The organism is Pseudothermotoga thermarum DSM 5069, assembly GCF_000217815.1.
GTDB classification, from domain to species: Bacteria; Thermotogota; Thermotogae; order Thermotogales; family DSM-5069; genus Pseudothermotoga; species Pseudothermotoga thermarum.
The window spans coordinates 1-115343 of record NC_015707.1 but is presented as its reverse complement, the minus strand read 5'-3'; the positions used below and the strand labels follow the sequence as shown (position 1 = coordinate 115343).

Sequence of the window (115343 nt, the reverse complement as noted above, 5' to 3'; positions counted from 1 at the left end):
TCTATCAAGTTCAAGTGTTCAACGGTTGTTGAATCCAAAATGACGAACCTTTCATCCCTGATGATCTTTGGGGGCTTGAGCATGAGGTTTTCCACCATCATGGTGTAGCGAAGATATCTAACCAGGGCAGCAAAGGCTTTTAAATTTTCTTTAAGTTCCAAATGATCTATCGTCACTACGTTGAAAACTTTTGCCACATCCTGTTCCATTCCATGCGGATTCAAATGCCAATCTTGAAGAGGTTCTACAAGGACGTTGAAAACACTTTGGAAGGTCGATTTGAGCGAAGGATCACAAAGTATTTGAGTTGCCTTGATAGAATTGAGAAAATCGAAAACCGATTCTAGATCGTTAAAACAAGCAACCAAACTATCGCCGGTTGAAACATCAACGGCAGCAACATGGTATTTTTCTTGATCCTTCAAAACGACAGCCAAATAGTTGTTTGAATCGCTTTCAAGTAGCTCATCTTCAACCAACGTTCCAGGCGTGACAATTCTTGTGACCTGTCGTTTGACCAAACCTTTTGCAGTTGCTGGATCTTCCATTTGTTCACATATGGCAACTTTGTACCCAAGTTGTACAAGTCTTTTCAAATAACTGTTCAAAGCATGATAAGGAACACCGGCCATCGGTGCTCCTTGACGTTGGGTTAAAACAAGATCCAAAGCCTTTGAAACCGTGTAGGCATCTTCAAAAAAGGCTTCATAAAAATCTCCCAAGCGAAACAGAAGTATTGCGTCTTTGTATTGAGACTTTATCTGCAAATACTGTTGCATCATTGGAGTGAGCTTCAAATCAGATCACCTTCTTGGGTTCAATCACCTTATCTATCAAACCGTAGTTAAGAGCTTCGTAAGCATCCATGAAAAAGTCTCGATCTGTGTCCTTTTCAATCCGTTCAATTGGCTGCCCCGTCTTTTCGCTCAGTATTTTGTTTATAAGGTTCTTTATCCTCAAAAGTTCTTTGGTTATGATCTCAACATCCTTGACAGGTCCCTCGGCACCGCCCAACGGTTGATGAAGCATTATCCTGGCATTTGGTAAAGCGTAACGCTTGCCTTTGGTTCCACTTGCCAAAAGGACTGCAGCCATAGACGCGGCTTGACCAATGCATATCGTCACAACATCACACTTGACGTATTGCATTGTATCGTAAATTGCCAGCCCTGCCGTGACAGAGCCACCAGGGCTGTTTATGTAAAGATGGATATCCTTATCTGGATCTTCTGCTTCAAGGAAAAGAAGTTGTGCAACCACTAAGTTTGCCGTGTGATCATCGATTGGATATCCTAAAAACACTATCCTGTCTTTGAGAAGCCTTGAGTATATATCGTAAGCTCTTTCGTATCGTCCAGTTGTCTCTATGACGATGGGTACATATTGGTCACGCTCTATTCTGTTCATCCTCCTTCGCCTCCTTTTCGGCCTCTTGTGGATGAACCTCCATTATCTTCGCTTTGCTTAAGATCAATTCTCCAACTTTTGACCTTAAAATGTGCCAGCGAACATCTTCTTTCAGGTCCTCACGGTTTTTCAAAAGGGATTTAGCCCTCTCAACCGATATACCCCAACTCAAAGCAAGGTTTTCAGCCTGTGTGAGTATTTCATCTTCGCTCACAGTGATGTTGTTTTGCTCGGCTGCTTTTTCAATTGCGTAAGTTTGTTTTAGATCGGAAATGTAGAACTTTCTCAAAGCTTCTTTCAATTTTTCGTCATTCCCATATTCCTTAATAAGTCTTTCGTACTCTGCGCGATCTTTCTTGATTTTTTCATACGCCGCCTGAACAAGTTCGTCTAAGGTGCGGTCAGAGATTTCAAGTTGGGCTGTATCAACAAGAGTATCAATGGCTTGGTTTATCAAAAATTCTTTTACATCACGCTCGTAAAGGTCGCTTCCCTCTTTTTCTATGCTCTTTTTCAACTGTTCAAGCGTTTCATATTCTGCGCTGACCATCTTTGCCAGTTCATCGGAGATTTCCGGTAAAGTTCTTTTGTTGACTTGAACAATCTCTATTTTGTAGTGATAAACGTTTCCAGAACCAAAATCTTTGTCGAATTCGACAACTTCGCCGGCTTTTTTACCAGCAACTTCAGTTACGATCGGTCTATCGTCGTCTTTATAAAGGATGTACTCGGTTTCCTTCTGATCTACCAAAACTTTCCCATCTTTTGTGATGGTCAACTTTACCCTAACCAAATCGTCGTATTCAGCTGGTCCTTCTTTCGGCTCAACGATTGCATGAAGTTGTTGAAGCTCTTTCAACCTTTGCTCAACGTAGCTGGAAACTATGTAATCTTTTTCAGGTTTTTTAAGCTCTATTTCTTCAAAGGGTTTTAGGATGACTTCTGGTACACGATGCACCTCGACGCTTAATTTTGCCGTATCGCTTGACAAGTCAAAATCCGCAAGGATAGGTGGTAAAACAACTCGTTCGTTTGAAAGATCTTTTAAAACCTCCTGCCATAAAGCTTCAACCATTTCAACCTTGATCGTTTCAGGATATCTAATTTCGATCAACCTCTGTGGGGCTTTACTCTTTCTAAAACCTGGAATTTCTACGCGCGCTGCGACATTTTTTATAGCTATCTGTCGAATTTTGTCAACCTCGTCTTTTTGGAAAACGTAATCGAATACCACCAAGTTTTTGTCCTGCAGTTTTGCTGTTTTTTCCACGTTGTATAACCTCCTTGTTTTTTTGTCATAAAGTATTATATTACATCAAAAAAGCGCCTCTTAAAAGAGGCGCTTTTCGAGTTAAATTGGCTGGGAGGGGAGGATTCGAACCTCCACCGGCGGATCCAGAGTCCGCTGTCCTACCGTTAGACGACCTCCCAATTACCTTTAAAATTATATCACTTGAGAAAATGAAAGGTCAAGGTTTTCTTCAATGTTTTCAGTTTTTGAAAAAATGATATAATTACAAAAAGGAGGTTAAGTCTATGGAATATTCTTTTGCGATTTTTGGAGAAGCAGGGCAAGGAATTCAATTCGTTGAAAGTTTAGTACCGATAATTGCCAAAAAAGCTGGTTTCCATGTTTTCTCCTACAAAGAGTATATGTCAAGGATCAGGGGTGGTAGCAATTCCACTCTCATAAGAATATCGGATGAAAACGTCAAAGCCTTCAAATCAAGCGTGGATTTTGTTTTCATCCTTTCTGACCCTAAAAAACATATTTCTAGACTCAGAGATTTGTACAAGAATTTCAAATCCATCTTTGTTGACGAAACTTTCCTTTCTATGTTAAAAGAAGAAAAAAACGTTATTGGACTACCAATTTTAGCTTGTGCGACTCAAGCCGGCAATAAAATTTTCCAAAACACAGTTGTCGTGGGAACAATTTGCTCAATGCTCGACATACCAAAGCAAGTTACAGAACAGGTACTCCGAGATAGGCTGGTTGGAAAAGATGAAGAAGTTTTAAGTGGTAATTTAAAAGCTTTGCAGCTTGGATACGAGTTGGGTAAAGGATTAAAAACAAAGTTTAGCTTAGAAAAACTCCAAGAAGATGATATTGTAAAATCAAGCTTTTTACTTGCGGGTTTTGAAGGCGTAGCACTTGGAGCTTTGTACGCTGGATGTAATTTCATATCATCATATCCTATGTCACCTTCCACACCTGTTTTGACTGCTTTGGCAGAATATTCCAAGAAGTTCGACATCATCGTTGAACAAGCAGAGGACGAAATTGCTGCGATAAACATGGCTTTGGGTGCATGGTATGCCGGCGCTAGAGCCATGGTTACAACTTCAGGTGGTGGCTTTGCACTGATGGTGGAAGCGCTCAGTTTAGCTGGAGCAATAGAAAGTCCCTTGGTTGTTCATCTTGCGCAAAGACCTGGACCTGCGACTGGCATGCCCACCAGGACAGAACAAGGTGATCTTCTTTTTGCAATTTACGCAGGTCACGGGGAGTTTCCAAGGGTAATTTACACACCAGGTGATACGGAAGAAGCATTTGAACTGACTTACAAAGCTTTTGACGTCGCTGACAGATATCAAATACCGGTTTTAATACTTACAGATCAGTACTTGATCGATTCAATCTATGACGTACCCGATTTGCCAAACTTTAACGAGCTTAATAACCATATTGTTAAAACTGATCAAGACTATAAGAGGTATCAATTAACTGATTCTGGTATTTCTTTAAGAGGCATACCTGGGTATGGAGATGGGTTAGTCTGCGTTGACAGCGATGAACATGATGAATATGGGAGAATAACGGAAGATTTTGAAATGCGTAGAAAAATGGTTCGAAAAAGATGGAAAAAGCTTGAAAATTTTTCAGATCAAATTCCCTTAAGGCTTTATGGTCCAAAAGATTACAAATATTTGTGCGTTTGCTTTGGTTCGACAAAAAACGCAGCAATTGAAGCTGCTAAAAAGTTTGAAAACTTAGCTGTACTCCACTTTGTCCAAATTTTTCCATTCCCAAAGGAATTTGTTGAATACGCAAAGAAAGCTGAGAAAATGATAGTTGTAGAAGGAAATTTCACAAGACAACTCTCCAAGTTGATAAAACAGGAAACCGGTTTTGATAGATTTGAAACTTACACCAAGTACAATGGTCTACCGTTTTCAGTTGAAGAGATTTTGGACGTATTCAAAAACACTTTCAGGGGGTAGATATTGTGAGATACAACGTTAAAGATGTTGACATCGCTTGGTGTCCAGGATGTGGAAATTACTCGATACATAACATCCTTAAAAAAGCCTTGGAAGAGCTCGATATCGCCCCAGTTAACCTTGTGCTGGTTTCGGGAATTGGGCAAGCAGCAAAAGCCCCACAATATTTAAGGTGCAACTACTTCAACGGTTTACATGGAAGAAGCCTTCCAGTTGCGACCGCCATAAAAGTCTGTAACCCCCAGCTCACAGTGATTGTTGAAAGTGGAGATGGGTGTATGTACGGTGAAGGTGGAAATCATTTCATACATGCAATTAGGAGAAACCCGGATATTACAGTACTTGTACACAACAACATGGTTTACGGTTTGACAAAAGGGCAAGCTTCTCCAACAAGTCAAAGAGGTTTCATGACACCCGTGCAACCTTTCGGTTCACTGTTGGAACCATTCAATCCAATTGCCGTCGCCATAGCTTTAAGAGCATCTTTTGTCGCAAGGGCATTTTGTGGAGACTTTGAGCAAACAAAGGAAATAATCAAAGTTGCTATAAAGCATAAAGGTTTCGCTTTGGTAGATATTTTTCAACCATGTGTCACGTTCAACAAGTTGAACACGTACGAATGGTTCAAAAAGAACACGTACTATTTGGTTGACCATGACCCAAAGAATATCGTTAAAGCCTTTGAGAAGGCAATGCAAAAAGAACCATATCCGCTTGGCATTTTCTATATCGAAGAAAAACCAACCTTTGAAGAACTCCAACCAGTTTATACCAAGTCATCCAAACCAATTGTTTTTAGAAAGCATATAAAAGAGGAAATACTTGGTTTTATCGAGAGAAAAAGGAGGTAAGAGTTATGAACGTGGGCGACTTTGCTCCAAATTTTTCGTTGAAAGATCAAGATGGTCAAGTCGTCGAATTGGCAAGTTTAAGAGGTAAAAAAGTTTTGTTGTCTTTTCATCCTCTAGCTTGGACAAGTGTTTGCGCAAAACAAATGCTTTCCTTGGAACAATGGTTTGAAGAATTTGAAAAATTCAACGTCGTTCCACTTGGCTTAAGTGTTGACCCAATACCAAGTAAAAAAGCTTGGGCAGATAATCTTGGTATATCAAAGCTGAAGCTCTTGTCGGATTTTTGGCCACACGGAAATGTGGCAAAGCTGTTTGGAATTTTCAGAGAAAAGGATGGGTTTTCGGAAAGAGCGAACATATTGATTGATGAAAAGGGAAAAATTGTCTTTTTCAAGGTTTATCCAATAAAGGAACTTCCAAACTTGGACGAAATCTTTGCTTTTTTGAAAAGCTCTGAATAACAAGCTGAGCAAAATCAATAACCTAGGAAAAGTATGACCTTTTCAAGCTCCACTGACCCGGGAGGTGGGTATTGATTTTTCACGATGCCTGTACCAACTATTTCTATTTCCTCGACGTTCAGCTGCTTTAAGATGAACAAAGCGTCCTTAACGGTTAAACCTCTTAAATCTGGCATTAAACCTTCTTGAAAGCTTATCACTTGTTCCCTTGAAAGCTTAGTTATTCTTTGAACAATTTTTGCAAAAATTGGCGCCGCCACTTCACCAGCTAAATATGCATTTGCCGAAGGTTCATCCAACCAAACCAAAATGGTATATTGCGGATCTTCATACGGAAAAAAACCTGCAAAAATTGAATAATACTTATCCTCACCAGCGGCAACTTTTTGGGCAGTGCCAGTCTTTCCAGCTATGCCGACGTTTGGAACTTTTGCTCTAACACCGGTACCACGTTCTACAACTTGATGAAGAATCTGAACGATTTTGTCACAAACTTCTGGGCTTAAAACTTTTCTTTTTTCTGTTTCAAAATCCTCAATTATTGTTGGAGCAACGTAAACTCCTCGGTTGGCAATCGTGTTGAAAGCTGCGGCAAATTGAAGCGGAGTTGTTCCAATGCTTTGACCTATCGAAATCATGGCAAAGTCTATTTTTGACCAACTCTCTGGCTTTCTCAGTACTCCTGAGATTTCTCCGGCAAGCTGAACCTTGGTTGGTTTTCCAAAACCAAATTTTTCAAGCCACTGGTAGTAGTTGTAATCTCCTAGTTTTTCTTTGATTTGCCTTGCTAAAAGGATCGTTGCACTGTTACAGGATTCAACAAGTGCTTCGGTCAGATCAACTTTACCGTGAACGTACAAATCTCGAACGACAATATCCACATCATCAATGGGCTTTATCTTTCCTTCACATTGAAAAATTGTTTGTAAATCTACAATTTTTTCTTCAAGAGCTATTGCATAAACAATTGGTTTTATTGCAGACCCTGGCTCAAAGTATCCCATGATTGCATCGTTCCATTCTCTTGTGGTAACCATAGCACGAATTTTACCTGTTTTTGTTTCTAAGATTATTACTCCACCAGATACTGCTCTGTTTTTTTGAACAGCATTTTTAATTTCTTCGTAAGCTATTTTCTGTAGGTCCAAATCTATGGTTAAGCTGATATCTTTACCATTTCGCGGTGAGGCAATCGTCTCAATCACCAAAGTTGTGGTTAAGAAACCTTTATACCTGATTCTGATCTTTCCATCTTTTTGCCTTGCCAAAGTTGAGTTCAAAGCTTCTTCAACTCCTCCAAATCCCTTTCCATCAATAACTTTTCCAAGAATTTTTCCCATCCCATAGTCTTCAAAGCGCTTTCTAACAGTTTCATATTCAATTGAAACGAAAGGTATCAACTCCGTTGGAACTTTTGAAAGTAATTCATCACGTTCCTTAGCTTGGCCAAGTTTTACAAACCTCTTAGAATTTGAAAGCAACTGTTCGGGAGAGTATGGTAAAGAAAAATTAGCAATCAAAAGTTTTAAATGTGGCATCAATCGCTCTTTGAAACGCGATTTGAGAAAATCGACATCAAGATAAGCACTGTAAACAATCTCGTCGTATGCACAAAGTCTTCCATACACATCGAAAATCTTACCTCTGGTGGATGGAACTTTGAAGGTCAACGAATAAACAGCAGGTAACCCTAAACCTTGCAGAATAAGGTTTGATATTCCTACCCCCACAAAAACACAGGAAAGGAAAAATATGAATTTTACCCGCGTACCTGTTGGGTTATTCGCCATCTTTCACTCTGACAATTTCATGTTTTGAAAGCAAAAGAGCTTGAAGTTCTTCAAGTTGCTTTAACTGCAGCTGCATCTCGTTGATGCGCGATTCAAGTACCCTGTTTTCTTGGGCTAACTTTGCAGATTCAATAACGAGTTTGACAGTTGGTATTCCCATGGCTAGAACCACGGTAACGAACAGAAGAAGGAGCATAAACTTTGGAAGACTTAAAACAAGGGTACGCGTGCCGGCTTTAACGCTCCGCTTAACTTGTGACTTAACTAAAGCCAATCCTTAACCTCCTTTCAAATTCGCTCCGCTACCCTTAACTTTGCACTACGCGACTTTGGATTATTCTTTATTTCTTCAGTACTTGGAACCATTGGTTTTTTAGTTAAAACTCTCAACCTTGAATCGGTCTTAAACGCCTGTTTAACCAACCTATCCTCCAACGAATGAAAGGAAATTACCGCTATTCTTCCCCCCACTTGCAAAAGTTCTGGCGCAAATGAAAGAAATCTTTTTAAATTTTCAAGCTCGTTGTTCACTGCTATTCTTATCGCTTGAAAAACTTTTGTGGCAAAATGTCTTTTTCTATTGCGTTTTGCTTCCGGCGGCAAGGCTTTCGCTATAACTTTTACAAGTTCACTCGTTGAAGATATTGGTCTGTTTTTAACTATAAAACTCGCTATACGTCGTGCGTATCTTTTTTCTTCGCCGTACTCAAAAATAATTCTTCTAAGTTCGTCTTCATCCCATTTGTTCACAACGTCGTACGCTGTTAAAGATTGGTTTTTGTTCATTCGCATGTCCAACGGTCCATCCATCAAGAAAGAAAAACCACGTTCACTTTTGACAAGTTGTAGTGTTGACACACCTAGGTCCATCAAAATTCCTACGACTTTATCTATTTTTAAAGTCTTTAGAACATCTACTGCGTCAACGTAAGAACAATTGAAAAGATATACTCTACCTTGCTTTTCGTACTCCGCTAACCTTTGCTTCGCTATTGCTAAAGCTTCTTCGTCAACGTCCAAACCAACAACTACACTTTCTTGAAAATTTTTCAACAAAGCCTCAGCATGACCACCTAGTCCAACAGTACAATCTAAAAAAATTCCATTTAAGCCTTTAAAGCTCTGGAGAACTTCGTTTACCATAACTGGAACGTGTATCGTTTCCATAACGTATTCGCTCCGCTGAATATTCTGGTAAAATTATATTTCATCAGTTTAAAAATATCCAAACCAGAAATACCAGAAAGAAAAAGTTTTCAAAAGCGTATAAATAGTCTAAAAACGCGCATAACGTTGTAAGTAATCTTGTGTTTACATGTTTAATGTAACTGTTCCCTTGGTCTCAACAAAAAATAAAGCCCCGGAAAAACCGGGGCTTTTTAAAACGGTATTTCAACTTTGAGGTTTGGAACCATAAAGTGGATACCAGGGCCGACGATGTTGCCAAGTGTTGCTGCTGCTATGTTTTTCCAAAAGCCTGCCCATGTTAAGGTATCTGGGCCAAAGTTTGAAACACTTTTTATGAACAACCCAATTGGAATCAAAGACATGTTCGCAACACTATGTTCAAATCCCATCGTAACAAATCCCATTATCGGGAAGAAAATGCCAAGGATTTTACCCTCAACACTGTCTGCTGCGAGGGAAAGTATAACTGCTAGGTCAACCAAAATGTTACACAAAATAGCCCTGAAGAAAATCTCTCCAAAAGACAAAGTTACTTTTGTGTTTGCAACTGATACGGCGAATTTTCCAAGATCGTTTACAAAATTGGCATTTCCCTAAATATGAGTTTGAACGTACATCCAAGCTATGAGAATAGAACCAACCAAGTTTGCAAGGTAAACTACCCCCCAGTTCCTCAGCATCTTACCAAGCGTGATCTTTTTGGCATAAAGAGAGGTGAGCATGAGAACGTTGCCGGTGAAAAGCTCCGCACCAGCTATGACGATTAACATCAGTCCTAGACTGAACACAGCTCCTCCTAAAAACCTTTTCAAGCCAAATGGTTCGACTTGTGTTGAGACTGTGAGCATGAGTATCCCTCCAAAACCGATGTACATACCTGCAAGGATTCCCAATAAGACCATTTGTAGGATCGAAAGGTTAGCCTTCTTGACCGACACTTCCTCTACAATCACCTTTTGTACTTCCGCTGGGGTTTTCATCCTTCCACCTCCTCAACCCTTTCAGGATGTGTGTAAACGTTCATTCTTCCCTCTCTCACAAAACCAATTAAAGTCAAATTCAGTTTTTCAGCCAATTGAATCGCACTTGCCATAGCAGGTGCTTTTGAAGCAAGAACTTCTACGCCAGCGTGAACGGCTTTCACCACCATGTCGTACGGCAACCTTCCGCTTGAAAGAAGGATCTTACCAGTTGGATCAACATTGTTTTTAACCATCCATCCCACGACTTTATCCACAGCGTTGTGCCTTCCTATGTCTTGAAATTTCACCAATGGTTCTCCAGCACTATCGTACAGACCAGCAAGGTGAACCGCTCCGGTTTTCTTGTGAAGCTCATCGTTCAAAAGGTGATCCATAGCTTTCAAAACTGCTGAAGTTCTAATTTTGGTTTTGAAAGGTAATTCTTCGAGTGAAAAATTCTGAAATTCCTGAAGTTCTTTTATCGCGTTCATACAAGGGGTAAATTTGACAAGCATCGGACTTTTGAAAAGTTTAAATTCGTGAAGGTTCAAATTGGCATTCACTCCATCGAAGGAAAAGGACCACTTCACAGGCCTTATTCCTTTGAAGACCATATATCCAAGCACAAACTCTTCTACATCCTCTGCTAAACAGTGGGTTTCAAAAAGAAATTCACCGTTCAAATGAACTCTTATCAGTGAATCGTCGATTACCAAATCTTCAAAGCATTCACAAAATCCTTCGGTAAAGCATTTGAAAATTTTTACCTTCATATTACCTCCAGCAATTTCAAATCGGCTTTGGTATTGATATTTATAAAACTTTTCTGCCACCCTTTTATATCCTTGAAATCTTCCTCAGTGAGAAATACAACTCTTGCATACTTGAAGGCTGTTTTGAAAGAACAGTCCTCAAGAAGACTTTTGCGCAGATGCTTTTCCATCCTTTTTGAATAAATCGCATGAAGTGGGTGAAACCCATCAGAAAGCATTGGCACAACTGCGTCAACATCGTTGTTGAAGAACTTCAACATCCTTTTGACAACCTCAGGCATAACGCACGGCATATCACAACCGATTAGAAAGACATCTTCATCGAGAAGTTCAAGGGCGGTCAGAAGACCTCCGACCGGCCCTTTGAAATATTTGTCAACAACATAAGGGAGTTTTGGATGGGGTTTGCCGACCAAAATAACTTTTTCAAAAACTTCACACAGCTTGTTAAAGACAACTTCAACCATCGTCAAGTTGCCTATGGAAAAGTTGCTTTTGTCCTCGCCAAATCTAGTTGATCTCCCGCCGTTCAAAATCACCGCTATCATGCTTTTTCTATCCTCACGGCACTCACTTTAAAGTTTGGAATTTTTGCAACCGGATCCAGTGGATCTGCCAAAGTAAGTTCGTTGATTGGTGTTTCGAAGAAATGGAATGTGCTGAAAACAGTTCTTTCAGGGACTTTTTCAGTAACTTTTGCCTTGCTTTTGACTCTTCCACGCCTTGAAACAACATAGATTTCGTCGCCATCCTTTATCCCAAGTTCTTGTGCGTCTTTTGGATTTATCTCCACATAGGGTTCATTTATGTACTTGGCAATGGTGCTTCTTCTTGTCATCGTTCCAGTATGGAAATGGAAGAGCAACCTACCAGTTGTAAGGAAGAATGGGTATTCTTTGTCTGGAAGTTCTGGAGATTCTCGGTATTCGACGGCGAAAAACTTTGCAAGTCCATCTGGTGTGCTGAATCTTGAGACATGAAGTATCGATGTACCAGGGTCTTCCAAGGTTCTGCAAGGCCATTGCAAACCTTTTTCCTCTTATTCTTGCATACGTTATACCTCCATATATCGGCGTTAAGGAACGGATTTCTTCCATGATTTCCTCTGGAGATTTATAGTTCATTGGATATCCCATTCTGTTAGAAAGTTCCATGATAACCTGCCAGTCTGGTTTACTTTCACCTATTGGATCAAAGGCTTTTCTAACTCTTTGTACTCTTCTTTCTGTGTTTGTGAAAGTTCCATCTTTTTCCAAAAACGATGCAACAGGGAATATGACATGGGCATGTTTGTGGAGGTGTCAACTTAAGCTGGGGAATAAGATAAAATAAACGGGAACCAACCTTCTCACCGAAAGGAGGTTCCCGTAAAGATGAAAGTTACAACAACAAATATCACCGAGTACCTATACCAAATTATACCAAACCTTTTTCAAAGACAAAGAGTTCCACATGAGGCGAAAGTATGAACTTGCATTAAGGAAGGCAGCAGCCATAATTGGAGTCAGTCATGAAGCCTTGAGGAAATGGTGGACAAGGATGAATGCTGAGAAGATAGAAGGCAATGCAGTAGTAGCTATAGACAAGATGAAGGTGAACATAAATGAGGTTAAGAGGAAGAAAGTGATCTATGCGTTGGTCAGTAAGACACGAGAGAAAGGCAAAGCAAGGGCCATGGTACTGGGAAGCGAGAAAAAAGAATATGGGATATTGGGAACACGAGCATGAGAGGTTTGGGGAAAGAAGTCTTGTTGAGAGCGTGATAGGGATAACAAGGTACAGGCTGAGGCGTTTTAACATAAGCAGGTTATGGTACAAAAGGAGGGATGAGGACATAGTGAAGTGGCTATTTCCATTTCTTCTATTAGTGCAGTTTTCCTTCTTAAGTTGACAGGTCCTCTTATGAAAAATTATACAACTTTTGTCTCTTCTTCTTCTTTTAACGCGTTTCTCAATTTTCGAAAGGGTTGTAAAACTCTGTTCAATATTCCCTGAACATATGCTATGAAAACACCGTAATTCACTATTGGTACACCGGCTTCCTTAACTTGTCTAATTCTTCGCATCATTTCTCTGCGGTTGAGCATGCAAGCTCCGCAGTGAATCACGAGGGAGTATTCTTTTAAATTTTCTGGAAAATCTCCACCACTCGCAATGTCTATGTGTAGATTTTTTCCTGTCTTTTGTTTTAGCCATCGTGGGATTTTCACCTGTGCTATGTCATCATCCAAACGATGATGCGTGCAAGCTTCGGCAATCAAAACTTTATCGCCATCTTTTAACTTTTCAACTGCTTGAGTTCCTTTGACAAGCTCTTCAAGATCTCCTTTATACCTTGCGAAGAGTATGGAAAAGGAAGTTAAAGGTATATCCAAAGGGGTATCAGCCGCAACTTTGTGAAAAACCTGCGAATCGGTTATGACAAGACGAGGTTTGACTTTGAGCGCATCCAAAGTTTCTTTAAGTCTATCTTCTTGTGTGACAACCGCCATCCCACCCGCGTCGATGATCTCTCTTATCGTCTGTTGCTGTGGTAATATCAACCTTCCTTTTGGTGCGGATTTATCAATTGGGACAACCAAAACTACAAAATCTCCACGAGAGATCAAATCTTTTACTATAAAAACTTGGTCTTCATCGGCTTTGGCAGTTTGCATGAGTATTTCTTTGAGCTTTTCTATACCTTCCCCAGTGGCAGCAGAAACTTGAACAACAGGTATTTCCCACTTGGCGTTGTAAAATGAGAGCATATCAGAAGAAATTGTCTTTAAATCGCATTTATTAAAGACAGCTATCGCTGGAATTTTCTGCTTTTTGATGGCACTCAAAATTTCTTCTTCAGGCTCTCCAACACCTTCTGTGTTATCGATGAGCAATATAGCAACATCAGTTTTTCCAAGAACTTCCCAAGTTTTCTTCTTTCGCAGTTCTCCAAGTTCTCCTTCATCATCAATGCCAGCTGTGTCTATGAAAACAACTGGCCCAAGCGGTAGTAATTCCATGGCTTTGTAAACGGGATCAGTTGTTGTACCCTTAACAGGTGAAACAAGAGCAACGTTTTGACCTGTGATTGCATTTATCAAACTAGATTTTCCTGCGTTTCTTCTTCCAAAGATCGCTATGTGCAATCTTTCAGAACGAGGAGTTTTGTTCAAGCTCACAGTTTTTTCACCCCTTTTTCAAAGTGCAATCACTACTTCTTTTTTGCGATAACCGTAGTCGTCACTTACAATTAAGCCAGCGCGCTTAATGATCTGCTTGACGCAGTTTGCACACGCTGTGTCGTTTTCAAACACACATATTTTTCCTGGGTAAAGTGAATAATTTGGTCTGTAAGGATTTGGGGTCATGTTTGGCATTATCACGTTGGCACCCCATTTTAAACCAAGTTCCCTTCCAAAGGGATTAATCGTTCCAAGCGCAGTTGTCGCTGGTATGTTAGCAGTAGGTACAGCAATTCTTGCAAGCGCGATCATCTTCAAGCAAGTTTTCAGATCGCCGCCTTTTTCGTTTGCCAAAGGAGTATCTGGATGTGGAATAAAAGGCCCAATTCCTATCATATCAGCATCCAATTCCTTCACAAAAGCTATATCAAGCGCAAGATCGTACGGTGTTTGCCCAGGAAGACCAACCATCGAACCCGCACCAGTTTCGTAGCCAAGTTTTTTCAAATAAAACAAATGTGATTTTCTGATCTCAAAAGAGTCGTTTGGATGCAAAGCTGCATAAAGCTGGGGATTGGCAGTTTCATGACGCATCAAATATCTGTCTGCGCCTAGTTCTTTCCAAACTTTGTACTCTTCAAAGGAACGCTCTCCCAAACTTAAAGTGATGGCTACATTCAGTTTTTTTATTTCTCTAATCAAATATGAGATATCATCGGTTGTGTAGCTAAAATCCTCTCCAGACTGAAGGACCACAGTTTTTATTCCAAAACTTGCTATCAGTTTCGCCCTATCGATTATCTCCTGAAGGCTCATTCTATATCTTGTAAGTTTCTTGTTGTCCCTTCTAAGACCGCAGTAAAGACAATTTTGAACACAATAGTTTGAAAACTCTATTATTCCTCTTATATGAACCTGTTTGCCAACGTACTTTTCCCTGACTTCATTTGCAAATTCAAAAAGCTCCTGATCATACTTGTCCGTCGAAAGAATATGTGCAACATATTCCACATCTATTTTTTCAAAGTTGAATATCCTATCCTTTTCGAGCACTTTTAATCACCTCAACTATTTGTTTTTGAGTTTGTTCGTCGTTTAAGTTTTGGGAAAAAACAACGTATTTTTCATCTTCGTAAATTATGCGAGTTTCGCAGTAATGCTCCTCTCCGTACTTTGCTATACAAGAAAGCCTTTTGCCAACTTTTTCACATATCCATATCTTACAGTTCTTTTCGATTACAACGCGAGGAAGAAGCTTGTTCAGTGTATCAAAATCTAACATCCCTTTCACCAGCTTCAATTCTCTTAAGATATTTTTTAGCAATCTCTTTGTTTATTTCAAGTTTTTCGATTTCATCTGCAATAAGCTTTTCTCCAATTTCTCTTGTTTCAGCCGATGCGTAATCGAGCAGATATTCTTTGAGAGTGAACAAAGCATTTGGTGTACAGAACTTTCTTACAAAACCAGGAACTGCAAACTCCATAAAGTGTTGCCCTGTTCTTCCCATGCGATAGCAAGCGGTGCAGAAAGATGGTATGTAACCTTCTTTCAAAAGTTCCTGGATAATTTCCTCCAAACTTCTGGTGTCGTAAAGGGTAAACTGACTTTTTTTGAGAGTTTCTGGATCGGATTTTGAGTAGGAACCTATTCCTATGCTTGAACCACCATCAATTTGAGAAACTCCAAGTTTTAAAACCTCTCTTCTAAGCTGCGCTGGTTCTCTAGCTGTGAGTATCATACCTGTGTAGGGAACGGCGAGCCTTATTATAGCAACTACCTTTTTAAAATCCTCATCACTTACAGCGTACTTTGATTTGAAATCCACACCTATAGCGGGTTTTAACCTTGGAAACGATATCGTGTGTGGACCAACTCCAAATCTTTCCTCAAGATGAATCGTGTGGTAAATAAGTCCCATTACTTCGAACTTCCAGTCGTAAAGTCCAAATAACGCGCCTATCCCTACATCATCAATTCCTGCGAGCATTGCGCGGTCCAAGGCATACAAACGCCAGTTATAATTCGATTTTGGTCCTTTTGGATGTAGCTTCCTATAAACCTCTGGATGGTAAGTTTCCTGGAAAATCTGAAAAGTCCCAATTCCAGCGGAGCGAATTATCTTATAACCTTCTATTGTTTGAGGAGCTGCGTTGACGTTGACCCTTCGAATTTCGCCATGACCAACCTTTGTTTCATAGACAGTCCTAATCGTTTCAGCTATGAATTGAGGGCTGTATTTGGGATGTTCTCCATAGACTACTATGAGTCTTTTGTGCCCTTTACTTACAAGAGCTTCGACTTCCTTTCTAAGTTCGTCAAAAGTCAACGTTTTTCTTTGAACTTCTCTGTTGGAGTTTCTAAAACCACAGTAAACGCAATCATTTATGCAATCGTTACCAATGTACAACGGTGCGAAAAGAACGATTCTTTTACCATAGATTTCCTCTTTCAACTTCCTAGCTGCTTCGAATATTTCTTCCCAAAGTTCTTTATCTTGAACATTCAGAAGGGTAGCAACTTCTGAAGGTGATAGTCTATTTTTTTCCAAAGACTTCTGGATAATGGCTCGAACTTTTTCTTTCTCAGGAACTGCTTTTTCAAGTTCTTCACATATTTTCTGCGGGTCGATAAAACTTTTGGCTTCTAGCCTTTCTTTTAAAAATACATACATTTTACAATCCCTCCTCATTTAACCAAAGTACTTTTCACTTTAACTTTTGGAATCTTACCAAGTTTTCCCGCAAAACTTCCAACCTCGTCATTGGTTGCTTTTACCACGACGAAAATCACCGCAAAACCTTCCTCTTCAACAGGATAACCAACCCTTAGCTTGATCAAGTTTGCATATTGATGCAACAATTCGTTGACTTGATTGTATGCGCTTTCTCGATCCAGTACAACGATGTTGATCATGTAATAGCGCTTTTCCACAATTATCCCTCCAAATAAAAACCCCTTCCTCGACATCGAGGAAGGGGAATAGTTGGCATAAACAACGAAAGGCATTACACACATTTTCCCCGTCCTCGATGTCAGACCATACGGTCCTCCATCTCAGACTCCTTGTTAATTATATCACAAACTGATAAGGTTTGCAAATTTGCAAGTTAAGGATTTTATTACTTCAATAATCACAACAAACGATTTTGTGAATGAATTGTTAAGAGATTGACATTGGCACATTTTGGGTGTAGTATATATTGTGAAAAATATCACGTGAAAATCTTCACGATAATTTTCAACGGTTCAAAAGTCGGTGATGGAAATGGTAATCAAAGTATGCATGGGAAGTTCGTGTCACATGAAAGGAGCTTATAAGATTGTCGAAAAGCTGAAAAAGTTTCCAAATATCAAACTGTACGGGGCTCTGTGCATGGGCAACTGCTCAAACGGTGTCAACGTTGAAATCAACGGAAAACTTTACTCCAACATAACCGAGGAGAACATTGAAGAATTGATCATGAAGATTATGGAAACGGAAAAGAGTGAGAACAATGGTTGATAGTCAATACATCGTTTCCGTTGATGCCAACTGCCAGTATTGCTATAAATGCCTGAGAAACTGTTTTGTAAAATCCATAAAGTTCGAAAACGAAAAATCAAAAGTGTTGGCTGAAGATTGCATTCTCTGCGGAGATTGCATAGAAATATGCCCCCAGAAAGCCAAGACTTACAGAAAAGATATTGAGAAATTAACCTCAATTCTCAATCGACCTTTTATGGTTTCAATAGCACCATCCTTTTATGCTCATTTCGATCAACCCTTCAAGGTTATATCCTTTTTAAAGTCATTAGGAGCAACTTACGTCGGTGAAACAGCTGTGGGAGCAGAAATTGTTTCAATGAAGTATGGGGAAATCTTCGAAAAATCCTCTGGACCAACCATATCCACCGCTTGCCCTGTCGTTGTTTACTATGTGGAAAGATATCAACCAGAAATTATCCCATACCTTGCAAACGTTGTATCACCAGCTGCGGCTCACCTTGAGTTCATGAAATCTTACTTTGGCAAATTTCCATCTGTGTTCATCGGTCCCTGCATAGCGAAAAAGAAAGAGTTAGAAGGTGTATACGACGTGGTTCTCACTTTCGAGGAACTTGATGAGTACATAAAAATCTCAAAGGTCAATCTTTCCAGCTTTAAAGACGTTTTACCTGATCCACCGTACGCTGAGAAAGCTGCCTTTTATCCTATCACAGATGGCATAAACTTCAGCACCAACAGAAAGTTTGAGGATAGCATTTCGATTTCAGGAGTTCGAAACGTCGCAGAATTTCTGAAGAATCTTGATATTTCCACAAAGATTTTCGTAGAACTTTCTGCATGCGACAACAGTTGTATAAACGGTCCTGCCATCAGAAAGGATTTGAGCGTTGTCCAGAAAAAATCAAGGATATTGAAAATAAGAAACGAGTTGAAAAGTACGAGAAAAAGAATAATTCAAATAGATTCAAATCTTAAACTTTCAAGAGAGTTTAAGGATCGATCCAAGAAAACCACTTACAGCGAGGAAGCCATCAAAGAAGTGTTAATTTCAATGGGAAAGACTGATCCATCCAAGGAACTCAACTGCAGTGCTTGTGGGTACAACACCTGTCGAGAAAAAGCCGTAGCGGTTTTGGAAGGCAAAGCTGAAAAAGAGATGTGTCTACCATACCTTGTGGAAAAAGTTTCAAGCGCGAGCAACAAACTTGTCGAAGAATCACCGAACATAATATTTATTCACAAAGATGGAAAGATACTTTACAAAAACAAAATGGCAAGGAAATACTTTCTGAACTTTTCAGAGAATCAAATCATGGAATTTATAAGCGAAATCGAAAGAAAACGTTTGGACAAAATAAACTTGGAGCTCTTTGGAAAACACTTCACGTTCTATTGCAAAACCTTCGAACTTCCTGAAGAAAGTGGAAATGTGATCGTTTTGGTCGACGTCACAAGGGAAAACAAACAAAAAGAAGAAATCTCGAGGATAAAAAACGAATCGATCAAAAGAATCGAGGAAGTGCTTGAAAAACAAATGTTGCTTGCGCAGGAAATAGCAAGTTTGCTTGGTGAATCGATAGCGGAAGCAAAAAGTAGATTCGAACAGTTCAAAAAGATCATGGAGGAATCCGATGATAACCTGTGAGATTCACTACGCTCAGAAAAACAAGTCTGGAGAACTTGTCTGCGGTGATGCAGTTTATTACAAACACGATGAAAACAAAATGGTTGTCAGCGTATCAGATGGTCTTGGAAGCGGTGTGAAGGCAAACATTCTTGCAACTTTGACTGCATCGATTGCCACCACAATGGTGTTCAACGACGTCGGCATAGAAGATGCCTTTAAATCAATTCTCAAAACCTTACCTGTGTGTAAAGTGCGTGGTATAAGCTATGCAACACTGGCTACGTGCAAGATTGAATACGCAAAGAAAAAATGTTTCATCTTTGAATACGAATTTCCGGTTGTTCTAGTTTACAAAGGCGTGGAACTTTTGGATATTCCGAAAAAGAGTTTTTACATTGAAGGCAAAAAGCTTCAATCGAGTGAATTTGATGTGGATACAGATTTTTCGATCTTTTTGATGACCGACGGTATCACTCAAGCTGGAATGGGCACAGATAGATTCCCACTCGGATTTGGATTGGAGAACGTCAAAAAGGAGCTGGACAATCTTTTGAAGAACAAAGTCGATCACAAAAGCATAGCAGAGCATTTTGTCAAGCTTGTCGAAAAACTCGATAGAGGAACCAAAGGAGATGATGCAACAGTTGTGGCTTTGAAAATCAGAGAAAAAAGGATAGTTACGATAATGGTCGGTCCTCCAGAAAAAAAGGAAAACGATGTTTTAGTGGTCAACAAACTGATCAACTCTCCCGGAAAAAAGATCGTCTGCGGTGGTACGACTGGAAAAATCGTTGAAAGGGTTTTGGGAAAGCCGATAGAAATCGACATCCAAACAATATACGAAGACTCACCTCCGGTTGGAAAAATGGAAGGGATAGATCTTGTGACCGAGGGAATAATAACTCTTACACAGGTTTTCAGATATTTTGAAAATCAAACAAAAGACATTGGTTACGCTGCAAGGCTTATTGTTCAAGAACTTGAAAATGCCGATGTAATAAACTTTTTGGTCGGCCGTGCTATAAACCCGGCTCATCAAAATCCTCTTTTTGCGCACGATATATCGCTGAAATTCAGATTGATAAACGATCTGGCGCAAAGATTAAGAGAACTAGGTAAAATCGTCAACATTGAATACTACTGACCTTGTGGAGGTGCTACGATGGCTTTGACGAGAAATTTCGAAAAGGTAGAAGAGATCATCCAAAGGCATGGACGCAAAAAGGAAAACCTTGTAAAGATTCTTCTCGATGTTCAAAAAGAGTACAGGCACATTCCAAAGGACGTGGTCAACTACATCGGTGTGGCTCTTGGTGTACCACCCGCGAAGATCTACGGAGTTGCAACTTTTTATGCTCAATTTTCGCTTAAACCAAAAGGAAAGTACACCATATTAGTCTGCGACGGAACAGCGTGTCATATGGAAGGCTCTATGTCCGTTCTCAAAGCACTTGAAGAAGAACTTGGAATAAAGCCAGGAGAGGTAACGCAGGACCTTAAATTCAGCGTTGACAAAGTCGGTTGTCTTGGAGCTTGTGCACTCGCACCGGCAATGGTTATAAACGGAGAGGTTTATGGAAACCTAAACGCTGAAAAAACAAAAGAAATAATAAGAAAATACAAAGAAAGGAAGGATGATGAAAATGTTTAAGAGTCCTGCCGAACTTCTTGCTAGGATTGAGGAACTTAAAAGAATAAGGGAAGAAAAACTTCAAAGACCATCTGTCTACGTCTGCGTTGGTACAGGTTGTACTGCAAACGGTTCTAGAAAGGTCTACGAAAAATTCCTTCAAGTTATAGGGGAAAAGAACCTCAACGTAAAGGTCGTTAAAGATGAACACGAGGATGTCAGAAAAACTGGCTGCTGCGGGCTATGCTCACTTGGTCCACTTGTGAAGATAATGCCCGAAGGATACGTGTATTCTCGTGTGAAAGTGGAAGACGTCGAAGAGATCGTCGAAAAAACCCTTGTTAACAAAGAAATAGTTGAAAGACTTTTGATCACCGATCCGATAACTGGAAAAAAGGTACAAAGACTGGAGGATGCCACGTTCTTTAAAAACCAAACATTCTACATAATGGAAGCTATAGGAACAAGTGAATGCGAAAGTATCGAGGACTACATGGCAAGGGGTGGATATTCCTCGCTTGCCAAAGTGCTCTCTTCCATGAGCAGAGAAAATGTAATCGATACAATAAAGAAAAGTGGTTTGAGAGGTAGGGGTGGCGGAGGTTTTCCGACTGGCTTAAAGTGGGAATACGTTTACAACGCCAAAGGAGAAAAGAAATTCATCGTGTGCAACGCCGACGAAGGCGATCCAGGAGCATTCATGAACAGAACCCTTCTTGAAAGAGATCCGCACCTTGTCCTTGAAGGCATGATCATAGCAGCTTACGCAGTCGGTGCTCAAAAGGGCTACGCATACATAAGGGCAGAGTATCCAATAGCCGTTCAAATGTTCAACAAAGCCATTGAAGATGCACGAAGGCTCGGGCTTCTTGGTGAAAACATTCTTGGTACAGGTTTTTCATTTGACCTTGAAGTGAAAGAAGGTGCTGGAGCCTTTGTCTGTGGTGAAGAAACAGCTTTGCTTGCATCTGTTGAAGGTAAAAGAGGCGTTCCAAGACCAAGACCTCCATATCCTGCAATTTCAGGTTTGCGGGGTTATCCAACGTTGATAAACAACGTTGAAACCTATGGAAATGTTCCAAGGATAATAAGAGATGGTGTTGAAAAATACAGAAGAAACGGGGTTGAAAATTCACCTGGAACCAAGATGTTCTCAGTAACTGGTCCTTTGAAGCTCACGGGAATCATCGAGGTTCCATTTGGAACGACCTTAAGACACATCGTACACAACATATGCGGTGGAACATCCAACGGTCTCAGGCTCAAAGCTGTACAAATCGGAGGACCATCCGGTGCTTGTCTACCGGAAGAATTCTTCGATCTACCCCTGGATTACGACACTTTGAAATCCGTTGATGCCATGGTTGGTTCGGGTGGTATCGTAGCCATAACAGAAGATAGATGTATGGTCGAGGTTGCAAGGTTCTTCCTAGATTTCACAAGAAGAGAATCCTGTGGTAAATGCGTACCTTGCCGTGAAGGTACAATGCAGGCTTACCAAATTCTTGAGAAATTCACACAGGGAAAGGCCGGTTACAAAGATCTGGAAAACTTAAGCGTTCTTGCGAGGGTGATCAAAACCGCTTCGCTTTGTGGGCTTGGAAAAACAGCTCCAAATCCAATTTTGAGCACTTTGAAGTACTTCAAAGACGAATACATTGCACACATCGAAGGAAAATGTCCAAGCGGAATGTGTGTGGCTTTCCGAAAATACGTCATCAAGCCAGAGCTTTGCAAAAGCTGCGGTCTATGCGCAAGATCTTGCCCACAAGGTGCAATAAGTGGCGAAAGAGGAAAGCCTTATGTAATCGATCAAGAAAAGTGCATCAAATGTGGAGTATGCGTCACGAAATGCAAATTCAAAGCTATAGAATTGGTTAGCTGACCTGGAGGTGTTTATCGATGAAAATAATTGTCAATGGAAAAGAAATAACTGTCAACAACAACGCAAGAAACTTATTGGAAGCTTTGAGAGAAGTTGGAATTGAAATACCAAATTTGTGCTATCTTTCTGAAGCTTCGATCTTTGGCGCCTGCAGAATGTGCTTGGTTGAAGTGGATGGCAACATAGTCACGGCTTGTACAACTCCTTTGAAAGAGGGAATGGTTGTAAAAACTCACACTCCCGAAATTTATGAACTAAGAAGAGCCATACTTGAACTTTTGCTTGCCTCGCACAACAGAGATTGTACAACTTGTGAAAGAAACGGAAATTGCAAACTTCAAAAGTACGCTGAAGAATTTGGCATAAGAGAAGTTAGGTTTGAAAAACTTTCTAAAAACAACATCATCGATTATTCTTCACCGATAATCAGAGACAACTCAAAGTGCATACTGTGCGGCGACTGTGTGAGAGCATGCGAAGAAATTCAAGGAGTTGCTGCAATTGATTTTGCCTACAGAGGTTTTGAAGCACAAGTTGTCCCAGCTTTTGAAGAAAAGCTTGCAAACACCGAGTGTGTTTTTTGCGGGCAGTGCGCAGCCTACTGTCCAACAGGAGCTTTGACGTTCAGAAATGACGTTGAAAAAGTCTACAAAGCACTCAAAGAAGGTAAATACGTAATTGGCATGATAGCACCAGCCGTAAGGTCAGCCATTCAAGAAGAATTTGATCTCGGCGATGATTACGTGACAGCGGGCAGATTGGTATCGATCCTTAAAATGGTCGGATTCAAAAAGGTGTTTGATGTGTCCTTTGCGGCAGACCTTGTTGCCTACGAGGAAGCACACGAGTTTCTTGAAAGAATTGAAAAAGGCGAGAAACTTCCGCTGTTTACGTCTTGTTGCCCCGCTTGGGTGAAATTTGCCGAGCAATTTTACCCAGAGTACTTGAGTCACATTTCAAGTGTGAAATCGCCGCAGCAAGCTCTTGGAACAGTCATCAAGAAATACTATGCAAAAGAAATCGGTGTAAGACTGGAAGATATCTGCTTGGTTTCCATAATGCCATGTACAGCCAAAAAATTCGAAGCGGAGAGAGAAGAACACGCAGGTATAGTTGACGTTGTTCTTACAACAAGAGAACTTGCGCTTTTCATAAAGTCAACTGGGATAAACATCAAAACAGTTGAACCGATGCCGTTCGATAGACCATACGGCTTGTCCTCCCAGGGTGGAATAAGCTTTGGAAAAGTCGGTGGCGTTCTTGGAAGTGTCGTGAGTGTTATCGAAAGCAAAGGAATCGTCAAAAACGTCACGCAGCAACAACTCGAAAAATTCGTAGCTTTGACAACCGTTGAACTCAACGATGGCAGAAAAATCTATGGAATAGCTGTCTCGGGCCTTGGAAACACAAAGAAAGTTATTGAAAAGATCAAAAACGAAGAACTAAAAGCGGATATAGTGGAAGTTATGGCTTGCAGCTACGGTTGTATAGGCGGCGGTGGACAACCTTATCCAAACGATTCAAGGGTAAGAGAACACAGAGCAAAATTGCACAAAGCCATAGTGGGTACCGATGTTTTGATATCCCCAACGGAGAACTATCACATGCTAGAACTTTACAACAAATATTTCGAAAAACCGCTAAGTCACGAAGCACATGAAACGCTGCACACAACTTACAGACATAGAAAAAGGGTAACGGAAACGGAAATAGACATATTACCGCTTCCACTGGAAGAAGATGAAAAAATATCGGTTAAAGTTTGTCTTGGAACTTCTTGTTACATGAAAGGTTCTTACGATCTTTTGAACACTCTCATATCTTTGGCAGACAAAGAAGAGTGGGCGAAAAACCTTGAAATCAAAGGAACATTCTGTTTCGAAAACTGCGGAAAAGCTCCAAATGTGATGGTAGAAGATATTCTCATCGGTGAAGCCAACCTGAACAAAGTCATCGAAGCTGTAAAACAAATTGCCAAAACCAAAAAGCAAACGGTGTGAAGTAAAATGAGGTTTGTAAAGTCACCGGGGGTTCCCCGGTGACTTTGTTGAAAAATCTGAGAGGTGTTGCTATGATTTACATACCATACGTCGTTTTGGAAAGACTTAAAGAATATCGAAAAATATTGCTCAATTTAGACTGTGAATACGTTACATCAGAAGAGATAGCAAAGCTTGCAGGCGTCAGCAGCGATCTTGTAAGACGCGATTTCATGTATTTGAAGATAAATGGGCAAAAGAAAAAAGGATACAACAGAATTGCTCTTCTTACAGAGTTGGACGAAACTTTTGCTGTGAAAAGAAACCTGAACATAATAGTCGTTGGAGGAAACAGATTAGGTCAAGCTCTTGTTACTTATGATGGTTTTTCATCCTGTGGTGTGAGAGTGGTTGCTATATTTGACAACAATCCTGAAAATGCTGGAAAATTCGTTGAAGATCTAGTGATTTTGAGCTTAGAACCAGATATACTAAGGAGGGTTATTAAACGATTTTCCGTTTCAATTGCTGCGGTGTGCGTCTTGCCGAAGGATGCCCAAAGAGTAGTCGATTTACTCGTTGAAAATGGAATAGTCGGTATATGGAACTTTACGCCCGTTAAACTAGCTGTACCGGAGAACGTAATAGTTGTCGATGCAGATTTGACAAGTTCTTTGCTGATGTTGAAAAGACTGGTTGATACTAAGGTTTTCCAAAAATCAGAAGCATCGAATGCGTATACTTCACAAGAGTGATTGATTTTCGTACTTTGCTATGATTGAACAGATTCGTTGTTCCACGTCGAGAAAATTGGTATCTTTTTCTACCTCTATTTCATCCACAATCGTTGCAGGTGATCCGGCAAGAACGTATATCTTCCTTGCAAGGGTAACGGATTCTCTAACATCATGAGTAACGATGATATAGGTAACATCAAGTTTTTTGAAAATATCCGAAAGTTCTTCAACAAGACTCACCTTTGTCAAAAGGTCCAAACTTTGAAATGGTTCGTCCAGCAGTAAAAGCTGCGGTTGATAAACCAAAGCCCTGGCAAGATTAACTCTTTGTCTCATTCCCCCGCTGAGTTGGTGTGGCTTATAAAAGGCAAAATCCTTTAGCTTGACTAAATCAAGGACTTCCCTTATTTTCACCTCATCTTCGCAGACAAAAGCCAGGTTTTCGTAAACTGTTTTCCAGGCTATCAAGCGGTCTTCTTGAAAAACGTATCCAAGCTTCGAATAGTTTCTCTCTATGTATCCAGTCGTCGGAGTTTCAAGACCGGCTATTAACCTTAAAAGAGTAGTCTTGCCGCAACCGGATTTTCCGACCACGGCAATAGCATCTTTACTGCGTATGGTCAAATTGACGTTTTCAAGTACCTTTAATTTTCCAAAACTCTTTGAAACATTTATCAAACTAACCACTTTTTCCATACAACTTTTTCTCCCAAAGCCATGAGAAAACAAATTCCAACCCAAGTCCCACAAAAACTGCGCTCAAAGTTAATGCAAAAACCCTCGGAGTGTTGATGAAAAACTTCGCTTCTTGGATTCGAACACCAAGTCCAGTTCCACCGAGTAAGTACTCTGCAACAATGGCAGATTTCCACATTGTACCTATGCTGACGTTGATTGCCGATACCAAGAAAGGCACTAACGAGCCCATGTAGATCGTTTTGAAAACCTTCCTTTTTGGAACATTGTAAACTTTCGCCATTTCCACCAGCTTTACATCGATTGTTCTTACTCCTTCAGCAACGTTGAACATAATCTGCGGCAACAGTGTCATGAAAACGATAAAAACAACGCTGCGCCATCCAATTCCCCATAGAAACAATACCGTCGAAAGCCAAGAAACGATTGGAACTGACCTTAAAACCATGGCAAGTGGTTTGAACATAAGGTTGAACCAGTTGAAAATTCCCATCAGAAAACCCAAAAGTGTGCCAACCAGTAAAGCCAACGAAAGACTTAAAATTGCCTTCGCAAAAGTATTGAACAGCAAAACAAAAAGCTCCCCGGTTTTTGCAAGTTCCCACATTTCTTTAAAAACAAGATCTGGTCCTGGAAAAATAAACGGGGAGCGTATCAAAAAATTTGAAATTGCAAACCAAGCAATTAAAACTACTGCTAACCCTAGAAGAAACCACTTAATACGCAAAAAAGTCGTCATCGGGAAGTTTACCAAGAACAGATGGTTCTATCTCTGTTACTATCTTAAGATAAGTCAAAACAGCTTGTTTTGATTCCTTTGCAGAACGATATTCATATTTTGTCCTTGACAAAGACTGTAAAAGGACGTCTTGTCCAATACCACCAAGGTATTTAGCTGAAAGTTGACAAGCTTCATTCTTGTTTTCAAGCGCATATTTCAAAGAACTTGATATAGCTTGCAAAATCTTCACTGCTTGCGAAGGCTCAACTTTTGTACTGATGAAAATTCCAGTTATCGGAACTTCTTCGCTTAGCTCTGTCATTTCGAACCAAAGTTTCTGCAAATCAAAAGCTATCTGTGCACCTGCTGATTTTAAAGCCATTGTCACAAAAGGTTCTGGTAACACTGCTATTGAGGCTTTCCCTGCACTCATCAAAGGAACTATTTCCGTTTGAGCAAGGTATTTTATCGATACGTTTTGCAAGTTATACTTACTAATGAGCATGCGAATCAATATATCACCTGTTTGACCTTTTCCTTGCGGTGTGTAGATTTCTTTGCTTGAAAGCTGATCTACAGATGACAAAGGTTCCTTGCTAACGATGTAAAATCCTCCCCAAAGGAAAACCCCACCAAGTTTTAAGCCTAAACCTTTTGAGTACAAAGAAGCTCCTATTGAAACCGGAAGAACCACAACATCAGCTGTTCCGGCAATCAACTGTGCGTTCACTTGATCAAGGCTTCTCCAAAAATCAATTTTCAAAGGAATTTCACTTGTAATTTTTCCTTCAAGCAACCCAACAAAGGCAAATACTGTAGGTCCAACTGGTATCAAAACATTCGCAGCTATTATAGTTATTGAAGTTATAACTATCAAAGTCAGCACAAAAAACTTTTTCATTTACGTCACCTCCTTATTTTTACTTTAAAGAAGGCGAGACATAAGTCTCGCCTTCTAAACGAACGAATATTTTTGCCTTAAACGTGTTCTAAAACTTCGACTTTGCCTTTCTTTTTTGATCTATCCATGTAAGTGGTATGGAGCGTTTCATGCGCCACATGGCTCAAAGGATGTTCTAAGAACTCTTGATAAAGTTTCTTTATCGAAGGATTTTCGTGTGACTTTCTGATTACACTCAGCTCGTCGATGGTATATATTGCTTTCATCCTTTTGACCAGCACATCTTTGTCCAAGCTCTTTGGTTGTCCTCCTCCACCGATGCATCCACCTGAACATGCCATAATTTCAACAAAGTCGTAATATACCTCTCCGGCAACAATTTTGTCCAAAAGTCTTCTTACGTTCAAACCACCGTGGGCTACAGCAACCTTAAGTTTCTTGCCATTGAAGTCAATGGTTGCTTCTTTTATTCCTTCAAGACCTCGAACGCTTTCAAACTCAATTTTTCCAAGAGGTTTGCCAAGCCCAAGCTCGTACGCGGTTCTTAGTGCTGCTTCCATAACTCCACCTGTCACGCCAAAAATAGCACCAGCACCGGTGGATTCTCCAAGTGGATCGTCGTAATTCTCATCGGGCAAGGTTGCAAATGGTATCTTCTTGATTTTAATCAACTTTGCAAGTTCTCTTGTCGTCAAAACAACATCAACTGCGGGTACACCGTTAATCATGTGCTGTGGTCTGATTATATCGTCTTTCTTTGCCGTGCAAGGCATTATTGAAACCAAAAAGATGTTCTTTGGATCAACGTTTATTTTCTTTGCAAAATATGTCTTTACAACGGCTCCAAGCATTTGATGCGGTGATTTTGCACTCGAGACATTAGGTATGAATTGCGGATACAATTTTTCCATCATGTTTATCCAAGCAGGACAGCAGGAGGTAAACATTGGAAATGGTCCACCATTTTTGAGTCTTTCCAAAAATTCAGAACCTTCTTCCATTATGGTAAGGTCAGCGGCAAAGTTTGTATCAAACACGTAGTCAAAACCAAGTCTTCTTAAGGCAGCAACCATTTTCCCAGTTGAAATGCTTCCTGGTTCTAGCCCGAACTCTTCACCAAGTGCAACCCTTGTAGCTGGAGCAGTTTGAACAATAAGAACCTTGTCATGCTTTTCAAGTTCTTCCAAGACTTTTCTAACCTGGCTATTTTCCGTGATGGCTCCAACTGGACAGAAGACAGAGCATTGGCCGCAGGCTATACAGTCCGTATCATAGACTGGCATTTCAAAAGCAGTTTGCGGCAGACTTTCAAAACCTCTGTCAACCATCGAATAAATATCCATACCTTGAAGCTCTGAACATGCTCTGACGCATCGTCCACAAACAATGCATTTTTCAAGATCTCTGATAATAGCTGGAGAGCTATCATCGTAAACCTTGCTCAATGGTTGTTCGCCACCAAAGATGTCTTTTATGTTGTAACGATAAATCAAGTCCTGAAATTCGCATCTTCCGTTAACTTCACACGTCATGCAGTCTTTTGGATGTCTTGATAAAAGCAAAGAAAGGTTGAATTTAACAGCTCTTTCAACTCTTTCGCTTCTTGTGATAATCCTCATACCATCAGCTACTTTTGTTGCACAAGCTGGCTGAAGGTTCCTGCTTCCTTCGACCTCTACTACACACACTCGACAAGCACCAGTTGGTTCAAGCCTTGGATGGTTGCACAACGTTGGTACATAAACGCCTGCAAGATTGCAAGCTTCCAATACCGTAGAGTTTGCTGGAACTTCGTACTGCTTTCCGTTTATAAACACTTTTACTGTCATAACCAGCAGCCCTCCTCTTTGTCTAAGATTTCACAAACATTATACCACAACTCAACCGCCAGATGAAATCGCATGCAGATAACCCATCGAGGTTGCGTATTGAATTGATCTTGTCCAACCAGAGCAATCTCCCACGACATGAAGACCGCTTACCAAGTTGTTGTTGAATTTGTTTGAGTAAAACTTAACCTCAACGGCATATATCAAGTTGTCCCAGTAAGCAACACCTGGTATGACTTTGTCCAAGTTCTCGACGAAATCAATTATCGATTCTCGAATCTTTGCAGGGAAAACCAAGTTTGCATCACCCAAAATATAACTTCTCTCGTCCAAAGTTGGCCGAACCCTGCCAAGTCGCTTTGTCCTTCGGTATTCTTTGAAATCTCCATAAGTTTGCAGAAGAACCTTTCTGTCGTCACCAGCTAGAATATTTGCCAATTTTGCCAGGTTTTTTCCATAGCCTGTGGGATCTTTGAAAGGTTCGGTGAACCTTGTTGTCACAAGAACTGCAAAGTTGGTGTTTTCGGTTTTATCGAAAGTATCAGAAAAACCGTTGACAGTTGTGAAATCCTCGTACTTCTCAAGTGTAACTTTTCCTGCTGGATTTTGGCAGAAAAGTCGGCACAGATAACCTGTTCTGGTTTTGTATCTAACCTTTATCTCGTACATATCCCAATATTTCTCCATAACGTGATTTGGAAGTTCGTACCTCACCCCTATGTCGACGTAAAAATTCTCGCTGACAAGGTGGGGATATTTCTTTTTGATTCTATCCATAAGCTCGTGTCCACTTCTACCAACGGCTATGACAAGCTCGTCAAAATAAAACTCTTCACCTTTTTCCGTCACCACTTTGAAAGGTGTTCCAATTTCAATGTCTATCACTTTTGAGGAAAATCTGAATTCAACATTTTTGAAGGATGAAAAGTACTCGTAAATGCTTTGATTGGTTTGTTTTAGAATATCTGTACCTAGGTGAAAGAAGTAAGCTTTGACAGGTTCAAAACCTTGATGGTAAAAGCGCCGATAAACTTCTTCGTCGGCGAAAGATTCACCGAATTCAATCTTTTTACCATCCTTTTCAAAAGATCGCAGGTACTCTATGAAATTTCCCTCGTTTTTAATTGTTGGTTTAAAACCAGAGTGCAAAAGGTAAAATTCAACCATCTTGGCTTGAATGTCCAAAGGCACATCGATTTCCCCACCCATGCTTCGAGAAATGAATATCTTACCATCCATTCTTACCCCAGAGATTGTGTTGTGCATCTGATCCTTTCCTTTTTCAAAAATCACTATTTGATATTTTTCCATCTTGCCACTGTCCACCAAACCTTTTAAAAAACCAATCGCACTTGCTCCAAATCCGATGATTCCAAGTTTTTGCAAAACCATCCACCTCCTTGTTTCTAGAAGTATCAAGAATTATAATACTCCACTTAAGTGTGTAATGACCTACTTGCAAAACTTCAGAAAGTCCTGCTTGACAGAGATTATATTCACGTATAAAATATGGTAAAAAGTTGCTATTAGAGGTGGAGTTATGTTTGAAAAGTACCTTGATAAAGGTGTTTCTGCAACCAAATTGAACACAATAATAATTATTAAGAAGCGCAACCGCCCGCCTGTCGAGTGGTGGTTGCGCTTTTTTGCATAAACGCAACCACACGTTCGACAGAAGCGGGCTAGTAAAAAACTAGCCCGCTTTTTTTAAGAAATCAATTGATCCTGGTGAAACCAGGAGAAAAACAAAAAAGTTTTTAGGAGGTGGATTTATGTTTGAGGGTGTCTGTACTGCAATCGTGACGCCATTTAAAAACGGGGAGGTGGATTATCAAGCGTACGAAGCTTTGGTCAAATGGCAGCTTGAAAGTGGAGTTAAAGCCATAGTTGTGGCTGGGACCACCGGTGAAGGTTCCACTTTGACGGAAGAAGAAAGAAGTCAACTAACAAGGTTGACAAAACAGCTTTGCGAAGGTAAAGCAAAAGTTATAGTTGGAACAGGTTCAAATGACACAAGAAAAGCTTTGCATCTTTCACTTCTTGCACAAAAAGATGGGGCGGACGGCGTTTTGGTGGTAACTCCATACTACAACCGCCCGACCCAAGAAGGACTTTACCAACATTACAAGTTCCTTGCAGAAAGACTTTCCATCCCAATAATAATTTACAACGTTCCGACTCGAACTGGTGTTAACATTTTGCCTGAAACCGTCGTAAGACTTGCCAGGGATTTTCCCAACATCGTCGGCATTAAAGAAGCTAATCCAGATGTAAACCAAGCGGATGAAATAATCAAGCTTTCAAGAAGAAATGGACTGAACCTGATGGTTTGGTCGGGAAACGACGATCGAACTTTGCACATGATGGCAGCCGGCGCTCACGGTGTGATATCAGTTGTTTCCAACGTTTTACCCAGAGAAACAGTGGAAATGGTAGAAGCAGCCTTGAAAGGAGATCTCAAAAGAGCTCAAAGGTTGCATTATCAACTTTTGGATGTTGTAAAACTGCTGTTCATCGAAACAAATCCAATACCTGTCAAAGCTATGCTCTATGTCATGGGAAAGATTGAAAACGAGCTTCGCCTGCCATTAGTTCCGGCAAGTGAAGCAACCATGGAAAAAATCAGAAAATGCGTCGAAAAAATGAGAAGTGAGGTATTGGTATGAGGTATGGTCTAGTTGGATACAAGGGTAAAATGGGTAAAGAATTGCAACAAGTTTTCTTGGAAGATGGACATGAACTTGTGGTCAAAGTAGACGTAAACGAAAGGGAAATAACAGCAAGACCAGATGTCATTTTGGACTTTTCTTCTCCTAGTGCTTTGCAGACAACGATTTCGCTCGCAAAAGAGTTCAACTGTGCAGTGGTTGTTGGCACAACAGGTCTAAGCCAACAACAACTTCAGGAATTGAAAATGCTTGGTGAAATAGTCCCAGTTGTGTACTCAGCAAACTTTTCCATTGGGATAGATTTGGTCAAAAGGATACTTGCTTTCATAAAGGATCAACTTGAAGGTTGGGACATATGGATTTTAGAAGCTCACCACAACCAAAAGAAAGATGCTCCTTCTGGAACTGCATTGGCACTCAAAAATATTATAGGCAAAGATGTTCCAACGCTTTCAATAAGGGCTGGGGGAATACCGGGAGATCACACCGTTATACTTGCAAACTCTGGGGAAGTTGTTGAAATCCACCACAGGGCAATTTCGCGAAGAACATTTGCACTTGGGGCGTTGAAAGCAGCCAAGTTCGCAGTCAACGCGTCAAGAGGTTTCTACAGCTTCTCAGAGGTTCTGGATCAAATTCACAAATGATAATCAATCAAAGGCCAAGGCGATCCTTCAAACGGTCGCCTTGGCCATGCTTAAAGCTTTTTCAAGTCTTTCAATCACTTTTTGTTTTCCAAGAACCGAAAGCGTTTCAAACAACCCTGGAGTTACCAGTTTACCGGTCACTGCTCCTCGAAGCAGTTGAAAGGTTTTGTTCTTTGAAGCTATTTGAAGTTCAGCAAGTTGTCGACAAGCTTTTTCTGTGCCCTCAACACTCCAATTTTCAAGTTGTTGGAAAGTAAGCAACGCAGCTTTCAGCAATCGTTCAGCATAAGGAGAATTCAAATATTCATTCACAAATTCTTGTTGATACTCAAAATCATCGAAAAAGAACGAATAAGACATTTCGTAAAGTTGAGAAAGCGTGTTCACCTTTTCTCTGCAGATCCTTATGACTTTCAAAGCGTACTGCTTGTCACACGTAGGGATCCTTTTCTGCGTATATTTAATCCACTCAACAAATTCATTCCAAAGTTCTTCGGTGTCCATCATTCTCATGTGCTTGCCGTTGACCCACTCCAACTTTTGCGGATCAAAAATCACACCTTTGTTTGAAATTTTGTACGGATCAAAGGAAGATATCTTCTCTTTCACGTTGAAGATCTCCTCTTCAACGCTCCAACCTAAAAGCGCAAGATAATTCATCAATCCCCTGCTCAAAATTCCTATAGTTCTAAAGTGTTCTACAGCAGTTGCACCGTGTCTTTTGCTAAGTGGAGTTCTATCAAAACCCAATATCAATGGAATGTGCATGAATTGAGGTGGTTGCCAACCAAACGCTTCGTAGATCATGAGTTGTTTGGGAGTATTCGAAACGTGGTCTTCGCCTCTAAAAACATGACTTATTTTCATCAAATGATCGTCTATAACCACGGCATAGTTGTAAGTTGGAAAACCGTCGGATTTTATCATTACAAAATCTTCTATTGTGGAATTGTCAAACTCTATTTCGCCTTTCAAAAGATCGTTGAACCTCGTCTTTCCAGGCAAGACTTTGAAGGAAATCGTCACATCATGACCGTTTTCAACATATTCTTTCGGATAATCGTACGTTGTAAGAATTGGTTTTTTGTTGTCAAGCTTGTCGTAAACTGTGTAGTAAGCCCTTTGTTTTTCAATCAAAATCTGTGCGTAATTTTTGTAAATTCCAAGGGCTGTTCTTTCGCTCTGCCTGTAGGGGCCAAATTCACCACCAACATCTGGTCCTTCATCCCAGTCAATACCACACCACCTTAAAGCTTCCATTATCGCTAATTCGTACTCTTTGGAAGATCTTTGCAAATCGGTATCTTCCATCCTAAGGATGAATTTTCCTCCCATTTTTCTTGCATACAGCCAGTTAAACAAAGCCGTTCTTGCTCCGCCAACGTGTAGATAACCAGTTGGACTTGGTGCAAATCTCAGGCGTATCTCACTCATTTTTCATCCTCCCGATCTCGTTGATTATATCGATTACCTCCTGAACATCGCGAGCTATCCTAACTTCCACGTTTTTCCTGTTGTCCAAATACTTTCCTTCGATAAGGACTGATGCAAACCTGTCGGTCCAACCACCTGTGCCAACGAACAAGATCACGGGTTTGAATTTTGCATAGGCAAGCAAAATTTCTATAGCCGTTCCAACTTCTCCTCCAACTGAAACCACCACATCACTCGATTCTATCAAAACGATAGACCTTGTCACGTTGTCAAAAGGAGTTTTCACTCTGAAGGTTAAATAATCGTTTCCATATTCAAAAGCTGGGAGAACCCCTATCACCGTTCCGCCAGCCTCTTTTACAGCCTTTGAAACAAGTTCCATAACACCGTCTCTTCCCCCGTTCAGTATCACATGGCCTTCTTTGGCAAGCCTTCTTCCAAGTTCCAAAACCTTCTCTGCCAGCTCTTTAACAGGAGATTTGTCAATATCTCCTGAGTATCCGACGACTGCAACGTTCATGTTCCCAAGTAAACCTCCTTCACAATGTCACTACTCAAGGTACTTTCTGGATCACCTTCTGCAATTATCTTGCCTTTGTGGATAACGTACAATCGATCAACAACTTGTGCAAGGGCATCTACAGTGTGATCGGTGATGATTATACCTATGTTTTTCTCTTTAAGATTTCTTATCATTCTTTGGATATCTTTAACGGTTTTTGGATCGATTCCAACAAAAGGCTCATCCAACAGCAAAAAAACAGGATTGAGAGCCATCATTCTTGCAAGCTCTAACTTTCTCTTCTCTCCACCAGATAAATCCATAGCGTATTGGTCTTTCAACTCAATTATTCCAAATTCGCTAAGTAAAGCTTCGACCATCTTGTTTATCTCAAAACGATTTTTATTTTGAAATCTCAACACCAGCTCAACATTTTCCCAAACTTTTAAACCGTTGAAAACAGATGTTTCTTGCTGCAAATAAGTTATACCCAACCTAGCCCTTTTGTAAATCGGCAGGTGCGTTATGTCCATTTCATCGAGAAAGATTTTTCCACTCGTTGGTACAACTTCTCCCAGTATCATCTTGAAAATAGTTGTTTTACCGGCACCGTTGGGGCCAAGAAGTCCCACAACTTCGCCTTGATGTACAACAAGTGATGCGTTGTTAACCACAATCTTTCTGCCGTATTTTTTGATTAAATTAACACATCGAATCTCTCTCATTGAGCGTTCAAAAAGCCTATCAACTGATTCGTGATGTCGTACGCATCGTCTCCATAAACCAAAGCGGCTTTGTTCAATATGTAATCGTATCCCATCATTTTCGCGTATTTATCTATTTTCTGAGCGATCTCTTCAAGTATTTGTTTCATCTTAGGCTCGTACTCTGACTGTAAAATCTGCTCATACTGTTGCTTTCGGGCTAAAATTTCAGCTTGCTTTCGTTCAAGCTCAGCTTGCGATGCCCCGCGGTTTCTCATTTCTTCAAGTTCCTTGCTCATCTCATCCAGCTTTGACTGATAATAACTCACATCTGCCGAATACCTTCTGTTCAGTTCCACCATTTTGGTATACTCTTGTGTTATTCTGTTGACATCGACAAAGACTATCCTTGGGCCACTTTGGGTGGCACCGTAAAGGAGTAAAACTAAAAGTGCGATCAAAACGATTGTGAGAAGTAAATTCAACTTTTTCACGCACATACCTCCTTAGAATGTTATGAAATCTTTGATTTTTTCCAACGTCTTTGGACCTATCCCCGGAACTTTCAACAAATCTTCTGGTTTTTTGAAAGGACCGTTCTCTTGTCTATACTTGATTATCTGACTTGCCTTGACTTCACCGATGCCTGGAAGTTCGCAAAGTTGTTCAAGTGTAGCAATGTTGACATTTATTCTTCTTTTTTCTTCCATTTTAACGAAAACCGTTCCTTCAATCTTCACAAAATTTGCCAATCTTTCCACAGTTTTCTTCCCTATACCAGAAACTTTTGCCAGATCTGGTAAACTTTCAAACGGTCCATACTTTTGTCTGTATTCAACTATCGCCCTGGCTTTGGTAGGACCTATTCCAGGTAACACCAAAAGCTCTTCGTAGGAAGCCTTGTTTATGTCAATTGGAAATTCAACGAAAGATCTCGACTGTGTTTCAAGCGTTGGTTGAGCCTTTCTTTCCGCCTTTTCAAACGCTAAACCTAATAGGATAAACAATCCAACAAGGCTCAAGAAAATTATTCTTTTCTCGGTCAAAGAAAAGTTCACGGCGATATTCGCCCCACATACCCTGGCCTTGTTGAACCGGCAAGTTTCATTACTTCGTTCCAATTCAGCTTTGAATTGTAAGTTTCAGCGGAACTCAAGTCTGCAAACACTCCCAAAACAAGCGAATACCAAGTTCTTCCTTCCCTTTGAAATTTCATCAAGTATGCCGAATAACCAGCGCTTCTAAAAGCTATAACTCTTTGCAATGCCGCTTCGAAATTTGTGGTTGAAAAGACCAACACACCGTACAAGGTTCTAAATGGAGACAAGTCGGAATATTTGTAATCGCCTAGAACACATACAGTGTAAGTTTTGTCATCGTATTGATGAATCAAAAAAGGTAAGTTGGAGCCTCTTATAATCTTTAAGGCATCTTCAGGTTCTACGACGTATACAGAAACAACCGCGCCACGCTCGACTACTTCAACAGATTCTACGAGTAATTTTTTGTAATCAAAAACCTCCACTTTGTATACAGGTGCTTGAACTGTCTCGATTTTCTCGGCAGTCTTAAGTTCAGCTGAAGGAGTTTCTACACGCGGCGGGGGAAGTTCTATGACCTCTACTTTGACATTTCGACGCGTTTGAACAAGTATGAAAGTAGCCAAGCTAAAAGCTACAAAGCCTACGCTTAAAACGATTATGAGTATGGCAAGAATGCGAGCCTGAATATCCGTCAATTTAATTTGATTCCTCGCCACCTTTACACTCCCTTCTGTGAATATTCGATCAAAAGTTCAACGGTATGTTCCACATCGTCTAAACACACCGTTTCACTTGGGGTGTGAACATACCTTGTTGGAATAGAAACTGTCGCCGCCGGAATGCCTGCCCTTGTTCTCTGCAAAGCTGCTGCATTTGTTCCACCAAAGATTAACACTTCCATTTGGTAAGGTATCTTCGAAGCCTCCGCGGTTTCGATCAATTTTTCGACTATTTTCCTGTTGCTTATGGAAGCACGATCTTTGATCTTTATCGCTGGCCCCTTGCCCAAAGCCATAGAATGTCTCTTGGTTGCTTTCGGATAATCGGCAGAATCTGTGACGTCCACGGCTATACAGACATCTGGATTAAGAGAATAAGCCGCTACAGATGCTCCAACAAGACCAACCTCTTCTTGTACGCTGAAAGACCCTATAACAGTGTTTTGCACCTTCTTAAGCCTTCTAAAGACTTCTACTATCACTGCACAACCAATTCTATCATCCATGGCTTTTGAAACAAGAAGGTTTCCATTCTGGAAGAAATAAGAATCGTAAACTCCAAAAGAACCAATTGGTACTTTTGACTTCGCTTCCTCATAGCTTTTTGCACCGATGTCAACAAACATATTGTCAAAGTTTAAATTCGAAAAATTCTTCTTGCGTTCCTCTACAGTTTCACCTTCCACGTAGACTATTCCAACTGCGTTTGGAAATCTTATCCTCTGTCCAACATACGGATGTGGTGGAACACCTCCAACCGTTTCAACGCGTAAAAAACCTTTTTCGTCGATGTTTGTAACAACTAGTCCAATTTCATCGGCATGCGCATCCAACAAAACTTTTTTACCGCTTGAACCTGTTTTCCAGACAAGCAAGTTACCAAGGTTATCGAACTTGTAACCGTCGATGTAACCGTCAAGTTCACTCAATATGAGATTTAAAACTTCTTCTTCCCTTCCACTTGGCCCATAAGCTTCTGTAAGTTTTTTCACAAGATCTATCATTTTGCGAATTCCTCCCCTTCCTGAAGTATTTTTTGAACCAATAAAACTGTATTTTCATAATCCTTTAAATCTATCATGCAAATCGGGCTGTGAATGTATCTGGCAGGTACTGAAATTACACCCGAAGGAACACCATAGGCAGTTGTGGCAAACCTTCTGGCATCAGTTCCACCAGCAGTCCTTCGTTTTTCTTGATGTTTTATACCGTACTTTCTTGCAACTGACAGAATGGCTTCGTAGATTTTTCTGCTCACCACATAACCTCTGTGCATGAAAGTTATGGCAGGTCCATCTCCCAAGTGCGTTGCCCATTGATAACTTGGAAGTTCTGGATCATCACCTGCAGTTGTACCTTCAATCACTATTGCGATATCTGGAAAGATCTGTTCCACCACAACTGCGCTACCACGAAGCCCAGTTTCCTCTTGAACCAAAAAGGCAAAGTAAACGTCGTCTTCATACCTTTCTTTTTTATCGATTATATCCATGAGAACGGAGCAACCAACCCTGTCGTCGAAAGCCTTTCCTGTGGCTCTGTCGTTCTCCTGAAGATATTTTGTTGCGAAAGCCACATAATCACCGATTTTCACCAGTTTGGATGCTTCATCTTTTGACTTTGCACCAATGTAAATTCTGAGCTGTTCATAAGTTGGTGGATTGAGCAATTGTTCTTTTTTCTGTAAATGTATCGCTTTGTAGCCTATCACCCCATTGATTTTTCCCTCTATTCGAACCTTTTTGCCTATCACAACCTGTGGTTCAACTCCTCCAACGGGTGCAAAAGACAAAGTTCCATCTTCTTCAATGTTTGTGACCATGAATCCAACTTCATCCATATGCGCCGCAAGTAGAATTTTTCTTCTTGATTTCGTACCCTTCTTTAAAGCTATCAAATTTCCAAGAACATCGATTTTAAACTCATCGACTTTGTCTTTGATTTGACTTGCTATGTAATCTCTTACAGCCTTTTCGTTACCGGAAACACCATCGAGTTCCGACAATTCTTTCAAGTACAAAACCCTCACCCCTTTAAATTGTCGTTGCAAGTGCCAAAAGTCTCGCTGTTTCTTCCACATCTTTTGGGTCAACAACTTCCACTGGTGTGTGCATGTACATCAACGGTATTGAAACAAGCATGGTTTTAACACCTGTTTTTGTCAGCTGTATTTCATCTGTATCAGTTCCGGATCTACCTGGCGATGGTTCTATTTGAATTCGCACACCGTTCTTTTCAGCAAGCTCGCGAATGGCGCTGAAAAATTCTCTATCCACCGTAGGGCCAACGCAGAGGGCTGGTCCTTCTGAAAGCTTTATAGTTGGGAACTGTGGTACCTTTTCGTTGGCATGAGTGACGTCAACCACTATGGCCTTTTGAAGTTCTAGCTCGTAAGCAATTGAAACCGCCCCAGGTCCTGCAACTTCTTCTTGACTGGAGAATATGAAATAAACATCCGATTTGTTTTTAATCCTTTGAAGCATTTCGGCAGCCAGTATCAAGGCGGCGCAGCCCGCACGATCGTCCAAAGCCTTCGCGGACAGTTTACCGTTTAGTTCAACTGGTTCACTTTCCACAACGCAAACATTCCCTACTTTTACATGAGTCGCCAAAGGGCTGCAGGAAAGATCAACAAAAATTTTGTCGTAGCTTGGAACGGATTTTCTGTGCTCCTCTTTTTGCAAATGTGGAGGCAAAACGCCCACAACACCCGTTGCTATTCCTTTTGAAGTAAAAATCTTTATCCTTTGGGCAAAAAGAACCTTTGGATCAACACCACCAATCGTTTCAAGCCTTGCAAACCCATCAGGCTCGACCTTCGTTATCACAAAACCCACTTCATCCACATGCGCAAATATTCCAAGTTTTTCCTTTCCTTCTCCTTTTTTAAAGGCAACCAATGTACCAACTTTGTTTCTCCAAACTTCGTCAACAAAAGGTTTTATCTTTTCTTCGATGAGCGAAATCACTTCATCTTCATAACCTGAAGGTCCATCGACTTTTGTCAGTTCCATCAACAACATCTTTGTATCCAAACACGATCACTCCCCTAGCCAAATTTTACATCTTTAACTTTATCGATGACAACCCGATTGTCTTTAACGTAAGCAACAACTGGTTCGTCATAGCTTCCAACTTCTCTTAGAATGTGTCCTGCAATCTGAATCAACGTAGGTTGCATCGACAAAACAGCTATTATGGCTTGCTCGCCTTCGTTCAAACCAGCCCTGAGAATTCCTTTCACATGTCCGAAAACCGCTATTGATCCCCCTGCCATTATTTCGGCACCAGCGTGGACGTTTCCCACGACGATCACATCACCAGGATGAACGAGTGCTTGTCCACTTCTTAAATTCTTCTTTACAACTTTCGTTCCAGATTTTGTGTCACCTTCTTCAACCATTTTCATTCTGCCGCTCACGTTGACATTTTCACCAACTGCTGAGCCTACGAGGATCTGAGAAATTTCCAAACCGCTGTTTCGTATCGCAGCTACGATCTTTGGCATATCCGGCGCATGCTTTTCGCTGTTTTCGATCATCAACATGATCTTATCGCCTTTTGCAAAAAAACCACTCATTTGTGATATTCTCACGCCAAGTTGCTCTAAAACTTCCTCCAAACTTTCGTAATCCCTAACCAAAAGAATCAAACCCTCTTTTGTCATCTTGAAATCTATCAGATCTCGCAACCCTCTCACCCCCGAAAAAGGGTCATTAAGATTTTACCATTCTCGCAAGTTTTTTTGACAATTTATCGTATAATTTCAACTGGGAATGAAATCGATGACTGTGTTCAAATTCAGGCTTGAAAAGATTCTTCAATTGAAACTTTTGCAGGAAAATCAAATAAAACAATTGCTTTCAGGTATAAAAGCAAAACTTCGAGCTGTTGAGGAAGAAATTTCCTCAATGGAAGAAGAAATTTCAAAAATTCAACAAGATGTTGTTGAAAATTGCAAGCAAGGTATGACCGGATACCAACTTCAACAATGGAAATTGATGATCGATTTAATGAGTTTGATTTTGGAAGAAAAAAGGAAAGAACTTCAGAAAATCAAAGAGGAAGAAGAAAGGCTCAAAGAAGAATTTTTGAATACCATGAGAGAAAGGAAAATCTTGGAAAAATTGAAACTTAGAAGGTTCCAAGCTTTTGTTCAAAAACTTGATAGAATCAACAGACTTTACCTCGACGAAGTGGCCTTGAGAAGATATCTGTATGGAGGTGAAAAAACTGGATCCTAAGTTTTACCCGATTTCAACTTTGGCTTACATAGGAGATGCCGTTTGCTCTTTGTACTGTCGAATCGAGAACGTAAAGTACGTGAACGTATCAACGATACATCAAAAAGTAACACAGCAAGTTTCTAGAGATGGTCAAGCTAAAGGTTTTGAGCGAATTTTGGACTTGCTTTCAGAAGATGAACTAAGCGTTGCAAAAAGGGCTTTCAACAGCAAAGCTGCCAAAAGGCACGGAAACGATCTTTTCTACAGAAAAAGCACAGCTTTCGAAGCGGTTATAGGTTATTTGTACTTGGCAGGAAAAACGGAGAGAATGTACTATCTTTTGAAAATAGCTTTTGGAGAGATGGACGATGATAGTCTACGGCAAGAGCGTGCTGGATGAAGTTTTGAGAACAAGATATCCAGTTAGAAAGATATATCTTTCCGAAGAAAAGGCGAAGAAGTTTGCTCTGCTTGAACAACAGCTGAAGAAGCTCGGCTATCCTTACGAGTACACATCCAAAAAGAATCTTGAAAAATTGTGTCAAGAGGAAAAGAACCAAGGAATAGCGATAGATTTAGATTTCAAATACAGCGATGAATCAGCTTTGACCGGAAATTTGATAGTTATGCTCGATCATATCACAGATCCTCACAATTTTGGTGCCATAATAAGAACAGCCGTCGGAGCCGGTGTAAACGCCATAGTTATACCTAAAGACAGATCCGTTAAAGTCACACCAGCCGTTGTGAAGGTTTCGGCCGGAACAGTTCTAAGAATGCCGATAGTCATCGTCACCAACCTTGTTCAAACAATTGAAAAGCTTAAGAAAAAAGGCTACTGGATCTACGGTGCCGATGTAGGTGGTAAAAACCTGTACGAAGAAAAGTTTACAGCACCGATTTGCGTAGTCTTTGGTAACGAAGGGGAAGGGCTCAGCAGATTGGTTAAAGAAAGTTGCGATCAATTGATCGCGATACCCATGAAATCGTCGATAGATTCTTTGAACGTAGCGGTAAGCGCAGGAATAATACTTTTCGAGATAGCAAGACAAATAGGTTGATCATTTGGTGTGTCTGTGAGCTATCTTCGAAGCCGCGAACGCCCAAGGTTTTAATTTGAAATTGTATCCCATTCCTTTCACATAACCAACCAAAGTGGAAATAATTTCTTTGCTTTCACCATCTTGTCCTGCGTCTATGTGTATCTCCGCATGATTGAGCCCTAGTGATTGCTTTACAAAGTTAGCCATTTCTATGCTCAAATGAACTTCTTCAAACAATCTTGAATAAATGTCGTGGTACTTTTTTTCCCTTTTGAGTTTGTAAAAGTAAATACCCCCAACTCCAACCTTGTACACAACCAAAGCTGTTGCAAAGACAACAAAATCTTGATTTCCATCGCTATCTGTTCCAATAAAAATCTTAAATGGTTCTCCTCCAACAAAGCCATCGATGATCTTTTTCATTTGTTCTAAATCAACAGTGCCGTACGTAGGACTTTTTAATAAGAACCTATCACCTCCTGAAGATTATCAGTGGGATCAAAAGTTCTTCCAAACTCAAAGCACCATGCTTTGACTTTAAACTTTCCTCTCTTCCAGTCAACTTAAAATAAAATGAATAATTTCCCTTTGCTATAAGGACCACATCGCCTATTCTATCCAAAGCTTCTTGTTTGATTTCACCAAAGCCAAAAAGTCCAAGTTCAACAGCTTGTTGTTTGGTGTAAAAACTCGCCTTGTCGTTGTATTCGCTTTGAAGATATTCTATCACCTCTTCTGGGTGTTTTGTATATATGTGCATCATACGCATTTCTCCACCTGGTGCCATCCAAAAATGTCTTGCCACGGGATCTTTCCAAGACCACCAAATTTCGTTTTGCCAAGGAGTCACTATCTGACCGTGATCCCCCATTATGATAAGCATAGTATCACCTTTTAAAAGAGGAAAAACCTCTTTATCACACATCTTCAAAAGCCAATAAAGCTCTGTCTCAAAAGCTTTCGAATCAGCTCCTTTTTTGTGACCAATAGAATCGAGCAAACCCCAATATACAAAACCAAAAACATTTCCGTCGATCTCTATTATTTCCGCCAACTCTTGAATCAAATCCCCAAAGCTTTGATAGCTTTTAACAGAGGCGCCGGCGTGTGTAAGGTTTGAAAACCCAGAGCCTCTTATCGTTTTGGATGTCAAAACAAAGCATCTTGTTCCAACTCTTGTCAATTTCTCAAAAATTGTCTCACTGAACATCAAAGACTTTGGTGGAACACTTGAAGGGAGTTTTCCCAAAGTTGGCGAGGAAAGTTCTATCATGTTAACCAAACCGCCGACTTCTTTGAGGTACAAAACATACCCAAGCATACCGTGTTCTATGGGTGTACAACCGGTTAAAAGAGAAGACAGGGAACTACTTGTGGTTGTTGGAAAAACCGAAGTAGCTTTCAAGATATTCACATTATTCAAGATAATTTCTTTGCTTGCTACTTTTTCAAGACTGTGATAACCAAGTGCGTCTATGAGAAATATCAAAATTTTTTTCACACCATCAAGTATACCGGGCAAAAACTCCTCAAATGGATACGCTGGATGCAAAGTTTCACACCCAAAGTGCTTCAATATAGCGTTTGAAACGTTCACCAAAGAATAGCGCTGATAACTCGGTTTGTAATGCACAGAATCGAGTAATTCAAGTTCCACCCGATCACCTCTTCGATAAAAGTATAACAAGTGCTTTTGAATTCTTTCAAAATGATTTCTTGACATATATTTAATGTCTGCGATATAATTTGAATGAAATGCATTTATTCATAAACTCTATAAAATTGTGGGGTGGTTTTGTGAGAGAAATGACAAAAAAATTCCTTGAAGATGCCTTTGCTGGTGAAAGCATGGCACACATGAAATATTTAATCTTTGCAGAAGAAGCAGAGAAAAAAGGTTTAACCAATTTGGCAAAACTTTTCAAAGCAATTGCTTACGCTGAATTTGTGCATGCCAGAAACCACTACACCGTTCTTGGAAAAGTCGGTGGAATGCCTGATAACATTCAACAGTGTATAAACGGTGAAAACTTTGAGGTCAACGAGATGTACCCAGTTTACAAGGAAACTGCTAAAATGCAAAATGAAAATGATGCGGTTAGAAGCACTCATTACGCTTTGGAAGCAGAGAAGATACACGAAGTAATGTACAGAAAGGCAAAACAACTTGTCGAGGAAGGAAAGGATTATCCAGAGGTTAAGATTTACATATGCAGCATTTGTGGTCATACAGTTGAAGGTTCTGCGCCTGAAAAATGTCCTGTTTGTGGCTCATCCAGGGAAAAGTACGTTGAATTTTGAAATTCAAACATAAAATTTTGGTATAATCTGATTACAAACCACTAAAAAATCTAGAAGGAGAGATTGGCATGCAAAAGTACAGATGTATCATCTGCGGGTATGTTTACGATCCAGCACAAGGTGATCCAGACGGTGATATAGAACCAGGAACACCATTTGAAGAACTTCCAGAAGATTGGGTTTGCCCAGTGTGCGGCGCTTCGAAAGAAGACTTTGAACCAGTTGAAGAATAACTCAAAAACGGGGGATAGGGGGATACGAAGTTATAATCCTACACCCCTCATCCTCCTCTTTTGTTTTGACTAATTTTTCGTTTGAAATCTTTACAACCTTTGCAGGTATTCCTACCGCAGTTGCAAATGGTGGAACATCTTGCAATACAACGGCGTTTGCTCCTATTTTTGCATAATCTCCAACCACAATCGGTCCAAGTATCTTTGCCCCAGCTCCTATTACAACGCCTTTACCTATGGTAGGATGTCTTTTTATGCATTTTTCGTTACCACGAGCACCAAGTGTTACTCCATGGTATATAACGACGTCATCTCCCACTTCTGCTGTCTCACCTATAACAACACCCATACCATGGTCTATAAAAACCCTTCTTCCAATTTTGGCACCTGGATGTATCTCTATTCCTGTGAAAAAGCGAACCAATTGCGATATAAGTCTTGCAAGAAAATAAAACCTATGGTTGTAAAGTTTGTGTGCAACTCTATGCCAAAGGATTGCGTGAAAACTAGGATACAAAAAAACTTCTAAAGTACTCTTCACACACGGATCTTTTTGCTTTATATTTTCTATCTCCTCTTTCAAGTAAGAGAAAAACCTTTTCATAGTCCTATCCCTCCAAAATTAGACTATTTTTCTCCGTTTTTTCATTTTGATTATACATTCTAAAGGACAAAAATGAAAGGTCAGAGCTATAACATAAGATTAAATCAAGGTAAAATCATAATGCCAAAATCATTTTGCTACAATAATATGATGGAGGTGGCACTTTTGGATGTTCTACAAACAATAAGGGAAAAGTACAACACATTCACAAAAACTGAGAAAAAAATAGCGGATATTATCCTTCAAAATCCAAGGAAGATTTTGGAATCTTCTATAAGCGATTTAGCAAAGATGGCAGGAGCAAAAAGTGAAGCTTCGGTTGTTAAGTTCTATAGAAAAATAAACCTTAAAAGTTTTCAGCAGTTCAAAGTGCTTTTAGCTCAAGAACTTTCACGAGCCCCGCTTGAAATAGTCTATGAAGATGTAAGCGAAAAGGACGATATACAAACAATCACCGAGAAAATCTTTAAAGCAACTGTTCGAGCGATACTTGATACTTTGAATACGATAAACTTTTCCGAAATAGAAAAAGCAGCGAGGTTAGTTGAAAGAGCTTCAAGAATAATGTTCTTTGGTTTTGCAGCATCGGCTGCCGTCGCTCATGATGCCTTTCACAAGTTTTCAAGGATAGGTAAGGATTGTATTTTTTCATCAGATGAACACATTATGGTGACCTTACTGGCTGTTTCTAAACCAGATGATTTAGTTGTTGCCATTTCCCATACAGGCGAATCGAAAGGTATAGTGGAAGTAGCAAGAAAGGCAAAAGAGCTTAAGATACCAGTTATCGCCATAACTGGAAACGATAAATCAAGTCTTGCAAAACTTTCAACGGTAGTACTTAAAACAAACGCGAAAGAAACAAAGATCAGAACAGATGCAATGACGTCTAGAATTGTTCAACTTGTCATTTTGGATACGATCTATACAGCTGTTGCTGCAAAAAATCCACAGTTTGTCGAGAACCTCAAAAAGACAAAGCTTGCGGTGTCAGAGTTGAAGTATTGATACTTTAAGTCACCGCTGTTTTCTCATTCAGAAGGAGCTTTGTTGTATTGGAATTGGGCGATAAATCTAAAATTGTTTTGAAGTTTGAAGTATAAGTCCTTATAAATCTCGTAAAGCTCCAAATAGATTTTTTTGTTTTCCTCAATTGGTTCGAAACTATCGACTATTTTGACGGCCTTGGAAAGAATCTCATCATAATTCTTTATAGCGCCAACTCCTTTCATAGCCATTATCGCTGCTCCAAAGGAAGAAGCTTCCTCAACGTTTATACGATGAATGGTTTTTCCAAGTACATCGGCACAAACTTGTGTCCAAAGATCTGACTTCATCAACCCACCGGTTGCTATGATCTGCTTTGGTTCACCTGCCACATCGCAAAGTGCTTCGTATATGCTCTTCATTCTGAAGGCAACACCTTCAACAATGGCTTTTGCAATATGTCCTCTATCATGGTGCAACGCCAAGCCAAAAACAATTCCTCTTGCAGCTGAATTCCAGTAAGGTCCCCTTTCACCTGTCAAAAACGGAAGAAAGATCAACCCTAAAGAACCTGCTGGAATTTTTGAAGCCCATTTTTCCATGAGTTTGTACGGGTCGGTTTTTTCGTCTATCAAGTCGGCGTAGAAATTTTTCACATACCAACTCATCACTATTCCGGCGTTGTTAATTGCCGAACCAGGTAACCAGTTTTCTTCATCGAGGATGTAACACCACGTTCTTCTTTGAGGATCAATTATTGGTCTTTTTGAAATTTTTCTAACAGCACCACTTGTGGCAACCATGAAAGTGAGTTTATCCTCATCCATGGAGTTTGAACCAAGAGTGGAAAGAGCCCCATCTCCTGCTCCGATGACAACAGGAATACCTTGTTTCAAGCCTGTTATGTCGCTGCATTCTTTCGTAATGTATCCGACAACTGTTGATGGAACAACCGTTTGGTTCATTTTCGATATATCTACGTTCAATTCGTCGAAAACCGACTTTTCCCAATTTTTTGTGTGAATGTTGAACAAACCAGTCCCCGAGGCAACTGAGATATCAACAACCATGGACTTGGTCAAATGCCACAGCACGTATTCTTTGATGCTGATTATTTTGCCTGCTCTTTCAAGCAGATCTGGCCTTTCTTGCCTTAACCAGATGAGCTTTGCCAACGGATACATCTCATGATAAACACAACCAGTGAGAGGATAAAGATTTTCGAAAACTTCTTGATAGTTCTTCAAAACACAAGTTGCCCTTGAGTCTGCCCAAATTAGAAGATTTGTGAGTTTTTGCGTGTTTGCATCAACCAAAAGTGTGCTGTGAAACATGCTGCTTAGACCGACGGCTTCAACTTGGTAACTCTGATCGATACCATGCAGACACTGTTTGATGGAGTTAAAAGCCGCTTTCACTATTTCATCGGGGTCTTGTTCAACCCAGCCAGGTCTGGGTTGAATGACCCCGTAGTTTTGTCTTCCGATAGAGATCAGATTCCCATCTTTATCAAAAGCACAGCACTTTGCACCAGTGGTTCCTACATCGAGTCCAAGAAAAACAGAATTCACTTCATTCACCTCTATAATGACTGAAATTTGACGATCGCTACAAGATTTTATAATTTTTCAAAATATACTTCAAGCTAAGCGGTTGTTGCTCCTCCGTCGATCACAATGTAACTACCCGTCATGAAAGCAGCTTCGTCGCATGCAGCAAAGAGTATTGCAAAGGCTATTTCCTCTTCCTTTGCCAACCTTCCAATTGGTTGACGCGCCATCATTTCCCTTAACGTTGCTTCTGGATCTGGGGAAGCCTTAACTCTTTCTGCAAGTCCTTGAGAATAAGTTGTACCAGGGCAAACAGCGTTGACTCTTATGTTGTATTTTACGTAATCAATTGCCATGGATTTTGTAAGACCAAGTAAGGCAGCTTTAGAGACGCTGTAGATACATCTATCTGCGATTCCTTTTAAAGCTGCAACAGAGGACACGTTTACTATGACTCCACCACCTTGTTTTTTCATCTCCTGAACTGCGTACTTGGAAAGCATTATTGGTCCTTTTACGTTTATAGCCATTGTTCTTTCAAACACCTCATCCGTTGCATCTTCTACCTTTCCAGAGGGTACAATTCCGGCGTTGTTAACAAGAATATCCAAACGTCCAAAGGTTTTGACCGTTTCTTCAACAATTCTTTTTGCATCTGCAGTGTTGGATACGTCACCATATATGAAAACAGCTGTTCCACCTTGTTGTTTTATCATTTCAACAGTTTCAATTCCTTTTTCTTGCGAGATATCGTTGACTACAACTTTTGCTCCTCTTTCTGCGAACATGATAGCAGCTTTTCTTCCTATACCACTTCCAGCTCCAGTTATAAGAACCACTTTACCTGTGAAATTCATAACACCTATTCCTCCTTCTTTTTTATTTAAAAAGCAAGTTTGGAATCAACAAAGAGATTTGCGGGAAGAATATCACTGCAGAGATTACAACTACAGCTGCTATAAAGAAGGGCCAAGAAGCTTTTGTGTATTCCTCCATGGTTGCGCCTAGAACAGAACATCCAGCGTACATTGAAGCACCAACCGGAGGAGTTTGATTACCCATCGCCGCCGAAAGGATGAAAACAAGCCCAAAGTGAACCGGGTCAATTCCAAGCCGACGAGCAACTGGAAGTAAAACGGATGTTGTCATCAAAATCAAAGCCGTCGCATCAATGAACAAACCGGCAAAAATCAGGAACAAAACAATAATTATCATTAGAACAGTTGGATTTGTACTTATTCCAAGCATCATATTTGCCAGTTTCTCTGGTATTCTTTCCCAGATCATTCCGTAATCAAAAATAGCCGACAGCATTATTATTGCCATCACACTTCCAATATCACCTATTGAATCGCTCAGAGTTTTTGTGAAAAACGTTTTTACATCCAATTCTCTGTAGATCAAAAATCCAACTATTAAACCATATATGACTGCAAACGAACCAACCTCAGACGGGGTGAAAACCCCAAGCCTAAGTCCAAAGATGAGCATCACTGGAAAGACAAGTGCCCAAATACTTCTCAAAAAAGCAGAGAATACTTCAAAGGCAGATGCTCTTTTTGGTCTTTCAGGCTGCAGTCCCAAATGTTTAGCGGAAATTGATATCGCAATCATGAAAGCAACCATTAAAAGTAAGCCAGGCAGAATACCTGCAGCAAATAATCTACCGATGGAGACTCCACCTATCGTACCGTAAAGTATATAGGCAATCCCAGGCGGAATTATCGGCGTAATAAGTGATGTCCACACGTTAACCGCTACAGCAAACCCTTTTGGATAACCTCTTTTTATCATTTCAGGCCCAAGCATTCTGGTTTCCATAGCAGCGTCAGCAATACTTGATCCAGAAACACCGCCCATCAAAGTTGAAAGAACCGCGGAAACCTGCCCAAGTCCTCCTCGCTTATGCCCAATCAATGCCGAAGCAAAGTCCAAAAGGCGCTTTGTCACCCCAGCATAGTTCATTACATTTCCAGCAAGGATAAACATGGGAATAGCCAAAAGGACAAAATTTTGCGTTTGAGAAAGTGCTCTTTGAATTGGTATAGTAATCGGAAGATTTGGATGTTGAAAGAACCACAAAAAACCAGATATGCCAATTGCAAAAGCAACAGGCATACCCATCAACAAAAAAGTGGCAAAGGCTATGAAAACTATCAGCATGTTCTTTCATCTCCTTTGTTTCTACTTTTGAGTTCATTTATTATCTTTTCAATCGTGGTCCTTAAGATCAAACACCCTCCGACAGGTACGCTCAAAGTTACCCAGGAATAACTAACAGCAGGCATTCCTAGAAACCTGCGAAAACGCATCGTGTACGTAAGTTGAGAACCCCAGATTACAAGATAAACCATAAATGCTGATATTATTAAGTAGTTCACAATTCTAATCACTTTTTGAGCCTTCTTTGGCAAGCGTCTGACAAGAAGATCAACTGCCATCATTTTATTCTCTCTCCAAGCCACATCTATAGCAAAAAAGCATGCCCACGCAAACATGAATGTACTCATATCGACTGCCCAGTTTATTGGATTTTTTAAAAATCGGGCAACACCAGAAACAAAGACTAGGATAATCATTGAAGTTATCAAAATCTTTGCGGCGTTCTTTTCAAACAACAGAAGATAATCTTTGCGATTCACCTGCTTTTCACCCCTTTTCAAATTCAAAGGGACCCGACCTCTTGAGGTCGGGGCCCAACGAAAAATCACAAGTTACTGTCCTCTGATTTCTTTTATCAACTGGTTCCTAGCTTCAAGAAGGCCAAGCACACGATAGCATTGTTCTGCTGCTTCCATAAAGGCTTTCTTATCGACGTCCGTGATTATTTGTATACCTTTTTCTTGAACAAGCTGTTTGTAATACGCATCAAGCTCCTTCATGATTTTCAACGAAGTTTCGATTCCTGCTTTATCGCATTCTTCAACGAGTATTTTCTGATATTCTGGTGGCAAGCTGTTGAACCATTTTGCGCTTACAACCTCAAAGTTTATCAACAAAATATGGCCAGTTTCAGAACCATATTTCAAAACTTCGTACAATTTTCCACTGTAGATGTTTTCGTAAACAAGTTCCGCTCCATCGACAGCCTTTGTTTGAATTCCAGTGTAGATTTCTCCAAAGTTGAGTGCAACCGGCTGTGCCCCAAGAGCCCTTATGGATTCCTGCCAAATTGGTGCTGCAGGTGTCCTTATCCTCAGACCACGCAAGTCCTCAGGCTTTCTGATCGGTTTGTTTGTGAAGAAATGCCTGTAACCTTGAACCCACATGAATGATAAGACTTTGAAACCGTATTTTTCTTCAAGTTCTTTGAGCCATTTTTGCATCGTTGGAGAATTCTTGATTTTCTGCAAAACTTCCATGACTTCTTCTGGAGTCTTTGCACCCATGAAGTCGATAAAGTAAGCGGCATTCATAACGGCAATCTCTCGCACATACATCCCCATTCTTGCAGAATCTGTGTTCTGACCAATGTTAGCACCAGCACGAATTTGTTCGAGGATATCCTCTTCTACACCGAGCTGAGCACTGTGGTAAACTTCAATCTTCAAATCTCCGTTTGTTCTTTCCTCAACAGCTTTTGCCCACTTTAAAAATCCTTCGTGATAAGGAGATGTCGGCGACAAAACGTGGTTGAATTTAAGCACGTATCTAGGCGCAGCTAGCATAACAGAGGTAATCAAAAGAATCAACACAACGGTTACAAACCCTTTGGACCTCATCATAACACCTCCCCATTAGTATAATCAAACAACCATATTTTCTGGCACCTCACCGTTGAAAACTTGAACTATACTTTTTGCCGCGGCCATTCCCATTCTGTAGTTAGCCTCAACGGTGTAAGCGCCTATGTGAGGTGTCAGAACAACGTTCTCAAGTTTCAGCAAAGGGCTGTTAACCGGTGGTTCTTGTGAAAAAACATCAAGTCCTGCGGCAAAAATACGATTGTTCTTTAAAGCCTCGTAAAGCGCCTCTTCGTCGATAACCTCACCCCTTGATGTATTCACAAGTATAGCGGTTTTTTTCATGAGTTCAAGCTCCTTTTTGCCAATCATGTGCTGAGTTTTCTCGTTAAGAGGAACATGGACTGTTACAACGTCAGATTCTTTTAGCAATTCTTCCAAAGAAACATAAATTACACCAAGTTCCTTTATGGCTATTTCGTTTTGAACTAAGTCATAGCCGAGTATCCTCATCCCAAAACCTTTTGCTCTTCTTGCAACAGCTAATCCAATTTGACCAGTTCCAATTATCCCTATGGTTTTTCCATATATTTCATATCCCACAAATCTATCCCAGCGCCCTTGTCTTGTTGTTTGGTCGGCTTTTGGAACTTGCCTTGCCGCTGCCAAAATCAAAGCCCATGTCAAATCGGCTACAGCTTCATTGTTCGACCCAGGTGCATTGGTAACAATTATTCCTCTTTCTTTTGCCGCCTTAAGATCTATGTTATCCACCCCTACACCGTGTTTTGCTATAACTTTGAGGTCTGGTAGAGATTCTATCACTTTCCTTGTGATTGGATCAGTTCCAACAATTATTCCGTGTATCGGTGAGACCTTCAATAACTCAATTATCAACTCTTCCTCTTTCATAGGTCTTCCAAGTGGATTCCAAAATATCTCTACACCATGTTTTTCAAGGTATTCCTTTGGTTCCTTACTGTATTTTGAGAAAGAAAGCGCAGTTACAAAAACTCTTTTGGATGACAACTTTAAGCCTCCTTTCAAATGAGTAAATAATATTTTTTCAATTACCATATGTAACTCTCTATTTCGAAAAAATTTTATCAGAAAAAAGCAGACTCTTGGTGTTATTTTATGTTACTTAAAAGTAACGTAGACATGACGAATTCATCACACAGCAATCAACGATAAAAAAACGATGTGAGTTAGCTTTTTGTGTTAAGATTTTTGCACAGCTTTTATAAATGTGGATAAAAGTTGTCCAATTTTCTCAAGTTGTTTTATCATAACCGTTGGGGTGGATATGTTGGAGAAAAAGAGTATAACCTTCAAAGTGCTGGGAATGACATGTGTAAATTGTGCAAACATTGTCGAAAAAGCTTTAAGGCAAATTCCGAAGGTAAAGTTTGCCGCCGTTAATCTTTCAACTTCTACTGCATTCATAGTATCGGAAGAAGATATACCTTTCGATGTTATAAGGACAACCGTTGAAAGCGTTGGATATGAAGCGGTACTTGATTATAATTCATCTGAGGAAGAAAAACGATATCTTCAAGCTAAAAAATATTTGATTTTAAGCTGGATTTTAACACTTCCGCTGTTGATTTTAATGATCATTCATATGTTTTCCTACGATCATTTTTGGCATCGTTATCTGTTGGTTTTTGAAGTATCAGTTTCTGCTGCGATTGTGTTTCTAATTGGAAGGAAAGTTTTTAAAAGTGCAGTTATAGCAATCACCCACAAGCATACAAACATGGATTCTTTGATTGCCATTGGATCTACAGCTGCATGGCTAACGGGATTTCTAAAGTTGTTTGATTTGAAAATAGAATCTTTTGCCAGCATAGGTGCTATGATAATGACCTTTCATTTAACTGGTAAGTTCATAGAATCGCGTTTGAGGGACAAAGCGCTGAAGCAAGTTCAATCTCTTTTAAAGTTAAAAGCAAAGCAGGCGATTGTTCTCAACGATAACGAGGAAATAATCATGCCTATAGAAGCTGTGAAAGAAAATTATATCGTTCTTGTTAAGCCGGGAGATTTAATACCAGTTGATGGTGTTGTGGTGGAAGGACAATCTTGGGTTGATCAGTCACTCATAAATGGTGAACCTATTCCGGTTTTCAAAAAAGAAAATGACGAAGTTGTAAGTGGAACGGTTAATCTATCTGGTGTGTTAAAAGTTAGGGCAACCAAAGTCGGAAAAGATTCTTTTCTTGAACAAATATTGCAATTGGTTCAACTTGCACAAGGCTCAAAGATACCTATTCAAGCCACAGTTGATAAAATAACCAATGCATTTGTACCGTTCGTGCTTGTTCTTTCAGTTTTTTCCTTTGTCTTTTGGCTGTTTGCTTTCGACAAATTGAAACCGTTTTTGATCAATTTAAGCCAAGTTATACCGTGGATGGTTCACATTGAAAACGCCTTAAACTTTGCTATTTTTGCTGCCATATCGACTTTACTAATTGCTTGCCCGTGTGCTCTTGGATTGGCAACACCAATGGCTTTGCTTATAGGTACAACGGTGGCGGCAAAAAAGGGTATACTCGTAAAAAATGCCGAAGCTGTACAAACAAGTAAAGATGTAAAAGTAGTTCTTTTTGACAAAACAGGAACTTTGACTGAAGGCAAACTTTTGGTGTTAAAACACAACTTGTCATCGGAAGATCTTCTTGCAGTTGCATCCATAGAAAGATTTTCCAACCATCCTATAGCCAAGGCTATATCGTCTTTGGTTGAAAATTATGTTGAAGTTTTTGATTTTGTTGAAGTACCTTCAAAAGGTGTATATGGCGTTGTCAACGGTTCAAGGTATTTCATTGGAAAACCAGTGGATGAATATGATTTTAAAAACCAACTGGAAATAGTTGTAGAGGTTAGAAAAAACGATGAAAAAATAGGAATAATTGTCCTGGGTGATAGGATAAGGAAAGACGCAAGGACAGCCATTGAAAAACTGAAAGAACTTGGAATGAGAACAGTTTTAGTAAGCGGTGATAAAAAGGAAAATGTTGAATACGTTGCAAAACTTGTTGGCATAGAAGACTTTTACGCTGAAGTAAAGCCAGATGAAAAACTTTCAATTGTGAGAAATTATCAAACAAAATTCGGAAAAGTTGCCATGGTGGGAGATGGCATAAATGATGCTGCCTCTGTAAAAGGTGCCGATGTCGGTATCGCGTTAGCTACAGGTACGGATATTACTATAACAAGCGCCGACGTGATAATAATGAGGGAAAACTTGCAGAACATTCCAGAATTTATCAAAATGTCAAAAAAAATGTTTTCCACCATCAAGTGGAATTTAATTTGGGCTTTCGGTTACAATATTTTGGCCTTGCCAATTGCAGCCATGGGACTGCTTCATCCACTTGTAGCAGAACTTGCCATGATAGCAAGTTCAATCACCGTAACTGTTAACTCTCTCGCCCTCCAGCGACGGATATAATTACCACTTTTTGGGTAGTTGAAAAGTTTATTTTTGGTGGTATAATGTCATTGAATTTCGAAATATGGTAAATCGAAAAGAAAGAGGTGATAGAAAAAATGAAACCTGAAATTCATCCTGAAATGAGACTTGTAACGGTTAAGTGTGCGTGTGGTGCGGAACACAAATTTTATACAACACGTCAAAGTGTACGTATAGACGTGTGTTCAAATTGTCACCCGTTGTACAAAGGTGCAACTGGTGCATCCTTGGTGATTGACTCTGAAGGAAGAATTGAAAAGTTCCGCAGAAAGTACCAAGGTAAAGGATATTAATGCCATAAATTTTTTGAGGAGGGGCATTTTTGTGACGAAAGTCGGAGATATTGTCAAGAGTAAAGTAACCCAGATAACAAAGTACGGAGCCATGGTCACACTTGAAAACGGAGAACCAGGATTCATCCACATTTCCAAAATCTCAAATCAGTACGTTAAAAACGTGGCGGACTTTCTAAAGGAAGGACAGGAAGTAGAAGCAAGGGTTATAGGAAAAACAAAGGACGGCAAATGGGAACTTTCTTTGAAGGATCAAAAGGTGGATGAAGATCAACAAAAAGCTGCAGCTAAGGCTGAGTTTGAAAGGAAACTCGCAAAATTTTTGAGAGACAGCGAAAAGAAGTTTGCAGAGTACAAAAAGAGAGCAGAGAAGAAGGGTGGGAGGTTCTAGCGTAAGTCTTTAAGATTTTCTGGAAAATCCTCAGTTGATCTTACTACTATCACCTTTGTACCAACGTTTATAAAGGCATCTATGGTTTCTATATCCTGATTGAACATGCGAATACAACCATGGGAGATCCTCTTACCGATCTCCCATGGTTTTGTTGTTCCATGTATTCCATAAGTTGGATTCGAGAGTTGGAAGAAACGCGTTCCAAGACCGTTTATTGGAGACCTTGGGGGAATGTATTCTCCATACCAATAAAGAGCTGGATCAATTTCCTTCTTCATTATCCAATACACTCCAGGCGGAGTGGCATCACTTTTACCAACGGCGATTGGGAAGGTCTTTACGAGTCTATTGTTATAATAGAGAGCAAGTTTTGATGTTTGCGTATTTATAACCAAAGTGGTTAAAGATTCCAAAAACTTAACTCTAGCTATTTTGAGTACTGTCCCGGCAACTATGCGATTACCATCCGGTAGATTGTTGGCTATTTCAAGATCAGCTATCCTTACCCCATACCTGTTGGCTATTTCCCAGAGAGTTTCTCCTCTTTGAACAACGTGTTGGTACGGTGCCACAGGTTCTATCACATAAGGTTCTGTGCCTCCTCGCAAAATGTTGACTGCATGATTGAGTATGAAAAGCTCTTGTACAAAGGTTTTCTCCACACCAAATGGGAGCAAAAAATTTACCTGCAACTTATCAATGCCATCTTTAAGTTTGTCGGTCGTGTAAAGATAAAGATAGCCTGCGTGATAAAACTTTCTAAAAGAGACATTTTGAAGTTTGCAGCCTTTGAAAGTCCAACCATCAGGAATTTTTACGACAACGTAGGTTCTCCCACTTTCCAAATCAGAAAATACATAGATGTCTGGTTCTGCCCTAAAAACAGATAAATCGATTTTTTCAGGATCAGAGCCTGACATTGTAAATCCAAGAGAGTTTTTGCCAAAAACTTCAAGCAAGATCCAACTTGTTCTTGACACGTCGAAAACATATCGATCGCTTTCAACATGTTTTGGCAACCTGTGACCAGTTTGGGTTAAAAGGTATATTTTCAAAGGCTTAGAAGGGGTGTACAAAGTTTGTGCGGAAAGACATATCAAATCGTTTTCAAACCACTCAACGATTACTTTATGATCTATTCCAAAACAAAGAAAGCTCGTCAAGAATAGCAAAAGCAATATTTTCCTTATCATCGGGGCCTACCCGCTTTGAAGTTCCATCGGATTTGAATATCACAACCAAGTTTTTCTCACTTCCCATTGCACTCACGTCGTTGGCAACTATCATGTCCAAGTTTTTCGACACAAGCTTGGTTTTTGCATATTCTTCAAGGTTTGAAGTCTCAACGGCGAAACCCACAAGTATTCTTTTACCCTTGCGTTTTCCAAGCTCAGAAAGGATATCCTTTGTCTTTTCCAACGTTAAAACAAGCGTATCTGAACCTTTCTTTATTTTTTCTGTGCTAACAAAAGATGGTTTGTAATCCGCAACGGCTGCGGCCATTATCACGGCATCAGCTTTGTCAAATCTTTTCACAACTTCTTCGTACATTTGATCGCTGCTTTTCACTTTCACAAATTCTTCGACAAAGTACGGCGGTTTTAAACAACTTGGACCAGAGATTAAAGTAACTTTTGCACCCATTCTGGTAGCGACTTTGGCTAGCTCGTACCCCATCTTGCCACTCGAACGATTTGAGATAATTCTCACTGGGTCTATTGGTTCCCAAGTTGGTCCAGCGGTTATAAGAAGTTTCATTCCCGAAAGCTTTTTCTCCGTAGCAAGTATCTTTATGGCTTCTTCAACGACCTCGTTTTCAGGATATCTTCCTTTACCGTATTCTCCACAAGCGAGATGACCTTCGGAAGGTTCTAAAACCCACCATCCAAGTTCTCTTAAAGTTTGTATATTTCTTTGTGTGACAGGATTTTCATACATTCGAACGTTCATGGCCGGTACCACAAGCTTGGACTTTCCAGCATAAGCCAGGCATACCATAGTCAGCAAATTATCCGCTATACCGTTTGCTATCTTGGCGATGGTGTTTGCAGTTGCAGGGGCTACGACAAGAACATCTGGCCATTTTGACAATTCAGTGTGTGGAATCCAACCGTTTTTGATATCAAAGGCATCCTTGTCGGTGTAAACTGGACAATTACCCACTGCGGAAAAAAGGTCTTTGGAAACCAACTTTTCAGCACTTTGAGTCATGACGACGACTAATTCATTGCCAGCTTTCCTCAGTGAGCTAACCAATCCAACTACTTTGTACAAAGCCACACAACCAGTTACACCTAAGAGGATCTTCATTCTCAACGGACCTCTGGTACAAGTATCCTCAAAATTTCTTCGTTCTTTATCCTTACATAACCTTCTTGAAGCTCTTTGAAAGCTATTGAAACCGGGTTGTTGTCGTTGGTTTTAACGTAAGGTTTGGCGTACTCTTTTAAAGCTTCAGCCCTTTTTGCGACCGCGATTGGCACAGCGTATTTGTAAGGTATTTTCTTGGAAAGATAATCGTAGTTAAGCACCGCATCGCGCATCGGCTTTACCTCCTTCTTCGAATATTCTGTACTCTCCCAATCTTTCTATAAATCTTTCAACTTTCAGCTGCTCTGCAACAATGATAGAACAAAGCTGGTCAATTGATTCGTTCAAATTCACATTGACTATTATGTACTGAAATTTTGGAATGTAAGATAACTCTTTTTTGGCATCTTCCAAACGTCTTTGTAAATCAATTTCATTTTCTGTTCCACGCTTTATCAATCTCTGCTTAAGTTCATCAAAAGATGGAGGCGCTATGAAGATGTAAACGGCATCCTTCACTTTTTTCATGACGGTCATAGCACCTTGAACGTCTATGTCAAGCAGAACGTTAAAACCTTTCTGCAAATTTTCTTCAACGAATTTTTTCGGTGTACCATAGTAGTTTCCATGCACAACTGCCCACTCCAAAAACTCGTCGCGTTCGATCATACTTTTAAAAGTGGATTCATCCACAAAGAAGTAATCCTTTCCCTCTATTTCGTTCGGTCTTTTTTTCCTCGTCGTGTAAGACACAGAGAAAACCAAGTTGCGGACTCGTTTAAGTGTACCTTCTATTATGCTAGTCTTTCCAACCCCTGATGGTCCACTGATCACGTAAAGGATGCCTTTCACGTTTTTACCTCACTTTGCTCAGACTTTCCTCTATTTCAAGCATAGATTGCTTAAAGCGTTGCGCTATAGTTTCAGGTTGAATGGCGCTCAATATTATGTGATTGCTGTCAGTTATCAAGATGGCTCTGGTCTTGCGACCGTAAGTTGCGTCAATTAACTTTCCCTCTTCCTTAGCTTCCTCTTTCAACCTTTTCAAAGGTGCAGATTCTGGATTCACTATGGCTATAACCCTATCACCAGAGATGACGTTTCCAAAGCCTATGTTTATCAAACCGTACATTCACACTGCACCTCCCCAATCATTCAAGGTTTTGAACCTGCTCTCTAAATTGAGAAATCAAAACTTTACAGTTCAAAGCTACATTGACTATATCGCTGTCTTGTGTTTTTGCCAAAACGGTGGTTATTTCACGATTCATTTCCTGAGCTAAAAAATCCAAATGGTTACCAGCGGGTTCCTGCGACATCAAAAGTTGCCTTGCCCTTTCGACATGACTGGAAAGCCTTGTCAACTCTTCGCGTATATCAACCTTTTGAACATAAAGAGCCACTGCGTTCTCAATCAAAACTTCGCTGACAGGAACTGTTTCGCTCAAAAGTGACTTGACATTTTCAACCAGTTTTTCTTTGACCAAAGGTTTTATTCTTTCAAATCTCTCCTTGATTTCGGCAATATTTTGCGTCAAACTTTGAGTTATCTCAATCAAGTCTTTCGCAAGTTTGTTTCCCTCAGTTTCTCTTTCTTTGTTTAGAGCTATCAAAGTTTCATCTAAAAGTTGCTTTACATCCCTTGCAACTGCTTCCTGCTGATCCTGCGGTAGTTCAAATCTAACTATATCTTTGAATTTCAAAAGGTCTTCAAGCTTGACCGGCTCAGGTATGCCAAGACTAAGAACTAATTGTTCTAGTGCATCATAGTAGCTTTTTGCAAGAGCTAGATCTACTTTTACAGCATCAGGGGGAGTCAAAAATTCAACTGTAACTTTCGCAGAAACCTTTCCCCTTTTTACATGACTTTGAACAACTTGAACAAGTTCATGCTCAAACGGAAATAAAAACTGAGGTAAAGACATTTCCACCGTCAAATATTTCGAATTCAAGGACTTTACTTCGCATGTTATTCGCCAATTGTCGTATGTTCTTTGCAGCTTTGCGTACCCTGTCATGCTTTTAGGCAAAATAATCCACCCTTTGCTAATTATAGCATGAAATAGTTAACTATCAACAAATATACCGGGTTTTTCTCCCTAAATCTCGTTCTTTCTTGCTTTTTCTCAGAAAGTCGAGCCGAATCTAAAGAAAGTTTTCAAGTTGTCCCAGGTCCAATTTCCATCAAAATGGTATGCAACACCAAAACCAAGTGCACCGAACATGGGTACAACGATATCAAGTTCTGGACCGGCTGTAATGTTTATATCCAAATCAGTCAAAGATTTCCCAGTACCACCAACATCTGCAAATCCAACAAGGTATATTGGAACAGTTTGAGATTTCAAATCGTATCTTATTTCAACGCTAGCCAAAGCACCGGCTTTTGCCTTGCTACTACCCATTCCTCTGACGGCGTTCATACCGTAGAAGAGTATGTATTCTCCATAGATTGCGTCGGGTATACCGGCATTCTTAAAATCATTTTCTTTCCTGTAACTTTCAAAAAGCAGCGTGGTGCCGTAGACTCTAAAGCCAAGCGCAAGGTTGTCGTTGAACAGAGGTATAAAATACCTCGCATCGAGAGTGGCTTTCCAGTAACTTCTGTCGTCAAGTGGATCGAATAAACCTGCCTTTTGCAAGCCTATCGATAGATATTGTCCTTTGGTTGCGAACAAAACGTTATTTCTTGTGTCGTATGAATAGTTAGCCGAAAGGATCAGCGTTTGTTCTTGAATGTTGCCTGAGGATGGATAATAAGTTCTCCATTCGTAGGCCGGACCAAAACCGAAACTATGACCATCCAACCTAAGTGTTGAAATGTTTCCACCTATTTTGAAGATGTCAAAAGATACCGTTGAACTGTCAAAACCATAATCTCTTTGGTATACAACATTGGCATCAAGTATTGCCGGGATGTCAAAAGGCCTTCTGATCGAAAACGAAAAATCTATTTTTGTGGAATAAAAACCAAGTTCACCGTTGAAAGAAAAACTTTCACCGTAACCAAAGGGATTTATCGTCGAAAGGCTCACTTGTCCAGCAAAGCCTTCGTACCATGGACGATCTTTGAGTGGAGTCCATGCAACTCCACCACTTAGGTTGAACTTCTTTTCCTTTTCCTTTACGTCAATAACAACAACGGCAGACCTTGGATCATTCTCCACAACTGGATAAACCGAGGCCGATTCGAAAAATTGTGTTCGGTTGAGAGCAGATATCGTGTCGTAAAAATCTTGTTTTGTCAAAGGCTCACCTTTTTCAAAGGTTATAAGATCCTTGATCACATAGGGTTTTGTCAAAGTCAACCCCTCGAAACGAACATCGGCAACGAATTTTTCAAAAACTTCAAATTCCAAAATATTGCCTAAATCTTTGGCTTGAACCGAAACGCCCGCAAACCCTTTTTCGTTATAAAAATCAACAATCGTTTGCATCGCTTTTAAAATATCGGCGTTGGAATAAGTTTCCCCTTCTTTTAACTGAGTAACGTTCAAAAGTTGCAAAGAAGATATCTGAGAATTTCCAGTGAAGCGAATTTGCTCAAAACTTTTCGGTTTATCAATTATTTTTCTTTGAACAACGTTTATCCTCATGCGAACCACACGTTCCTTTACACCGGGAATATCCATAGGCTCAAAATCAATTGACGTTTCCGGTGCAAAGTAAACGTACTTGGAAAGAACGGACATTATTTCCATTATGGTTGTCTTTTTTGGATAACATCTTTTTATATCCTTCAAAAACACCCTTAGAATACCTGGGGTTGTGTAGTAGTCCTTCAAGGTATCAACTTTCATTTCCTTCCTGATCTTTGAAAAGTCTATTCCCTCTGTTTCGCCTTCAAAGTAAATTTCCCAAAGTGCATGTTCAACTATCTTCAGAATATACACATCTTTATCCAGCTCGCCACCAACTTCTATCAAAAAGTATCCCTCAGAATCGTATAGAGATTTTATCTTTTCAAGCGATTCACGAATTTTGTTTATGTTCAACGCCTTACCTTTTTCGATTGTGACAGCTTCTTCAAGATCCTTTTTCTTTATCAAACCAGGTCCGACGATCTCAATCCTCCAGTCCGATATCTTTGGATTTTCCTCAACCTTCACAATCAAAACATAAAAGTTACCGTTGAAAACCAAGTTCGGCGTGAGGGAGGAAAAATATCCGGTTTCGAATATCTTTCGAAGCATTTCCTGCACGCCTTTTTCGTTGAGCTCGACGTTTAGATAATCAGAAACAAGTTGTTTTAAATAACTTTCTTCAATAGTTATCAAACCCTCGAACCTTACATCCCCAATGGTTATTCCAAAAATCACAATAGTCAGTAACAAACACAAAGTAATAGTAAGATGACGCTTCATCCTCTCACCCCTTTTTCAAAGATGCTTCAAGTTCTTCTATAAGGTCGAAAACAACTTTCATAACGATGGGAGAACTTAAATCACCAAACTTTTGTTTCAATTCAGAACTTGAAAGCTGATAACCTTCCTCATCTTTGAATCTTTTCACAACCAATTCTACATCATTTGCCATCAAAAGCAACGTTGATATGGTTCCAGCAAGATCGCCAACATCTTGACAGTCAACATGACGGGTGTTGAAAGTCGCTTCCACAATTGTTCCAACACCCTTTTGACTTTGGATGGACACCTTTCCACCTGTAAGCTCTGCCGCATATTTTAAAAACGGAAGTCCCAAACCAACCTTTCTTATCCTATGATCTCTGGTCGTGTAAAAAGGATCGAAAACTTTTTGAAGTTCTTCTTCATCCATTCCTCTACCGTTGTCTTCAACTTTAAAATAGAAGGTGCCACTACTGTTTTCAATTATGGTTAAGACGATTCTCGTTGCTCCAGCGTTAAAAGAATTTTGAACGATATCCATTATATGATCTGCTATCGTTCTAAGTCCCATATAGACTTCAACCTTCCTTCAGGTGACCTCATCGCGTTTATAATTTCTTTTGTCGTGAGAACACCAACATCGATGTAACTGAATCTGCAGCCTATTTGATCTGGCATATGCGCATCGGAGCTACTTATAACCTCATAACCTCGTTTTTTTGCAGCCAGCCAACCTTCCTTTGATCTTGCTTCAACTATCTTCACCCTGTCATCTTCTGGAAAAACACCCAGCTGGTATAATACCCCAAACTGTCTTTCAACATGTGCATAAACCGCTATTCCATCGAGTGAACAAATCAACCCCACCAGTTCATCTAGCGAAATTAAAAGCGGGGCACCTAAGAAAACATCATCGATCATATCCGTGAACTCTTCGTTTTCTCCTAAAACCAATTGATAACCAACCAACTCTGGATCGTATGGAAACTTTATCAACCGTTCTCTAACCACTTCGCAGAGCTTTTTCACTTTGTCGATATCTTCAAAATAACCAAGCACGTGCACTTCTTCCTTTGAGCAAAGCTCTACAGCTGGTAAAACCAAGGTTTCTTTCAGCTTTTTTTGAAACACCTCTAAATTTTCAAAAGAATTGTGATCCGTTATGGCGATTATGTCCAGTTTTTTTTCCAGGCAAGCTTTTTCCACGACACTTGGAACCATCGTTATATCGGCGCACGGCGAAAGGCAAGAATGTATATGTAAATCAGCTTTGAAATTCATGGTTTGACACCCATTTGGTAAAGCTCTCCAACCACTTCAAAAGGACTTTTGGAAGTCCTTAAAAGACACAACCCTTCCTGCTGGGCTTTCGCCAAAGTTTCATGCGAATACTGATGGTTGTTGCATAGCAGTATCGCTTTTATTCCACTTATGGTTGCAACAGCCACAATGTTTACGTGGGATTGAACAGTAACCCAAATTGAATTTGGTTTTGCGGTGGCCATAACATCACTCAGAAGATCTCCAACGCACCCGTATGTGATTTCTTGCTCGCAATCACCACAGCAAACTTGAAGCCCAAGTTTTTTGACAATTTCAGAGATTTTCACCCTGATCCCCCTTTCTCACAAATTCCATTTCCACGATGGTACCAGCACCAACCTTCGACATAACCACCATTTTGTCAGAACATTTTTTCATATTTGCCATTCCCATACCTGCACCAAAGCCAAGTTCGCGCACGTAATCGGGCGCAGTTGAATATCCTTCCTTCATGGCAAGCTCTATGTCCTCAATTCCTTTGCCATAATCTTCCACTCGAACGTAAATCGTATCAGGTCTCACAAAGCAATATATTACTCCCGTGCTCCCGCTGTGTATCACAACATTTGTTTCTGCTTCATAAGTGGCGATGGCAACTCTTCGAGCCGTTTGCTCATCAACACCCTTGGAAAGCAAAAATTGTCTAAGCTTTGAAGCACCTATACCAGCCAAATTTATGTCAAAGTAATCTATCACGAAGACAAAATCTGCACCCGTTTTGTTCAATGTTTCACCGGTGATCAACGATCTATCGTAGTATTCCTTGCTCTCCAAAACTTCTCTTCTTCTCTCATCGTGAAGGTAAACCAGGCCCAATTTTGTAAGAATTGCGGTGATGATGTCCATCTTGGTCACAATGCCAACCAATCTCATTTCCTCATCCACCACAGGATATCGACCGTACGTGTATTTTTCAAAAACTTCTATCGCATCCCTGAGGGTATCGGTGTTTTTCAGATAAACAACGTTTCTTGTCATTCTTTCCTCCACTTTGTCGTTGATGTACCCACCTTCAAGAGCTTTTATGATGTCCTCAATGCTCACTATTCCTATCAATCTTCGGTTGTCATCGATCACCGGCAAACCTGATATTCTCTTTATTCTCATTATCTCCTTAACTTGTTTCAATGTTCTGTCAGGTTTAATGGAGATAACATTCGTAGTCATTATCTCAGTTATTGGCATGTCCAAAAAGAAACTTTGGACTTTTTCTAATACCTTCTCCATTCCTTTACACTTCCCAGATTGGTTTTAGTCTTTTGCAATACAATCTCCCGCAGGCTTCAAACATGGTCATCTTGGTTACCGCAAGAACTATTCCACAAGCTTGAGCCAATTTGATCGTTTCCTCAGGAACGACATCTCTTCTTGTTATCACCACTGCTTTCAAACCAACGACATCCGCCGTACGCACAACTTGTGGGGTAGAAAGGCCTGTTAAAAGCAACATGTTTGGCCTAGCTATGGCAAGAACATCGCTCATCAAATCTGAAGCGGCCACATATTCGAATTCAAGTTGATCAACAAGATGAGGATTGGCAAGAACTGTTGCCTTTAACTCTTGCAATATCTCACTTAACTTCATACTTCCCCCTCCTTCAACAAATCCCCAGTGTAACGATGCTTGATGAATGCTTCGTACGTCCAAGGGCAAATTTGCTTGAATATAGTTGCCACAGCTTTTGCATACTGCTGCATTTCAAATTGCGCATGTGAGTCGGCTCTTAAGGACAAAAAGTTGAACAAACTTCTCGCGTTGACAGACCATATGAACTCGGTGTAAAGCGATAAAGGTAAAACTATCCTTGCTAATTCCCTTGGTACCTTAAGATCCAAAAGTTTTCTGTAGACATCGTACGCTTGGTTGAAAGCATCCTCAAATATTCTACAGATTTCCCCGTTTTGCTGATCGCTTAACTTAAGCCTTGGATCGTCAGCTTTTGGAATGTAAAATTCCTCGCCAAATTGAGTGTAACGACCACTTAATTCGTTGTAAGAAGCTATTCTATGTCTCATCCATTGTCTTGCCACAAAAATTGGGCATTTAATATGAAAGGTGAAAACTATGTGCTCAAAGGGGGATTCGTGACCGTTTTTTAAAAGATGTTCGATCAAACGCTTGTCTCTTTCTTCATCCATGACGTCTTTTCCAAAGGATATTCTCGCGGCTCTGACTGCAGTCAAATCGTTGCCCAAATGATCTATGAGTTTTACAAAGCCTTTATCCAAGACTTGTATCGTCATTCGAAAAATCCTCCTTTTCCGAAATCACACACGCATAAGCGTTGTGTGTGTGAATCGATTCAAAGCTTTCCACTTCAACTTTATACCATTCGATTCTTTTATCCGATTTTAACCTTAAAGCTATTTCTCGAGCCAAATCCTCGACAAATCTTGGATTATCATAGGCATGTTCGGTCAAAAACTTTTCGTCTGGTCTCTTCAAAACGGTGAATACAGGTGCACTCGCTGATTCCTCGGCAATCTGGATGAGTTCTTCAAACCAGATCAATCTTTTCGACTTTACGTGTACCCACGCGACCGCTCGCTGGTTATGAGCCCCTCTATCGCTGATCTCTTTCGAACAAGGACAAAGCGTCATAACAGGAACACCAACGGAAAATGTGAAGTCACAGCCTTCTTCCGTCTTTTGCCCAAATATGCGGCATGTATAGCTTACAAATCCTTCCGCGTTTGTAACTGGTGCTTTTTTGGTCATGAAGTATGGGAACTCGATTTCAACCACTGCAGTTTTGGCTTTTAGCTTTTTTCTCAACTCTTCAAGCAATTCACCCAACACCCTTGGATCTATGCCTAAGTGATATTTGTTTAAAACTTCCACGAATCTACTCATGTGAGTACCTCTGAATTGAACAGGAAGATCAACGTACATGTTTATCGTTGCAACGGTGTCTTGAAAACCTTTTTGCCGGTCCATAACCGTTATCGGATAAAGTAAACCTTTGATGCCAACCCTTTGAAGGTAGATGTTTCTGCGATCGGGTTGAGATTGTACGTCTTTCACGAATCAGCCACCTCTGTATGTAACAAAGCAATCTTCCGTTTCCCAAACGATCACTTCGTACAATTTGCAATTTGAGAAGGTTAAAGATTCCTCGAGCATTTGCCAAATCCACTTGGCTATGTTTTCAGCGGTTGGTTGTGGGATTATTTCGTTCAAATAAGAATGATCTAAAACCTTTAAGACTTTTTCTTGAACAATCGTTTTCAACTGCACAAAATCAACTACCATCCCCTCTTCGTTGGGAATGCCAATCAAGGTCACACGAAGCTTGTAAGTATGCCCATGTAGTGCCTCACACTTCCCATGGTACTTTTCAAGCTTATGGGCGGCGTCAAATTTAAAATCCCTTGAAATGAGGTACATTCTCAATCAAGCTCCTTATACTTGTTTGTTTTCCTTTTTGATTGTATCACGTGATCTTGCAATGCTAAAATATCAACGAGGTGAAAACTATGGATTTAAATGAAAGGCTAAACAAGGTCAAAGAGCGAGAAAAAAGGATTACAGAAAACATGTCAAAGATCAAGTATAAGATAGCAGTTTTAAGTGGAAAAGGTGGGGTTGGAAAAACAACAATTTCCGTGAATCTTGCCGTTGGTTTGATGGAGGAAGGTTTTCTGGTTGGACTTTTGGATTTGGATTTGCATGGACCAAACATAGTTAGAATGCTTGGAATAAAGGAAAATCCAACGATAGAAAACAGTTTGATAAAACCTCCAACATATTTGAAGAACATGAAAGTTATGTCAATGGCTATGTTACTGGAAGAAAGTCAACCTTTGGCTTGGAGAGGTCCCATGAAACACAGTGTGATACAGCAATTTCTTGCCGATACAGACTGGGGAGAACTTGATTTTCTGATCTTCGATTTACCTCCAGGAACAGGCGACGAAGCATTGAGTCTTTTTCAGTTGGTCAAGATGGATGGAATTGTGCTTGTGACAACTCCGCAAAAAGTTGCCATTGACGATGTTTCAAGAGCAATGAATTTCGCCATAGAGATGAATCAAAAAGTTCTTGGTTTGATAATCAATATGTCCTATTTGATCTGTCCACAATGTAAAACCAAAATAGACCTGTTTGGCGAAAATGCTGCGAAAGATTTTGCAGAACTTGTTGGAATCGATGTTCTTGGCGAGATACCAATGGATCCAGCGATAGCAAAGTTAGCCGACGCAGGTAAACCAGTGGTTAGCTTTCTACGAGGATCGGAAGTAGAAAAAAGCTTTAGAGCAGTTATTGGAACTATGCTTGAAAAACTTGGCAAAGTTTCAACAGGAGGATGAAAATGAAGGGAAAACGATTGGGACTGTACTTCACTCTTCTGTATTCGGCAATTTTTCTAATAATTGGTGTGATTTTTAGAAACTTTTTCAACGCTTTTTTGTTGACTTTCATTGGGACAATGATAGTCGATGGACTGGCAAACATAATACAAAGATTCACAAAACTACCAAAATTGCCGGCAAAAATAGTTGCTTTGACTCTTTACTTTGGGGTTATCTTGTGGGGATTGATAATGTTGATACCTAAAGCTTTCATAGAATTTTCGGGATTTTACGAATTGATCGCAAATACAATTGAAAGCCGGGCATGGGAAGATTACATAAAAGGCAACGAAGCTCTTTTGAAAATGTTGAATGATATCGTTGACTTTCTCAAACCAAGTTTCTCTGAACTTTTGAACTACGTAGTAAAAACTTTGGCGAGGCAATTTCCAGACATGCTCGTTGTGGCTTTCTTTTCAATCCTAGGTACGGTGTACGCATCGATTTATTTGGAAAATTTGATAGCAGTTATACCATACCTTTATCCAAAAGGTTGTAGAAAGGATGTAACCGAATTCGTTGAGGAACTGATGAGAAACACAAGAAGATTTATAAGTGTTATTGCACTCAACGCAATGATAATTGGTGTTTCGTTTGCCGTTTTCTTCAGTATAATGAAACTTCCATATGCACCGCTTCTGGCTTTTTGGGGGTTTGTAACCAACTTTATACCAATAGTTGGAACGGTTTTCGAGATCATTCCGGTTCTGATTTTTTCTCTGTCGCTTGGACTGGGAAAAATATTTTGGATAGTCGTTTTTCTTGTCATCATCCATACCTTTGTTTTTGTGCTTTTCTTTGAACTCATGAAAGGGTACACAAGACTCAACCCAGTTCTTTTGATATTCTCCATTTTGCTTGCCGGTCAAGTCTTTGGAATGGTTGGTACCTTCTTCGGTGCACCGGCAGCTTTGTTTGCAACAGTATTCTTTGATAAATTCGTTGCACCGGAATTCGAGAGGGAATAAAGCATGAGATACCTTGTGGTAATTTTGCTGACTTTTGCGGTGCTTATAGTTTTCGCCATAGATAGACCGGGCAAAGATCCCGAGGAAAGCTGGAACGAGCTTATAAATTTGATCAAGTTGGATCCCAATTCTACGCTTATAACCATCGAAGGACCAAGAATAGCTGCAAAAAGAAAGCTTGCACAGATTGAATGGTTGAAAGAAGCAGTTGTAGCTGAGGATTTTGAAAAATTCTTGATGAACTTGGCGCACGTCACAATCAATCCTCCGCTGGATTTAACCAAAGAGGTGACTTTGGTATTTCCGCAAATTCAAGTCCTTATAGATGAATTTGAAAAAGGAAATTTTGAGAATTTCGATAAAATAAAAACACTCTGGAAGGTTGGATTCAAACTTTCGGCGCCAAGACTATTTGGAAAATGGCTAGTTGAATCTTTCCTAGAAAACCCTCAATTGCTGGATTGGAACACCGTCCGCTTTCTTCAGGAAATGAAAAACAAGGAAGAAATTGCAGATGAAATTGTTCAAACCGCTTTGAAATACTCGCAAACAGAATCGTACTATCCACATCTTTACAGAATTTTTGAAGTTACAAGAAATATGGTTTTCAAAGAACCAACCTTTTTTGAGAGACAACTTTCTTTGTACATTAATTTGCTCAACCAAATTATTCGTATGGATGTAAAACGCCTAACCAAAGCAGAAATTGAGGAAATACTCAAACAGTTTGACAGCATAGAAATAAAAAAGGATGAACTGAGAAACAAATTGGCATTCTTGATCGTTTCGGCAAAACAGGCGAAGATACCCCTTGATGGTGTAAAAACAAAAGATAGTTATCTTTCTACTTTGATTGGAAAAAGTGATCAACTTGACAGTAAGAAAGCCAACTATTGGCTTGTTTTGACGATACTTGGTGGTATTTTATTTTTAATTTCATTTGATAGAATCAGATTGGAAATACTTTTGTTTTTACGTGCCAAAAAGGCTGCGATAAAAACATGTCAAAGAATTCTTTCAAAAGATCCTTTGAATTTTCAAATAAGGCTAAAACTAGCGGCACTTTATGAAAAAGTTGGCGATGTGGAACGGGCAATCTCAGAGTACAAAGCCATAAAAGATTTGATGAAAATGGCTAAGCAACAAAAAACCTAAGTTTTTTCTTCGATCAACGAGTTGCTTTTCACCGATGTTCTGACTTTTTCTGCCTTCTTCTCCCATTTTCCAGAAAGATAGTAAAGTATTTTAGTTGTGCTTCTAAAAACTATGTCACTTATCATACCAATCCAACCACCGAGAAGCCCCAGGTTGAAATGAGAAACCAGCACAAAAGCCAAAGGTAATCTGACCAACCACATTGCTATAGTTGTGAAGATGAAGGGAACAGATGTATTAGCTGTACCTCTCAAAGCCCCATTTGCTAAAAAGTCCAAAGCCAAGAAAAATTGGAACATTCCTATCAACCTAACCGGAAGTTTTGCAAGTTGTACTATCTCTGGTTCTTTTGTAAAAAGCAAAATCAAAGGTTCAGGAAACAACAAAATGAACACACCTACGCTGACTTGGAAAATCGTTATGATGATCCAACCTTGCCTAACAACACCGGCAACTTTTGTTAAGTCACCTTTACCGTTGTACATGCCAACAAGTGTTGTCACGGCAACGGATATACCAAGCCCAGGCATGAAAGACAAAGATTCTATGTTGATACCTATCCTGTGTCCTGCGTAAGCCATTGGACCAGCTATGAACAAGATGTTGGTGAAAATTATTAAACCGGCGGAGAAAGATAGGCTTTCAAAAGAAGTTGGTAGTCCAACTGAAAGAATGTTCTTGATTATTTTAAGATTAAACAATCGAACGTACTTTGGCTTGACGTTCAATCTTTCGCTTTTCATAATTGCAATAAACAACAATATAGAACCGAAGAACCTTGAGATTATCGTTGCAAGCGCTGCTCCTTTTACACCCAAAGCCGGAAAACCAAACTTTCCAAAGATCATTGCATAATCAAGGAAAACGTTCAAAAGGTTGGACATTGCCACCACAAACATAGGAGTTTTTGTATCCCCTGCTCCCTTTAAAGACGCCGACAAAACTGCCATAAGAAACATTCCAAGTATTCCATAGAGGATAACCTGTAGATAATCAACTGCTGATTGATAAACTATTTGATCGCTTTTTGGGAATATCGACAAAAGGTATTTTGAAAACGGTGCAAGACACATCAACAAAACGCCCCAGCCGAAAGCAAGGTACAAACTGTTCCAAACCACATTTCCAACCATTCTGTAATTTTTAGCTCCCACAGAATTCGCCACAAGAACCGTCACACCCGTTGAAACTGCCACTATGAAAACTTGTAAAACGAAGAAAAGCTGGTTGGCCAAACCTGCGCCAGTCATCGCTTGCCAAGAAAGATGACCCAAAAAAGCTGTATCGACTATTCCCAAAAGCATATGCAGAGCATTTTCAGCCATTGCCGGAAGCCCAAGGGACAAAAGTTCTTTTCCCACACGTTTTGCTTCAATCTTTGAAAGGTACGGTTTGATCAAAGAGTATCTCACAAAATCTTCCCTCCATGTTTGTTCGCAAACATAACTTTCTTTCATACCTTAGTATACCTTATACTTCTCTTGGAGAGGTGAAAAAACCATTGCGAGGTTACTACACCTCGAATGAACAAATTTTTCCACTTAAAATCGAGAAGAGTCAAAATACGAAAAATTTGGTAATACACACAGGTGGCGACGATGTTGTTACAAAATTTTTGAAAGAGCAAGCTGTTTTCATAACGCCGTACGAAGAATTGTTGAGATGCGCGGATCAAAGTTCTTTACGCATCTTGATGAGCCCGACAAAACTTTTGTTTGATGCTTCATGCTTTGATCGAGTCTTTTGCTTTTTTTGTTTCTTTTATCTTCCAAAATACCAAGCAATTTTTGAAAATGCGAACAAGGTTTTAAAAAGATGGGGAATACTTCACATCTGGGATGTGGAGATACCGAAAAAGTTTGGTAACTACAGCTTTTTCGTCGTTCCAACACTTGTGGACACCGGGATTGAGCTTGTCAAGATGGTTCACATTACAAGGTGGAAAAGAGAACAAGACATTTTGTACTTAAAGAAAATCGCGCGTGAAACTGGATTTAAAGTCTTGGAGGAACAAAAATTTGATAAGGTGTTCTACTTAAAACTGACAAAAATAGCCGATCTTAAAAAGCAGTGAGTTTTTGTACAAGAGTCTTCAACCTGTCCAGAGTTTCTTCGAAAGTGGATTTTTCGTATATATCTTGCTTTAGAAAATCGTTAACTTCGTCGATCATCTTTATAGCCTCATCTATTTTTGGGTTCGAACCTGGCTTGTAAGCTCCAACATCGATCAAATCTTTCGCCTCGTTGTAGACAGCAAGAAGGCTTCTGAGTTTTCGGCTAGCCATCAAATGTTGTTCATCGACTATATCGTTCATCAATCTGCTGATGCTTGCCAAAACATCGATCGCAGGATAATGATTCAGCTCTGCCAGTTTTCTTGAAAGCATTATATGGCCGTCGACAACGCTCCTAACAGTATCAGAAATCGGTTCGTTGAAATCGTCCGCTTCGACCAACACGGTGTATATAGCCGTAATGCTTCCCTTGTCGGAATTACCTGCGCGTTCCAAAATTGCCGGTATACCAGCGAAAACACTCGGTGTATAGCCTCTTGCGGTGGGAGGTTCACCTATGGCAAGTCCAACTTCTCTTTAAGCCATTGCCCAACGAGTTAACGAATCAACCATCAAAAGCACGTCGTAACCCAGATCTCTGTAAAATTCGGCAATACTTGTAGCAGTGTAAAGTGCCTTTACTTTCATCAAAGCAGGTTGATCCGACGTTGAAACAACTAAAATTGATTTTTTCAACCCTTCCTCACCCAGATCTCTTTCTATGAATTCTCTAACTTCTCTACCTCTTTCGCCGATCAAGGCTATCACATTCACATCTGCAACGGTGTTCCTGGCTATCATCCCAAGCAAGGTACTTTTTCCAACGCCACTTCCTGCAAAAATTCCCATCCTTTGTCCTTTACCTATGGTGATAAAACCATCTATTGCTCTAACCCCAACCGAAAGTGGTTCTGTAATTCTTGAACGATGCAAAGGATGAGGTGCATAGTTTATCAAAGGATAACGTTTTTTTCCAAAGAAAGGTTTTCCGTCTATCGGTCTTCCAAGTCCATCGAAGATTCTTCCCGTCATATCCTCTGAAACTGCCACTTCTAATCTTCTACCAGTTTTGTAGACAAAGGTTCCATGTTTGGCACCAGAAATATCTTCCAGCGGCATCAGCAAAACCTTGCCATCTTTAAAACCAACTACTTCGCACAAAGGGTTTTTTTCACCAAGGGCAAGCTTGCAAACTTCACCAAGGAAGGCATCAGGACCGATTGATTCAACGGTTAAACCGATTACCCTGGATATTTTTCCGTCCATTTTTAAAAAATCCTCGTGTAATATTCTTTCCTTTAAGGCTTTTAAAATCCCTTGAAGGTCATTCAACTCCCAAGACCTCCTCGATGATTTGCTCAACCATCTGCTTAGTTTTTTCTCTTGTTCCATTTATTATTCCCACTTCCGTTTCAACGATTATTTCACCTGGTTTAAGCTGAGAAGACCTTGTGACTTCGACACCAGAATCCTCCAGTTGCTCTACAAGTTGCAAGTGGTTTTCGAAATCTTCCAGGCTCATGGTTACTTTAACCGATTTCATTGCCACGATTTTTCTCAGTATTTCAGCGATCTTTTTTTCAAGATTTACTTTGTCGATTTCCCTGTAAGTTATTTTCTCTACCAGCAAAGCTATCACTTCGCTGAGATCCTTTGATATGTTTTCCAAAGCTGAATTTAAATTTTGCTCAAATTTGGAAATGATATTCAAAGCTTCTTGATACTTTTGTTTCAGTTGATTCTGCATTTGTTGAGCTTTTATCTGGGCTTCTTGCAATATTCTCTGTGATTGTGCGTTCGCTTCTTCAATTATTCTTTGAGCTTGTTCATGCGCAGACAATATGATCTTTTCTGCCTGTTTTTTTGCCTCGGCTAAAAATTGTTCAAAATCGATTTTTTCTTCTTCTTCAACTTTTGCTTTTTCTTCTTTGCTTTTGCTGATTATGTAAGGAGCATCTATGAAAAGTTGGCGCTTTTTGATTATCACATTATCAACTCCTCGCCTCCGCCTCTTGCTATAACTATTTCGCCAGCTTCTTCAAGTCTTCTTATGACATTTATAATTTTCTGCTGAGCTTCTTCAACATCTTTAACTCTAACAGGTCCCATGTATTCAAGTTCATCCTGCAAAAGTTGTGCAGCACGCTTGGATATATTCTTGAAGATTTTTTCCTTCACTTCCTCGGATGCTCCCTTCAAAGCAAGCGCCAAATCACGGGTTTCAACTTCTCTTAAAACCAGCTGTACCGACCTATCATCGAGCTTGACAATGTCTTCGAACACGAACATCCTTCTTCTGATCTCTTCCGCAAGTTCAGGAGAATCGTAGCTGAGCTTTTCCATGATCTTTCTCTCTGAACTTCTGTCTAGACTGTTCATGATGTTTGCCGCAGTCTCCACACCACCAACTTTGCTGAACGTCTGACTGACAAAACCTGTCAGCTTTTTCTCAAGGTTTTTCTCTATTTCACGTATAACATCGGGAGAAGTTCTTTCAAGCATAGCGATACGCTTTATTACCTCGACTTGAAGGTCCTCTGGTAAAGAGGACAATATTCTACCTGCGTAAGCAGGATCTAGATAGCTCAATATCAGAGCAATGGTTTGTGGATGTTCGTTCTGCAAAAAGTTCACAAGTTGCACAGGATCGGCTTGGGAAAGAAAATCGAAGGGTTTCACCTGAAGATTTGAAATCAACCTTTCTATTATTTTCATGGCTTTTTCAGGTCCGAAGGCTTTTATGAGGATCTGCTTGGCATACTCAATGCCACCTTGTGAAATCATCTCCCTTGCCTTCGCAAGTTCTTGGAATTCTGAAAGAACCGCTCGTTTTTCTTCATCGGTAACCTTTCCAAGGTTTGCCAACTCAACCGTTAGTTGTTCAACTTCGTTTTCTTCCAAATGCTTCAAAACTCTAGCAGCTTTATCAGGTCCAAGCAGAAGTAAAATTATAGCAGCTTTTCTTCTACCAAGAGATTGTTTTTTCTCCGGCATATCAGGTTCCCCTTTCCAAAAGCCACAGCCTTATTATCGCGGCTATCTCTTCCGGCGATTCAACGTACATCTTGTCCAACATTTCTTTCAACTCAAGCAAAGCTTGCTGCTCTGGGGTAAGAACTTCCTTTTTCGCCTCCGCTTCCAAAACCTTTTTCAATTCTTCTTCTATTCTCATCTTTCTTTCTTCGATCAATCTTCTTGCTTTGACTCTTCTAATCTGCAGTATCAAAAGATAAACCATCATGAACCCTAAAACTATCAACAAACTTATTCCTACCATTCTCATGACGTATCTTCTTCTTCTTTCCATTTCCACAAGACTTCTTTGGTACTCTTCTTCAAAGCTTCTATCAAAAGGCAAAAAAGCAACCGAGATTGAAAGCTTTGGATCGTTCGCTGTAGCACCTATACCCTTCTCAATCAAGTTTGAAACCACATCCGCCCATCTTTTCATTTCGTTTTCTTCAAGTTTTCCTAAAGTAGGAGAATTTGAATCAACTATCACCGACAAGGTTATTGCTTCGATTTCGCCTTCTTTGTTTTGAACAACGCTTTCAACAATTTTGTTAACCTCGTAATTTGTTATAGTATGCGTCCTTTCGTACGTTGAAGTTGCTTGTGGGGTTAAACTTGGATAAGTCGGTGGTATGTTGGAATCCGTTCCAACAGGTCCTGCCGTCGGTGGCATGTTGACGCTTTTTTCTGTTTCCTGCTCTTGACTGATTATTATACCTCCCTGCCTTGTCACGGGTTGAAAAATTGTTGATTGTCGTTCTATCTTTTGCCAATCCAACTTTACGTCCGGTATCACTTCAACCCTTCCAACCCCAAAGACCGTTTCCAAAGTTTGCTTTATTTTTTTACTGTAATAGTTTTCAAGGTTCATTTTCAATTCAGCTCTTGTGCTTGCAAGAAGTGTATCTTGCGCTGTGATTACACGATCACTCAAAACCCGAGAATTCTGGTCTATTACTCGTACGTTTTCAAGTTTAAGGCCTTCAACGGCTCCGGCAACGAGCTCCATGATCCCCTTGATTTGGTTTTGAGAAAGTTCCACCCCAGGTTCAAGAACCACCAGAACCGAAGCTCTTGGTTCAGCCATTTCACCCCTGACGTAGTATGTGTACTTTGGAAGCGTTAGATGTACACGCGCTGCTTTAACTCCTCTTATAGTCATGATACTTCTTTCAAGTTCACCTTGAAGTGCCACTTGATAACGCACCTGTTTGTCAAAGCTTGTTGCATCAAAAGCCTGTTGGTCCAAAATTTCAAAGCCCTTGGTTGTGGCTCCAAGAACACCCATTGAGGCTAATCTCATCCTAAGCTCGTAAACGTTGTATTTACTCGGTACAAGAATTCTACCGCCAGGCTCAACTTTGTAAGCAATACCCATGTTCTGAAGCTGCTGAACAATATATCCAGCTTGTTCGTCGGTTAAACCGCTGACAAGCATGGTATAGGTTGGTCTTCCAACAAGTATCAACATTACAATAAGAACACTCACGGCAGATATCGCTATACCAGCAACTAAAATTTTGCTCGGTCTAGGCATTTGTTGCCATTTTCCATAGAGATTTTTAAAAAAGTCGAGAAACTTTCTTAAAAAATCCATTCTGCTCACCTCATAAAGACTATTTCAAAATTCCCAACCACAAGCCATGTCTATGGTTGTAACCAAACTTTACGAAAAACTCCCAAAGCTTCAAGTACCACGACAATGAAAAGCTTCCTTGGGTCAAATAGAATTCTACACCAAATCTTTTCGGGTGTTCAAAGGATGCCCCAATTAAAAAGTCTAAATTTTCCTCTCCGAATATCAAAGCAAAGTTGTGTGTTAACCTTGGATAAATCATCAAACGATGCACAAAACCTTCTTCATACCCTATCTGAGCAGCAACATCAACTATACCAAAAAATGAAAAACCGCTGTTTAAACCTGCTGACAGTCCGTCACCAACTTTTACATACGGTTCAACGTAGAAAATATCTCTAAGAAAAACTGGTTTTAAAGCAAGCCTTTCTGCTTCACTTAAAACTTTTTCGGCATACCTTAAACCGCTCGACGAAGGTCCATACCTTTTGACCTTAGTTGGTCCTTCGTAATAAGCAGCAAGGGCAACTTTGGTGTCACTGAATTGATCGGTCAACTTGTTCAAATAAAGATCTGCTCCGCGAATTGCTTCAAAAACGTTGAAAGCATTTCTAACCCCAAGTTCTTTAGCCGTTTCAGACATTATCTGTGCGATCCCCATAGCCCCAACGTTGGAAAGAGCGTGGATGAAAAAGTTTGATTCAACGGAAAGCAAACCTTTGAGTACTGTTTTGCCTTCTTTTGGAAGGAGAACATCGACTGGTAAGGTATTGTAAAAAAACGGTTGAGACATAGACAACTTAATGCCATCTTTGTATAATTCTATGGTAAAATGTGGTGTCGACGATGTGAGGTAAAACAAAGGACCTGCGACACAAAGGCATGCAAACAGCACAAAAGTAATCACAAAGAATCTCATTTCAACTAAACACGCTCCTAAAAAATTATACGATAATAATGGGGTGATTTCTTTGAATTGGGTTATAGAAGTTGAGGAACTTTTAAGAAAAAAACGTATCTTTTTGGAGGGAACCTATGAAGCAGAATTTCTTGATTTGCCATTTGCCAAGTGCAAGGTTTTGGAATCGATAAAAGTGAAAATGGTTGCGGTGATTACAAAGGATGGCATAGCAGTGGGTGGATATGCGAAAACTGTCGTAGAACATCCATGCGATCGATGCTTGAAGATGGTAAAACTCCCGATCAATGGAACAATTGAGGCTTTGTACAAACCGATATCAGAAGCGCCAAAAACAAAGGAAGAGCAATTGGAATCTCTAAGAAACGTGATATACTATTCTTCGGACAAGATAGATCTATCGGAGAGAATAATTGAAGCCATCGTGGTGGATGTACCGGCAAAAGTTTTGTGCAAACCAGATTGCAAAGGCTTGTGTCCTAGGTGTGGAGCAGATTTAAACGAGGAAAAAGACCACCGTTGTCAAGAAGAAGATATTGATCCAAGACTTATGAAACTTTTGAAAATAAAAGCTCAGATACAAAAGGAGGGTTAAAGCAAATGGCAAACCCAAAGCAGAAAAGATCAAGATCCAGAACCCACGCAAAGAGGGCTAAGACTTACAGAGCCATAAGCGTTCCTATCAGCAAATGTCCAAACTGCGGTCAACCAAAGATGCCACACAGAGTTTGCCTTAGCTGCGGTTATTACGCAGGAAAACAGATCTTGGAGATTGGCGAGTGAAAAATGGTACGCATCGCGCTTGATTTGATGAGTGGTGACAGGGCACCTGAAGAAATTCTAGAGGGTGCCCTTTTGTCAAAAAATCTCTGCCAACTTGTTGTAATAGGCACAAAAAGTGTGCTTGAAAAAATCGATGGCGTGGAAAAGATAGAAGTCGAAGATTTCCTACCGATGGATGTCAAACCAATGGAAATACTTCACCGCAAGACTTCCTCGATGTACGTCGGCTTAAAATTGGTGAAAGAGAAATTGGTCGATGCCTTTGTATGCGCTGGCAACACTGGAGCATTGCTTGCTGGTGCAACTTTTGTTGTTGGTAGGATGGAAGGTGTTGAAAGGCCAGCCTTGGCAGTACCAGTTCCTTCAACAAATGGTTTTGCGATATTGATCGACGCGGGAGCAAACGCCAGGGTTAGACCAGAACATCTACTGGATTTCGCGATTATGGGTCTTGCGTACGCAAAGGTACTTGGAAAAGACAAACCTAAGCTTGGACTTTTAAACGTTGGAGAAGAAGAAAACAAAGGTGATGAAGTGACAAAGGAAGCTTATAAACTTTTGAAGGAACTTTTTCCAGACTTTTTCATCGGTAACGTCGAAGGTCACGACATAAACGCTGGGAAAGTTGATGTAGTTGTAGCCGATGGATTTTCTGGAAATGTGGCGATGAAAACAATGGAAGGCACCGCGAAGATGATATTGCAAACTTTGAAGGAGAAGATAGAAAATTCTGGTATCATTGCAAAACTGGGTGCCTTGTTGATGAAAAAAGTTTTCCTTCAGCTTAAAACAACGCTTGATCCAAGAACTTACGGTGGGGCTTTTATCCTTGGGATAGATGGAATTGTTGTTAAAGCACACGGTTCGTCCGATCGTGTTGCAATCAAAAACGCGATAGAAGTTGCCGTAAGAGGTTGCAAAATGAAACTTGTTGAAAACATAAAGGAGGAAATAAAGCGTGTGCGGAATAGTGGGGCTTGTGGGGGAAATAAAGATAGCCGATCTGATAGAAGCACTTGAAAAACTAGAGTACAGAGGGTATGATTCTGCTGGTTTGGCTTTTTTGAACAATGGCAAAGTGCAGGTCGAAAAGACAAAAGGAAAAGTGGCTGATTTAAAAAACCTAGTCTTGGATCGAATAGAACAAAGGATAAACGTCGGCATAGCTCACACGCGCTGGGCTACACACGGAGAACCGAACGACATCAACGCTCATCCACACTTAGACTGCTCTGAAAAGATAGTTGTTGTTCACAACGGAATCATAGAAAATTTCAGATATCTGAAGAATCGCTTGATAGAACTTGGACATAGATTTTTTTCCGAAACCGACACAGAAGTTATACCACATTTGATAGAGGAACACTACAAAGGAGATTTATTCGAAGCCATTAGGAAGACTGTTCTCAAGCTAGAGGGTAGTTTTGCGATAGCGGTCATGCATGCCGATCACCCAAACATGATAGTCGGTGCGAGAAAAGGCAGTCCGCTAATTGCCTGTGAGCATGGTTTGGCTTCAGATGTTCCTCCGCTTTTGAAGTACACAAAGTATATGGTTCCGCTGAACGATGAAGAAATCGTTGTCATATCAGAAGATGGAATGAAAGTGTTCGGATTCGACGGAGTTGAAAGGGAAAAAAGGGCGATTGAAATCACCTGGTCTTACGAGGATGCACAAAAATCTGGTTTTAAACATTTCATGTTGAAAGAAATCTTCGAAGAACCAATGTGTTTAGTCTCTGTGATGACTGGTCGTATAAAAAACGGCAAAGTTCATTTTGAGGAACTGGAAGGTTTGAAAGAAAGATTAAAGAATATCAACTTTGTAAAAGTAGTAGCATGCGGGACAAGTTATCATGCCGCGCTATCTTTCAAGTACTTTTTGGAAAATCTAAGTGACGTGAATGTTGACGCTGAAATCTCGTCTGAATTTAGGTATAAAAGGCAACATTTAAAGCCGAACGACGTTGTTATTGCCATATCACAATCTGGGGAAACCGCCGATACTCTGGAATCAGTAAGACTGGCTAAACGTCAAGGAGCAACCGTTGTTGCCATAACAAACGTCGTTGGTTCCACGTTGAGTAGAGAATCTGACTTTACACTCTATTTGAACGCCGGACCTGAAATCAGCGTTGCCGCAACCAAATCCTATGTTTCGCAGATCACTTTGCTTTACTTGCTTGCCTTAAAGATTATGGAAATCAAGGGAATCTGGGATGAAAAACACGAGGGTTTGATCGACAGGTTGCTCAGAATGCCAGAGATCTTTGAAAAGTTTCTCGATCAAGTTGACAACATTCATCAAATTGCGGCAAAATACAAGGATTTCAAGCATTTCATGTACATCGGCAGGGGATATGGGTATCCAACGGCGTTGGAAGGAGCTTTGAAGTTAAAGGAAATAAGCTATATACATGCCACGGCTTATCCTGCCGGTGAACTAAAACACGGACCGATAGCTATGCTTGGACCTGATTTTCCGGTTTTTGCAGTGGCACCAAACGATTTTCTGTTTTCAAAAACGAAGAGCAACATAATCGAATGTCGTTCAAGAAAAGCAAGAATAGTTTTGCTCACCAACGAAGGCAACGAGGAAGCTTTTGAACTGGCAGATGACGTGATCTTTGTTAGCAATTCAATAGACGAACTTTATCCAATTTTGATGACGCCGGCTATACAGCTTTTTGCCTATTACGTTGCCGATGAACTCGGGCTCGATCCTGATAAGCCTAGAAATCTTGCAAAAAGTGTGACAGTGGAATGATGGAGGGATCTGATGAGGGATGTGTTGGAAGAACTGAGACTTTTGCTGAAACTCATGCGTGAAAAAGAGGCAATAGATCCCGTTGTACTTGACATGAGAAAGACACCTTTGCCGACCGATTACTTCGTCATCGTCACTGCAAACTCCCAGATTCACATGGGAGCATTAAGAGACGCTATCGTTGAATTCTTCGAGAGCAACGGACACCCACTGATTTACTTTGACAAAGGAACAAACTACGATTGGCTTTTGATAGACGCAGGAGATATAGTTGTCCACGTTTTCACACAACGCGGAAGGGAATTTTACGATTTGGAGGGACTTTGGGAAACAACAGCGGTCAGGTTGGACTAAGCCTGACCGCTGCAACCAAGAACGTTTCTCATTTTGTGCTTTACAACTTCTTTAATGGCTTCTCTTGCCGGACCTAAGTACTTTCTCGGGTCGAATTCCTCGGGTTTAGTTGCCAAAACTTCGCGAATAGTGGCTGTGAATGCCAATCTTAAATCGGTGTCTATGTTCACCTTGCAGATACCCATTATTGTAGCCTTTCTTATCATTTCTTCTGGAACACCTTGCGCACCCACTATTTTGGCACCATACTTGTTGGCTTTTTCGACAAGATCTTGTAGAACGCTGGATGCACCATGAAGAACTAGTGGAAAACCAGGTAAGCGTTTTGCAATTTCTTGCAACCTTTCAAAATCAAGCCTTGGTTCACCTTTGAATTTGTAAGCACCATGGCTTGTTCCTATGGATATAGCAAGCGAATCTACCCCTGTTCTTTCAACAAATTCAACGGCTTTATCAGGGTCTGTAAAAACTGCCTCTCTTTCGTCAACGACAACGTGTTCTTCTACTCCGACAAGTCTTCCAAGCTCTCCTTCAACGACAACTCCGCGTGGATGAGCATACTCAACGACTTGCCTGGTGAGTTTCACGTTTTCTTCGAAAGGCAAATGCGATCCATCGATCATAACCGAGTTGAAACCCGCATCTATGACGGCTTTACAAAGTTCAAACGAATCTCCGTGGTCAAGGTGTACTGCAATCGGAATATCAGGTGCATCCTCAAGCGCAGCTTCGATGAGTTTTATCAGATAAATTTGCTTTGCGTACTTTCTTGCGCCGGCGGATATTTGAAGTATCACAGGGGCTCTTTCTTCCTTTGCAGCTTCTATAACACCTTGGAGTATCTCCATGTTGTTGACGTTGAAAGCGCCTATGGCATACTTGCCGTAGGCTTTCTTGAACATCTCCTTCGGACTGACCAGTGGCATTTTTGAGACCTCCCAATTGTTTGGATTGAAGCTGGCGGAGGCGGTGGGACTCGAACCCACAAGGGAGCTTCGCTCCCACCGGTTTTCAAGACCGGCTCCTTAGCCAATTCGGACACGCCTCCGAATTTATATATTACTACAAAAAGAGAAAAATCTCAAGGGTTACCACGGGATGGAAAGCTTTCCAAGTATACAAGCACGTTTAGCTCCTGTAACGGTGGTGATACTCGTGTTCAAACCACCAATAAAATCGTTTGCAAGTAAAGCAATTGCCAAGGCTTCCCTTGCTTTAGCAAAAGTTTTGCTTGGTATTAAGACTTTGTAGCCAAAACTTTTAAGATCGTCCATCATAACTTTGTTCAATGCTCCTCCGCCGAAAACGTAAATTCGATCAACTTTGCCAATGTAACGTTTAATGTTTTCATGGATACACCACGAAGTAAAATATGTGAGAGTTCTCAGCACGTTTAAATCTTTAAGTGGTAAATCGTGGATGAACTCCTTGTTGTACCATTCCCTTCCGGTAGTTTTTGGAGGATTCCTTTCCAAGTATGTTTTATCTTTCTCAATGAGTTTAAAAAGGATTTTTTCATCCAGTTTTCCCTGAGAAGCAAGTTTGCCTCCATCATCGTACTCTAATCCAAAGCTTTCTTTCACGTAGATGTCTATCAAACAATTTCCAGGTCCAGTGTCGAAGGCTATAACTGGATTCTCCGTGTAAGTTACGTTGGCTATCCCACCGATGTTCAAAACGACCGAATTTGGTTTTCTAAAAAACACCCAATCAAAGTAAGCCGTGATCGGTGCTCCCTGACCACCGAGCGCAACGTCTTTGGTTCGAAAAGAATGCACAACAGGTATATTCGTCTCAACAGCTAAGACATCGGCTTCACCGATTTGAAGTGTGGCACCTTGCTCGGGCATGTGGTAAACAGTTTGACCGTGATAGCCTATCAAATCAACGTTTTTGCAGAAAGGTTTGATCATTTGCGAGTGAATTTTTCCTATCTCGAAGTTCATCAAGCAAATGTCTTTAACGCTGGACTTTGCAGGATCGTACAGGTCAACGATTTTCTTCCTAAAATCGGCTGAATAGGGGATCGAATGGAACTTTACCAATTGGAAACTGGAATTTCTTCCAAATCCGGTGAACTTAGCAATGACTATGTCCAAACCATCTGCGGATGTGCCAGACATCAACCCCATTATCGTTCTTTCTTTTTGATTTGCAAGCTTTAAAAGATCGACCCAGAACATTCAATTCCTCCAAACACCACGTTGTGCAAAAGTATTCTAATTCTCATTATTTCCTCTTCATGCCTTTTTATGAAACCCTTGTTCGTCAAGAATATGACGAACAAACCATCCTCGCGGCACCAAATGGTTGTACCCGTAAAACCACTGTGACCAAACCCTTTTTCTGTAAGCAAATCTCCGCAGCTACCACCGCTTTCTGGACACATCCATCCAAGGTGTCTTTTGCCATTCTCGGCTTGAACAATCTTTTGCGTGAACAACTTCACAACGTTCTTTGGAACAATTTGACCTTCAAGCAAAGATGACATGAACTTGTAAAGATCCACAACGTTGCTGAACAGACCAGCGTTTCCACTGACTCCTCCAAGGTAGTAAGCAAGTTCATCATCTGGTAAACCAACCAGCCTTTTACCTTCCCTCTCCGATGTAGGCGCTATGTTTTCACCAAAACCAGGTGAAAACCTTGTACTTTTCATTCCCAAAGGTTCAAAAATCGAGTAAACAAATTGATCAAAGCTTTGTGAAGTTATTTTCTCTACAATAGCCATCAACGTTATGAAATTCAGGCAAGAGTAAATTATCCTTTTTCCAGGCTGCTCCACTGGCTGAATCTTTATAAGTTCCTCAAGAAGCGCCTTACCTTTAAAGCATTTCCACAAATCCGAATAAGGTGGCATTCCCGATGTGTGAGAAAGAAGCTGTTGAATGGTTATATCTCTCTTTGGGCCTTCCACAGAAAGAAATCTTCCCACGGTGTCGTTAAGGTGAAGGTACCCTTCGACAAAAAGCTTCATAACAGCGGTAGTTGTGGCAACAACTTTCGTCAAACTCGCCAAATCGTATATGGTTTCAAGATTTGTGGGTTTTACGCCGTCCAAAGTTCCATACGCTTTTTGGTATACGATTTGACCAGGCTTTGCAACCAAAACCGTCGCGCCAGGGTATATTTTAGAAATTCCACTTTCTACGATTCTATCAATTGTCTTTTCAATATCCATTCTTTACAACCCCCATAAAAAGCAGGCAACTTTATGTTTTTCGTCGCCAACAAGTGTTGGTTTCTCTTTTTCACACCTTTCAATTTTGACTGGACAACGTGTGACAAACGGGCAACCTTTTGGAGGATCCACTGGACTCGGTGGTTCGCCAAAGAGCTTTACCGTGGAAGTTTTTCTGACTTCTGGATCCCAGCTGGGTGTTGAATCCATCAAAGCCTTTGTGTAAGGATGCAATGGATTTTCGAAAACTTCTTTGGAATCCCCGCATTCAACGACGTTTCCAAGGTACATAACCATCAACCGGTCGCTCATGTGATACACTACGTCCAAATTGTGTGAAATGAAAAGGTAAGAAATTTTGTACTCCTCTCTCAACTGTTGAAGTAAGTTGATTATTTGACTTTGAACAGAAACGTCCAAAGCCGATGTTGGTTCGTCGCAAACTATGATCTTTGGCTTGAGCGCTATCGCCCTTGCTATGGCTATCCTTTGCCTCTGTCCCCCTGAAAACTCATGAGGATATCTTATGAGATATTCCTTATACAGTCCGACTTTTTCAATCAAAAACTCTATGTACTCATCCTGTTCTTTTTTGGATTCAAAAATGTTGTGAGCTTCCAAAGGTTCAGCTACTATTTCGCGTATTGTCATACGCGGATCAAGAGAACCAAAGGGATCTTGAAAGATGATCTGAACGTTTCTTCGAAACTCTTTCAAAAGATTTTTTGGTACTTTTTTGGTGACATCTTTGTCTTTGAAATAGATTGAACCAGAAGTTGGTTCAAGGATTTTGGCAACTATTCTTCCAAAGGTCGTTTTTCCGCATCCTGATTCTCCAACCACTCCAACAACTTCGTTTTCCATTAGTTGCAAATCTATCTCTTCGAGAGCCCTTACCCATCCAACTATTTGTAAAAAAACTCCTCCTCTTATTGGAAAATACTTTTTCACTTTTTCAAGCCTTAATATGCAACTCATCTTGCATCCCTGCCTGCATATAACCAGCATGCAACAGAACTTCCGTTCAAATTCACTTCTGGTGGTAATTTCTTCTTACAAATATCCATGGCGTAAGCACACCTTGGATGAAACCTACAACCATCCGGAAGATTCGTGGCAAGCGGAACATTTCCCGGTATGAATGGCAACAACTTGCCTTTGTATTCCTTTTTCACGCGGGAGTGTAACAATCCCTTTGTGTAAGGATGCTTTGGATCTTTGAAAAGCTCTTTAACCGAGGCTTTTTCAACTATCTTTCCAGCGTACATGACGTGAACTCTGTCGGCAACTTCTGCAACAACTCCAAAATCATGCGTTATGAATATGACCGACATGTTGTACATCTGTTGGAGTTCTTTCAGCAGATTGAGTATTTGAGCTTGTATGGTTACGTCCAAAGCAGTGGTTGGCTCGTCGGCTATAACGATATCAGGATTTGTCAAAAGTGCTATTGCTATCATTATCCTTTGAAGCATACCACCGCTCATTTCGTGAGGATATTCATCAAACCGTTTTTCAGCAAGGGGAATGTGAACTTTTTTCAACATTTCTATGCATATTCTCTTTGCCTCATCTTCGTCTACATCAAGATGTGTCATTGCGACTTCCATCATTTGTTTGCCGATGGTGTAAAGTGGGTCAAAAGATGCGATGGGTTCTTGAAAGATCATAGATATCCTTTTACCTCTTATTTTTCTGTATTCTTCATCTGGTAATCCGACTAGCTCTTTACCATCGAGCTTTATGCTTCCCTCTACTTTCGCAGGGGGACATTTCACCAATCCCATTATCGTTAAAGCGGTGACGCTCTTTCCACACCCTGATTCTCCAACTAAAGCCAGGGTTTCTCCTCTCTTAAGTTCAAAGGATATTCCGTCAACAGCTTTAACTAGTCCATCTGGACTGTTGAAGTAAACTTTGAGATCACTTATTTGCAGAATCATACCTTCTCAACCGCCCTATATGGATCGAGTGCATCTCTCAATCCATCTCCAACAAAGTTGAAAGCCAAAACGGCTAACATTATGAATATTCCAGGCGTCAAAAGCCAGGGACTTGTCGCTATCACAGACAAAGACTGAGCTTGAGAAAGTAAAAGTCCCCAGCTTGTCATTGGTTCCTTTATACCTAAACCTAAAAAACTTATGGTGCTTTCACCAAGAATCATTCCAGGTATTGAAAGAGTTGAGACAACTATCAAATAGCTCATTATGTTAGGAATCAAATGCTTCCTTATGATTTTGAAATCCGAAACTCCTGCAGCTTTGGCAGCGAGCACAAATTCTTTCTCTCTAAGACTCAGCACCATACCCCTTACAACCCTTGCCACTCCCATCCATCCTATGAACGAAAGTACGATGACTATGCCAAAATAAACCCAGGTACTCGGCCAATGCGGCGGGACTAAAACCGAAAGGGCAAGCCAAAGAGGTATCCTTGGGAATGACCTGAGCAATTCGATGAATCTTTGAATCAGTACGTCTACCCAACCACCGTAGTAACCCGAAATAGCCCCAACGATTGCTCCTATCACCACGCTTATCAAAGTACCCACAAGTCCTACGGTCATCGATACACGACCACCAACTAAAATCCTTGAGAAAAGATCCCTACCAAACCTATCGGCGCCAAAGATCAAGATCATCGCTTCTCTTGGATCGGCTTCTATTCCAAATAGGTGAATATCAGTTTCAAAAAGACCCCAAAATTTGTACTTTTCACCACGGACAAAAAACTTCACAGGGTATATTCTGGACTTATCGATTTCGTATTTGATCGCAAAAGTTACAGGATCTCTGGTTCTTTTTAAACCGTAAACAAATGGTCTTGTTAATTTTCCTTCATGAATTATCCTTATTCTGGTTGGTGGAGCATATGTGAAATTTCGGTGCGATTCCATGAAATTGTATGGTGCTATGAACTCTGCAAAAATAACCAGCAAATAGAGTATCACCAAAATCCAGAGTCCAAAAACTCCCAATTTATGCTTTTTGAACTGGTTAATCACGCGTTTTGTTCTTTCCGTCATCCAATCACCTCAGCTGATGCTTATTCTTGGATCAAGCAGCGCAAGCCCTATATCAGCAAGAAGGTTTCCTATCTGGGTTATCAAAGCTATGAACATCAAAAAGCCAAGAACAAGGTATTGATCATGGTTGAGTAATGCGTTGTAAAAGAAGGGACCTATCGTTGGCAAGTTCAGAATAATCGATACGATTATTGTTCCGCTGAAAACGTTTGGCAGCTGCATTCCTGCTATGCTCACAAACGGGTTTAAAGCATTCTTGATTATGTGTCGCTTAACCACCTTTTCTTCAAGCCCTCTTGCCCTTAAAGCCGTTACGAATGGAGAACCAATTATGTCAAGCATATTCCCACGCATTAACCTCATCAAACCACCAAAATCTATACCAACAACAATTATTGGAAGCCAAATATGCTTCAAAAGATCTACAAATTTCGCCCAACTCCATGGTGCACCTATGTACTGCGGGGAAAACAAACCACCTATAGCTTTCCCACCAAAACTTAAAGCGATGTAAATCAACACAAGGGCAAAGAAAAAGTCTGGTATCGATATTCCTATTAGCCCTATAACTGAAATGGTGTAATCAACAGGCGTATGCGCCTTGTTCGCAGCTATTATGCCCAGTGGTATCGACACGAGCCATTGAAAAATAATCGTGAGCAAAGTGATACCAACCGTCCAACCCAACCTTTCCCAAATCAAATCAAAAACAGGTCGCTGGTAAGCAAAGGAATAACCAAAATCTCCTTTGGTTATTATGTTTTTTATCCACATGAAGTACCTGTAAGTAGCCGGTTTGTCTAAACCAAGTTCTCTTCTCAAGGTTTCAATCATCTGTGGACTGATTCGTGGGTTGTCCAAATACTGCGATATGAAATCACCAGGTTGAAGCTCTGTTATTACAAAGCAAATTATTGATATGATGAACATCATTGGAATCATGATCAAAATTCTCCTGACGATAAAAGCCCACATCTGATGATAAGCCTCCTAAAAAGGCTTCCCCCGAAGGGGAAGCCTTTTGTCTTTTGAGAATTTACAGGATTATTTTCTGTAGCTTGTCCAAACCGTGAAGTAAAGCGTTCCATCCTCAGTGACACCTGCATTGCCTAAACTTTTGTGAATTGCAACGGTTGGAACGCCTTTGCAAACGAAGATAACCGGCAAATATATGTGGTAGAGCTCTTGAACCTCATCGTATATTGCCTTTCTCTTGACTGGATCCATCTCAACTTGACCTTTTTCGAAAAGTTCCCATATGCGTTTTTCCCAATCGAACATCTTTTCAAAGACCGGGCTTGGAGGATCGGTGTCTTTGTTCATCGTTGAATAATGCCAGTAGTAAAGTTGAGTACCTGGTTGCCAGATGGCTTTCCTAAGCTGCAAGTCGGGTTGGTTACCAAAAGCCCTTATACCGGCTTGGAAGTTGCCCGCACCAAACATTTGACCAACCAGCGATGAATCGAGAATCTGAAGGTTAACCTTTATACCGATCTTTTTCAGATCTTCAGCGAATATATATGCTACGTCCTGATATTCCTTTGGAGAGTTTGCAACAAGCAAGTTGAATTCAACTCTTCTACCGTTCGGGAACAACCTGTATCCTTCTTTATCTCTCTTTGTCAAACCGATTTTATCAAGAAGCTCATTGGCTTTCTTCAGATCGTATGGTCTTAAAAGTTCTTCAACCTTGGGATTGTAGAAAGCTTTGTTGGAAGGAAGTATCAATCCCGCGTCTGGTATTGCCAAACCACCAAAGACTTCTTCTATGATTCTTTCTCTATCAAGCGCATATTCCATGGCTTCACGAAATTCCAGTTTAGCAAACAGTTCTTTTAGATCTGGATCATCAACGTCGAAGTTGAAGGAAATGTGAATAGGACTTGGTGTAGCACCAGTTGGTTGGGGAGCATAAACTTTGAATGGTGCTTTTCCTTCAAGTTCCATTTGTTTAAGCATTGGATAATCTTTTCCGGATATACCCATGTAATCTATTTCTCCTGCTATGAGCTTAGCCAATCTCATTTCGGCATCTCTTATAATCAAGTACTCGACCCTGTCAAAATATGGAAGCCTGTTTCCAAATCTGTCAACCTTCCAGAAATACGGGTTTCTCTCGAGAACTACCTTTTGATCTGTAACAACTTGGACAAGTTTGTAAGGACCGTTCACGACAATTTCTTTCGGATCAGTGTTTGAAAGCCAAATCTTGTTGACAGAAGCTGGATCGCTTTTGTCAATGAGAGGTTCTAACTTATGCTTCGGGTAAATGTAAACGTGGGAGGTTACTCTGAAGAAAGCACCATAAGGTACTGGAAGAATAGCCTTAACCACTTTGTCGCTTACCTTTTCCCAGACAACAGGTTTTTGCTGGCCGGTTTCATCGGGCAATGTAAAACGATCGATGGAATTTCCCCTTGCGTATTTGTTCATGACAAAGTACTGGAATGTGAATATTACGTCATCTGCCGTTATAGGTGTTCCGTCGGACCAGTAAGCTTCTCTGAGGTAGAATGTTACTTCTTTTCCATCCGGTGAAACTTCCCACGACTTTGCAAGAGCTGGGACAATCTCAAAAGTCATAGGATGTTCTTGAACAAGTGGTGCAAACATCGGACCCATGGTCAAACTGTAGGTTGCGCTGTCAAGGGTTCCATACATCAAGAACGACTCAGGAGTTGAGCTGAGTACAAGTCTCAAAGTGCCACCAACTTTTGGATTTGGATCAGGTGTTAACCTTGAATCTTCAACCATGTACTCTGTGGCAGCGAGCAACATGACTGCCGCTAAAACAATTAACAGGAAAACTACAAATTTCCTCATCCAAACACCTCCCCTTATTTGTGGAGAAAGTTCACATTTATATAATCCGATATGTAACGTATTTTGTCAAACACCGGGATAACGCAAAAAACAAAGAAAGGATAAGAAAAACGAAGATAACATGAGAAAATGGAAATTAATAAATGACCATTGACCATGGTACAATAAAACTGGAAAATACCCAGGATATTATAATGTTTGATTCAGTATGTTATGACATTATATCTTATTCTGTAGAACATCGTTACAATTGAGGTGATATGAAGTGAAAATCCTTGGTATCGATGGAGGAGGAACGAAACTTAGAGCCGCGTTGAGCAATGATTTTCAAATCGTTAAAAAATTGACTTTGGAAAGTGGAGTGAATCTATCTGCAGTAGGCGAAAACAAGTTAGATGAAATCTTCAAAAAGGTTAAAGATTGGTCGGGAGAGGTTGATCTCATTCAAGCTGGCTTTTCTGGTGCTGGAAGTGAAGAAAGAAAATCTTTGATAATTCGCGTGTTGAAAAGGTATTTTCCACAGGCGGAGATGAGAATTTTAACTGACGCCGAAGCAACGTTGCTGGCTTGTTATTCAAAAGAACCTGTGGTGGTTGTGATAGCGGGAACAGGATCGATAGTAATGGGTATAACAAAAGATCGAAAGATTGTCAGAACAGGTGGTTGGGGACATCTATTCGATGATGAAGGAAGCGCGTTCAGCATAGCGTGTCAAATAATAAGAAAATCTCTTGAATTTCGAGATGGCTTGAGAAAGTACGACCCTGCGTTTGACAAGTTACTTGAACACTTTAAAGTTCAACGAATAGAAGATTTGGTGGATTTACAAAAACAAGAGGATTTCAAGGAAAAGATAGCCTCATTCGCCAAAGTTATGCCGCTTACAGAATTGGTCGTAAAAACGATTGATAAAGAAATCCAAGCATTGGTTAGAAAAACAAAGAAAATCGTTCGTTTGACAAAATCAAAAACGATCTATCTTCACGGTGGTATGTTCAACGTGAGCTACTACGAAGAAAGTTTTAAAAAGCATTTCAAAGAGATCACATTTGCAAAGCTTGAAAAAAGCTTGGAGGAAATTCTCGCAATAAAGTTGATTTAATTACGAATATCGACTTTCAAAAGAAGAACGTCCCATTTGAACGGATCCGAGTTGTCAATCCAACCGACAATGATAAGTTCGTTATCAGACATTATTGCGTATTTGCAACCATCAGGGTTCTCTATGTTTGAATAAAACTCGCTCAAAACATTTCCTTTTTCATCAATTCTAACTGCATAAACATCTTCTTCTTTTGTAAATTCGTTTTTTGCAAATCCAATCAATATAAATTCATCATTCTGCTCCAAAACTTTGTTGAACTGTTCCCATCCTTTTGTCCCAATAGTTTTTAACCAAATCAAGTTACCGGAAAAATCTATCTTCATAATCAAACCATCGGCATCGTCTGCTTGTTCGTTCCAGTTAACCCCAACCATAAGAAAACCATCCGCAAGTTGCACCACATCAAAGGCTTTTTGAAGAAACGGATATCCGTAAATTCTTTCAAAGATTTTGTTTCCGTCTAAGTCCATTTTCAGAACATAAACATCTTCGTCTTCAGAAAAAGATTCAGAAAAACCAACGACAAGATAACCATCCTCTACCTCTAAAACTGCATAAGCTTCGTCCAAAGAACTTCCTCCAAACGTTTTCTGCCAAATTAGATTTAAATCTTGGTCTACCTTTATAACATAAACATCTGTTTCACCACTTCCAAACGACGAAGTTCGACCGACAAAAAGCAGAGTACCATCAAAACATACAGTTCCAGCGAGAATCTCATCGCGTTTTCTCCCACCAAAGGACTTTTCAAGCACTTTTTGTCCGTTTCTATCAAGTTTCACAATCCAAGCATCGTAATTGCTTTCAATTGAAAAGGTTGTTCCACCAAGAAAATAATGGCCATCTATCTCCAACGCCACGCTGAATTCATCATCGTATCTTGAGCCAAGCAGTTTTTCGAAAAGTATCCTTCCATCCCTAAAAAATTTGGCCACAAAACCATCGTAAGAACGGTTTTGGGAAACAGCCCATCCGGTAACCAAATAACTCCCATCACTGGTTAGAAGAACATGGTTTGCACAATCGTGGTACACCCTGTTCAAAGATCTCTGTAGAAGAATAGGACTTTGAATGGCAAAAGCACATAAAGTTGCAAGAATCACCAATGAAGCGAAGATGGTTTTCACAATAACCCTCCCCCCTTGGTGTATCGGCAGAGAAAATTATACCATCACAAAATAAAAAATGGTCGGGGCGACTGGACTTGAACCAGCGACCTCCTGCTCCCAAGGCAGGCGCGCTAGCCGTCTGCGCTACGCCCCGACACACTTTCTTCTATATGACCAGAAAATATAATATCACAAACTTTTGGTTTATCAAGTACCCAGCTTACAGGATTTTCTTTTCTACTACTAAACAACGTTGACAAAACGTGATAGTGAATGCTATTATATAGACGTCTTATTGTTAGACGTAAAACAAAGGGGATGATCTTTTGAAAGCTCGGGAAATAATGAACAAGCTTTTTTTGATTCAAAAGATTCATTTTCGATTGCTCAGAAAAAAGCTTGAAAACCTTTTGGTTCATCCTGGGCAAATACCGATTCTGATGATACTTTCAAAGAAAGAGGGAATAACCCAAAGACAAATTGCAGAAAAGCTGGACCTAAGACCTGCAACAATTGCGATAATGCTGAGAAGGATGGAAAAAGCGAATTTGATTTACCGAGTTCAGGATGCGAAGGATAGAAGAGTTCAACGTGTTTTTCTCAGCGAGCGTGGAAGAGAATTGATAGATCAAATTCGTCAGCAATTACAAGATTCAGAGCAAAAAGCTTTCGAGAATTTCTCTCAAGAAGAGTTGACAATGCTTAACAACCTTTTGGATAAAATGTTGAACAACCTAAAAAACCAGCTGGGAGGATACAACTATGATAAAGATTTTTGCATATCTTAAGAATTATAAATGGCTTGCTATCCTAACAATTGCCCTTGTTGTGTTTGAATCCTTCGTAACTCTGTACCTTCCAGACCTTATGTCCAAAATCGTCGACAGAGGAATTGTAACTGGCAACGTGAAGTACATTTGGCAAGTTGGCGGAAAGATGTTGCTTTTCTCCGGTCTTGGCATCGCTGCAATGATCTTGGCAAGCTACACCTCCGCAACGGTTTCAACGGGTGTGGGAAAAGATCTAAGAGAAGATTTGTTCAGAAAAGTTCAGAGTTTTTCCCTCGCTGAAATGGACAAATTCAGCACAGCTTCTTTGATAACCAGAACCACAAACGACGTTGCCCAAATTCAACAAGTTGTTTTTATGATGCTTAGAATGGTCATAAGAGCCCCAACTTTGGCAATCGGTGGAGTGGTGATGGCTTTAAACAAAAGCCCAAGTTTGACAAAGGTTCTTTTGATCACAGTTCCTTTAACCTTGGGAGTTTTTTACGTCATTTACAAAATCGCCGTCCCGATGTTTCAAAAACTTCAGGAAAAAATCGACAAGCTTAGCTTGATAATCAGAGAAAGGGTAACCGGGGTAAGGGTGATAAGGGCCTTTGACAGAGACGAGTACGAGAAAGAAAGGTTTGAGAAAGCCAACGTCGATCTTACCAACACATCGCTGAAGATAAACAGACTCATGGCGTTTTCCTTTCCTTTGATCAACATCATAATGAACTTTACCATTGTCGCGATAATTTGGTTTGGAGCAAAACAAATAGATCTTGGAAAACTTCAAGTTGGATCGATGATGGCAGTCATACAATACGTCATGCAAATAATGTTTGCTTTGATCTTTATCTCGTCAATTTTCATCTTCATGTCAAGAGCTTCGGTTTCAGCAAAAAGAATCTTTGAAGTTTTGGAAACAGAACCATCAATTTTAGATCCAAAGGACCAAATTGTTCCGGAAATCAAAGGTGTAATAGAGTTCGAAAATGTCAGTTTCACATACCCAGGTGCAAGAGAACCGGTTTTAAAGAACATTTCTTTCAAAGCCGAACCAGGAAAGATAACGGCTATAATAGGCAGCACAGGCTCTGGAAAAACTACCATCCTCAACTTGATAATGAGATTTTACAATATCACAGAAGGTTCGATAAAACTCGACGGAGTTGACATAAGAAAGATACCGCTAAACGTTTTGAGGAGTTCTATTGGTTATGCTCCACAAAGACCGATAATCTTCGCAACAACCATAGCTGAAAACATAAGATTTGGAAGAAACATTACAGATGAGGATCTTCTCGAGGCGGCTGATACTGCAAAAGTGCTTGAATTCGCTTCGAAAATGCCAGAGGGTTTAAACACAGAGATTGCCCAAGGTGGTACAAACATTTCCGGTGGACAGAAACAAAGAATTTCAATCGCAAGAGCCATCGTTTCAAAACCAAAGATCTATTTGTTCGATGACACCTTTTCAGCTTTGGATTTTAAAACTGACGCAAGGATAAGAAGAAAGCTGCTTAACAAATTGAAAGATGCGACGGTGATAATCGTTGCACAAAGGGTTGCAACGATCATGCATGCCGACCAAATCATCGTTTTGAAGGATGGAGAAATAAAGGGAATAGGGAAGCACGAAGAACTTTTAAAGCACAACCAAGTCTATCGGGAAATAGTTTTGTCGCAGATCTCAGAGGAAGAAGCTTTCGGGGGTGTGAACAATGACGCGTGACAAAAAGCCTGAGTCGATCGATAGATTTTCAAGACAAATGCCCATGCGCGGACCAAGACCTGGTGGACCATTGATTTTGCAAAAGGAAAAACCAAAACGTCCCATTGAAACGACAAAAAGGTTGATCAAATATTTAAAACCTCATCTTCTTTGGATTCTAATAGCTTTGGCTGCGACTATAGCTGCAACGATTTTGACAATAATAGCGCCGAAAATTCTTGGAAGGGCCACGACGGAGATTTTCAGAGGGATTATGGCAAAAAGCCTTCGATTGCCAAATGCACGGATAAATTTTGAGTACATATCGAAAATTTTGGTGAAAGTAAGTATTTTTTATCTTTTGAGCGCTTTGCTACATTTTGTTCAACAATTTTTGATGGCAGATGTTTCACAAAAAATAGTTAAAAAGATGAGAAGCGAAATTTCGCAAAAATTGACAAAACTTCCCCTGAAGTTTTACGATTCAAAAACGCACGGTGAAATAATCAGCAGGGCGACAAACGACGTGGATTTGATAAGCAACACTTTGCAGCAAAATTTGGTTCAGTTCATTTCCGCGGTGGTTTCAATCGTTGGTGTGATCATCATGATGTTGACCATAAGTCCTCTTTTGACGTTGGTCACTGTTTTAACGCTTCCTGCAAGTATATTGGTGACATTTTTCATCACAAAGTATTCTCAAAAGTTCTTCTCACAGCAGCAAAAGCTGCTCGGAAAGTTAACGGGACATGTTGAGGAAACCTACGGAGGGCATATCGTAGTCAAAGCTTACTGTAAAGAAAAAGATGCCATTGAAAAATTTGACAAGATAAACACAGAGCTTTTTCGAGCGAGCCAAAGAGCACAATCTCTTTCCGGTATGATAATGCCTTTGATGAACTTCATAGGAAACGTAGGCTACGTAATTGTCTCGGTTTTTGGAGGAATTTTGGTTACAAAAAGAGTTATAACGATAGGTGATGTACAAGCGTTCATACAATATTCACGGCAATTCACTCAACCTATAGTTCAGATATCAAACATTGCAAATTTGATTCAATCCACCATTGCAGCAGCAGAAAGAGTCTTTGAAATCTTAGACGAACAGGAAGAACAACCCGACAAACCAAATGCCATAAGACTTGAAAAGGTCAAGGGTGATGTAAAATTCGAGAGAGTTTATTTTAGCTATCTTCCTGAAAAACCTTTAATTGAGAATTTGAACATAGAAGTTAAAAGCGGCCAAAAAATAGCAATAGTCGGTCCAACCGGTGCAGGGAAAACCACTCTTGTTAACTTGCTGATGAGATTTTACGAAATACAATCTGGAAGAATAACCATCGATGGTATCGATATAAGGGACATAGTCAAATCAAACCTTAGAAGAATCTTTGGTATGGTCTTGCAAGATACTTGGCTTTTCAACGGAACCATTAAAGAAAACATAGCCTACGGCAAACCGAATGCAACGGACGAGGAAATCATCCAGGCAGCCAAGGCGGCTCAAGCTCACCATTTCATCATGGCCCTTCCGGATGGCTACGATACTGTTATCAACGAAGAAGCCAGCAACATATCGCAGGGTGAAAAGCAGCTTATAACCATCGCAAGAGCCTTTTTGGTAAATCCAGACATACTGATTTTAGACGAAGCAACCAGCAACGTGGACACGCTGACTGAAATATACATTCAAAAGGCTATGCAACAGCTTATGAAAGGCAAAACCAGCTTCATCATAGCCCACAGGCTTTCCACTATCAAAAACGCAGACTTGATACTCGTAATGAACGAAGGAAAGATAATTGAAACCGGTACTCACAAAGAATTGATGGAAAAAGGTGGATTTTACGCGGAACTCTACAAAAGCCAATTTCTCGGAGCTTTCGTTGAATCTTAGTGCTAAGTGTTACGGTTTATTTTCTTGAGAGTTAAGAAACAGCAAAAACAAGTTTTTTGATGAATTCTACAGCATTTTCATTCAAAAGTTTATCGAAAAAGCTCTTAGGAACAGCAAAAGTTTAAATTCCCTGATTTTTTGAAATGTATATTTATTAATGGACTGCAGTCCGAGGCGGAAAACCAAGGAAAACTTGGGTGCGTTTGGCGTGCCTATTCAAATCGTTCAATTCTATAATTTCTCAGATTTCTAACTTTTGCCGCTTCAAGAATCTTTTTAACTCGGTTGACTTTTTCTGTCGGAAAGGTAGAAAGGTCTTTGCCAGTTTCAATAGCCACAAGTATTTGATCAAGCTCTTGGTAGCTCATTCCAAGTGCAAATTCGTCGTCGATACCCGGTATCAAATCGGGGCTAGGTGCTTTGGCGATGATTTTTTCAGGTACATCAAGTTTTTTTGCAAGATCAAAAACCTGAGTCTTGTAAAGGTGAGCTATGGGGCTTATGTCCCCACAGTCGTCTCCCCACTTGACGTACAAACCAGTCAAATACTCTGTTTTGTTTTCAGTGCTTGCAACGGCATATCCGCGCTGCTCAGCCTCAAAGTACAACAAACACATTCTCACACGATGCTTAATCCTGTAAAAAGCAAGTCCTTTGAGAAATTGATCGTTCCCTTTGCTGAGCAAATCGTCGATGAAAGGATCTTGAGAAAGTTTTCTCCATTTGTTAAGAACATACCTTTCTTGAAAACTTCTTGGAAAAAGCCTCGCAGGTGGAAAAAGTTTGTAAACTCCGATTTTCCTCAAAATCGGCGTTATGGATTTTACCTTAAACGGGATTTTGAGCCACTCACAAACAAGCTTTGCATCTTTCACAGTGTCCTTCGAAGAATCCCTTTCAGGCATTATCAACCCAAAGACCTTTTCACTTCCTATGGCTTTGACGCACAAAGCGGCAGTTACGGCAGAGTCCAAACCCCCGCTGATTCCAACCACAATTCCTTTGTAACCGTATTTTTCAACAAAATCGAAAATAAAATTGCATATTTCCTTGATATCTTCCACAGTATTTCACCATTTTAAGTTTAACAAAAAAAGAAGGGCAGTTTTCACTGCCCTTCTTTTATTATCACACCGTATTCGTCAGCATCAACCACCAACGTTTGACCTTCTTTGAATTCTCCCGAGATTATCTTATCTGCAAGCAACGATTCCACTTCTTGTTCTATAACCCTTCTCAACGGCCTTGCGCCAAGAGCTGGAACATATCCTTTTTGTGCAAGGTATTCTTTCAACTTGTCTGTGAATATCACATCGCGCTTTTGTTCTTTGACTCTTTCTCTCAACCTTTCAAGCTGAAGTTCTACAATTGCTTTCATGTGTTCCATCGTCAAAGGTTTGAATATTACAGCCGCATCTATTCTGTTTATGAACTCGGGCTTGAAGTACTTGCGCATTTCTTCTTCTATCACAGGTGTTAAATCTTTGACACCCTCTTCAAGCATTTCCAATATATATTCGCTTGCAATGTTGCTGGTCATGATTATTATGGTGTTCTTGAAATCAACCACCGTTCCGTTCGCGCTGGTTAATCTCCCATCGTCGAATACCTGAAGCAACACGTTGAATATCTCTGGGTGTGCTTTCTCTATCTCGTCAAGCAAGATTATGCTGTAAGGCTTTCTTCTAACCTGCTCCGTCAACTGTCCACCTTCTTCATAACCAACGTAGCCAGGTGGTGCACCTATCAACCTGCTGACGGTGTGTTTCTCAGTGTACTCGCTCATGTCTATCCTGATCAGCGCATTTTCACTTCCAAACAAAACTTCCGCAAGAGCTTTCGCAAGCTCGGTTTTTCCAACACCCGTTGGACCAAGGAACAAGAAGACTCCAGCAGGCCTTTTTGGATCTTTCAAACCTGCACGAGCTTTTCTTATAGTTTGCGCAACGATTCTAACTGCATCTTCTTGATCAACAATTCGTTTGTGCAGCAGTTCCTCGAGTTTCATCAATTTTTCCTTCTCAGATTCGATCAACCTTGTAACTGGTATTCCAGTCCAAAGCTGTACGATTTTTGCAACGGCTTCTTCATCAACGACTTTGCCATTTCCCTGAAGTTTAACTGCCGATGCGGCTTCGTCGATCAAATCAATTGCCTTGTCAGGTAAGAATCTATCGGTTATGTACCTTGCGCTAAGTTTAGCGGCGGCAACGATGGCTTCATCGGTTATCGTTACCCCGTGGTGTTTTTCAAACTCTTGTTTGATACCGCGCAACATCTCTGTGGTTTCTTCAACAGAAGGTTCCTCAACCAAAACTGGTTGGAATCTTCTTGCAAGTGCTTTGTCTTTTTCAATGTACTTTCTGTACTCAGCCATAGTTGTGGCGCCGATCACTTGAATTTCTCCACGTGAAAGTTCAGGTTTTAAAAGGTTTGCTGCATCAACCGCACCTTCGGCAGCTCCAGCTCCAACAACTGTGTGAAGTTCGTCGATGAACAAAATGTATTGTCTTGCGTTGGCTTTCAACGCGTCGACTAGTTTTTTCATTCTTTCCTCGAATTCCCCTCTGAATTTAGTTCCGGCTATAATTCTTCCCATGTCAAGTCTGAGGATTTTCTTACCCTTCAAAAACGCCGGAACATTTCCTGCCACAATCTTTTGTGCTAAACCTTCAACTATGGCCGTTTTTCCAACCCCAGGGTCACCAACCAACACAGGGTTGTTTTTGAATTTTCTTCCAAGAATTTGTATTACTCGGTTTATTTCCTTCTCACGGCCTATTACCGGAAGCAATTTTCCTTCTTTTGCAAGACGCGTTAGATCTTCGGTGAATTTGAACAAAACATCAACGTTTTCATCTTCGGCGGTTTTCCCACTGGTTCTCAAATCCCTTATGGCTTCGTAGACCTTATCCGGCGTTACTCCGTATCTGGTCAAGAGCCTGTAAGTCATCGAAGTTGGTGTCAGTATCATTCCGAGCAGAAGGTGATCGGTTCCAACCTTTTCATCTCCCATCCTTCTTGCTTCTCTTTTTGCTTCTTCCAAAACATGCCTTGCATCGGGAGTTATGTAAACCTGTGAGACTGCTCCTGGTTGGTAGAAGGAAGTTCCCCTCATACCATACCTGGAGACAAAGGAAGTTGTTTCATCTCTCAAAGCGTCTATGTTGACACCTATTTTTCTCAAAATATCAACGGCTGCGTTGTCACCATCTTCCAAAATGGCTAGTAGTATGTGCTCAGAAGACATTTGATTCTGAGAGAACCTGTTAAGTATATCTTGAACCGAACTGAGTACCCTTTGAGCGCTTTCTGTGTAATCTTTGAAGTCTATCATTCCTTATCACCTCCTTATAGGTTAGAAATATTAAGGGGCGGTTGCCCGCCCCTTTGGTCTTATTCGACTTCCACGTCCACCACTTTAGCCTTCTTTTCTTCTTTCTTTGGTATGCTGATTGTCAAGACTCCATTCTCGTATCTTGCTTTGATCTTTTCAGCGTCTACGTAGTCGGGCAGGCGAATGGCTCTTTCGAATTTTCCATAGGATCTTTCAACAACATGGTAGTTTCTATCGGATTTCTCGCGTTCAAGTTTCTTTTCGCCGCAGATTCTCAAGACTCCATCTTCGACTTTTACTTTGATGTCTTTTTTGTCCATACCTGGGACTTCGACTTCGATCATCAGTTCTTTGTCTGTTTCGTAGACGTCGATTTCTGGGACGAATCCCACTTCAAAAGTTCTTCTAGTCACAGGCGCGAAGAAGTCTTCAAACAATCTGTCAATCTCCCTCTGAAGCTGTCTGAGTGGTTTGAAGAAGTCTTCTCTTCTTTCCAACAACATACACATCCCTCCTTTCTCAGAAGTTTTTCATCGAGTCTTTATTGTGAACCAGATTGTTCTCTTCGAACGCTTTCGTACAGATATTGACCGATCTTTATGCTTTCACGTTGCAGTTCGTCGAAGAGCAGTTTGACCCTTGGTATGTCGTCTTTGTTGATGGCATCTCTTAGATCGTTGACCAGTCTTTCAAGGTTGTCTTTGAGATCTTGTGGTAACTTGTCACCATGTTCTTTCAACTGCTTGCTGACAGTGTATGCAAGATCGTCTGCTCTGTTTTTGAGTTCGACTTCTTCTCTCTTTCTTCTATCCTGTTCTTCGTATTTCTTCGCTTCTTCCATCATGCGTCTTATTTCTTCTTCGCTGAGTTTGTGTCTACCTGTGACGACCATCGATTGTTCTTTACCAGATGCCAAGTCTTTTGCCGAAACGTGAACTATTCCATCGCTGTCTATGTCAAAGGTAACCTCAATCTGTGGAACTCCTCTTGGAGCCGGTGGAATTCCAACGAGTCTAAAGCTTCCAAGGAAGATGTTGTCTTTTGCCATAGCTCTTTCACCTTGGTAGACTCTGATTTCAACCTCTGTCTGGAAGTCTTCAGCCGTCGTGAAGATCTTGCTTTTTCTGACTGGTATAGTTGTATTCCTCGGTATTATTGGTTCCATCAAACCGCCTTTAACTTCCACACCAAGCGTAAGCGGTGTAACGTCGACAAGAACAACGTCTTTGTGCTTTGATGTACCAGCGATTATCGCAGCTTCTATTGCCGCACCTATCGCAACTGCTTCGTCTGGGTTGACCGTTTTGTTCGGTTCTTTTCCAAAGATTTCGTAAATGAGCTTGTGAACGTACGGTGAACGAGTCATTCCACCAACCAGGATGATTTCGTCTATGTCTTTTGGCGACAGTTTTGCGTCGTTTAAAGCTCTCATTATTGGTTCCCTTGTCGCTTCGAACAGGTCTTTGACCAAAGATTCGTACAATGCCCTGGTGAGCCTCATTTCAAGGTGAAGTGGCCCAGAAGCAGTTGCAGTTATGTATGGCAAGCTTATATCGGTTTCAAGTTTTGTTGAAAGTTCTATCTTGGCTTTTTCAGCTGCATCCCTCATTCTCTGCAGAGCCTGCTTGTCTTGCCTGAGATCTATTCCATATTGTTTCTTGAACTCCTCAGCCATCCAGTCGATGATCCTTTGGTCAAAGTCGTCTCCACCAAGGTGGTTGTTACCAGCTGTCGCTATAACTTGTATGACTCCATCTCCTATTTCAAGTATCGAAACGTCGAATGTTCCACCACCAAGGTCATAAACCAAAACTTTTTGCTCTTTCTTTTTGTCCAAACCATAAGCTAGGGCAGCAGCTGTCGGCTCGTTGATGATCCTAAGAACCTCAAAACCAGCTATTTGTCCAGCTTCCTTTGTTGCCTGTCTTTGCGCGTCGTTGAAGTAAGCAGGACAGGTTATGACGGCTTTTCTGATGACTCCGCCAAGGTACTGTTCTGCGTCTTTTTTCATCTTTTTGAGAATCAAGGCGCTTATCTCTTGCGGTGTATAGGCTTTACCATCGATTACCACCTTGTAATCGGTTCCCATTTTCCTTTTTATCGATTTAATTGTTCTTTCAGCGTTCAAGATCATCTGTCTTTTGGCAGGTTCGCCAACGAGTATTTCACCGGTTTTTGTGAAAGCTACTATCGATGGTGTTAATCTGCTACCTTCGGCGTTTGGTATGACTTCTACTGTTCCATCTGGTTTCATCCAAGCTATAACGGAGTTGGTTGTACCCAAATCGATACCAACAACAAATTCTCTTTCGCTCATAAAATCACCTCCTTGTCGATTTCCGGTATAGATTATAAGCACCCCCATATACCATGTCAAGGGGTTTTTGTGATTTTTGCTAATTCAATCTTTCATTTATTTATGCACATTTTTGGTATGTTAATTCTGTATAAACTAAATCGTATAGCACTCGTAATATTTGACTGACACATAATTTTTTGCAAAGAACAGCCGAGCACTTGGTATAATTTGAGTACAAGACAAGGGGGGATGGCTATGAAACTCGTGTGGTTTGGTCATGCGTGTTTTCTCATTGACACTGGTAATGTCAAAATTCTGACCGATCCTTTCGACAGCTCCGTTGGTTATAAAGTGCCAACGATTGCTGTAGATCTGATAACTGAAAGTCATCAACATTTCGACCACAACGCGCATCATTTGATCAAGGGAAACTTTCAATTGATCAAGGAGCCTGGTGTATACGAATTTAAGGATGTCAAGATCAAAGGCATAAGAACATTCCACGATGCAGAAAAAGGAAGCAAAAGAGGTCAAAACATAATTTTTGTCTTTGAAATCAACGGAATAAGGATCGGACACTTTGGAGATCTGGGACACGTTCCGACCCAAGAGCAAATCAGAGAAATAGGTCAATTGGACATCGCTTTGATACCGGTTGGGGGGACCTTTACAATAGGTCCAAAGGAAGCGAAGCAAACCATGGATTTGCTAAACCCACATGTTGTCGTTCCGATGCATTACAAAACAAAGTATCTGAAATTTGACATAGCAGGCGTTGAAGATTTTACAAAACTGTGCGAAAATGTTAAGTACCTGGAGAGCAATGAACTTACGATCGATGAAAGTATCAAATCCGAGCAAAAAGCAGTTTTTGTTCTTAAACTGTGAAAGGAGGCATTCGGTGCAACTAAAAGTTTTGTACGACGAATTAACGGTAAGACAAAAGATCAAACAAATGGCAAAAGAAATAGAAAACTATTACAAAGACAAGACTGATACAATTTACGCCATCTGTGTTTTAAAAGGCTCAATCCACTTTTTCAGCGAGCTTGTTTTAAACATCAATATGAACGTGGATTATTCCTTCGTTCATGTGTCCAGCTATGCTGGAACAGAATCCACAGGGAAAATAAGGGTTAAGTCCTGGGTCGAGGAATCTCTGGAAAACAAGTATGTCCTGGTTGTCGAGGACATAGTGGACACAGGAAACACGCTAAGGTATATCTTGAACTATTTAAAAAAGCAAAGGCCCGCGGAATTGAAAATAGCCGCACTTGTTGAGAAAAAGAAGTACGATCATGGAATTCCAATTGATTTTGTTGGTTTTACCGTGGGAGATGTGTTCTTGGTTGGTTACGGTTTGGATTACGAAGAAAAATATCGAAACTTGCCTTACATAGGTTATCTAGAGTGAGAAAAGGATCCTTTGTCATAGCCGCTTTGTTGGTTTTGCTCATATCAATGATAATCTTGAGCCACGTTGGCCAACTTGTTCGAATGCGGACCAACGGTTTTTCATTTCCCCAAAAGGAGATAGTGATCAACTATGCGCCCTCTTCTGGTGGAGGAATTCCTTGAAGAATTTGAGACAGTCATCAAGAAAGTGCAAAACAAAGAACTTTCGGTAAAAGACCTTGAAAATTTTATCGGCAGTAAACTCAACTTAATCCACGATCCGCTGCTTGAACTTGAACCTGTTGCACAAGAAAGATTCAACCAAATGATAGATTATGCCAAGCCAATTGCATCACTTCCTCCAGAAAGAGCGGCAGTGCGCTTAAAAAACCTTTTAAGCATGGTGGAAAAGTATAGAAATTGGTTTTTAATAAATTGCCCGGTTTTTGAAGAAACAAAAGACCCAGACACACCAATCAAGTACGCAAAGCAAGTTGGTCCAAAGCGTGAGAAACTACTTGCAAAACTTGAAATAAAAACATTGAAAGATCTAGTCTGGTATGTTCCAAGAGACTACGAAGACAGAAGAAAAATAGTTCCAATAAAGGATATAAGAGGAGACGAAAAAGTCACAACCTTGGCAAAAATAATAAACGTTGAGACAAAACAAACCTTTTCAATGCCGATAACAGTCGCAGTTGCAGCCGACGGGATAAACCAGGTGCTTTTGAAATGGTTTAACCAAGAATATATGCAAAAGGTTCTTGAGACGTTGAAAGGAAAGGAAGTTTACATAACCGGCGTTGTAAAAAGGGGGACCTTTGGCAGCCTTGAATTCACCAACCCAGAAGTTGAACCTAAAGGAGATACACAGGTTCTTGAGATACTTCCTGTTTATTCTTTAACCGAAGGTTTGAGCCAAAAACAGATGAGAAACATAGTTAAAGAAAACATAACGTCGATCAAGATCAAGGAAACCTTACCAGAATGGCTCATCCAAGAAAGAAAGCTTCTGGACATCAAAACTGCCCTTTATGGGATTCATTTTCCAAAGAGCATGTACCACCTTAAAAAATCGATAGAAAGGTTGGCTTACGAAGAACTTTTGATATTGCAACTCGCGTTTTTACTTTCCAAACAAACAATTGAGAGAATCGGAGGAATCAGCAAAAACATCAAAGGTGAACTTGCAGAAAAGTTCATCGCTTCTTTGCCTTTTAAGCTCACCAACGCACAGATAAAAGCCCACCAAGAGATCAGAGAAGATATGCAATCAGAGAAACCAATGAGTAGGTTACTGCAAGGAGACGTTGGTTCAGGTAAAACTGTGGTGGCACAACTTGCCGTCATCGACAACTTTGAAGCTGGATACCAAGCGGCAATTATGGCTCCAACTTCGATACTCGCAATCCAACATTACAGAAGGATGGCTCCGGCATTCGAAAAACTTGGTATTAAAACTGCCCTTCTTTTGGGTGAAACAAGTCCAAGAGAGAAAGAAAAGATAAAAAGTTTCTTGAAAACCGGTCAGATAGATGTGATAATTGGCACTCACACACTCATCCAAGAAGACGTTGAATTTGCCAACTTAGGACTTGTGATAATCGATGAGCAACATCGGTTTGGTGTTAGACAAAGGGAAGCTTTGATAAGTAAAGGCAAAGTTGTTGATGTTCTCGTCATGACTGCAACTCCTATTCCAAGAACCCTTGCAATGACCATCTACGGTGATCTTGACATATCGATAATAGACGAGCTTCCACCGGGAAGAAAATTGCCAAAGACCATTTTAATCTCAGCGAGCAAGATAGATCAAGTTTATGATTTTGTCAAAAATGAGGTAAAAAACGGTGGGCAAGCTTACATTGTTTATCCTTTGATAGACGAATCCGACAAAGTGCAAGCAAAAGCCGCAACGCAAATGTTTGAACACCTTGCCTACGAAGTGTTCAAAGATTTCAAAGTTGGTCTTTTACATGGAAGAATGTCCCAGATTGAAAAGGATCGAATCATGGAAAGTTTTGCAAACAGAGAAATAGAAATTCTGGTTTCTACAACGGTTATAGAAGTTGGAATAGACGTTCCAGGAGCCACGGTGATGGTAATTGAAAACCCTGAAAGGTTTGGATTAGCACAACTTCACCAGCTTCGTGGTAGAGTTGGCAGAAGCGAAAAACAAGGATACTGTTTTCTTGTGGTTGGAAATGTGGACGAAGAAACTTTGGAAAGGCTAAGATATTTTGCAATGAGCAAAGATGGATTTGAAGTTGCCGAATACGATTTGAAACTGAGAGGACCAGGAGAATTTTTGGGACTTCGCCAACATGGACTGCCTGATCTGAGGATAGCCGATTTAACCAGGGATAGAGATCTTTTAATCCTAGCGAGAAAAGATGCAGAAAAACTTCTAACTAAAAGAGAAGAAAACAAAGAGCTCTTTGAAAGGGTTGAAAGACTCTACGGAGAAAGGCTAAAACTGGTCAAAGTTTGATTTAAAAACTGGTGGGTGCGGCAGGAATCGAACCTGCGACCTCTTCCTCGTGAGGGAAGCGCTCTCCCCCTGAGCTACGCACCCATCACACCAAGCATTTTACCATTCCATAAACCCTTTTGCAAGTCCTACCACCTAAGAAATCATGACACTTTTCATTTTAAGAAATGGGTGTATAATGTAAATTGAAGATGAACCAAAGTTTGCAAAGGAGTGGTTGGTATGGAGAGAGTGATTGACTTAATTGTCAAAGACCGAGTAGTTGAAGTCACCACGGATACCCCCTTTGTAATAATGCTCAGAGATTTGATGTATGAAGGCGACTGGTCCACAATGAAAGAAGATTTGTCGAAAAAAGAACAAATTGTAAAGGAAATAGAAAATTGCCAATTTTTGGAAAAGAACGTTGGTATACTGTGTAGTTTTGTTTACGATCCTGTTTGCTTTGAGGAACTCTTAGAATGGCTGGAAGAAAAGAATATCCATCCAAAAGATTTTGTTCATGCTTCCTTGAATGGTTTGTACGATTTAGCGATATCCTATGCCGACAAAGATATGCATGATGTTGCCTTTAAAGTTATAAAGTACATCCTTGAAGTGGACAAAAACTATGCTCCAGCCTATGAACTTTGGGGATCATTGCTTCTTGAAAAGGGAGAATTCCAAGAGGGAATAAAATACCTAGATAAAGCTATAGAAATCGATCCGTGGCTAGTAGAAGCTTATTCATCCTTGGGTGAAGCTTATTACAACCTTGGTGATTACGCAAAAGCCGCTTTCTATTGGGAAAGAGAAATCGAATATGCTCCCAACAACAAATTCACTTATTTCATGGTTGCAGATGCCTATAGAAAGTTGAACAGGTACGACAAGGTCTGTGAAATTTTGGAAAAGTTCCTTGAAAACGATCCAAACAGTATAGTAGCGATGTACGAACTAGCCGAGGCTTACAAAAAACTCGGTGATATCGAAAGAAGCAAACAACTTGAAGAAAGGATTCTAAAATCACAACCGACTCACGGTGGAGATTTGGAGATTTGGAGCCTTGTTCAACTGAGACACGGCAACTACGAACTTGTTCAAAGAGAACTTGAAAAGGTATTACAGCAATCCCCAAGTAAGGTTCATTTGAAATTGATCTTGGCAATATCTTATCTGAAACAAAACAAAATCGAACAAGCCAGAAGCTTGATCAACGAAATGAAAGATCAACATGCGTGGTACTTGTACGGTAAGCAGGAACTTTTCAAAGAATTTTTAACAGAGGAGGAAATGCAAGTTTGTGGCATATCCTAACCTTTGTTGTAGGAGCAGCCATTGGAAGCTTTCTAAACGTTGTGATATACAGATTGCCAAGGAAAAATGAAGGGTTGAGCCTAACTAATCCGCCACGTTCAATTTGTCCAAACTGTAAAACTGTTATACGTTGGTACGACAATATTCCTTTGGTCAGTTTTATCGCGCTGAAAGGAAAGTGTAGAAGTTGTGGAAAACCGATAAGTAAACGCTATTTTTTCGTGGAATTGTTCAATGGATTGGGTTATTTGATAAACTTTATGGTTTTTCAGAAAAATTTTTTGGAATTCATAGCCATGTGTACGATGATTTCATGCGTTCTTGTGATAGTCTTCATAGACCTTGACTTCATGCTGATACCAGACGCAACGTTGATACTAATCGCTTTGGCGTCCTTTTTGATGTGGTTGAATTCTTCTCAAAAAATGTTGAATCTACTTGCGGGCGGCTTTGTTTCCGCCCTATTTGCTTTGTTGTTTGTGCTTTACAAGGGTGGCATAGGTAGCGGTGATATCATTCTTGCTGGAACGATGAGTATCGCTGTTGGACTTTTGGCAAGTTTTTACGCTTTGATGTTTGCTTCGATGGCAGCTTTGATTTTCGCTGCTGCAAAGAACAAAGGAAAATTGGATCGAAAGCAAAAAATACCTTTTGGAAGTTTTCTTGGCCCAGCTTTTTATATAACCATACTGTTTCAAAGGACTTTGCCATGGATAAAAACAACTTGATTTTGGCAAAAGCAGTTTTGTTATTTTTGATCGTTCTAGGTATTGTTTCGCTTTACAGTGGTTTTCCAATAAAATATTACTCGGTGGTAAAAGAAAACGCCGATTTCTTCGACCCTCTTTTCATCATGGCAGTGATAAAAGCCGAAAGCAATTTCAACCATTTGGCAGTTTCAAAAGCTGGAGCAGTTGGTCTTATGCAAATCATGCCTCAAACCGCAGAATGGTTGAGCAACAAGTACAACCTTTCAAACGATCTTTTGAACCCAGTTGTAAACATAACACTTGGAATACAGTATTTAAAATATCTGCACGATCTTTACGATGGCGATATGAACCTTGTTTTGAGAGCGTACAACGCAGGTCCAAGAAGGATAAAAGAGGACCCAAAAGTTGGGGAAACTTATGTTAGAAAAGTTAAAGTCTACCATTTCGTTTACAAAGTACTTTATTTTTGGTTGAGGTGACCTAAAGAATGAAGGTCCTAACAGCCCATCAGATGAAAGAAATAGATCGCCTAACATCTGAGCGTTTTTTGATCTCTCCAGAAATCCTCATGGAACGAGCAGGACTTTCCGTTGTTCTTGCACTTCAATCGGAATTAAAAGATCTGTCGAAAAAATCTTTTCTAGTTCTATGCGGACATGGTAACAACGGAGGAGATGGATTGGTTGTGGCAAGAATACTTCACCAGTACACAGACGAAGTTGTAACAGTCGTAGTTGGGGACAAGACAAAAATGTCAAGCGAAACTTTGGCAAATTTCAAAAGGTTAAAAGCAATCGGTGGAATCATCAAATTCTTGAACGAAGATCTTTCCTTGGATGAACTAGTTCAAATGGTGAAAAACTACGACGTTGTTATCGATGCTTTGCTTGGAATAGGAATAAAAGGATCGGTTCAGGGTATCCTTGCACAAGTTATAGACGTTGTTAATCTTTATGCAAGATATGTGGTATCCGTTGATCTTCCTTCGGGTTTGGACACAGATACCGGTAAAGTACTTGGGAAAGCGATCAAAGCAGATTTAACCGTTACCTTTGGTTTGCCAAAGCTATGTCACATCCTCTTTCCAGGAAGGGAACTAACGGGGATTTTGAAGGTTGCAGACATAGGCATTCCCAAAATTTTGTTGAACGCCGATGAAATAAAGAGAAATATCGTGACAAAAGATTTGGTGCTTTCAAGTTTACCAAAAAGGATAAAGGATAGTCACAAAGGATCTTACGGAAAAGTTTTGGTGATAGCTGGTTCAAAAAACTATCCTGGAGCTGCAGTTTTGACAAGCATAGCTGCTTACAGAGTTGGCTCGGGGTACGTTCAGCTTGTAACATGCAAACCTGCTGATGAAATTGCTTTGGTAAGAGAACCTTCCTTGATTGTCAGAGGTTTTGAACAAGAATTTTTCACACCTTCTTGCCTGCCAACGGTTTTTGAAGTGGCAAAGAATTCGAAAGTTGTTGTCCTTGGTCCTGGACTGACACAATCCGATCAAACGCGGGAGTTTGTCTTGCAACTTTTGAAAGAGTTGGATTTACCTATGATAATCGATGCAGATGGGCTGAACAACATAGCTGAAAATCTCGATGTACTTTTCCAACGCAAAGGTCCAACTTTGCTGACTCCACATTTTGGTGAATTTGCCAGACTTGTTAAACTGCCCATCGAAGCTGTAAAATACAATTACAGCTTGGTTGAGGAGTTTTCAAAGAAATACGGAGTGATAACTTTACTAAAAGGCGCAACCACCATAATATCAAACGGTGAAAGTACTTATTTCAACCTTATGGGTAACACTTCTCTTGCAAAAGCTGGAAGTGGAGATGTGTTGGCGGGCATGATAGGTGGACTAGCAGCACAAGGTTTGGACTTGTTGTCAGCGGCTTTTTGTGGAGCATATCTTCACGGTTTAGCGGCGGAAATGTACAATTTAAAAGAGGGAACTATGTTGACAAGCGAGCTTCTTGATTTAATACCGAAAGCAATGGAGGAGGTGTGCAAAGTTGGATAACGTACTGGAAAGAATCGTGAGGGATTTAATCAGGGAGGGGTACCTGAGTAGAGCTAGGACTCTTTTGAGTTTGTTTGCCGGAGAATATCCGCATTTGGAACTTGAACTTGAGGCAGCCTCCGGAAACTGGAAAGCCGTTATGAGACTTTACGAAACTTTAGACGAAGAGAGGAAGAAAGAGTACCAAACACTCTACAAAACGGCAAAAGACCGATTTAAGGAGAATTATTCGGAAGATGTCATCGATGCTTTGCAAGAGACAGAGCGCAACAACTTTGAAGGAGCAATTGCCGTTTTAGAGTCGTTGTCCAAGCTTTATCCAGAATTGGTAGAGGTTGTGGCGTTGAAATTGGAAATTGCCAGGAAGAAAAAAGATCGCGAAAGAGTTAGAACCTTTGAAGAAACACTTAGAAAACTTGATCCTTCTCATCCCGCATTGGTAAAGCGGGAAAAAATCATTAAAGCAACGATTTTGGAGTACATCATACTTGTCGCAGTTCTTGTGAGCGTAGCTTTGTCGCTTGTAGGACTTTTTAGACCACAATTTGACGAGAAAAAATTTGCAGCACTCGAAAACAAGATAGCAGCCATTGACTCAAGATGCGAAGATTTGGATCAGAAATTGACCTTGACGTTCAACGAGCTTGGTGAAGTGAAATCGCAATTAGGCAATTTAGCTTTGTTGCAAAGCGAGCTGCAAAATACTCAAAAACTTCTTGCCAAGTCTTTCGAGGATTTGAAAGGACTTTTTGAAAAGCAAAACCAAGAACTTTTGGGAAAAGTATCTTCCTTTGTGCGAGCAACTTCAGCTTCAACCTTTCCTTCAAGTGGTTTGAGCATTGATGCTTTGAGATCCCTTTGGTTGACTGGCTATAGGTTATACCGCGAAAGAAAATACGATGATGCTTTCAACTTGCTCTCAGCGGTTTTGGAGGCTTTGAAAGATAAGGATGCCTATTTTAAAGACGATGTGGCTTACTACATGGCTTTGGTTGCCTATGAGGCGAAAGATTTTGACTTAGCCAAAAGGCTTTTTGAAGATTTCATTTCAAATTTTCCAAACAGCGTTTACGTACCACATGCACAGTACTTTTTGAAAACCATCAAATAGTCTAAAAACTATGGCAGTTCAGCATCTTGCGTACCATATAAGAGCAGAGTACCTTGATCTTCCGATCGATTGGGGTCAGATTTTCAAAAAACAAGGAAATTTGATCGTTGAAATAGGTTTTGGAAATGGTGAGTTTTTGCTGAGGAAGGCAAAAGAACAGCCTTTTGATCTTTTTGTTGGTTTTGAGACCTCTCTCACCAGTTTGGTTAAAATACAAAAAAGACTTTTTGCAGAAGGAATTGACAACGTACGCGTTTGCCTCGTGGATGGTCGGTTTGGGCTAAGGGAATTTTTCAACGACTTAACCGTTTCCACAGTTTACATGAACTTCCCATGTCCTTGGCCTAAAAAGTCCCATCAGTCAAGAAGGTTTACCGTTGCTGGCTTTGCGGACACGCTGGTTGCGGTGTTGAAGCTAGGTGGAATTTTCTCCATGACTTCCGACGTGCTTTGGTACGTTGAAGACATGAGAAATGTTCTGCTTGAAACAGGGTGTTTTGAACAACGGCTGTTTCAAACCAACAAACAAATCGTCGTTGGCACAAGGTACGAGAGGAAATGGATAAACGAAGGTAGGGAAACTTACACGCTTGTGATGGAAAAAATAAAGCACAAAACCATCGACAGACTGACTTGGGGGGAACAGGATATGCCACACGTTCATTTGAAAGATGCCAAGGAAGAAAAAATACCGTTTTTGTCAGACCAAGTTTTCAAATCTCCAAAAGGTGTGTTCGTCGTTAAAGGAGTGTACAAAAAACAATCGGAAGAAGAATACCTTCTTAGAATAGTCAGCAACGAGGAAAATTTCCAGCAAAGATATTTCATCTCTATAAGAAAAGAAAAAGATGGATGGCTTGTAAAACTTGACCCAGATGCCTTTGCCTACAGAACACCTGTGGTGAAATACTCAGTACAAAAAATAGCAGAGGTGATTTCCACTTGAAATTTGGAATCCTTGGAGCAGGAAGCTGGGGAACAGCTTTTGCAAAGCTTTTGGCTGAAAATGGTCAGCAAGTGATGCTTTGGGCAAGAAGAAAAGAACTCGCAGAACAGTTGATCTGTGAACGTGAAAACAAAGATTATCTTCCAGGTGTAAAGTTACCCTCGCAAATTTTGACAACAACCGACATTGAAGAATTAGAGAATTTCTGTGAAGTTTTAGTCATAGCTGTTCCAGTGAAATACGTTGAAACCACTCTTTCAAAATTGAAAAAAGGCTCAAAAATCGTGCTAAACCTTTCAAAAGGTATCGATGAAAAAATGAGAACAGTTGGCAAGATCGTTTCAGAACTAAACTGCTTTGAAACCTATGCAGTTTTGTCTGGGCCATGTCATGCCATCGAAGTGTCACACAGACTTCCAACCAGTGTTGTCGTTGCAAGCGAAGATCAGAGTGTTGCTGAGCTTTTGCAAAAAGTCATAAGCAACAGTTATTTTAGAGTTTACACCAGTAAAGATGTGGCTGGTGTTGAGATCAGCGGAGCAATGAAAAATGTGATCGCGATAGCTGCAGGTGTAATAGATGGTCTTGGCGGCTGGCACAACGCAAAAGCATCGTTGATAGCCCGTGGAATCCACGAAATCGCAAAATTTGGACTTGCCTATGGAGCCAAAGATCCTTTGACGTTCATGGGACTTGCTGGAATAGGTGATCTTGTGGTAACCTGCACAAGTCCATACAGTCGCAACAGATACGTTGGCGAGATGATTGGAAAGGGAAAAAGACTGGATGAAGTTCTAGCAAACATGAAAATGGTTGCAGAGGGCGTTAACACCGTAAAACCGTTGCTGCAGCTTTCAAAAACTTTAGACGTTGAAACACCTATTTGTGGTAAGGTCTACGAAGTTTTGTTTGAAGGAAAAGATCCAAAGGCTGCAATAGAAGAATTGATGAAAAGACCACTTAAACCGGAGATGGCTTTTCAAACGATTTGTCCGTAGGCTTTCACAGAAATCATTTTGGATATCTTCTCAACTTTCGACTTGATTTCTTGATTTTGACTTTCAAGAAGTTCTTTCACTTTTTCAATCGCATGGGAAACAGTTGGATGCGATTTGTTGAAAAGCTCGGCAACTTGTCTAAGTGATAATCCCAAAACGTTTTTTGCAACATAAATCCCAATTTGACGTGCGATGATGATGTCCTTCCTCCTAGAGTTTCCCAAAAGTTCCTGTGGACTGACACTAAATTCTTCGCATAAAGCGTAAATCAATTTGTCCGAAAGATTTAAGTTTCTTCCAACAGGATTTATATCCAACAGCTGTTTTGCAGTTTCACAATTTACCTGTTCACCTGTGATTTGCTGGTGCATCAAAAGCTTGACGATGCTACCACGTAGACGTCTCAAATTATCAGAGAAGTACCTAGCAACCAAACGCAAAACTTCCTCGTCCAGTTGTCCTCCCTCAATTTCAACCATCTTTCTGGCTATTTTGAAACTTGTCTCCTCATCTGGTTTTTCAAGTTTTGCAACAACACCCATTTGAAACCTGGAAATCAACCTGTCCTGAAAACCGTTCAAATCGCTTGGATCTCGATCGGAACAAATCACAATTTGCTTACCTGCGTTGTAAAGGTCGTTGAAGGTGTGAAACAACTCCATCTGAATTCCCATCTTGCCCGTGAGAAATTGAATATCGTCAAGAAGTAGAACGTCGATTTTTGTTCTAAACTTTTCTCTGAATTCTTGAACTTTCCCTTTCTTTATCGAATCAACAAGTTCGTTGAGAAATCTTTCGCTTGTTAAATAGATCACCCTTAGATCAGGCTGGTATTTGAACAGATAATGTCCTATAGCTTGAATCAAATGCGTTTTACCAAGTCCAACTCCACCGTACAGAAAGAGTGGATTGTACTTGCCAGGATTTTTTGCAACTTCCAAACATGCGCTGTACGCAAACATGTTGTTTGGACCAACGACAAAGTTCTCAAAAGTGAGAATTGGGTTAAGTGGTGTTAAAATCAAAGGACGTTTTTTAACGACTGGTTCGTCGTTGTCATCGATATCCTGTTGAATCGACGTGTATTCTATCCTGTATTCAACGGGTTTATCGAAAACTTCTCTAAGCGTTTTTGCAATCAGTTGACCGTATTTTTTCTCCAGCCAATCTTTGATGAAAAGGTTTCCAACCTGGAAAACCACAACGTTATCTTGAATATCCTTTACGTCGAACGTGCTGAACCAACTTTCCCATACCCGTCGATTCAACTTCGCTTTGAGAGCCTCTATGATTTTCTCTTTCATGGGAAGATACCCCTTTTGAAACAAAAGAAAACAAACGAATCTATACGCAAATAATA

Annotated in this window: 118 protein-coding genes, 4 tRNA genes and 4 pseudogenes (1 of these 126 running past the window's edge); 46 read left to right on the top strand and 80 right to left on the bottom strand. The window is 40.3% G+C overall.

The features are described from left to right. The 4 genes from mutS to THETH_RS00605 form a co-directional block, all read right to left on the bottom strand. Positions 1 to 797, bottom strand: the 5' end (the start) of a protein-coding gene (gene mutS / locus THETH_RS00620; RefSeq protein WP_013931451.1) for a DNA mismatch repair protein MutS. It extends 1636 nt beyond the left edge of the window; the window shows 797 of its 2433 coding nt (coding positions 1–797); its start codon is at positions 795 to 797; the stop codon falls past the left edge of the window. A 1-nt stretch (position 798) separates the two neighbouring features. Then, positions 799 to 1407, bottom strand: coding sequence for an ATP-dependent Clp endopeptidase proteolytic subunit ClpP (clpP, locus tag THETH_RS00615; RefSeq protein ID WP_013931450.1), 609 nt, complete (start codon positions 1405 to 1407; stop codon positions 799 to 801). Next, on the bottom strand, positions 1388 to 2677 hold the full coding sequence (locus THETH_RS00610; RefSeq protein WP_013931449.1) for a trigger factor: 1290 nt from the start codon (positions 2675 to 2677) through the stop codon (positions 1388 to 1390). Before THETH_RS00610 ends, clpP begins: the two co-directional genes overlap by 20 nt. An 87-nt stretch (positions 2678 to 2764) precedes the next feature. Then, positions 2765 to 2838: transfer RNA gene (locus THETH_RS00605), tRNA-Gln, on the bottom strand. Between the two features lie 105 nt (positions 2839 to 2943). Here THETH_RS00605 and THETH_RS00600 point away from each other — a divergent pair. Genes THETH_RS00600 through THETH_RS00590 form a run of 3 tightly spaced genes read left to right on the top strand, consistent with a single transcriptional unit; the run spans position 2944 to position 5947 of the window. Further along, a complete protein-coding gene (locus THETH_RS00600; protein ID WP_013931448.1) occupies positions 2944 to 4632 on the top strand; it encodes a 2-oxoacid:acceptor oxidoreductase subunit alpha in 1689 nt (562 codons plus the stop codon). Between the two features lie 5 nt (positions 4633 to 4637). Then, positions 4638 to 5486: a thiamine pyrophosphate-dependent enzyme gene (locus THETH_RS00595; protein WP_013931447.1), complete on the top strand. Its 849-nt coding sequence runs from the start codon at positions 4638 to 4640 to the stop codon at positions 5484 to 5486. 5 nt (positions 5487 to 5491) lie between these two features. Continuing rightward, positions 5492 to 5947: a redoxin domain-containing protein gene (locus THETH_RS00590; protein ID WP_013931446.1), complete on the top strand. Its 456-nt coding sequence runs from the start codon at positions 5492 to 5494 to the stop codon at positions 5945 to 5947. A gap of 14 nt (positions 5948 to 5961) precedes the next feature. Here the strand turns inward: THETH_RS00590 and THETH_RS00585 are convergent, their stop codons facing one another. The 8 genes and pseudogenes from THETH_RS00585 to THETH_RS11060 all read right to left on the bottom strand — a co-directional run. Continuing rightward, the gene (locus THETH_RS00585) at positions 5962 to 7617 is read right to left on the bottom strand and encodes a penicillin-binding protein (RefSeq protein ID WP_245530509.1); all 1656 of its coding nucleotides are present in this window, start codon (positions 7615 to 7617) and stop codon (positions 5962 to 5964) included. Positions 7618 to 7726: 109 nt separating this feature from the next. After that, positions 7727 to 8011 (bottom strand): hypothetical protein, encoded by a 285-nt coding sequence (locus THETH_RS00580; protein ID WP_013931444.1) that lies wholly within the window; start codon positions 8009 to 8011, stop codon positions 7727 to 7729. Between the two features lie 14 nt (positions 8012 to 8025). Then, on the bottom strand, positions 8026 to 8904 hold the full coding sequence (gene rsmH / locus THETH_RS00575; protein ID WP_013931443.1) for a 16S rRNA (cytosine(1402)-N(4))-methyltransferase RsmH: 879 nt from the start codon (positions 8902 to 8904) through the stop codon (positions 8026 to 8028). A gap of 212 nt (positions 8905 to 9116) precedes the next feature. Beyond that, a pseudogene (locus THETH_RS10875) lies at positions 9117 to 9905 on the bottom strand (formate/nitrite transporter family protein). Beyond that, positions 9902 to 10660, bottom strand: a complete 759-nt coding sequence (gene fdhD / locus THETH_RS10225) for a formate dehydrogenase accessory sulfurtransferase FdhD (RefSeq protein WP_013931442.1) — start codon at positions 10658 to 10660, stop codon at positions 9902 to 9904. The pseudogene THETH_RS10875 and the gene fdhD overlap by 4 nt, the downstream one beginning before the upstream one ends. Continuing rightward, entirely contained in the window at positions 10657 to 11208 is a 552-nt protein-coding gene (gene mobA / locus THETH_RS00560; RefSeq protein ID WP_013931441.1) for a molybdenum cofactor guanylyltransferase, read from the bottom strand. Before mobA ends, fdhD begins: the two co-directional genes overlap by 4 nt. After that, complete coding sequence (locus THETH_RS10220) at positions 11205 to 11687, bottom strand: molybdopterin oxidoreductase family protein (RefSeq protein ID WP_157723281.1); 483 nt, start codon at positions 11685 to 11687, stop codon at positions 11205 to 11207. The genes mobA and THETH_RS10220 overlap by 4 nt, the downstream gene beginning before the upstream one ends. A gap of 169 nt (positions 11688 to 11856) precedes the next feature. Then, positions 11857 to 11916: pseudogene (locus THETH_RS11060) on the bottom strand (hypothetical protein); the annotation flags it as partial. A 196-nt stretch (positions 11917 to 12112) separates the two neighbouring features. On the opposite strand from THETH_RS11060, the gene THETH_RS00550 reads away from it, so the two are divergent. Both THETH_RS00550 and THETH_RS10415 read left to right on the top strand, forming a co-directional pair. Then, positions 12113 to 12388, top strand: coding sequence for a hypothetical protein (locus THETH_RS00550; RefSeq protein ID WP_013931439.1), 276 nt, complete (start codon positions 12113 to 12115; stop codon positions 12386 to 12388). Then, entirely contained in the window at positions 12363 to 12551 is a 189-nt protein-coding gene (locus THETH_RS10415; RefSeq protein ID WP_013931438.1) for a hypothetical protein, read from the top strand. The genes THETH_RS00550 and THETH_RS10415 overlap by 26 nt, the downstream gene beginning before the upstream one ends. A gap of 19 nt (positions 12552 to 12570) precedes the next feature. Here THETH_RS10415 and hydF read toward each other — a convergent pair whose 3' ends face one another. From hydF to THETH_RS00525, 5 genes are read right to left on the bottom strand one after another with little or no spacing between them, the layout of a single operon-like run. Continuing rightward, positions 12571 to 13821: a [FeFe] hydrogenase H-cluster maturation GTPase HydF gene (gene hydF / locus THETH_RS00545; RefSeq protein WP_013931437.1), complete on the bottom strand. Its 1251-nt coding sequence runs from the start codon at positions 13819 to 13821 to the stop codon at positions 12571 to 12573. Positions 13822 to 13839: 18 nt separating this feature from the next. Beyond that, a complete protein-coding gene (gene hydE / locus THETH_RS00540; protein ID WP_013931436.1) occupies positions 13840 to 14877 on the bottom strand; it encodes a [FeFe] hydrogenase H-cluster radical SAM maturase HydE in 1038 nt (345 codons plus the stop codon). Then, positions 14861 to 15106 (bottom strand): hypothetical protein, encoded by a 246-nt coding sequence (locus tag THETH_RS00535; protein ID WP_041446335.1) that lies wholly within the window; start codon positions 15104 to 15106, stop codon positions 14861 to 14863. Before THETH_RS00535 ends, hydE begins: the two co-directional genes overlap by 17 nt. Beyond that, positions 15093 to 16496 carry a [FeFe] hydrogenase H-cluster radical SAM maturase HydG gene (hydG, locus tag THETH_RS00530; protein ID WP_013931434.1) on the bottom strand — a complete coding sequence of 468 codons (1404 nt, stop codon included), beginning with the start codon at positions 16494 to 16496 and terminating at the stop codon, positions 15093 to 15095. The genes THETH_RS00535 and hydG overlap by 14 nt, the downstream gene beginning before the upstream one ends. A gap of 14 nt (positions 16497 to 16510) precedes the next feature. Next, positions 16511 to 16756 carry a TM1266 family iron-only hydrogenase system putative regulator gene (locus tag THETH_RS00525; RefSeq protein ID WP_013931433.1) on the bottom strand — a complete coding sequence of 82 codons (246 nt, stop codon included), beginning with the start codon at positions 16754 to 16756 and terminating at the stop codon, positions 16511 to 16513. A gap of 328 nt (positions 16757 to 17084) precedes the next feature. Between THETH_RS00525 and THETH_RS00520 the strand changes: the two genes are divergently transcribed. The 7 genes from THETH_RS00520 to THETH_RS00490 are packed head-to-tail and all read left to right on the top strand — an operon-like array spanning position 17085 to position 25188. Continuing rightward, positions 17085 to 17327 carry an NAD(P)H-dependent oxidoreductase subunit E gene (locus THETH_RS00520; protein WP_281012315.1) on the top strand — a complete coding sequence of 81 codons (243 nt, stop codon included), beginning with the start codon at positions 17085 to 17087 and terminating at the stop codon, positions 17325 to 17327. Next, the gene (locus THETH_RS00515; protein ID WP_013931431.1) at positions 17320 to 18957 is read left to right on the top strand and encodes a [Fe-Fe] hydrogenase large subunit C-terminal domain-containing protein; all 1638 of its coding nucleotides are present in this window, start codon (positions 17320 to 17322) and stop codon (positions 18955 to 18957) included. Before THETH_RS00520 ends, THETH_RS00515 begins: the two co-directional genes overlap by 8 nt. Continuing rightward, on the top strand, positions 18944 to 20083 hold the full coding sequence (locus THETH_RS00510) for a SpoIIE family protein phosphatase (RefSeq protein ID WP_013931430.1): 1140 nt from the start codon (positions 18944 to 18946) through the stop codon (positions 20081 to 20083). The genes THETH_RS00515 and THETH_RS00510 overlap by 14 nt, the downstream gene beginning before the upstream one ends. Positions 20084 to 20107: 24 nt before the next feature. Next, a complete protein-coding gene (nuoE, locus tag THETH_RS00505) occupies positions 20108 to 20590 on the top strand; it encodes an NADH-quinone oxidoreductase subunit NuoE (RefSeq protein ID WP_041446480.1) in 483 nt (160 codons plus the stop codon). Further along, entirely contained in the window at positions 20583 to 22454 is a 1872-nt protein-coding gene (locus tag THETH_RS00500; RefSeq protein WP_041446334.1) for an NADH-ubiquinone oxidoreductase-F iron-sulfur binding region domain-containing protein, read from the top strand. The genes nuoE and THETH_RS00500 overlap by 8 nt, the downstream gene beginning before the upstream one ends. A gap of 17 nt (positions 22455 to 22471) precedes the next feature. Further along, positions 22472 to 24454 (top strand): [Fe-Fe] hydrogenase large subunit C-terminal domain-containing protein, encoded by a 1983-nt coding sequence (locus THETH_RS00495; protein ID WP_013931427.1) that lies wholly within the window; start codon positions 22472 to 22474, stop codon positions 24452 to 24454. 38 nt (positions 24455 to 24492) lie between these two features. Further along, a complete protein-coding gene (locus tag THETH_RS00490) occupies positions 24493 to 25188 on the top strand; it encodes a redox-sensing transcriptional repressor Rex (protein WP_013931426.1) in 696 nt (231 codons plus the stop codon). Here the strand turns inward: THETH_RS00490 and THETH_RS00485 are convergent. From THETH_RS00485 to THETH_RS00465, 5 genes are all read right to left on the bottom strand, one after another. After that, positions 25177 to 25866, bottom strand: coding sequence for an ABC transporter ATP-binding protein (locus THETH_RS00485; protein ID WP_013931425.1), 690 nt, complete (start codon positions 25864 to 25866; stop codon positions 25177 to 25179). The two genes, THETH_RS00490 and THETH_RS00485, sit on opposite strands and share 12 nt — an antisense overlap. Beyond that, the gene (locus THETH_RS00480) at positions 25850 to 26437 is read right to left on the bottom strand and encodes an ABC transporter permease (protein WP_245530507.1); all 588 of its coding nucleotides are present in this window, start codon (positions 26435 to 26437) and stop codon (positions 25850 to 25852) included. Before THETH_RS00480 ends, THETH_RS00485 begins: the two co-directional genes overlap by 17 nt. A gap of 145 nt (positions 26438 to 26582) precedes the next feature. Continuing rightward, positions 26583 to 27488: an ABC transporter substrate-binding protein gene (locus tag THETH_RS00475; protein WP_013931423.1), complete on the bottom strand. Its 906-nt coding sequence runs from the start codon at positions 27486 to 27488 to the stop codon at positions 26583 to 26585. A 77-nt stretch (positions 27489 to 27565) separates the two neighbouring features. Then, positions 27566 to 29317 (bottom strand): NADH-dependent [FeFe] hydrogenase, group A6, encoded by a 1752-nt coding sequence (locus THETH_RS00470; protein ID WP_013931422.1) that lies wholly within the window; start codon positions 29315 to 29317, stop codon positions 27566 to 27568. A 51-nt stretch (positions 29318 to 29368) separates the two neighbouring features. Continuing rightward, entirely contained in the window at positions 29369 to 30709 is a 1341-nt protein-coding gene (locus tag THETH_RS00465) for an FAD-dependent protein (RefSeq protein ID WP_013931421.1), read from the bottom strand. Between the two features lie 380 nt (positions 30710 to 31089). Between THETH_RS00465 and dapA the strand changes: the two genes are divergently transcribed. After that, positions 31090 to 31983: a 4-hydroxy-tetrahydrodipicolinate synthase gene (dapA, locus tag THETH_RS00460; RefSeq protein ID WP_013931419.1), complete on the top strand. Its 894-nt coding sequence runs from the start codon at positions 31090 to 31092 to the stop codon at positions 31981 to 31983. After that, on the top strand, positions 31980 to 32633 hold the full coding sequence (locus THETH_RS00455) for a 4-hydroxy-tetrahydrodipicolinate reductase (RefSeq protein WP_013931418.1): 654 nt from the start codon (positions 31980 to 31982) through the stop codon (positions 32631 to 32633). Before dapA ends, THETH_RS00455 begins: the two co-directional genes overlap by 4 nt. Before the next feature lie 27 nt (positions 32634 to 32660). Here the strand turns inward: THETH_RS00455 and gltX are convergent, their stop codons facing one another. The 10 genes from gltX to minC are packed head-to-tail and all read right to left on the bottom strand — an operon-like array spanning position 32661 to position 40717. Next, entirely contained in the window at positions 32661 to 34067 is a 1407-nt protein-coding gene (gene gltX / locus THETH_RS00450; protein ID WP_013931417.1) for a glutamate--tRNA ligase, read from the bottom strand. Further along, complete coding sequence (locus THETH_RS00445) at positions 34060 to 34587, bottom strand: TIGR00725 family protein (RefSeq protein ID WP_013931416.1); 528 nt, start codon at positions 34585 to 34587, stop codon at positions 34060 to 34062. Before THETH_RS00445 ends, gltX begins: the two co-directional genes overlap by 8 nt. Further along, entirely contained in the window at positions 34584 to 35294 is a 711-nt protein-coding gene (gene lptB / locus THETH_RS00440; RefSeq protein WP_013931415.1) for an LPS export ABC transporter ATP-binding protein, read from the bottom strand. The genes THETH_RS00445 and lptB overlap by 4 nt, the downstream gene beginning before the upstream one ends. Beyond that, positions 35291 to 35773 carry an OmpH family outer membrane protein gene (locus tag THETH_RS00435; protein ID WP_245530505.1) on the bottom strand — a complete coding sequence of 161 codons (483 nt, stop codon included), beginning with the start codon at positions 35771 to 35773 and terminating at the stop codon, positions 35291 to 35293. The genes lptB and THETH_RS00435 overlap by 4 nt, the downstream gene beginning before the upstream one ends. A gap of 6 nt (positions 35774 to 35779) precedes the next feature. After that, a complete protein-coding gene (locus THETH_RS00430; protein WP_013931413.1) occupies positions 35780 to 36331 on the bottom strand; it encodes a ComEA family DNA-binding protein in 552 nt (183 codons plus the stop codon). Continuing rightward, positions 36328 to 37032, bottom strand: coding sequence for an SPOR domain-containing protein (locus THETH_RS00425; RefSeq protein WP_013931412.1), 705 nt, complete (start codon positions 37030 to 37032; stop codon positions 36328 to 36330). The genes THETH_RS00430 and THETH_RS00425 overlap by 4 nt, the downstream gene beginning before the upstream one ends. Before the next feature lie 2 nt (positions 37033 to 37034). Then, positions 37035 to 38039: a M42 family metallopeptidase gene (locus THETH_RS00420; protein WP_013931411.1), complete on the bottom strand. Its 1005-nt coding sequence runs from the start codon at positions 38037 to 38039 to the stop codon at positions 37035 to 37037. Next, entirely contained in the window at positions 38036 to 39055 is a 1020-nt protein-coding gene (locus tag THETH_RS00415) for a M42 family metallopeptidase (RefSeq protein WP_041446333.1), read from the bottom strand. The genes THETH_RS00420 and THETH_RS00415 overlap by 4 nt, the downstream gene beginning before the upstream one ends. A 13-nt stretch (positions 39056 to 39068) precedes the next feature. Next, complete coding sequence (locus tag THETH_RS00410; RefSeq protein WP_013931409.1) at positions 39069 to 40070, bottom strand: M20/M25/M40 family metallo-hydrolase; 1002 nt, start codon at positions 40068 to 40070, stop codon at positions 39069 to 39071. Between the two features lie 14 nt (positions 40071 to 40084). Next, on the bottom strand, positions 40085 to 40717 hold the full coding sequence (gene minC, locus THETH_RS00405; protein WP_041446478.1) for a septum site-determining protein MinC: 633 nt from the start codon (positions 40715 to 40717) through the stop codon (positions 40085 to 40087). Positions 40718 to 40820: 103 nt separating this feature from the next. On the opposite strand from minC, the gene THETH_RS00400 reads away from it, so the two are divergent. From THETH_RS00400 to rlmB, 3 genes are read left to right on the top strand one after another with little or no spacing between them, the layout of a single operon-like run. After that, positions 40821 to 41279: a flagellar export protein FliJ gene (locus THETH_RS00400; RefSeq protein WP_013931407.1), complete on the top strand. Its 459-nt coding sequence runs from the start codon at positions 40821 to 40823 to the stop codon at positions 41277 to 41279. Beyond that, entirely contained in the window at positions 41254 to 41661 is a 408-nt protein-coding gene (locus THETH_RS00395) for a Mini-ribonuclease 3 (protein WP_013931406.1), read from the top strand. Before THETH_RS00400 ends, THETH_RS00395 begins: the two co-directional genes overlap by 26 nt. Then, positions 41630 to 42322 (top strand): 23S rRNA (guanosine(2251)-2'-O)-methyltransferase RlmB, encoded by a 693-nt coding sequence (rlmB, locus tag THETH_RS00390; RefSeq protein WP_013931405.1) that lies wholly within the window; start codon positions 41630 to 41632, stop codon positions 42320 to 42322. Before THETH_RS00395 ends, rlmB begins: the two co-directional genes overlap by 32 nt. On the opposite strand, the gene THETH_RS00385 is transcribed toward rlmB, so the two are convergent. After that, positions 42323 to 42727: a ribonuclease H-like YkuK family protein gene (locus THETH_RS00385; protein WP_052295941.1), complete on the bottom strand. Its 405-nt coding sequence runs from the start codon at positions 42725 to 42727 to the stop codon at positions 42323 to 42325. A gap of 49 nt (positions 42728 to 42776) precedes the next feature. Next, a complete protein-coding gene (locus tag THETH_RS00380) occupies positions 42777 to 43961 on the bottom strand; it encodes an alkaline phosphatase family protein (RefSeq protein ID WP_013931404.1) in 1185 nt (394 codons plus the stop codon). 140 nt (positions 43962 to 44101) lie between these two features. Here THETH_RS00380 and THETH_RS00375 point away from each other — a divergent pair, with 140 nt between their 5' ends. Then, a complete protein-coding gene (locus tag THETH_RS00375) occupies positions 44102 to 44605 on the top strand; it encodes a rubrerythrin family protein (protein ID WP_013931403.1) in 504 nt (167 codons plus the stop codon). A gap of 68 nt (positions 44606 to 44673) precedes the next feature. Beyond that, entirely contained in the window at positions 44674 to 44838 is a 165-nt protein-coding gene (gene rd / locus THETH_RS00370) for a rubredoxin (protein WP_013931402.1), read from the top strand. Position 44839: 1 nt separating this feature from the next. Here rd and epsC read toward each other — a convergent pair whose 3' ends face one another. Continuing rightward, the gene (gene epsC, locus THETH_RS00365; RefSeq protein ID WP_013931401.1) at positions 44840 to 45442 is read right to left on the bottom strand and encodes a serine O-acetyltransferase EpsC; all 603 of its coding nucleotides are present in this window, start codon (positions 45440 to 45442) and stop codon (positions 44840 to 44842) included. Positions 45443 to 45598: 156 nt separating this feature from the next. On the opposite strand from epsC, the gene THETH_RS00360 reads away from it, so the two are divergent. Continuing rightward, positions 45599 to 46450: a MurR/RpiR family transcriptional regulator gene (locus tag THETH_RS00360; RefSeq protein ID WP_407635694.1), complete on the top strand. Its 852-nt coding sequence runs from the start codon at positions 45599 to 45601 to the stop codon at positions 46448 to 46450. Between the two features lie 23 nt (positions 46451 to 46473). Here the strand turns inward: THETH_RS00360 and THETH_RS11055 are convergent, their stop codons facing one another. From THETH_RS11055 to THETH_RS00330, 7 genes and pseudogenes are all read right to left on the bottom strand, one after another. After that, on the bottom strand, positions 46474 to 47232 hold the full coding sequence (locus THETH_RS11055; protein ID WP_407635693.1) for an FGGY-family carbohydrate kinase: 759 nt from the start codon (positions 47230 to 47232) through the stop codon (positions 46474 to 46476). A gap of 42 nt (positions 47233 to 47274) precedes the next feature. Then, positions 47275 to 48000: pseudogene (locus THETH_RS11050) on the bottom strand (FGGY family carbohydrate kinase); the annotation flags it as partial. Positions 48001 to 48074: 74 nt separating this feature from the next. Continuing rightward, a complete protein-coding gene (locus THETH_RS00350) occupies positions 48075 to 48836 on the bottom strand; it encodes an SDR family NAD(P)-dependent oxidoreductase (protein ID WP_013931398.1) in 762 nt (253 codons plus the stop codon). Positions 48837 to 48858: 22 nt separating this feature from the next. Further along, positions 48859 to 50142 (bottom strand): TRAP transporter large permease, encoded by a 1284-nt coding sequence (locus THETH_RS00345; protein ID WP_013931397.1) that lies wholly within the window; start codon positions 50140 to 50142, stop codon positions 48859 to 48861. Further along, positions 50136 to 50648 (bottom strand): TRAP transporter small permease, encoded by a 513-nt coding sequence (locus THETH_RS00340; protein WP_245530502.1) that lies wholly within the window; start codon positions 50646 to 50648, stop codon positions 50136 to 50138. The genes THETH_RS00345 and THETH_RS00340 overlap by 7 nt, the downstream gene beginning before the upstream one ends. Positions 50649 to 50693: 45 nt before the next feature. Beyond that, positions 50694 to 51701, bottom strand: a complete 1008-nt coding sequence (locus THETH_RS00335; RefSeq protein ID WP_013931395.1) for a C4-dicarboxylate TRAP transporter substrate-binding protein — start codon at positions 51699 to 51701, stop codon at positions 50694 to 50696. A gap of 24 nt (positions 51702 to 51725) precedes the next feature. Continuing rightward, positions 51726 to 52691, bottom strand: a complete 966-nt coding sequence (locus tag THETH_RS00330; RefSeq protein ID WP_013931394.1) for a phosphoglycerate dehydrogenase — start codon at positions 52689 to 52691, stop codon at positions 51726 to 51728. Positions 52692 to 52968: 277 nt separating this feature from the next. On the opposite strand from THETH_RS00330, the gene THETH_RS00325 reads away from it, so the two are divergent. The 3 genes from THETH_RS00325 (at position 52969) to THETH_RS00315 (ending at position 55824) form a co-directional block, all read left to right on the top strand. Further along, the gene (locus THETH_RS00325; protein WP_041446330.1) at positions 52969 to 55119 is read left to right on the top strand and encodes a heavy metal translocating P-type ATPase; all 2151 of its coding nucleotides are present in this window, start codon (positions 52969 to 52971) and stop codon (positions 55117 to 55119) included. 98 nt (positions 55120 to 55217) lie between these two features. Then, positions 55218 to 55433, top strand: a complete 216-nt coding sequence (rpmE, locus tag THETH_RS00320) for a 50S ribosomal protein L31 (RefSeq protein WP_013931392.1) — start codon at positions 55218 to 55220, stop codon at positions 55431 to 55433. A gap of 31 nt (positions 55434 to 55464) precedes the next feature. After that, a complete protein-coding gene (locus THETH_RS00315; RefSeq protein WP_013931391.1) occupies positions 55465 to 55824 on the top strand; it encodes a S1 RNA-binding domain-containing protein in 360 nt (119 codons plus the stop codon). Here the strand turns inward: THETH_RS00315 and THETH_RS00310 are convergent. The 15 genes from THETH_RS00310 to queD form a co-directional block, all read right to left on the bottom strand. Further along, positions 55821 to 57020 carry a L,D-transpeptidase family protein gene (locus tag THETH_RS00310; RefSeq protein ID WP_013931390.1) on the bottom strand — a complete coding sequence of 400 codons (1200 nt, stop codon included), beginning with the start codon at positions 57018 to 57020 and terminating at the stop codon, positions 55821 to 55823. The genes THETH_RS00315 and THETH_RS00310 overlap by 4 nt on opposite strands. Further along, positions 56956 to 58137, bottom strand: coding sequence for a bifunctional phosphopantothenoylcysteine decarboxylase/phosphopantothenate--cysteine ligase CoaBC (gene coaBC / locus THETH_RS00305; RefSeq protein ID WP_013931389.1), 1182 nt, complete (start codon positions 58135 to 58137; stop codon positions 56956 to 56958). The genes THETH_RS00310 and coaBC overlap by 65 nt, the downstream gene beginning before the upstream one ends. 2 nt (positions 58138 to 58139) lie before the next feature. Next, positions 58140 to 58370: a DNA-directed RNA polymerase subunit omega gene (locus THETH_RS00300; protein WP_013931388.1), complete on the bottom strand. Its 231-nt coding sequence runs from the start codon at positions 58368 to 58370 to the stop codon at positions 58140 to 58142. Further along, positions 58351 to 58989, bottom strand: coding sequence for a guanylate kinase (gene gmk / locus THETH_RS00295; RefSeq protein ID WP_013931387.1), 639 nt, complete (start codon positions 58987 to 58989; stop codon positions 58351 to 58353). Before gmk ends, THETH_RS00300 begins: the two co-directional genes overlap by 20 nt. 4 nt (positions 58990 to 58993) lie before the next feature. Then, a complete protein-coding gene (locus THETH_RS00290) occupies positions 58994 to 59269 on the bottom strand; it encodes a DUF370 domain-containing protein (protein WP_013931386.1) in 276 nt (91 codons plus the stop codon). A gap of 19 nt (positions 59270 to 59288) precedes the next feature. Continuing rightward, complete coding sequence (locus THETH_RS00285; protein WP_013931385.1) at positions 59289 to 60167, bottom strand: YicC/YloC family endoribonuclease; 879 nt, start codon at positions 60165 to 60167, stop codon at positions 59289 to 59291. 96 nt (positions 60168 to 60263) lie between these two features. Beyond that, complete coding sequence (locus THETH_RS00280) at positions 60264 to 62501, bottom strand: BamA/OMP85 family outer membrane protein (RefSeq protein WP_013931384.1); 2238 nt, start codon at positions 62499 to 62501, stop codon at positions 60264 to 60266. 4 nt (positions 62502 to 62505) lie between these two features. Further along, a complete protein-coding gene (locus THETH_RS00275; protein ID WP_013931383.1) occupies positions 62506 to 63054 on the bottom strand; it encodes an ATP-binding protein in 549 nt (182 codons plus the stop codon). Then, complete coding sequence (locus THETH_RS00270; RefSeq protein WP_013931382.1) at positions 63036 to 63764, bottom strand: PHP domain-containing protein; 729 nt, start codon at positions 63762 to 63764, stop codon at positions 63036 to 63038. The genes THETH_RS00275 and THETH_RS00270 overlap by 19 nt, the downstream gene beginning before the upstream one ends. Next, the gene (locus THETH_RS00265) at positions 63761 to 64093 is read right to left on the bottom strand and encodes a hypothetical protein (protein ID WP_013931381.1); all 333 of its coding nucleotides are present in this window, start codon (positions 64091 to 64093) and stop codon (positions 63761 to 63763) included. Before THETH_RS00265 ends, THETH_RS00270 begins: the two co-directional genes overlap by 4 nt. Then, on the bottom strand, positions 64080 to 65033 hold the full coding sequence (locus THETH_RS00260; RefSeq protein ID WP_013931380.1) for a CBS domain-containing protein: 954 nt from the start codon (positions 65031 to 65033) through the stop codon (positions 64080 to 64082). Before THETH_RS00260 ends, THETH_RS00265 begins: the two co-directional genes overlap by 14 nt. Before the next feature lie 4 nt (positions 65034 to 65037). Continuing rightward, on the bottom strand, positions 65038 to 65391 hold the full coding sequence (locus THETH_RS00255) for a hypothetical protein (protein ID WP_013931379.1): 354 nt from the start codon (positions 65389 to 65391) through the stop codon (positions 65038 to 65040). Further along, entirely contained in the window at positions 65388 to 66050 is a 663-nt protein-coding gene (gene thyX, locus THETH_RS00250; protein ID WP_013931378.1) for an FAD-dependent thymidylate synthase, read from the bottom strand. Before thyX ends, THETH_RS00255 begins: the two co-directional genes overlap by 4 nt. Then, positions 66028 to 66831 (bottom strand): GTP cyclohydrolase FolE2, encoded by an 804-nt coding sequence (gene folE2 / locus THETH_RS00245; protein ID WP_013931377.1) that lies wholly within the window; start codon positions 66829 to 66831, stop codon positions 66028 to 66030. Before folE2 ends, thyX begins: the two co-directional genes overlap by 23 nt. 3 nt (positions 66832 to 66834) lie before the next feature. Continuing rightward, entirely contained in the window at positions 66835 to 67194 is a 360-nt protein-coding gene (queD, locus tag THETH_RS00240) for a 6-carboxytetrahydropterin synthase QueD (RefSeq protein ID WP_013931376.1), read from the bottom strand. 89 nt (positions 67195 to 67283) lie between these two features. Here queD and THETH_RS00235 point away from each other — a divergent pair, with 89 nt between their 5' ends. From THETH_RS00235 to THETH_RS00225, 3 genes are read left to right on the top strand one after another with little or no spacing between them, the layout of a single operon-like run. Further along, on the top strand, positions 67284 to 68117 hold the full coding sequence (locus THETH_RS00235) for an Mrp/NBP35 family ATP-binding protein (protein ID WP_013931375.1): 834 nt from the start codon (positions 67284 to 67286) through the stop codon (positions 68115 to 68117). Between the two features lie 2 nt (positions 68118 to 68119). Then, the gene (locus tag THETH_RS00230; protein ID WP_013931374.1) at positions 68120 to 69127 is read left to right on the top strand and encodes an AI-2E family transporter; all 1008 of its coding nucleotides are present in this window, start codon (positions 68120 to 68122) and stop codon (positions 69125 to 69127) included. Between the two features lie 3 nt (positions 69128 to 69130). Next, on the top strand, positions 69131 to 70282 hold the full coding sequence (locus THETH_RS00225) for a tetratricopeptide repeat protein (protein WP_013931373.1): 1152 nt from the start codon (positions 69131 to 69133) through the stop codon (positions 70280 to 70282). On the opposite strand, the gene THETH_RS00220 is transcribed toward THETH_RS00225, so the two are convergent. Then, entirely contained in the window at positions 70279 to 71694 is a 1416-nt protein-coding gene (locus THETH_RS00220) for an MATE family efflux transporter (protein WP_013931372.1), read from the bottom strand. The genes THETH_RS00225 and THETH_RS00220 overlap by 4 nt on opposite strands. Positions 71695 to 71771: 77 nt before the next feature. Between THETH_RS00220 and THETH_RS00215 the strand changes: the two genes are divergently transcribed. After that, on the top strand, positions 71772 to 72356 hold the full coding sequence (locus THETH_RS00215) for a methyltransferase domain-containing protein (protein ID WP_245530500.1): 585 nt from the start codon (positions 71772 to 71774) through the stop codon (positions 72354 to 72356). On the opposite strand, the pseudogene fliI reads toward THETH_RS00215, so the two are convergent. The 5 genes and pseudogenes from fliI to THETH_RS10210 form a co-directional block, all read right to left on the bottom strand. Next, positions 72343 to 73602, bottom strand: a pseudogene (fliI, locus tag THETH_RS00210) (flagellar protein export ATPase FliI). The gene THETH_RS00215 and the pseudogene fliI sit on opposite strands and share 14 nt — an antisense overlap. Before the next feature lie 58 nt (positions 73603 to 73660). Beyond that, positions 73661 to 74323 (bottom strand): FliH/SctL family protein, encoded by a 663-nt coding sequence (locus tag THETH_RS00205; RefSeq protein WP_013931370.1) that lies wholly within the window; start codon positions 74321 to 74323, stop codon positions 73661 to 73663. Next, positions 74320 to 75330, bottom strand: coding sequence for a flagellar motor switch protein FliG (gene fliG / locus THETH_RS00200; protein WP_013931369.1), 1011 nt, complete (start codon positions 75328 to 75330; stop codon positions 74320 to 74322). The genes THETH_RS00205 and fliG overlap by 4 nt, the downstream gene beginning before the upstream one ends. 1 nt (position 75331) lies before the next feature. After that, the gene (fliF, locus tag THETH_RS00195; protein WP_013931368.1) at positions 75332 to 76945 is read right to left on the bottom strand and encodes a flagellar basal-body MS-ring/collar protein FliF; all 1614 of its coding nucleotides are present in this window, start codon (positions 76943 to 76945) and stop codon (positions 75332 to 75334) included. Positions 76946 to 76964: 19 nt separating this feature from the next. Continuing rightward, positions 76965 to 77843 (bottom strand): lytic transglycosylase domain-containing protein, encoded by an 879-nt coding sequence (locus tag THETH_RS10210; protein ID WP_013931367.1) that lies wholly within the window; start codon positions 77841 to 77843, stop codon positions 76965 to 76967. 43 nt (positions 77844 to 77886) lie between these two features. On the opposite strand from THETH_RS10210, the gene THETH_RS00185 reads away from it, so the two are divergent. The 5 genes from THETH_RS00185 to rsfS are packed head-to-tail and all read left to right on the top strand — an operon-like array spanning position 77887 to position 81747. Continuing rightward, positions 77887 to 78438 (top strand): YceD family protein, encoded by a 552-nt coding sequence (locus tag THETH_RS00185; RefSeq protein WP_013931366.1) that lies wholly within the window; start codon positions 77887 to 77889, stop codon positions 78436 to 78438. Positions 78439 to 78443: 5 nt separating this feature from the next. Beyond that, complete coding sequence (gene rpmF, locus THETH_RS00180) at positions 78444 to 78626, top strand: 50S ribosomal protein L32 (RefSeq protein WP_013931365.1); 183 nt, start codon at positions 78444 to 78446, stop codon at positions 78624 to 78626. A 3-nt stretch (positions 78627 to 78629) separates the two neighbouring features. After that, positions 78630 to 79646 (top strand): phosphate acyltransferase PlsX, encoded by a 1017-nt coding sequence (gene plsX / locus THETH_RS00175; RefSeq protein WP_013931364.1) that lies wholly within the window; start codon positions 78630 to 78632, stop codon positions 79644 to 79646. Next, entirely contained in the window at positions 79585 to 81393 is a 1809-nt protein-coding gene (gene glmS, locus THETH_RS00170; protein WP_013931363.1) for a glutamine--fructose-6-phosphate transaminase (isomerizing), read from the top strand. Before plsX ends, glmS begins: the two co-directional genes overlap by 62 nt. A gap of 12 nt (positions 81394 to 81405) precedes the next feature. Then, positions 81406 to 81747, top strand: coding sequence for a ribosome silencing factor (gene rsfS, locus THETH_RS00165; protein WP_013931362.1), 342 nt, complete (start codon positions 81406 to 81408; stop codon positions 81745 to 81747). On the opposite strand, the gene fba is transcribed toward rsfS, so the two are convergent. From fba to THETH_RS00120, 9 genes are all read right to left on the bottom strand, one after another. Next, a complete protein-coding gene (gene fba / locus THETH_RS00160; protein WP_013931361.1) occupies positions 81744 to 82673 on the bottom strand; it encodes a class II fructose-1,6-bisphosphate aldolase in 930 nt (309 codons plus the stop codon). The genes rsfS and fba overlap by 4 nt on opposite strands. Before the next feature lie 32 nt (positions 82674 to 82705). Continuing rightward, positions 82706 to 82795 (bottom strand) — tRNA-Ser (locus THETH_RS00155). A gap of 40 nt (positions 82796 to 82835) precedes the next feature. Continuing rightward, positions 82836 to 83930, bottom strand: a complete 1095-nt coding sequence (locus tag THETH_RS00150; RefSeq protein WP_013931360.1) for an anhydro-N-acetylmuramic acid kinase — start codon at positions 83928 to 83930, stop codon at positions 82836 to 82838. Then, positions 83909 to 84928: a serine hydrolase domain-containing protein gene (locus tag THETH_RS00145; RefSeq protein ID WP_013931359.1), complete on the bottom strand. Its 1020-nt coding sequence runs from the start codon at positions 84926 to 84928 to the stop codon at positions 83909 to 83911. The genes THETH_RS00150 and THETH_RS00145 overlap by 22 nt, the downstream gene beginning before the upstream one ends. Positions 84929 to 84931: 3 nt before the next feature. Next, positions 84932 to 85906 carry an ABC transporter ATP-binding protein gene (locus tag THETH_RS00140; RefSeq protein ID WP_013931358.1) on the bottom strand — a complete coding sequence of 325 codons (975 nt, stop codon included), beginning with the start codon at positions 85904 to 85906 and terminating at the stop codon, positions 84932 to 84934. Next, on the bottom strand, positions 85903 to 86871 hold the full coding sequence (locus tag THETH_RS00135) for an ABC transporter ATP-binding protein (RefSeq protein WP_013931357.1): 969 nt from the start codon (positions 86869 to 86871) through the stop codon (positions 85903 to 85905). Before THETH_RS00135 ends, THETH_RS00140 begins: the two co-directional genes overlap by 4 nt. Beyond that, positions 86868 to 87956: an ABC transporter permease gene (locus THETH_RS00130; protein WP_013931356.1), complete on the bottom strand. Its 1089-nt coding sequence runs from the start codon at positions 87954 to 87956 to the stop codon at positions 86868 to 86870. Before THETH_RS00130 ends, THETH_RS00135 begins: the two co-directional genes overlap by 4 nt. Before the next feature lie 9 nt (positions 87957 to 87965). Further along, the gene (locus THETH_RS00125) at positions 87966 to 88931 is read right to left on the bottom strand and encodes an ABC transporter permease (RefSeq protein WP_013931355.1); all 966 of its coding nucleotides are present in this window, start codon (positions 88929 to 88931) and stop codon (positions 87966 to 87968) included. A gap of 69 nt (positions 88932 to 89000) precedes the next feature. Then, positions 89001 to 90779 (bottom strand): ABC transporter substrate-binding protein, encoded by a 1779-nt coding sequence (locus THETH_RS00120; RefSeq protein ID WP_013931354.1) that lies wholly within the window; start codon positions 90777 to 90779, stop codon positions 89001 to 89003. 265 nt (positions 90780 to 91044) lie between these two features. Here THETH_RS00120 and THETH_RS00115 point away from each other — a divergent pair, with 265 nt between their 5' ends. After that, on the top strand, positions 91045 to 91881 hold the full coding sequence (locus THETH_RS00115; protein WP_013931353.1) for a BadF/BadG/BcrA/BcrD ATPase family protein: 837 nt from the start codon (positions 91045 to 91047) through the stop codon (positions 91879 to 91881). On the opposite strand, the gene THETH_RS00110 is transcribed toward THETH_RS00115, so the two are convergent. Together THETH_RS00110 and THETH_RS00105 are read right to left on the bottom strand one after the other, a co-directional pair. Continuing rightward, entirely contained in the window at positions 91878 to 93011 is a 1134-nt protein-coding gene (locus THETH_RS00110) for a hypothetical protein (protein ID WP_013931352.1), read from the bottom strand. The genes THETH_RS00115 and THETH_RS00110 overlap by 4 nt on opposite strands. Positions 93012 to 93070: 59 nt before the next feature. Continuing rightward, positions 93071 to 93147 (bottom strand) — tRNA-Pro (locus THETH_RS00105). Positions 93148 to 93319: 172 nt separating this feature from the next. Between THETH_RS00105 and THETH_RS00100 the strand changes: the two genes are divergently transcribed. From THETH_RS00100 to THETH_RS00090, 3 genes are read left to right on the top strand one after another with little or no spacing between them, the layout of a single operon-like run. Next, positions 93320 to 93781, top strand: coding sequence for a MarR family winged helix-turn-helix transcriptional regulator (locus THETH_RS00100; RefSeq protein WP_013931351.1), 462 nt, complete (start codon positions 93320 to 93322; stop codon positions 93779 to 93781). Beyond that, complete coding sequence (locus THETH_RS00095; RefSeq protein WP_013931350.1) at positions 93756 to 95498, top strand: ABC transporter ATP-binding protein; 1743 nt, start codon at positions 93756 to 93758, stop codon at positions 95496 to 95498. Before THETH_RS00100 ends, THETH_RS00095 begins: the two co-directional genes overlap by 26 nt. Then, positions 95488 to 97374, top strand: a complete 1887-nt coding sequence (locus THETH_RS00090) for an ABC transporter ATP-binding protein (protein ID WP_013931349.1) — start codon at positions 95488 to 95490, stop codon at positions 97372 to 97374. Before THETH_RS00095 ends, THETH_RS00090 begins: the two co-directional genes overlap by 11 nt. Positions 97375 to 97586: 212 nt before the next feature. Here the strand turns inward: THETH_RS00090 and nadE are convergent, their stop codons facing one another. From nadE to dnaK, 4 genes are read right to left on the bottom strand one after another with little or no spacing between them, the layout of a single operon-like run. Then, positions 97587 to 98429, bottom strand: a complete 843-nt coding sequence (gene nadE / locus THETH_RS00085) for an NAD(+) synthase (RefSeq protein ID WP_041446467.1) — start codon at positions 98427 to 98429, stop codon at positions 97587 to 97589. A 53-nt stretch (positions 98430 to 98482) separates the two neighbouring features. Further along, positions 98483 to 100711 (bottom strand): ATP-dependent Clp protease ATP-binding subunit, encoded by a 2229-nt coding sequence (locus tag THETH_RS00080; protein ID WP_013931347.1) that lies wholly within the window; start codon positions 100709 to 100711, stop codon positions 98483 to 98485. Positions 100712 to 100770: 59 nt separating this feature from the next. Then, entirely contained in the window at positions 100771 to 101214 is a 444-nt protein-coding gene (locus tag THETH_RS00075; RefSeq protein ID WP_013931346.1) for an Hsp20/alpha crystallin family protein, read from the bottom strand. A 38-nt stretch (positions 101215 to 101252) separates the two neighbouring features. After that, the gene (gene dnaK, locus THETH_RS00070) at positions 101253 to 103028 is read right to left on the bottom strand and encodes a molecular chaperone DnaK (RefSeq protein WP_013931345.1); all 1776 of its coding nucleotides are present in this window, start codon (positions 103026 to 103028) and stop codon (positions 101253 to 101255) included. Between the two features lie 237 nt (positions 103029 to 103265). Here dnaK and THETH_RS00065 point away from each other — a divergent pair, with 237 nt between their 5' ends. The 3 genes from THETH_RS00065 to recG all read left to right on the top strand — a co-directional run bounded on the left by THETH_RS00065 (position 103266) and on the right by recG (position 106896). Continuing rightward, entirely contained in the window at positions 103266 to 103898 is a 633-nt protein-coding gene (locus THETH_RS00065) for an MBL fold metallo-hydrolase (protein WP_013931344.1), read from the top strand. A 13-nt stretch (positions 103899 to 103911) separates the two neighbouring features. Beyond that, positions 103912 to 104424 (top strand): hypoxanthine phosphoribosyltransferase, encoded by a 513-nt coding sequence (hpt, locus tag THETH_RS00060; RefSeq protein ID WP_013931343.1) that lies wholly within the window; start codon positions 103912 to 103914, stop codon positions 104422 to 104424. Between the two features lie 132 nt (positions 104425 to 104556). Continuing rightward, on the top strand, positions 104557 to 106896 hold the full coding sequence (gene recG / locus THETH_RS00055) for an ATP-dependent DNA helicase RecG (RefSeq protein WP_013931341.1): 2340 nt from the start codon (positions 104557 to 104559) through the stop codon (positions 106894 to 106896). A gap of 9 nt (positions 106897 to 106905) precedes the next feature. On the opposite strand, the gene THETH_RS00050 is transcribed toward recG, so the two are convergent. After that, positions 106906 to 106980: transfer RNA gene (locus THETH_RS00050), tRNA-Val, on the bottom strand. Between the two features lie 138 nt (positions 106981 to 107118). Here THETH_RS00050 and THETH_RS00045 point away from each other — a divergent pair. From THETH_RS00045 to THETH_RS00015, 7 genes are read left to right on the top strand one after another with little or no spacing between them, the layout of a single operon-like run. Then, positions 107119 to 108192, top strand: a complete 1074-nt coding sequence (locus tag THETH_RS00045; protein WP_013931340.1) for a tetratricopeptide repeat protein — start codon at positions 107119 to 107121, stop codon at positions 108190 to 108192. Beyond that, positions 108177 to 108920 carry a prepilin peptidase gene (locus THETH_RS00040; RefSeq protein WP_013931339.1) on the top strand — a complete coding sequence of 248 codons (744 nt, stop codon included), beginning with the start codon at positions 108177 to 108179 and terminating at the stop codon, positions 108918 to 108920. Before THETH_RS00045 ends, THETH_RS00040 begins: the two co-directional genes overlap by 16 nt. After that, positions 108902 to 109384, top strand: coding sequence for a lytic transglycosylase domain-containing protein (locus THETH_RS00035; RefSeq protein ID WP_013931338.1), 483 nt, complete (start codon positions 108902 to 108904; stop codon positions 109382 to 109384). Before THETH_RS00040 ends, THETH_RS00035 begins: the two co-directional genes overlap by 19 nt. An 8-nt stretch (positions 109385 to 109392) precedes the next feature. After that, on the top strand, positions 109393 to 110928 hold the full coding sequence (locus THETH_RS00030; protein ID WP_013931337.1) for a bifunctional ADP-dependent NAD(P)H-hydrate dehydratase/NAD(P)H-hydrate epimerase: 1536 nt from the start codon (positions 109393 to 109395) through the stop codon (positions 110926 to 110928). Then, complete coding sequence (locus THETH_RS00025) at positions 110921 to 112039, top strand: tetratricopeptide repeat protein (protein WP_013931336.1); 1119 nt, start codon at positions 110921 to 110923, stop codon at positions 112037 to 112039. Before THETH_RS00030 ends, THETH_RS00025 begins: the two co-directional genes overlap by 8 nt. Before the next feature lie 10 nt (positions 112040 to 112049). Then, complete coding sequence (gene trmB, locus THETH_RS00020) at positions 112050 to 112985, top strand: tRNA (guanosine(46)-N7)-methyltransferase TrmB (protein ID WP_013931335.1); 936 nt, start codon at positions 112050 to 112052, stop codon at positions 112983 to 112985. Continuing rightward, complete coding sequence (locus THETH_RS00015) at positions 112982 to 113983, top strand: NAD(P)H-dependent glycerol-3-phosphate dehydrogenase (protein ID WP_013931334.1); 1002 nt, start codon at positions 112982 to 112984, stop codon at positions 113981 to 113983. The genes trmB and THETH_RS00015 overlap by 4 nt, the downstream gene beginning before the upstream one ends. On the opposite strand, the gene dnaA is transcribed toward THETH_RS00015, so the two are convergent. Next, on the bottom strand, positions 113965 to 115287 hold the full coding sequence (gene dnaA / locus THETH_RS00010; RefSeq protein ID WP_013931333.1) for a chromosomal replication initiator protein DnaA: 1323 nt from the start codon (positions 115285 to 115287) through the stop codon (positions 113965 to 113967). The two genes, THETH_RS00015 and dnaA, sit on opposite strands and share 19 nt — an antisense overlap. Between the last annotated feature and the right edge of the window lie 56 nt (positions 115288 to 115343).

Bases quoted from the DNA above. Each gene is read 5' to 3' on its own strand.
- THETH_RS00420 (WP_013931411.1), bottom strand. From the start codon at position 38,039: ATGATAGATCTTGTGAAAAAACTTACAGAAGCTTATGGGCCAAGTGGA.
- THETH_RS00035 (WP_013931338.1), top strand. From the start codon at position 108,902: ATGGATAAAAACAACTTGATTTTGGCAAAAGCAGTTTTGTTATTTTTG.
- rpmE (WP_013931392.1), top strand. From the start codon at position 55,218: ATGAAACCTGAAATTCATCCTGAAATGAGACTTGTAACGGTTAAGTGT.
- THETH_RS00500 (WP_041446334.1), top strand. From the start codon at position 20,583: ATGTTTAAGAGTCCTGCCGAACTTCTTGCTAGGATTGAGGAACTTAAA.
- gltX (WP_013931417.1), bottom strand. From the start codon at position 34,067: ATGAGTGAGATACGCCTGAGATTTGCACCAAGTCCAACTGGTTATCTA.
- THETH_RS00075 (WP_013931346.1), bottom strand. From the start codon at position 101,214: ATGTTGTTGGAAAGAAGAGAAGACTTCTTCAAACCACTCAGACAGCTT.
- THETH_RS00090 (WP_013931349.1), top strand. From the start codon at position 95,488: ATGACGCGTGACAAAAAGCCTGAGTCGATCGATAGATTTTCAAGACAA.
- thyX (WP_013931378.1), bottom strand. From the start codon at position 66,050: ATGACGATACAAGTCTTGGATAAAGGCTTTGTAAAACTCATAGATCAT.
- THETH_RS00235 (WP_013931375.1), top strand. From the start codon at position 67,284: ATGGATTTAAATGAAAGGCTAAACAAGGTCAAAGAGCGAGAAAAAAGG.
- THETH_RS00290 (WP_013931386.1), bottom strand. From the start codon at position 59,269: ATGTACGGTTTGATAAACATAGGCTTTGGAAACGTCATCTCTGGTGAT.
- fba (WP_013931361.1), bottom strand. From the start codon at position 82,673: ATGCCACTGGTCAGTCCGAAGGAGATGTTCAAGAAAGCCTACGGCAAG.
- THETH_RS00260 (WP_013931380.1), bottom strand. From the start codon at position 65,033: ATGGAGAAGGTATTAGAAAAAGTCCAAAGTTTCTTTTTGGACATGCCA.
- THETH_RS00345 (WP_013931397.1), bottom strand. From the start codon at position 50,142: ATGCTGATAGTTTTCATAGCCTTTGCCACTTTTTTGTTGATGGGTATG.
- THETH_RS00550 (WP_013931439.1), top strand. From the start codon at position 12,113: ATGAGGCGAAAGTATGAACTTGCATTAAGGAAGGCAGCAGCCATAATT.
- THETH_RS00395 (WP_013931406.1), top strand. From the start codon at position 41,254: ATGGAGGTGAAAAAACTGGATCCTAAGTTTTACCCGATTTCAACTTTG.
- THETH_RS00455 (WP_013931418.1), top strand. From the start codon at position 31,980: ATGAGGTATGGTCTAGTTGGATACAAGGGTAAAATGGGTAAAGAATTG.
- coaBC (WP_013931389.1), bottom strand. From the start codon at position 58,137: ATGAAGATCCTCTTAGGTGTAACTGGTTGTGTGGCTTTGTACAAAGTA.
- THETH_RS00470 (WP_013931422.1), bottom strand. From the start codon at position 29,317: ATGACAGTAAAAGTGTTTATAAACGGAAAGCAGTACGAAGTTCCAGCA.
- THETH_RS00145 (WP_013931359.1), bottom strand. From the start codon at position 84,928: ATGGATATTGAAAAGACAATTGATAGAATCGTAGAAAGTGGAATTTCT.
- THETH_RS00275 (WP_013931383.1), bottom strand. From the start codon at position 63,054: ATGGGACTTAGAACGATAGCAGATCATATAATGGATATCGTTCAAAAT.
- THETH_RS00385 (WP_052295941.1), bottom strand. From the start codon at position 42,727: ATGAAAAAGATCATCGATGGCTTTGTTGGAGGAGAACCATTTAAGATT.
- THETH_RS00515 (WP_013931431.1), top strand. From the start codon at position 17,320: ATGGTTGATAGTCAATACATCGTTTCCGTTGATGCCAACTGCCAGTAT.
- THETH_RS00335 (WP_013931395.1), bottom strand. From the start codon at position 51,701: ATGAGGTCCAAAGGGTTTGTAACCGTTGTGTTGATTCTTTTGATTACC.
- THETH_RS00120 (WP_013931354.1), bottom strand. From the start codon at position 90,779: ATGAGGAAATTTGTAGTTTTCCTGTTAATTGTTTTAGCGGCAGTCATG.
- THETH_RS00435 (WP_245530505.1), bottom strand. From the start codon at position 35,773: ATGTGCGTGAAAAAGTTGAATTTACTTCTCACAATCGTTTTGATCGCA.
- rlmB (WP_013931405.1), top strand. From the start codon at position 41,630: ATGATAGTCTACGGCAAGAGCGTGCTGGATGAAGTTTTGAGAACAAGA.
- THETH_RS00080 (WP_013931347.1), bottom strand. From the start codon at position 100,711: ATGATAGACTTCAAAGATTACACAGAAAGCGCTCAAAGGGTACTCAGT.
- THETH_RS00270 (WP_013931382.1), bottom strand. From the start codon at position 63,764: ATGAATTTCAAAGCTGATTTACATATACATTCTTGCCTTTCGCCGTGC.
- fliG (WP_013931369.1), bottom strand. From the start codon at position 75,330: ATGCCGGAGAAAAAACAATCTCTTGGTAGAAGAAAAGCTGCTATAATT.
- THETH_RS00150 (WP_013931360.1), bottom strand. From the start codon at position 83,930: ATGTTCTGGGTCGATCTTTTAAAGCTTGCAAATCAAAAAGAAAGAACG.
- THETH_RS00400 (WP_013931407.1), top strand. From the start codon at position 40,821: ATGACTGTGTTCAAATTCAGGCTTGAAAAGATTCTTCAATTGAAACTT.
- THETH_RS00445 (WP_013931416.1), bottom strand. From the start codon at position 34,587: ATGAACGTTGCAGTCGTCGGATACTCAGGAGATATTGACAAATCTCCT.
- THETH_RS00225 (WP_013931373.1), top strand. From the start codon at position 69,131: ATGAGATACCTTGTGGTAATTTTGCTGACTTTTGCGGTGCTTATAGTT.
- epsC (WP_013931401.1), bottom strand. From the start codon at position 45,442: ATGAAAAGGTTTTTCTCTTACTTGAAAGAGGAGATAGAAAATATAAAG.
- THETH_RS00280 (WP_013931384.1), bottom strand. From the start codon at position 62,501: ATGAAGCGTCATCTTACTATTACTTTGTGTTTGTTACTGACTATTGTG.
- dnaA (WP_013931333.1), bottom strand. From the start codon at position 115,287: ATGAAAGAGAAAATCATAGAGGCTCTCAAAGCGAAGTTGAATCGACGG.
- THETH_RS00310 (WP_013931390.1), bottom strand. From the start codon at position 57,020: ATGATAAGGAAAATATTGCTTTTGCTATTCTTGACGAGCTTTCTTTGT.
- THETH_RS00125 (WP_013931355.1), bottom strand. From the start codon at position 88,931: ATGTGGGCTTTTATCGTCAGGAGAATTTTGATCATGATTCCAATGATG.
- THETH_RS11055 (WP_407635693.1), bottom strand. From the start codon at position 47,232: ATGGTTGCCACAAGTGGTGCTGTTAGAAAAATTTCAAAAAGACCAATA.
- THETH_RS00590 (WP_013931446.1), top strand. From the start codon at position 5,492: ATGAACGTGGGCGACTTTGCTCCAAATTTTTCGTTGAAAGATCAAGAT.
- THETH_RS00135 (WP_013931357.1), bottom strand. From the start codon at position 86,871: ATGATTCTGCAAATAAGTGATCTCAAAGTTTACTTCAACAGTCCAGAT.
- THETH_RS00130 (WP_013931356.1), bottom strand. From the start codon at position 87,956: ATGACGGAAAGAACAAAACGCGTGATTAACCAGTTCAAAAAGCATAAA.
- THETH_RS00535 (WP_041446335.1), bottom strand. From the start codon at position 15,106: ATGTTAGATTTTGATACACTGAACAAGCTTCTTCCTCGCGTTGTAATC.
- clpP (WP_013931450.1), bottom strand. From the start codon at position 1,407: ATGAACAGAATAGAGCGTGACCAATATGTACCCATCGTCATAGAGACA.
- lptB (WP_013931415.1), bottom strand. From the start codon at position 35,294: ATGAGAGAGATTCGATGTGTTAATTTAATCAAAAAATACGGCAGAAAG.
- hydG (WP_013931434.1), bottom strand. From the start codon at position 16,496: ATGTATGTATTTTTAAAAGAAAGGCTAGAAGCCAAAAGTTTTATCGAC.
- THETH_RS00095 (WP_013931350.1), top strand. From the start codon at position 93,756: ATGATAAAGATTTTTGCATATCTTAAGAATTATAAATGGCTTGCTATC.
- recG (WP_013931341.1), top strand. From the start codon at position 104,557: ATGCGCCCTCTTCTGGTGGAGGAATTCCTTGAAGAATTTGAGACAGTC.
- THETH_RS00030 (WP_013931337.1), top strand. From the start codon at position 109,393: ATGAAGGTCCTAACAGCCCATCAGATGAAAGAAATAGATCGCCTAACA.
- fdhD (WP_013931442.1), bottom strand. From the start codon at position 10,660: ATGAAGGTAAAAATTTTCAAATGCTTTACCGAAGGATTTTGTGAATGC.
- THETH_RS00485 (WP_013931425.1), bottom strand. From the start codon at position 25,866: ATGGAAAAAGTGGTTAGTTTGATAAATGTTTCAAAGAGTTTTGGAAAA.
- THETH_RS00325 (WP_041446330.1), top strand. From the start codon at position 52,969: ATGTTGGAGAAAAAGAGTATAACCTTCAAAGTGCTGGGAATGACATGT.
- rpmF (WP_013931365.1), top strand. From the start codon at position 78,444: ATGGCAAACCCAAAGCAGAAAAGATCAAGATCCAGAACCCACGCAAAG.
- THETH_RS00065 (WP_013931344.1), top strand. From the start codon at position 103,266: ATGAAACTCGTGTGGTTTGGTCATGCGTGTTTTCTCATTGACACTGGT.
- THETH_RS00520 (WP_281012315.1), top strand. From the start codon at position 17,085: ATGGAAATGGTAATCAAAGTATGCATGGGAAGTTCGTGTCACATGAAA.
- THETH_RS00510 (WP_013931430.1), top strand. From the start codon at position 18,944: ATGATAACCTGTGAGATTCACTACGCTCAGAAAAACAAGTCTGGAGAA.
- trmB (WP_013931335.1), top strand. From the start codon at position 112,050: ATGGCAGTTCAGCATCTTGCGTACCATATAAGAGCAGAGTACCTTGAT.
- THETH_RS00600 (WP_013931448.1), top strand. From the start codon at position 2,944: ATGGAATATTCTTTTGCGATTTTTGGAGAAGCAGGGCAAGGAATTCAA.
- dnaK (WP_013931345.1), bottom strand. From the start codon at position 103,028: ATGAGCGAAAGAGAATTTGTTGTTGGTATCGATTTGGGTACAACCAAC.
- rd (WP_013931402.1), top strand. From the start codon at position 44,674: ATGCAAAAGTACAGATGTATCATCTGCGGGTATGTTTACGATCCAGCA.
- queD (WP_013931376.1), bottom strand. From the start codon at position 67,194: ATGTACCTCATTTCAAGGGATTTTAAATTTGACGCCGCCCATAAGCTT.
- THETH_RS10210 (WP_013931367.1), bottom strand. From the start codon at position 77,843: ATGAGATTCTTTGTGATTACTTTTGTGCTGTTTGCATGCCTTTGTGTC.
- rsfS (WP_013931362.1), top strand. From the start codon at position 81,406: ATGAGGGATGTGTTGGAAGAACTGAGACTTTTGCTGAAACTCATGCGT.
- THETH_RS00045 (WP_013931340.1), top strand. From the start codon at position 107,119: ATGGAGAGAGTGATTGACTTAATTGTCAAAGACCGAGTAGTTGAAGTC.
- mobA (WP_013931441.1), bottom strand. From the start codon at position 11,208: ATGATAGCGGTGATTTTGAACGGCGGGAGATCAACTAGATTTGGCGAG.
- dapA (WP_013931419.1), top strand. From the start codon at position 31,090: ATGTTTGAGGGTGTCTGTACTGCAATCGTGACGCCATTTAAAAACGGG.
- THETH_RS00495 (WP_013931427.1), top strand. From the start codon at position 22,472: ATGAAAATAATTGTCAATGGAAAAGAAATAACTGTCAACAACAACGCA.
- THETH_RS00140 (WP_013931358.1), bottom strand. From the start codon at position 85,906: ATGAGTTGCATATTAAGGCTTGAAAAAGTGAAAAAGTATTTTCCAATA.
- rsmH (WP_013931443.1), bottom strand. From the start codon at position 8,904: ATGGAAACGATACACGTTCCAGTTATGGTAAACGAAGTTCTCCAGAGC.
- THETH_RS00255 (WP_013931379.1), bottom strand. From the start codon at position 65,391: ATGAAGTTAAGTGAGATATTGCAAGAGTTAAAGGCAACAGTTCTTGCC.
- fliF (WP_013931368.1), bottom strand. From the start codon at position 76,945: ATGGATTTTTTAAGAAAGTTTCTCGACTTTTTTAAAAATCTCTATGGA.
- plsX (WP_013931364.1), top strand. From the start codon at position 78,630: ATGGTACGCATCGCGCTTGATTTGATGAGTGGTGACAGGGCACCTGAA.
- THETH_RS10415 (WP_013931438.1), top strand. From the start codon at position 12,363: ATGGGATATTGGGAACACGAGCATGAGAGGTTTGGGGAAAGAAGTCTT.
- THETH_RS00465 (WP_013931421.1), bottom strand. From the start codon at position 30,709: ATGGTTTTGCAAAAACTTGGAATCATCGGATTTGGAGCAAGTGCGATT.
- THETH_RS00475 (WP_013931423.1), bottom strand. From the start codon at position 27,488: ATGAAAAAGTTTTTTGTGCTGACTTTGATAGTTATAACTTCAATAACT.
- THETH_RS00230 (WP_013931374.1), top strand. From the start codon at position 68,120: ATGAAGGGAAAACGATTGGGACTGTACTTCACTCTTCTGTATTCGGCA.
- THETH_RS00300 (WP_013931388.1), bottom strand. From the start codon at position 58,370: ATGCGCGATGCGGTGCTTAACTACGATTATCTTTCCAAGAAAATACCT.
- THETH_RS00350 (WP_013931398.1), bottom strand. From the start codon at position 48,836: ATGAATTTCACAGGTAAAGTGGTTCTTATAACTGGAGCTGGAAGTGGT.